The sequence below is a fragment of the Campylobacter parajejuni genome (assembly GCF_046764905.1).
Lineage (GTDB): Bacteria > Campylobacterota > Campylobacteria > Campylobacterales > Campylobacteraceae > Campylobacter_D.
Window position 1 is genome coordinate 113,275 of the sequence record NZ_JBKORB010000004.1, and the last position, 100,512, is coordinate 213,786.

A 100,512-nucleotide genomic window follows, 5' to 3' on the forward strand; every position below is an offset into this window, starting at 1 on the left:
GATTAACAAAGCATTTAAAGAAGTAAAATATAAGTGCAAAAGACCCCCTAAGCCCGTAGCCACAAGAGAAAAGATAAGAAGCTTTTTAGGGGCAAATTTATCCGCTAAAAGTCCGCCCAAAGCATAAGAAAAAAGCCCTAAAAGCCCATAGGCAGAACCCAAAAGTCCCATTTGAAAATTATCCAAATGATACAAAGCCATATAATCATCATAATAATACTTTCTAAAATAAGGCAGACCATAAATAATAGAACCGCAAAAAGAAAGTAGGATTAGGGTGAAGAAATTTTTTCTTAAAGCATTCGTTTTGGCTTTTTGCATAAGCTCTCCTTAGAAGTTTGAGCTTAGTATGGCATATTTTTGACACTTTTGTAAATTTTTTGGAAATATTTTGAAAACTAATTTAAATTTTGTAGCTTATTTACACACTCTAGCAAGAAAGCTCTTGCTAGAAAATTTTAGCTTTTTTGAGTTTATGAAATTTTTTGCAAAGCTTTGCAAGACTTTTTTATAAGCCCTTGTTTTTTTAAATTTTTACAAAGGCTTTTACAGACCCACTGCACTTAGGGTTTGGTATTTGCTCATATAAATTTGAGCTTCAATTTTTCTCATAGTATCAAGAGCAACTTGAACTACAATAAGCACAGAAGTGCCACCAAAATGAAAAGGCACACCCATAAATTTCACTAAAACCCAAGGTAAGGTCGCAACAAGTCCTAAATAAATAGAACCTGATAAAGTTAAACGAGAAGCCACTTCGTTAAGATAATTTGCAGTGCCTTCACCGGGGCGAATTCCGGGTATAAAACCGCCTTGTTTTTTCAAATTTTCTGCTATATCTTTAGCATTAAACACAATAGAAGCATAAAAATAAGCAAAGAAAATGACAAACAAGAAAGTTAAAACATGAAACAAATAACCATTTGGATTTAAAAAGTCATTAATAGCTTGCAAATAAGGGTTTGTGCTTGTTTGCAAAATGGTTGTAGGAAACATCAAAATCGCACTAGCAAAAATAGGAGGAATAACTCCGCTAAGATTTAATTTAATAGGAATATAATTCATAATGCGTTTGTTTTGATTTTGCATGACAACCTTGCGAGAATAAGAAATAGGAATTCTTCTCTCTCCAAGTTCTACATAGATAATCACGCCTATAGTAATTAAAATCAAAGCAAAAATTGCAAAAGCGGTTAAGAAATTCATCTCGCCTGAGTTAATTTGCCCCACAGTTCCTGAAATCGCTCTTGGAATACCTGAAACAATACCCGCAAAAATGATTAAAGATATACCATTTCCAATACCTCTTTGAGTGATTTGCTCCCCAAGCCACATTAAAAGCATAGTTCCTGCAAGCATAGAAATGGCACAAAGTGCGATAAACATATTTAAATCTTCTATCATTATAGCACTTGCTCCACCGCGTCCGTGCAAACTTTGCAAACCTATGGCAACCCCTATGCTTTGCACTAGAGTAATCACTATGGTCGCATAACGGATAATTTGCATATATTTTTGCATACTATCGCGTTCTTTTTTCATCTTGCCTATGTTAGGAAAAGTAGCTGCAAGAAGCTCCATAATAATAGAAGCGGTAATATAAGGCATAATACCCAAAGAAATGATAGAAAAACGCTCAGCTGCTCCACCACTAAAAACATTAAATAAACCCAAAGCATTGTTTTGATTTGTATTAAAAAATTCTGCAATCACATCAGCATTGACGCCGGGAACTGGCACATAGGCTAGAACCCTATAAGCAAACAAGAAGGCTAAGGTGATTAAAATCTTATTCGTCAATGCTCTATTCATTATTTTGTTCCGCTGACGCTGATATTCTCGTCTTTAATTTTTGATGCCAAATCTTTTGCACTCACACCGATTAATTTGATTTTATTCACAGCTTTTGAAATTTTATGGACACTTTTAATGCTTTGAAGTGTAATTTCACCAAGCTCTTTTAGGGCTGTAATTTTTTCAACATTAATCACATAAGGCTTTTGAACCTTAGAGCTAAAGCCAACTTTTGGCAATCTTCTTTGAAGCGGTTGCTGACCCCCTTCAAAACCTCTTTTTTCGTTATAGCCCTTTCTAGCAGTTTGACCCTTGCCACCTTTAGTGGCAGTTTTACCCATACCGCTACCTTGACCACGACCTATTCTTTTGATTTTTCTTGTTGAACCCGCTGCTTTTGTTAAATTCATCTTTTATCCTTTTAGCATTGTTAAAGCTTTGATTGTAGCACGAACCACATTAGCTGAGTTGTTTGAGCCTAAAGACTTGGTTAAAATATCTTTAATACCTGCAAGCTCTACGATAGGACGCGTAGAACCCCCAGCGATAACTCCCGTTCCTTCACTAGCAGGTTTGAGTAAAATTCTACTTGCATTGTATTTCACTTCTACATCGTGAGCGATAGTCGAACCTTTAGTTTTAACTTCAACGATATTTTTAAACGCATCATCAACAGCCTTGCGAATGGCATCTGGAACCTCTTTAGCCTTGCCATAACCCACACCTACTAAACCCTTGCGGTTTCCAACAATAACTAAAGCAGTAAATCTAAATCTTCTACCACCCTTAACAACCTTAGTTACTCTGCCAATATCAACGATTACTTCTTCAAATTCTTCTCTATTGTATTTTTCCATCGATTTACCCCTTATAGCCTAATGCCATTTTCTCTTAAAGATTCAGCTAATGCTGCAATAACGCCGTGATATACATAACCATTTCTATCAAAAACAGCTTGTTCTATCTTTTTGCTTTTTAAAGTCTTAGCAAATTCAGTAGCGATTTTTTTAGCACCTTCTTTATTGGCTTTAACGCCAAGTTTGCGTCCATCAATAGCCGCTAAAGTTGCAGCTTTGACATCATCGATTGCTTGGATATATAGAGTTCTGTTCGATTTAAATACAGAAATTCTTGGAAAATTTTCACAACCTGAAATTTTCGCTCTAATTCTTTTTTTTCTTTTAATTCTTAGACTTAGTTTTCTTTTTAATACATTTGCTCTCATATTCTACCCTTACTTCTTAGATGTCTTACCCGCTTTACGGATAATGCGTTCATCGATATATTTAACGCCTTTTCCTTTATAGGGTTCTGGTGGTCTAAATTCACGAATTTGAGCAGCAACTTGACCTACAACTTGCTTATCGCTTCCTTTAACAGCAATGGTGTTTTTATCTACGACTATTTCAATTCCTTCTGGAATATCATAGTTAATAGGATGTGAAAAACCAAGACTTAATTCTAAAACTTTGCCTTTTAAAGCCGCTTTATAACCCACTCCGTTAATTTCAAGAGTTTTTGAAAAGCCCTGAGTTAAACCCACGACAATATTATAAGCTAAAGCCCTATAAGTTCCCCAATAAGCCCTGCTTTGTCTATCTTCACCCTTTGGAGAAAAAAGAATGTGATTGTCTTTAATCTCAACATTTACATTTGCTTTTGTATCAAGTTTCTTTGCTAAATTTCCTTTTTTAAATTGAAGCAAATTCCCTTCTAATTTTACTTCTACTCCTGATGGAATAGCGATTGGTTGCTTACCTATACGAGACATATTTTTCCTTTTTATTTGTCTAGGATATTTCTACTTTTTTAAAAGAATGGATACCCAATGCCATAAAAAGCAGATTTTTACCAAATGGTGCATAAAATTTCGCCGCCAACACCTGCTTTATAAGCTTCATCATTTGCTAAAACGCCATGACTTGTGCTAACTACGATAGTACCATAACCATTTTTAAAACGCTTGATTTCATCCTTGCCTTTATAAACACGGCGACCCGGCTTAGAAATTCTTTTAAGCTCATTGATAACGCTCTTGCCTTTTTCATCGTATTTTAAAACCACATTGATAAATTTCTTTTTATCTTCTTCGATGACATTAAAGCTTTCGATATAACCCTTAGCTTGAAAAATTCCCACCAAAGCTTCTACAACTTTAGAATGTAAAAGCTTAGTTGTTTCAAGCTTTCTCATTCCTGCATTTCTAATACGAGTGAGCGAATCTGAAATAATATCATTTATCATAATCTATCCTTACCAACTTGCTTTTTTAAGACCCGGAATGAGACCTTCATTGCCCATTTTTCTTAAGCAAACCCTACAAATTCCAAAATCTCTATAAACCGAATGCGGACGCCCGCAAATTTGACATCTTGTATAGCCTCTAACTTTAAATTTAGGCTTGCGTGCCGCTTTTGCAATCATTGATTTTTTAGCCATCTTACTTTCCTTTTGCAAATGGCACACCGATAAGCTCTAAGAGCTTTTGTGCCTCTTTATCATTTTGTGCTGTTGTAACTATGCTAATATTCATCCCGTGAGTTCTTAAAATTTTATCATACTCAACTTCTGGGAACATTAGCTGTTCATCAAGACCGAAATTATAATTTCCGCGTCCATCAAAACCATCTCTATTTAAACCTCTAAAATCTTTTACCCTTGGCAAAGCAATAGAAATTAATTTATCCAAAAAAGCATACATATTGTTTTTTCTTAAAGTTACCATCACACCCACAGGGAAACCTTCACGCACTTTAAATCCTGCAACTGATTTTTTTGCCTTAGTGATAACAGCTTTTTGACCTGCAATCAAAGAAATCGTATCGGCTACATTTTGCAATACTTTTTGGTCTTTTGCTAACTCACCCGCACCCACACTGATAACTACTTTTTCTATCGCAGGAATAAGCATAGGATTTTTAATATCAAATTCTTTAACCAAAGCAGGTTTAATGCTTTGATTATATTTTTCTTTTAATCTCATCATCGCTTACTCCTGAACTTTTGCCACATTGGAAATATCCATTGGCATTTCTTTATTGATGAAACCACCATTTGGGTTTTTCTCGCTAGGCTTAATAGCTTTTTTAGCAAGCTTACATCCTTCAACTACCACTTTAAGAGTCTTTGGATATACAGCTAAAACTTTACCTGTTTTACCCTTATCATCACCTGTGATAACCTTAACGCTATCACCTTTTTTGATTTTTAATTTAACCGCCATTATAATACCTCCGGTGCTAGTGAAACGATTTTCATAAAGCCACCATATCTAACTTCTCTACCTACGGGTCCAAAAATACGCGTTCCAATAGGCTCTCTTTTATTATCAAGTATAACCGCAGCATTTTCATCAAAACGAATCAAAGAACCATTATCTCTATGAATTTCTTTTTTAGTTCTAACGATAACTGCCTTTACCACTTGACCCTTTTTAACTTTTCCATTAGGTAAAGCTTTTTTAACCGATGCAACGATTACATCACCTACGGTGGCATATCTTCTTTTACTACCACCTAAAACTTTAATACACATTAATTCCTTTGCACCGCTATTATCAGCAACTGCAAGTCTAGTAAAACTTTGAATCATTACTCAACTCCTGTGGCTAATACAGATTTTAAGCGAAAGGCTTTTCTTTTTGAAAGCGGTCTGCATTCTATCGCAACGACTACATCACCCACTTTGACTTCATTTCTCTCATCGTGAATCAAATATTTTTTAAAGCGTTTAACAATTTTTCTGTATCTTGGATGAACCACTTTTCTTTCAACCAAAACACTTGCGGTTTTTTCACCAGCGATTTTAACAACAACGCCTTGAATTTCTCTTTTAAATGCCATAATCTATCCTTGTCTTAAAGCGTTAATTGCTGTATTTATTCTAGCAATGTCTTTTTTTACTTGACTAAGCTCTTTAGGATTAGTCAGTTGCATTGTTTTTAGCTTTTGTTTTAAAGTGAATAAAAGCACCTTTTTTTCTTTTAGCATTGTTGCAAGCTCAGCTGCTGTTTTATCTTTAATCTCAGTATATTTCATTTTGGCTCTCTCTTGTAACAAACTTAGTTTTAAATGGCAATTTATGCATAGCTAGAGTTAGAGCTTGTCTTGCCATTTCTTCACTTACTCCTGCCATTTCATAAATAATACGACCCGGCTTTATATTCATTACCCATTCTTCAACGCCACCTTTACCTTTACCCATACGCGTTTCTAAAGGTTTTTTTGTCAAAGGCTTATCTGGGAAAACTCTAATCCAAGTTTTTCCTTGTCTTTTAACAAAACGAGTCAAGGCAATACGCGCTGCTTCAATTTGGCGTGAGTTAATGCGTCCTGCTTCAGTCGCTTTTAGGGCAAATTCACCAAAGGTAAATTCTGTTCCGCGATTGGCATAACCCCTGTTACGCCCTTTCATCATTTTACGATATTTAGTTCTTTTTGGCATTAACATGATTATTTACTCCTTCTTGTGCGTCTTGGTTTTTTAGCTGGAGCATTTTCTTCAGTTTTTTCACTTTGCATACCCTTATGCAATACTTCACCTTTAAAAATCCATACTTTAACCCCTATGTTTCCATAAGTAGTTCTTGCTTCTGCAAAGCCATAATCGATTTTTGCTCTTAGGGTATGAAGTGGAACGCGTCCTTCAAGATACCATTCTGTTCTTGCCATTTCAGCACCACCTAAACGACCAGAAACTGAAACCTTAATCCCCTTAGCTCCTGCCTTTTGTGCGCCTTGAATCACTTTTTTCATGGCTCTTCTAAAAGCAATTCTTTTTTCAAGCTGTGTTGCGACACTTTCAGCAGCAAGTTGGGCTGAAGCTCCTGCCTTTCTTTCTTCTTTGATGTTGATATTAACATCCTTAGCGATTAAATCCTGCAATTCTTTTCTTAAATTATCAACATCGCTTCCCTTTTTACCGATGATAATGCCCGGTCTTGCAGCCACAACAGTAACGCGTAATTTCTTAGCTGTTCTTTCAACTAAAATTTGGCTGATTCCTGCATAATAAAGTTTTCTTTTCAAGAAAGCTCTGATTTTATAATCTTCACCGATATTTTCTACTAAATTCGCTTTAGTTGGAAACCATCTTGATTCCCAGTTTCTATTGATTCCTAGTCTTAGACCAATTGGATTAACTTTTTGTCCCATTAGCTTTCCTTTTTCGCTGTTGCTTTTTTAGTGCTTACTGTTTTTTTAGTTGTGTTTTTAGCCACTGCTTTTTTCTCTTCGGCTTTAACTTCGGCTCTTGCCACTTCTACTAAAATATGCGAAGTGGGTTTTCTAATACGACTTGCACTTCCTCTAGCTCTTGGTCTAAATCTTTTCAATACAGCACCCGCATCAACACGGCAACTTTTTACAATCACTTCATTGGCTTCAAAACCACCATTTGCCACAGCACTTGAAATAGCATTTGCAATGTATTTTGCACCCTTATTTGGCATAAATTTCAAACTCGCCATAGCAAGTTCTGCATTCATGCCTTGAACTTCTCTTGCAATCAACCTTGCCTTAGTTGGAGACAATCTTATGAATTTGATTAATGCTTTACTCATATCTTATCCCTTACTTACCAATTTTCTTTTGCACAGAGCCTTTATGCCCTTTAAATGTGCGTGTTGGAGCAAATTCACCGAGTTTGTAGCCGATGTGGTTTTCAGTTACATAAACTGGAATGAAGCTTTTGCCATTATGGACATTAAATGTAAGTCCTATCATATCAGGAGTAATTGTGCTTCTTCTTGACCAAGTTTTAATAGGTTTATTATCATTAGCCTTTTTAGCAGCGATGACTTTTTTCATTACATGATCATCAACAAAAGGACCTTTCTTTAGTGATCTAGCCATCTTACTTTCCTTTTCTTCTTGAAATTATTAGCTTATCGCTAGCCTTTTTGCGACGCGTTTTCGCACCTTTAGTTGGTTTGCCCCACGGAGTTACAGGATGACGACCTGAATTTTTCTTACCTTCACCCCCACCGTGCGGGTGATCTACTGGGTTCATTGCCGAACCACGAGTTTGTGGGCGGATACCTCTGTGGCGGTTTCTACCTGCTTTACCTATGGTAACATTAGCCCATTCTTCATTACCCACTTCGCCGATACTTGCCATACATTCAGCTAAAACCTGTCTCATTTCACCACTAGCAAGTCTTAAGATAACATATTTTTCTTCTTTACCCATAAGCTGTGCATAAGCTCCTGCGGAACGAATCATTTGACCGCCTTTGCCCGGCTTTAGCTCCACATTATGAACTATGGTTCCTACTGGAATGTTTTTAAGCTTCATAGCATTACCCGGTTTTATATCAAGTCCGCTTTCAGCAGCTGCCACCACATCGCCAACGCTTAATCCGCGTGGTTGAAGAATATATCTTTTTTCCCCATCTTTATAAGCAATCAAAGCAATTCTACAATTTCTATATGGGTCATACTCAATTGCCTCAACCTTGCCTTCTATGCCAAATTTACGGCGTTTAAAATCTATAATTCTATAAAGTTTTTTAGCACCCGCTTCTTTATGACGACTTGTAATTCTTCCATAGCTGTTGCGACCTGCGTGTGCTGGAAGTTTAACAAGCAAGGAACGCACACTAGCTTTAGCTGTAATATCTTCAGAACTTAAACCCGTGATATATCTTCTACTTGGAGTATAGGGTTTGTAAGTTTTAATTGCCATCTTAAGCCTCCGTATTTTCTAAGCTAACACCTTCAGGTAGCTTAACATAGAATTTTTTATAATCGTTTCTTTGACCTAAACGACCTCTAAAACGCTTAATTTTTCCATCCATTCTTAAAGAATTGATGCTTTTTGGAGTTACACCAAAATATTCTTTTAAAACAGCCTTTAAACCTGTTTTAGTCATTTTTGGCGAAGTTTGAATAACTACGACACCCTGCTCTTGCAAATTCAAACTTTTTTCTGTGTAAAGTATAGTCTTTATATCAGTAATATCTGCCATAATTATCCCTCTTTTGTAATAGATTCTAATGCTGATTTTTCCACAATAACAGCATTAAATACAGATACTAAATAAGCATTTACTTCACTTACATCCACTACATAGCAATTTGCCAAATTTCTGTAAGCTAAAAGTGTTTTTTCATCTAGTAAATCTTTAACAATTAAAGCATCTTTAAGCCCAAGCTTTTTAATCACAGCGTTTGCATCTTTAGTTTTTCCGCTCTCAATAGCCAAAGAATCTACACTAAACAATGCACCCTTAGCTGCTTTATCGGCTAAAGCTCTCTCAAGTGCTAATCTTTTTTGCTTTTTATTTACTTTTTGGAAGTAATTTCTTTCATTTTTTGGACCAAAAGCAACCGCGCCGCCTACCCAAACATTCGTTCTGGTTGAACCCGCTCTAGCACCGCCACGACCCTTTTGTCTCCAAGGTTTTTTACCCCCTCCACTTACATCACTTCTGCCTTTAGTATGTGCTGTGTTTGCTCTTAAGCTCGCAAGGTAAGATTTTACATACAAATAAAGATTGTGTGGATTTACTTCTGCATATTTTGAAGGTAGCTCAAGCTCACCTGCTTTTTCTAATTTATCATTTAAAACAACTACTTTACTCATTTTGCAATCCTTATTTTACCCATAGCACCATTATAGCCCGGCACTGCACCCTTAAGAACTAAAATTTTATTTTCAGCATCATAAGATATAACTTCATTTTTAACGCTTACTTTAGTGTTGCCATAATGTCCTGCCATTTTCATACCCGGTTGAACGCGACCCGGCCATTCTCTATTACCAATAGATCCGTGGCGTCTGTGAAATCTTGAACCATGACTTGCCGGACCCCCTGCGAAATTGTGTCTTTTCATAACACCGCTATAACCTCTACCCTTAGTATTAAAGCTCACTTTCAAAATTTTTGCTTCGTTTAATGGAGTTTCATCTAAATCCCCTGCTTCGGTGTTTGCTACTTCTAAAGTCGCAAATCTATTGTATTGTGCAGAAAGATTGTATTTTTTTTGTTGTCCTGCGATACATTTATTGCTTGTTTTGCCTTTTGGATAGGCTACCAAAGCTTTACCGCTTTCAACTTCACATACCTTTGCATTTACAACTCTTAGTAAAGTTACAGCGATACTTGGATTAGTAATTGTTCTACTCATTCCGATTTTTTCTACAATATATTCCATATCTTATCCTTATTACCCGACCGACTTATTTACCCATAGCTCTTACTTCAACGCTTACTTCTGGCGCCAAATCAAGCTTAGTTAAAGAATCAACCGTGTCTGGAGTCGCTGCTACTATATCTAGCATACGCGCGTGAATTCTTATCTCAAACTGCTCACGAGAATCTTTGTTAATGTGTGGAGATTTTAAAACTGTATAGCGTTTGATTTTAGTAGGCATAGGTATGGGACCTCTAATATCCGCACCTGTTCTTTTAACAGCTTCTACAATGGCTGCAACTGTCCTGTCTAGTACTCGATGGTCATAAGCTTTTAGCTTAAGCCTAATTCTTTCCATAATATTTCCTTTAAAAAGAACTCGTTAGTCTTCAAACTAACCCATTTTGTAAAAATTGAAATGAGAGTATATAAAATCTTGTTTCTAAAGTCAAGGAATTTGATGAAATTTTTATATTATTTTCCTTTTAAAAAGGATAAAAGTAGAATTTTTAGAATTTAAAAAATATCATTATTTTTTAAATTTTTACATATAACAATCAATATCTTATTTCATTAAATTTTAAAAAAGCTCTTAATTTTTCATATTCTCCCCTTTCTAAATAGCGATGTTTCCCTGCTTTTAACATACCAAGTTCTAAGACTCCAAAAGCAACACGCTTTAAACCCACGACTTCCAAATCAAAATGCCCAAAAAAGCGTCTGAGTTCTCTATTTTTACCCTCATTTATAAGCACTTTAAGCTTAGTATAACCCCCACTTGCTCCAAAAATTTCAAAGTCTATAAAAGGAGCAAAACTCATAGAAGTGATTTTCGTTTTTGCGTGGGCGCCTTTTTTTTCGTTTTTAATCTCAAGCCCATTTTGCATCGCTTCTATGACTTGTTTGCTTATTGTGCCCTTAATCTTAAGATAATATTCTCTTTCTAAATCGCTATGCATTAAAGCATCGGCAATCACGGGCGAATCTGTAAGCAAAAGCAAGCCCTCGCTTGTATAATCAAGCCTACCCACACTAAGCCAAGTGCTAAATTGTTTTGGCAAGGTATCATATATGGTTTTTCTTCCTCTATCATCCTTTTTGCTGACAATTTCACCCCTTTGTTTATGATAGATAATCACGCTAAATTGCGTTCTTTTTTGTACTCTTTTGCTCTTAAGAAAGACCTTATCATCTAATTTAACTTCATCACTTAAAAGAGCTATTTTGTTATTTATTTTTACCAAGCCTTGTTTGATAAGTTCATCAGCCTCGCGGCGTGAATAAGGTGTATTGTGAGATATAAATTTATTAATTCTCATTTTATTTTCCTTAAAAAGGGCGTTTTTGCCCTTTTTTACATTATAAATATAGTCGGCACTATGGTTGGGTATTTTTTAATCTTTCTAAAGATATGCTTTCTTAAAACTTGACGGATTTGATTTTCTAAAAAGCGTGGGTCATTGAACCATTCATCCTTAGCATTAGTGAAAAATATGCTTAGAACTTCAGCCATATCCTTGCCAAAAGCGTGGTCATGTTTATCGGCTACAAGTCCATAACTAAATACTCTTGGTTTATGAATAAGAGTTTTGCTAAGCTTATCAAGCTGTGCGATAATGACAACTATACCACTATCGGCTAGTTTTTGTCTATCTATAACCACATCATCAGCGATTTGTTTGTTGATTTGATTATCCACAAAAACCTTGCCCGTTTTAACCGTTTTTACTCGCTTGACATATTTTTGACAAAGCTCGACTTGGTCCCCATCACTCATAAGGTAGATATTCCTCTCAGGCACTCCGCATTTCATCGCTGTTTCTTTATGCTTAGTGATGTGATTGTATTCGCCATGAACAGGCAAGAAAAATTTAGGTTTAGTCAGGGTTAGCATAAGCTTTTGCTCTTCTATACTAGCATGACCGCTTACATGAATTTCGCTAAATTCTTGGTAAGCCACTTTAGCTCCTGCTTTTAAAAGATAATCCAGCACCGCAGAAACGCTTGCCTCATTTCCCGGTATGGCTTTAGCTGAAATGATGATTTGGTCTGTTGGTTTTATCTTGATAAATTTATGTTCATCTGTTGCCATTCTGTAAAGCGCACTCATCGTTTCGCCTTGACTTCCAGTGGTTACGATTAAAACTTCATTGTCTTTATATTTACTTACCTCATCGGGGTCTATGAAAATCTTTTTATCCAGCTTAATATAGCCTAATTCCATAGTGGTATAGAGATTTCTTTCCATAGAACGACCGATAACACAAACCTTTCTGCCGTATTTTAAACCATAAGTGATGGCTTGATAAACGCGGTGGATATTAGAACTAAAGGTACTCATTATCACCCTACCCTTAGTTTGGGAAAAAATTTGCTCAAAAGTAGGACCTACCGAGCTTTCACTCTTGGTATAACCTTCTTTATAGGAATTTGTGCTATCGCTTAAAAGACATAGCACTCCTTCTTCGCCGTATTGCGCCAAGCGGTTTAAATCGCTGGGATAGCCATCAATGGGGGTTTGGTCGATTTTAAAATCCCCTGTATGAATGATAGTTCCTGCTTTTGTTTTAATCGCAAGTGCTGAAGCATCGATGATAGAATGCGTGATATGTATCCACTCTATATCAAATTCCCCTATTTCATAAACACGGCGTTTCTCCACAGGGCGAAACCATTTGCGTTCGGCTTTTAAGCCGTGTTCTTCAAATTTGTTTGAAATCATCCCTAAAGCCAAAGGCGTAGCATATATAGGAAATTGAAATTCTTTAAAGAAATAAGGCACGGCACCGATATGGTCTTCATGAGCGTGAGTAATGATAACCCCCCTTATCTTGTCCCTTATCTTTCGAATATAATCAAAATCAGGAATGATAATATCCACCCCGTGCATCGTTCCATCAGGGAAACTCATACCAATGTCAATAATAATTGCGTCTTTATTGGTCTCAAAAACACTCATATTTCCGCCAATTTCCCCTAAGCCTCCTAAAGGAGTGATACGAATTTTATGTTCGCTAGAATTATTGTATTTTAAAGGATAAAGCCTAGTTTCATGTGAAACACGGTTAGCCTCTATGCACTCAGCTAAAGCGATTTGCCAATCTTCAGTGCCTGTGAGTTTAGAAGGAAGATTGCGATTTTTTTTCTTTTTCTTATCGCTTTTATACTCTGTGTTCTCGGTATTTTCTTTGTTTAAATTTACATTAGCTTTTGAAGTATCATTTTCGTTTTGTAAAGAATCGGCTAATTTTTTCCTGCGATTTTTATACTTATAGCGTTTATTATTTTTTGAAGTTGAGTTTGGGTTTTGCTCGTTATTATTAAGCTCTTTGTTTTCGTCCATATTCATCCTTTAATTTGTCATAAATTTTAAGGTATGCATCAACGCAAACTTGATGTGGTCTAATGCTTTCTTCCAAATTAAGAGTGTTTAAAAGTTCTAAAACTTTAGCCTTATGTGTTTTTAAATTTCCTAAGAGTTGCTTCCTAGGAGCTTTAAAACAATCTTTTAGAAAATTTTTGAAATTTTCTAAATCGCAAAGCTCGTCAAATTCCTTGATTTTAATCAAACGCATCACCGCTGACATAACTTTTGGCGGTGGATTAAAGCACTGAGGATGGACATCAAAAAGTAATTTTCTTTCGCAAATCATTGCACTTAAAACACCTAAAGAAGAAAATTGACTAGCTCCTTCTTCAGCACAAAATTTTTCAGCCATTTCTTTTTGCACCATCACAACAAGCCCCAAGCATTTCTTATCTTCTAAGGCTTTGAGTATAATAAAGCTTGCAAGATAATAAGGCAAATTTGCAACCAAAAAATAGGGCTTTTCATCAAGACTAGAGCAAAAAGCCTTGCTTATATCCTGATGGATTAAATTCAAGCTTCCACATTCAAGTTCTTTTTGAAATTTCTTTTTTAAAATAGCTATGAGTTCATTATCGATTTCATAAGCTTTTACTTGAGAAATTTTTAAAAGTTCTTGCGTTAAATCACCTAAGCCAGGCCCAATCTCAATGATATTTTTCGTTTCTTTGGGTATGGCTTGGATGATTTTTGCTAATACGCTTTTATCGATTAAAAAATTTTGTCCGTATTGTTTTTTTGCTTTAACCATAAGGGATAATTTTAACTAAAAATTCTTAATTAAGTCTTTTTAGGTAGAATTATTTTTTATAAAATTTTACCAAGGAATAAAATGATTGTTTGTGCGGGTGGAAATGAAAATTTTTCTTTTGCAAAAGCCATAGGCATAGGCTTAGTGGAATCGGCATTTCATTTAGCAGAACTTTGCTTAAAAGAAAAGCCTTTAAAGCTAGTATTTATAGGGACTTGTGGGCTTTATGACAAAGGAGAAATTTTAGAAATTTACAAAAGCTCTCACGCTTTTAATATAGAATTTTCTAAAATTTCACATACTTTTTATACTCCTGCAAAATATGAAATTTGCCTAGAAAGAGAAAATGTTTCTTGTGAAACAATCAAAATCAATTCTTCTAATTATATTTGTCAAAATTCAAAAGCGGCAAAAGAATTTGCCAATTTAGGCTTTTTTGCAGAAAATATGGAAGCCTTTTCTGTCTTAAGTGTGGCTAAAAATTTAGACATAGAAGCAGAGTGTATTTTGTGTGCGACAAATTTTTGCGATGAAAATGCCCATAAGGATTTTATGAAAAATCACTCAAAAGCAAAAGAAAAATTAGAAGAATATTTAAAAAAACATCATTATATTTAGGAAATAATTTTGAAAGAACTTGTTAATATTTTGGATTTTTTACCCGAAGAATTAGAAGAAAAAATTAAGCCAATGTTTCGTGTGAAACAAATTTATCAATGGATTTATCAAAAATACGCCGATAATTTTTCTGATATGTCAAGTTTGCCAAAAGATTTGCGTTTGGAACTTGCTCAAACTTTTCATTTTTCTCCCATAAAATGTGTTAAAAATGAGCAAAGTAAAGATGGAAGCATAAAATATCTTTTTGAACTCATTGATGGTTTAAGAGTGGAAAGCGTGCTTTTGCCTATGAAAGAAGAAAAACTAGATGAAAAAGGTAAGAGAATTTCTCACGCAAGATATACCATCTGTGTTTCTTCTCAAGTGGGTTGTAAAAGTGGTTGTAGCTTTTGTCTCACGGCTAAGGGAGGTTTGAAACGCAATTTGAGTGCGGGGGAAATAGTGGGACAAATTTTGTGGATAAAAAAGCAAAATCATATCCCCTATGAACGCCGTGTGAATATAGTCTATATGGGTATGGGCGAGCCTTTAGATAATCTTAAAAATGTGGCTAAGGCTGTGAAAATTCTTTCACAAAATGAAGGACTTGCCATAAGTCCCCGCCGTCAAACCATCAGCACCAGCGGTCTAGCCAAACAAATCAAAGAATTAGGACAAATGAATTTGGGCGTTTTACTTGCCATCTCACTACACGCTGTCAATGATGAGCTTCGCACCGAGCTTATGCCTATAAATAAGGCTTATAATATAGCAGCCATTATGGATGCGGTGCGGGATTTTCCCATAAACCAAAGAAAAAGGCTTATGTTTGAATATCTTTTAATCGATGGCATTAATGACAAACTCGAACACGCCAAAGAATTAGTCAAACTCTTAAAGGGTATTAAAGCTAAGGTAAATTTAATACTTTTTAACCCCCATCAAGGCAGCCCATATAAAAGACCTAGCTTAGAAAATGCGATAAAATTCCAAGATTTACTGAGCCACAAAGGCATAACTTGCACTATAAGAGAAAGCAAGGGGCTTGATATTTCAGCGGCTTGCGGACAACTTAAAGAAAGGGCAAAAGAACAATGAACGCACTAGATATTTTTGAGCTTATTTTTATAGCAGTCGTTGTGATTATAGGACTTGGCGGTATCATTTATGTTTTAAAAAATGAGAATAAAAAATGATAGTTATGTGCTTGAAAATAAACCATTTTAACGATATATAAGCTTGATTTTGCCTACTTAATTTACACCATAAAAATTCCCAACAAACCGATAAAATTTCAAAACTCCAAAAACAAAAATATAATTTTTACTTAAGTTTTTAATTGCATCTTCAAATTTTTAAGAAATTTACACCCAATAAAATTTACACCCAATATTGACTTTTTTGCCTTACTTCGCTAATATTCATTTTTAATTACTATAATTTATAGTGAATTTAATTTAAAAGGAAAAATATGTCAAACAATAAACAAGAATGTGATATTTATGCTTGCATAGGCTTTCTTGCTACAACTTTGCGTAATCACATAGCACCCAAATTTGACGCACTGATTGCCCCACTCACGCACAAACACGCGGGAATACTTTGGCGTTGCCTTACTCAAGAATACTCACAAAACGAGCTTTGTGCCTACTCTCAAAGCGATAAAAACTATGTGCGTATGCGGCTAGATGATTTAGAAGCCTTAGGACTTGTAAAGCGTAAGCAAAATCCCAACAATCGCCGCGAAAATCTTATAAGTCTTAGTAAAAAAGGCGAGGAAATAGCACAAAAAAGCTATGAGCTTATGCTTGAAGTGCATAATGAAATTTTATTACAAAGCCTAGGAGCCAAAGGTATGGCACAACTACAAGAGCTACTATTTAAAGCAGTTAAAGCTTGCGAACAAGCAGAGCCCACACAGAATAAAAGCAAGGCTCTCGCACAAGAATTACTACAAAAATTAAAGGAAAAACAATGACAACTTCTCACAAAAAACCATTTCTAAATTTCTTTTTACTTATGCTTATTACACTAAGCTTTGCAAACGCACAAGAGTATCACATAATGCCCCAATCTCATATAGGCTTTAAAGGAAGCAAATTTTTATTCATAGGAGTTGAAGGAACTTTTATACGCTATAAAGGCGAAGTATCCATAACTGATGGTCGTATAGAAAAGCTAAGTGGCGAAATAGAAGTTAATTCCGTAGATAGTGGCAACAAGACGCGTGATGAAAATATACGCGGAGAAAGCCTACTTGAAGGCGATAAATTCCCCATTATAAGCTTTGTGATGAAAAACTATGAAGCATTAGGGCAAAGCACAACAGGCAAGGTGCTAGGCACACTTAACGCACACGGTGTAAGCAAAGATGTAGTCCTTACAAGCACACTAACCCCTACCCAAGAAGGCTACACCTTGCGTTTGCAAGGCAGTGTCGATGTCAAAAAGGATTTTAAAATGGAAAGCTGGAGCGTGATGAGTAACACCATAAATATAAATGTCCTACTCATACTAAAGCCCGCATCATAAAGGAATGGGACAATGAATGAGTTTAACCGTCTAGAACGAAAGCTTATAGCACTTACCGATAGGATAAGCTTTAAAATGGCTCTCTTTAGTGCAACACTCATGACTATGCTAGGACCTATTCTCATAGCTCCTGCCCTGCCTACTATTGCCAAGCACTTTAATTCCACTCCCCATATTGAAGTGCTAACGGGCTTAAGTATGACTATCCCTGCTCTTTTTGTGCTACTACTAGCTCCTATTGCGGGTATGCTTATGGATAGATATGGACGGCTTAAATTTATCTATCCTGCGATGGTGGTATGGATACTTTCCGGACTTGCTGGGGGACTAAGTGAGAGCATTTATGCCTTAATCATTTCGCGTTGTGTTTTGGGTGTAGCCACTGCCTTTATTACCACAGGAGCGAGTGCCTTGCTAGGAGATTATTATATGCTAGGAGCAGGTAGGCGTGAGAAGGCACTAGGAATGCAAGGCTTTGTAATGGCACTAGGTGGGGCAGGTATGACAATGATAGCAGGACTAGTCGTGGGGCTAGGCTGGAGATGGGTATTTGGAATATATGGCGTGGGAATTGTGATTTTTACTCTTTGTGTATGGAAACTCTTTGAGCCACGCACCCATAAATACCTCTCACAGCCCACGCACACAAGCTCTGTAAAGGTCTCGTGGAGAGATTTCCTGCCCTTTGTGCCTTTGTATTTTGTGGGCTTTTTTATGAGTTTTGTATATTATCTCGTGCCTGTGGAATTTCCGCACTATATCGCTGATGTGCTTGGACTATCAAGCAGACTTTCTGGCTTAGCTCTGGCTGTGCCTATTATAAGCTATGGTCTATTTTGCTTCTTGTATAGCAAGGTGGTAGCTAAATTAAATACGCATAAAATTTATATCATAGCATTTGGTATAGAGTTAATAGTTTTTGCTCTGCTTGGAATGTGGCAAAATACCATACTTACTTTTTGCGCTCTTTTTGTTTTTGGTATGGCAGGTGGCCTGATAATGACAAATAACTCCGCCCTACTCTTTGCCAAAGCTCCCGCCTTTATGCGTGCAAGAGCCTATAGTGTGCTAGCTAGTTCTATGTTTATCGGGCAACTCATATCCCCACTCATTACCACACCCATAAGAAAAGCATTGGGCTATGAAGCTTTATTTTTTATACTGATGGCATTAACGATGCTTGTGTGTCTATGGAGTATTAAAAAATTACGCTAAATCCTAGCCCAAAAGCCAAAGGCTTAAAGCCATCACGCCCATTCCTGCTATAAGCCCATAAAGACTATCATGAGCCTTATCATAGGTCTTTGCCGTAGGCAAAAGCTCATCAAGAGAGACAAAAACCATAATCCCCGCCACCACAGCAAAGCTAATCGCTAAAATAAATTCATTCATAAAAGGCAGTAAAATTAAAACCCCTACAATTGCCCCTAAAGGTTCAGCAAAACCCGATAAAGTAGAATAAATAAAAGCCTTTTTCTTATCACCCGTAGCGTGATAAATCGGCAAAGATACAGCCAAACCTTCAGGGATATTGTGAATAGCCACAGCTATGGCTATGGCTACACCCAAGCTTAAATTTTCTATGCTTGAAACAAAGGTAGCAAAGCCCTCAGGAAAATTATGCGTAGCTATGGCTATGGCTGTGAAAATTCCTGTGCGTTTGAGTGCTGTTGTGCTAGGTTTTAAAACTGGTTTTTCTATTTTTTCAAGCAAGGAACAAAATTTAATCTCGGTATAATCTTCTCTTGGTTCGTGAGGATTAACATCTCGTGGTATGAGTTTATCGATAGCCAAAGAAATTCCTATGCCTATAAAAAAACACAAAATAGCAAGTAATTCGCCATTACTGGAGTTATAATAACGCGTAAAATCCTTAAAAGCCAAAGGTAAAAGCTCCATAAAAGAAATATAAAGCATAATGCCTGTTGAAAAACCCAATCCAAAAGAAAGCATACGATAATCATCTTTTCTTGAAAAAAAGGCAATTACCGAACCTATGGTTGTAGAAAAACCCGCAAAAAGTGTCAAAGCCATAGCAATTAAAATTTGATTAAAACTAAATTCCATACTAAATACCTTAAATTTTTACAAAATAATAATATTTTTTGATTATATTTTGCTAAAATCAAGATAAATTCTAATAAGATTTTAAGAAGTTTAACTCTGTTTCCATAAATTGATTAAACCCCCTGTTTTAGCATTAAGTGGGTCGGTATTTGGCATAGCAACTTTAGCGATATTTGCTTGTGCAGTTGCAAGATAGGCAATGTCATCACGACACACATCGGCACGCTGATTGATGGGATATGCACCCACCATACAAAAATCACTACTTGCTTTTACTTGTTTGTGTCCAACTCCAGCAGGTATAATTAAAACATCGCCTATACCTACATCGATGATTTTTCCACCTTCTCCGCCTATTTGTAATTGTGCATTTCCTACAAAACACGCTACACATTCATGTGCTTTAGAGTGAAAATGATGAAAAGAAAAAATTTGATAACGCCAAGCACATTGCCATGAATTTTGCGTAAATAAATTCTCTAAATAATCCGCTCTATCTTTTACATCCTTAGGAATGACTGAGCTATAAAACAACAGGGGAAATTTAGAATTAGGTATGCCTCCATTTACTCCACTTGTAAAAATAACTTGTGGTGTGTAAAGTGCGTGGTTATTCGCCTTTAACTTTTGCTTACCAAAACCCAAGAGCAAAAGCGAACTCATACCCAAAAAAGCTCTTCTATTCATAAAAATCCTTTGTATGGTTTATCAAAACATTATTTTATTAGAACTATAATTTAATAGAATTCCATAAATTAAAGTCTTAAATCACAATTAAAGAAAGTTTAAGTTACAGATGGTGTCAAGGGGGAGACTTGAACTCCCGACCTCCGGCTTATGAGACCAGCGCTCTAACCAGCTGAGCTACCCTGACTAGAAAGAAAAACATAATTATACTACTTTTTACTAAAAATTTTCTTGATTTTTAAAAATTTATCTCATTTTTTAAATTTATTTTTAAAGCTTTTATAGATATAATAAAGCTTTTCATAGACAGGTGTCCGAGCGGTTGAAGGAGCACGCCTGGAACGCGTGTAAAGTGCAAGCTTTCGAGGGTTCAAATCCCTTCCTGTCTGCCATTTAAATATCCAAAACGCTACTATTTTGCCAAAAAATTTTATTTGTAACTCTTTGTTTTTTTTTTGATAAAAAACATTATTAAAATTTTTCACTTAGGAATTTTATAATGTTGCAATCAAGATTATTTATGAATTTAAAAGGAATAGGAATATCTTTCATACCGAGATATTTTTTTCAAATGAATTTACATAAAATTTTTAACGATATTTTAAAATACAATGCCAAAGAACTAGAAGAAATACAAGGTCGAGTTAAGTATTATAATAAAATTAATGAATTTTTTATACCCAAAGAGAAAGAAAAGATAGGAAAATTGCCTTTTAAAGATACTTCTTATGCTTATGATGCTTATGAAATCAGTAAATATTTTAAAGACAAATTTTTATGGAATAAAGTATTTGGCGATGTAAGACACGCTTTTAAAGAAGCGACTATTTGCAAATCAAGACCCCTAGAAAACAATACAAATAATATTTTATTAAAACTTGACAAAAATAGACATTTTCGTTTTATAAAAGACAATACAAGCTATGAAAATAAAAAAGATATAGCGATTTTTAGGGGTGCTGTCTATCAAGAACACAGAAAAGAATTTTTTCATTCATACTTTAACAAAGCATTTTGCGATATAGGAGATACTTCAAAACAAGCTAAGGCGTGGAGAAAAAATTTTTTAAGCAAAAAAGGGCAAATGAAATATAAATTCATCATTTCCTTAGAAGGCAATGATGTGGCGAGTAATTTAAAATGGGCAATGAATTCTAATTCTTTAGTTTTAGCTCCAAAAATGACTTGTGAAACTTGGTTTATGGAAGGGACTTTGAAGCCAAATTATCATTTTGCTTTAATTGACAATGAGAATTTACCCGCACTCCTAGAACATTTTAAAATTATCCAAAAGATGCCCTAGAAATCATCAACAACGCTCATCAATATATCAAGAAATTTTTAGATAAGAAAAAAGAATTTCATATAGGAATTTTGGTTTTAGCTAAATATTTTTATTATTCTAGGCAACTTGAACTCGATAAAGAAAGAGATATTTTAGAATTAATTAAATAATGAATTAGTCAAGTTAATTTTTAGGTGCGTTTGCTATATAAAAAAGTAGAAGCGAATTTGACTTAATCGAATTAGAATTTTCACAAGGAGAAGAAAATGGGCAACAGAACAGAGAATTATCCAAACATAGAGAAATTACAGGTAGCACTGAACGAACTAGCATTTCATCAAATACACAAGCGTGGATAGACAAGAAAATTCCATAATACAGCCTGATAATACTAGAAAGATGGACGGAGTTTTATCCCAACACAATCAAGAGTCTAGGAATGTCGGACTTAATGACACTAGCATTACCACAGACACAAATGGAATTAGCAATCTTGGAGAGCAAAGAAGCAAACAAGAAGAGAGAACAGGGGCTAATAGATATGGAAATACTAGCAGAAAAACAAATCAATCTCAATCAATACATAGCGATAGAGCCCCAAATTTATTCTCCTTTATTTCAAGAAATGATGGATATGAAAGAAGAAGCCTCAAATCTGGATAAAAATTAGATTTTATAAGCGATGATGAAATCTATCTTGGTTCTTTAAAAGATAGATTTCAAAAAAACCTTCAAGCTATTAAGCTTTCAAAACTATTGAACAAGAGAACCCGCTTTGTAAATAACCAAAAAGACTTTATGGAAAAAGAAATAAGAAAACATTTAGACAATCCAAATTTAAGGGGAATGGTAAGCACACAAGAAATGCTTTCTTTTCCTAAAATAGCTAAGAATGTAAAGCCTGATATTGATAAAAGAACTAAAAACTTTACTTGGAAAGTTAAAGCCAATGATGAAAGTGTAATAAGACATGGTAGTAGAGAATTTATAAAAAATAATGAAAATATTAACAGACTTTTGACTATTTATTCTGAAACCGAATATGAAGAAAGACAGGATAGGGGCGAACGGGGTCAGCTTCGCCGAGAGTTTAATGACCGCAATTTTATTCGTCCTATTGATAATGTCATACCGCAATAAAACAAATTTGCAAAGGATTTTAAAGCAAAATTAAAAGAATTTAACACCAAAAACAAGAACTATTTTTCAAACCAAAGAACAGAAGTCGAGAGAGTTTTTATAGTACTAAATGTTCTAGATTATTGAGATAATTTTCATACCATTGTAATAACTCTCGCTTTTATACTATTGTGGCTTTTTCTCTCTCATAAGGAAATTTTATTTGATTAAGTTCTTTGTGTGCTAAAACACTTTTAATAACTTCTTCGTTAATATTTAGTTTTAAAAGCTCTGCTTTGTGTTGAGAACAGATAGTTCTAAAAGTCGCTCTAAATCCGTGAGAACTTGCTTTTTGTGCCATTTATTTTTTGCCCCTAAGTTTTTAATTGCTTTTCCTATGCTATCCCTATTTATATGGGTTATGGCCGGAAAAATAAAAACACTAATTTTTCTACTGAATAAATATTGTTCTTTTAAAATTTCTATCATTAAATTGGTAAACGGAATATTGTGTGCTATTTTTGTTTCGTTTGCTGGTATAGTCCAAATTTGTTTTTCAAAATATATGTGTTCCCATTTTGCACTAGCAGTATTAAAAGCTAAGAATTTGTAAATACAAGGCTCTTTTTAGTTTGTTTTTCCATTTTTTAAATCTTGAATAAAATTTGCTAAATCTTTAGTACAAGTGAGTGCTGAATATCTGGTATCAATGTTATGTCTATTTTGAAATCTCTTTGGAGAAATAAATTCATCTTTTAAATTACTATTTGGGTCAAAGTCTAAATACCTATCTTTTAAAGCAATTTTAAAAACACCTTGCAAATATCGTTTCTAATCGGCTTGTATAGGGATTATTTAGATGGTAGATCATTAAATATACAGCGTATTTTATATTTTTTACATTTAAATCACCTAAACTAGACAAAAGATATTTTTCACTCATTTGAATAATTTTTTTAATATAGTTTTCGCTTAGATATTTTTTGTGTTTTTGCTCCATATAAATAGCAAAAAGATTTTTAAATTTATACTTTTTATCCCCATTTTTTAGCGTTTGTATATCCTTGTTATCCTGCAATGCTTTTAGGAAACTAATAGCTTCTTTCCTTGCTTCTACCACACCATGAATGTTTTCTCTAAATTCTTTTAATTTTATACATCTATCATTAATTTTGATATTAAAAGTTTTTATGCCACTTGGGTATGTTCTTTTGGATTGCCTACGGCTTTTTTGTATCGTTTATTGCTAGGTTTTAAATTTCTAATATCTTTATCTTATAAGCTTTGTTTTGCTATATTTGCTATCATTTTACTTTAAAAAACCCTATTGGACTTTGAGAACCTTAATTAACCAGAAATAATTATAACATAGAAGAAATTAATTGAAATCAAAAAGCATTGGAATGACTTATTTATGGTAATTAAAGAGATATTTTTAAAAACAAGAGAAAATCAATGGAATATAATATGGTGGCTCCGATTGGACTTGAACCAACGACCACTACCATGTCAAGGTAGTGCTCTACCAACTGAGCTACGGAACCTATGGTGGAGCATAGCGGGTTCGAACCGCTGACCCCAACGCTGCCAGCGTTGTGCTCTCCCAGCTGAGCTAATGCCCCTTTAAAAGTTGAGATTTTAGCCTAATATTACTTTTTTTTGGCTGAAAACCAAAATCAAATTTGTAATTTATAATGCAAATAGCTAAAATTGACACAGATGAATACATAAAAGATTTATTTTTATGAAAATTTTAGAATTAATTTAATCCATAATATGTACGCAAATGAAAAATCGCTTCTCCAAAAATTTTTGGAGAGTGTATTTGTAAAATTGTCTTACCATTTTTTGTTAGAACAAAACCTATTTTTGGTATGTCATTAAAATTTATCTTAGGAAAACTCAAATTTGATATTTCATCAATTTCTCCACCAAACAATACAACTGTTCTTATAATTTCATAATCTTCATAATGCTTTTTGATGTATAAATTTTCAAAAGCATCATAGTTTTCTAGCTCGTCTATACCGCATTGAACCTTTATGAATTTTTTGCCTTCAATATTTATTATCTGTTCCCTATCAAAGTCTGCCAATACCAAATCGGGTATAAAAATTCTTGCATTTTCGTTACCATTTTTGTATTCATCTCTATTTTCATATTTTTCAACAGTCAAATTTTCATTATTTTGAGTTATAAAATAACCCCTTTCGCAACCTGCGTGATTTTCATATATAGCTCTTGCTCTTGTAAATTCCTCTACAACTAAATGCAAAAATATTGTAGCTATTTTTTCGCCTTGCATTTCATAGTTCCAATAACTATCATTGTTTTGTATTGTTGGCAAATTAATGTTCTCTAACGAAATATCAAGCAAATTTGCTATTGAAACAAACTTGTTACCTCTGCCAACTTGATTTTGTGAAAGATTGTGCGAAGTTATTTCTATTTTGCCCACATAGCCCAAAGCTCTAAGTGTAGCCGATATTAAACTTAAAGCACCTATATTAGGGTCATGAGACAATGAGCCACCTTTTTCCAACCTACCTGAAATTGTGATTTTATTTTCTGATTTGCTAATTAGAATAGGTATATTACCTCTTGGCGGCAGTCTCATAGAATTTTTAAAATTTATGAGTTCATCAATACTAACAAATGGCGATATTGCACAATCATCTAATGATTTTCCTAAAATTTGAACACCAAGTGTTGCTAAGCATTTTGAGCCAAATATGTTTGTAAGCGTTGGATTTTTATCTTGCCCTATCCTTATAGAATAGAGCATTATTTTTTTAATATCTTTATAATACAAATCAATAAACACAAACTTAGAAGCTCTTTGAAAAACACCTGTATTTCTACTCTCGTAATCGCTCGTTTTTGTTTCCTCAATAGCGTAAAGCGGTATATCTTGTAAGGGATTAGGTATATTATCTTGGTAAAAAATTAAAAAATCCGTAAAGCTAGAATTTCCAGATACTACAAATAAAAATACATTTTTTATAACAGCAGAATGAACTCCTAATATTTTATATTCAAAGCTGAAATCTCCATTTATATTTAAAATAGGCACAATAAATAGATTTTGTTCTACAAAAAAAGAAATTCCATTATCATCAGCAAATTTCTTAATTATGTTAAATAACACATCTCGTTTTGGTCTTTCCTCTGTTAATATCCATAAATTACTACTTTTCACGCTTTTTCCTTTCTGAAAACCATAATATATTGATGAATTTGATTTGCAACGAATGCAAATGGATAGCCATAAGGATATAGATTTACATTTAAATCTGCCCAAATTTTAGTTCCTAAATATTTAAGGTTTTTTAGAGAATTTAATTCATTTATCACATCTGCGTGAAGTAAATTTGCGTTTTCTTTGTTTGGTTGCATATCTTTTATAAAAACAACAATATGTCCTTTTTCTTTCAAAAATTTTAAACTATCTTTTACACTTTCCTTAAAATTCAATATAAATTTACCCCAATCCATATTTCCTAAATCCACTTCCATATTAGTAAAGGGTGTTGGGGAAGTATCCTTGCCTTTTTTCATAGCTTCGCCAGTTTTATTTTTAGCCATCATATCGCCATAAGGCGGGTCAATCAATATTAACGAAGCTTTATTGTTATTAAAAATTTTATTTATCTGTTTTTCATCTTTTAAAATTTTTAAACTATCTCCACAAATAAATATTTGCTCTTCTAAATTAAGATATTTATTTGCTTCTTGATATGCGTTGATATATTTTTGGTTCAAATCAATTCCAACAGCTTTTCTATTGCATAGACTAGCTCCAAGCAATGTTCCGCCAACACCTGCAAAAAAATCAAAAACAAGTTCATTCTCTTTTGTAAAAAACTTAATTATATCTCTCATTAACTGTGGTGGTTTTGGCGATGGGTGTATTTTTCTTATGTGATGGGCATAACTATCATCGCCATTTGTTAAATATTTTGTTGAGATTACTGAATTTAAAAAATAAGTCCATTCGCCGCCGCTAAGGTCGTTTAATTTATTTTGTAAGCTATATTTTTTACCATCGCTTGTTATAACTACATTTTTACTTTCGCCTAGAACATAAGCTTTTTCTATATCATCTTTTACCCAACTTGGGAGTGTCTTGATTTGTTCTTTGCTTAGTGCTTCTATTGCTCTATATTTTATTTTTGTTTCATCGTTTTTTTTAATTCTATTTTTATTTTGATATTCTTTTATTTTTGTCGTAACAACATCTTTTACCGATTTCTCAATTTCACTTAGAATTTCATTGCAATTTTCAATCTTTTTCTTTTTTAAAAGATTTGTAATAAATTTTTCATCTATGTAGTTGTAAAACATCTTATACCTTCATGTCTATTTCTCGATGTAAAAAAGCAATTCATTGACATCATTTTTTGCTTCTTTATTGCTTTTATATCGTCTATATGGTATTTTTTCGCACTTATAAGTTGTCTCTTTGCCATATTTTTTTAATGTATTCTCTATATCCATCTCACTTATAATACCCTCACTGTTATAGCTTAATATTATGTGTTTAAAGTCGGCTCTATTGACTAAATTATCCAACTCCAATCTAGCTTTTGCTTTTATACAAAAATTGGATTTTAAACTCGTATAATCTCGCACACCCGTAACACCACTTATTTTAGGATAATCATATCTAGCAATAGTTTCCAAAATGTGATAATTCGGTGCGTATTGTCTTGAATTGTAGGGTGGATCTATGTATAGGACATCGCCACTTATTTTATCTATTAAGGAATTACTATTTTCGTTAAAACATAAATTGTTTGTTTTTTTGTAAAAATCTATATCTAATAAAGACAGCGTTAATGGCTTTAGACTGCGCTTATCCCAAATTTTAAGATATGCACCATAAGTTCCTGTTGTGTTTGAAACCAATGAAACAGCTTCAATAAGTGAAGCAAGTAAATAATAATATTCGCCTTGATTTATTATTTCATCTTTTAAAAATTGCTCTATTGATTGTCTAATATAATCAATTTTTAAAGCATTTTCAACGCTAAAATATAACCTTTGACAATTTTCATTTGGCGAATAATTTTCATATATAAACGGCTTATCCAAAAAATTGTAAGAGCTAATTTTCTCATTAAAGTAGTCAATGGGGTGGTCATTAAAATAAGCTATAAATTTTGAAAATTTTGGCTCTTCATATAATTGCAAGTAAGCCTTTTGCAATATGAAAGAAAAATATAATATATCGTTTGATATTAAATTGTAGCTTTTTTTAAAATATTTACCAACACTAGCAGTTCCTGCAAAAATATCACATAAGGTCTGTGTGTTTTTTGGAATAAAATTAGATATTTTGTCTAACAAAAGTATTTTTGAACCTATATATCTCATTAAATACCACTCTTACTTTTTATTCCTTATTTCCACTCTCTAACAACCTGAATTATATCATCATCTTTTAGTTGCGATAACATATCAAGCACTGCTTTCATAGCGATAGGCTCATTTGTTTCTCTAAGCCACTCTATATAAGTTCGCTCTGATATGCCTAGCCTATTTGCCATCTCTCTTTTGGTAATATTTTTTAACTCTTTTGCTTCAATTAGTTTATGAATTTTATGAATTATTTGTGATAGTTTCATATTTTTCCTTTTCTAGTATGAGATTATACATTATAAATCATAAAAAATATATAAATTTTTAAATTTATTACATTTATATGTAAATATTTTAGCTTTATTTAATATATGTATAATACTAACATTATAAAATAAATAATATACACCAAAAGGACATAAAACGGCACATCATTTCTTACTATCATCAAGTGCTAGAAAGTTATCGCTTCTAAAAATAGCTAAAACGAGTGATGATAAAGCGTTAAAGATGTTTGTAAATATTAGGTGGCATAACGGCAATCCTATATGTCCGTATTGTGGTAATGTGGATAAAAATTTATCTTATCATTACAAAAATAAGCATAATGAGTGTCAAAAGAGATTTAGCGTAACAAGTAGCACTTTATTTCACGCTCATAAACTACCACTTCAAACGCTATTATCAGCTATCGTGCTATTTGTAAATGCTATTAAGGACATCCCAGCACTTTCAACAAGCCGTGATTTAGATGTGCAGTATAAAACGGCGTTTGTATTACTTCATAAACTTCGTGAAAGTCTTATTGATTATCAAAGCGATGAGTCATTTAGTGGTGTTTGTGAGATAGACGGAGTATATGTGGGCAACTACATAAGACCAAAGAATAACATATATGATAGAATAGATAGGCGAAAGGCTTTTAAGCCAAATAAGCGAGTGGTCATCTCACTTCACCAAAGAGATGAACTAGGCAGTGGGGCTAGTAAGAGTAGAGTATATGGGAAGTAGTGGCGAAAATAATAATCAAGTAAAGAGCTATAATACTAGATTTAGAAGGCTACAATACGGACAATGGCATAGATTAAGCATTTTATATCTTTCAAACTACGCAAATGAGATAACTTATAGAGAGAATACTAGACAGCTTAATAACGGCACTATCTTTAAGCAAATGCCTTGTTAAACCTATCTCAAATGAGTTTTGCGGATACTGGCAAGGCAATCACAGAGTAAGCGAAAAGTTGGGTGTTAAGATAATCTCATAGGTGTGAAATCTTGTTTTATTATGTTTCTTTGTTTTGGTTTGTTTAGTGTGTAGTGGATATTTTGTCTAAATTTAGCAACAAAATAACAATCGGTAGTAGAATTTACAAATAAATAGTCACTTATTTCATCTGCTGTGCTAGGCTTGTTTTTAAGACATTCTAAGATTTTATTAGTTAGTTCGCCACACTTAAAATATGAAATAGCCTTAACGCTTTTGATTTTGATTTCATTTAGTTTAAAATTTGTCAAATATTAGTATGGTCTTGCTTGTAGTTTCAAGCTCATTTGTGAGCGTTCTTATTGACTCTTTTTGATGAGTGATTTGCCCTTGAAACTCTGAATGTTTGGCTGTGAGAGCTGAAATGATATGGGATTGTGGCATTTATATTCCTTTTAGTTTTTTTAAATTTAAAAGGAATTTTAGAATGTTTATAAATATTAGTTAAAACACAAATTACGGATTTATAGCATAAAAAAGATTAAATTAATTAAGACTATCGAAATAAACCATAAAATATATAGTTTAAAAATATATATTTATAATATAACTATAAAATGTAGTTTTATTCTTTTTATAAAAATTCCTTTTCTCATTAAATTATTAGAATAAAAAGTTATAATAATCTCGCTAAAAAAAGAAGAAAGGATAAAGATATATTCGAGTGATCCTTCCTTCTTTATATTTTAATAAGGTTATTTTTGGGGTTCTTTGAAAAATATAAAAAGCTATAAATACCTAAAAATAAGTATTTATAGATATTGGTTAAAACTCAATCGGAGCCACCATCCTTGTGAAAGGACTACTATGCAAAACATAGAAAAAGCCCAAATCAAAGACCTAAATTCCATACTCGCAATCACAAAAGATGCCTTAAATGCTATGAAGGCTATGAATTTTCATCAATGGGACGAAAACTATCCAAACAAAATCATTTTCCAAAAAGATATAGAAGCAAAAGAGCTTTATGTGTATAAAGAATATGATGAAATTTTAGGCTTTATTTGTATCAATGAAAGTTTTGAACCTGAGCTTTACAGACAAATTAGCTTTAATCAAAACTATGACAAAAAGGCTTTTTATCTGCACCGCCTAGCAGTGAAACAAAGTGCAAAGGGTAAAGGCATAGCAAGAAAGCTTTTGAATTTTTGTGAAGATTTTGCTATTAAACACCACAAAACAAGCCTAAGAGCCGATACCCATAGTAAAAATTTACCTATGAATTCGCTCTTTAAAAAGCTAAATTTTAACTTTTGTGGGAATTTCAACATAGACTCTCACCCAGAACCTTTTTTTGCTTATGAAAAACTCCTAAACTAAAAAGCTTTTGGATTGTTTCTCATAAGCTTTGATTTGTTCATCATATTGCAAGGTCAAGGCTATATTATCAAGTCCTTCTAAAAGGCAAGTTCTGTGAAATTCATCTAAATCAAAAGAAAAATTTTTATCCTTAAAAAACACTTTTTTTTCTATCAAAGAAAGTTCTATATTTTTATCCTTAGCCTTTTTTAGCCCCTCAACTATTTCCAAAACCTCATCTTTAACAAGCTCTATGGTAAGCAAACCATTGCCTAGTGCATTATTTTTAAAAATATCCGCAAAAGAAGGTGCGATAATAGCCCTAATACCATAATCAACCAAAGCCCAAGGTGCGTGTTCCCTTGAAGAACCACTACCAAAATTTTCAAAACTCACCAAAATAGTAGCGTTTTCATACTCCTTTTTATTGAGATTAAAATCAGGATTTAAAACACTTTCCTTATCATCTAAATAACGCAAATCGTGAAACAAATGCTTTCCAAAGCCCTGTTTTGAAACTGCAAGCAAAAACTGCTTAGGGATAATTTGGTCTGTGTCGATATTAGCATATTCTAAAGGACAAGCTACGCCCTTATGTGTGGTAAATTTTTGCATATTAAGCTCCTAAATATTTTCTATTATCACAAAGAACACCTTCTATGGCACAAGCAGCCGCACTGGCTGGACTCATTAAATGCGTGATTGAGCCTTTGCCCTGTCTGCCTACGAAATTACGATTCGAAGTCGATGCCACTCTTTGTCCTGCCTTTGCCTTGTCATCATTCATACCCAAGCACATAGAACATCCCGCATATCTCCACTCACATCCTGCTTCGATGAAAATTTTATCCAGTCCCAAATTTTCAGCTTCCTTTCTTACCTGCATAGAACCGGGCACGATTAAAACCTTGACATTTTTGTGAATTTTACGCCCTTTTAAAATATCAGCAGCGATTTTTATATCTTCTAAACGCCCATTCGTGCAAGAACCTATGAAAACAATATCCACCTTCACTCCTTCTAAGCTTTGATTTTGCTCCAAATTCACATAAGCAAGTGCGTCAAGCAAAGATTTTTGCTCACTTTGATTTTTAAAATCACTTGTTTTTGGAATTTTCTCATCTATACCAATGACTTGAGAAGGATTTGTTCCATAGCTAATTTGAGGGCTAATCTTACTCGCATCAAGCACGATTACTTCATCATATATTGCTTCTTCATCGCTTTTTAAGCTTCTCCAATACTCGCAGTATTTATCAAATTCTTCCCCCTTAGGTGCAAATTCCTTGCCTTTAATATATTCAAAAGTAAGCTCATCGGGTGCTACCATACCCACTTTTGCTCCAAATTCTATTGCCATATTACAAAGAGTCATTCTAGCTTCCATACTCAAAGTGCTTATAAGCTCTCCACAAAATTCTATAGCATAGCCTGTGCCTTTTGCTGTGCCGTATTTTGCGATTAAATACAAAATCAAATCCTTAGCATAAACCCCCCTTTGAAACTGCCCCTTGCATTCTATTTTCATAGTTTTAAGTCTAGCTTGTTTTAAAGTTTGCGTTGCCATAACATGCTCAACTTCACTCGTGCCTATACCAAAGGCTAAGGCTCCAAAGGCTCCGTGTGTTGCCGTATGAGAATCCCCACAAACTAAAGTAAGCCCGGGCAAGGTAAAACCAAGCTCAGGGCTTACTATATGAACTATGCCTTGATTTTTATCGCCCAAGCCTAAAAGCCTTACTCCAAATTCCTTAGTATTTTGCATTAGGGTAGTGATTTGCTCCTTTGCCATAGCAGAACAAGCCTCTAAATCCGTGCTTTTAGTCGATACATCGTGGTCTATGGTTGCCAAAGTCAAATCCGCTCTTGCCATCTTTCGTTTTGCCATTTTAAGCCCTGAAAAGGCTTGTGGGCTTGTTACTTCGTGGATTAAATGCCTGTCTATGTAAAGTATAGGAAGTTCATTTTCTTTCTCATAAACCACATGAGAGTCAAATACCTTTTCATATAGGGTCTTAGCCATTGTTTTTCTCCTTTAAAATTTCTAAAATACAAGTTCCCATTTCATCGGTGCTTAAGTAAGATTTAGGATTTAAATCCTTAGTCATTTTTCCACGCTCTAAGGCTAAAGATACTGCATTTTCAATATCCTTTGCAGCATTTTCTTCTTTTAAGCTATATTTTAACATCAAAGCCGCACTTAAAATTTGGGCTATGGGATTGGCTATATTTAAATGTGCTATATCAGGCGCACTTCCCCCTGCTGGCTCATAAAGTCCAAAGCCCTTCTCATTTAAACTTGCCGAACTTAGCAAACCCAAAGACCCGCTAATAGCAGCTAATTCATCGCTTAAAATATCGCCAAAAAGATTAGAGCAAAGCATTACATCAAAATGACTAGGATTTTTGATAATTTGCATAGCCGCATTATCCACATACATATATTCTAAGCTTACATCATCATAAGCTTTTGCGATTTTTGCCACCACTTCACGCCATAAAATAGAACTAGCCAAAACATTTGCCTTGTCGATTAAATGCACTTTTTTCCTTCTTATCCTAGCACTTTCAAAAGCAAGGCGTGCTATCCTTTCTATCTCAGCTTGGGTGTAAATTTCAGTATCATACGCCCTTTCTTTGCCTAATTCTTGCTTGCCAAAATAAATCCCGCCCGTAAGCTCTCTAAGACATAAAATATCCACGCCTTTTTGAAGGATTTCATCCTTTAAGGGCGAAATGTGCTTTAAGCCTTCATAAATTTTACAAGGACGCAAATTAGCAAATAAATTAAAATGCTTTCTTAAAGGCAAAAGCGAAGCCCTTTCAGGTCTTTGCTCTACGGGCAAATTATCCCATTTAGGTCCGCCCACAGAACCAAACAAAATCGCATCGCTTTGCTCACAAAGCCTTAAGGTTTCATCACTTAAAGCCACTCCATAAGCATCTATACTAGCTCCTCCTATTTTAGCTTCGTTAAATTCAAATTTAAAGCCGTATTTTTGGGCGATAAAGCTTAAAATTTTTAAAGCTTCTTTCATTACCGAAGGTCCTATGCCATCACCTGCTAAAACCGCTATTTTATAAGTTCTCACGCTAATTTCCTTTCTTCTACTTTTAAAGAGCGAAAAATCGCATTATAAGCACTCACAAAAGCCTGTGCTGAAGCTTCTATAACATCGGTTGATAGTCCTTTGCCGTGAAATTTTCTGCCCTTAAATTCCAAATCCACATCCACCTGCCCCTGGGCATCCACACCTGAGCTTTTTGCATTGATACTATAAGCTTTTAAAACAGGTTCAAGCTGAGTAATCCTAGCTATGCAGTTAAACACCGCTTCAATGGGACCATTGCCCGTGCAAGCTTCGGTTTTTAGCTCTTCTTTGATACGCATACAGATGCTAGCTGTGGGGATATTGCCACTTATTACGCTTAATTTTTCAAGCACAAATTCATTCTCTTGCTCACTCTCACAGCTTAAAAACATCAAGGCTTCTAAATCATAATCATACACTTGACCCTTCTTATCCGCAAGGCGTAAAAAACTCTCATAAACAGCGTCTAAATCATAAGTGTTCTCATCATAACCTAAATTCTCAAGGCAAGTTTTTATCATAGCCCTACCGCTTCTTGCTGTCATTAGCATACGATTTTCATTAAGTCCTATGGAGCTAGGACTGATGATTTCATAAGTTTCTCTATTTTTAAGCACACCATCTTGATGTATGCCTGAGCTGTGTGAAAAGGCGTTAGAACCTATGATAGCCTTGTGTGAAGGGATGGTTTCGTTTGTGATGGCTGAGACTAATTTAGCAGTTTTAAAGATATTTTCACATTTAATATCCGTATAAAAGCCCTTTAAATAATCCTTTCTCGTTTTTATAGCCATCACAACCTCTTCTAAAGCACAATTACCCGCTCTCTCGCCTAGTCCGTTCATAGTGCATTCTATTTGCCTAGCCCCTTGCAAAATAGCACTTAAGCTATTGCCCGTTGCCATACCTAAGTCATTATGACAATGCACGGAAATGACAGCCTTGTCTATATTTGGCACCTTATTAAATAAAATTTTGATGATATTAGCAAATTCACTTGGTAAAGTATAGCCCACGGTATCGGGGATATTTATGGTCGTAGCCCCTGCTTTTATAGCCGTTTCTACCATAAAACAAAGATTATCTATGGGGGTTCTTCCTGCATCTTCGCAAGAAAATTCCACATCATCGGTGTAGGATTTTGCTCTCGTTACAGCCCTTTTTGCCATCTCTAAAATGGTGTCAAAGTCCTTTTTAAGCTTATCTTGTATGTGTAAATTTGAAGTGGCTATGAAGGTGTGAATTCTAAAATGCTTTGCTATTTTTAAGGCTTCATAGGCTGTGTCTATGTCCTTATCCAAAGCCCTAGAAAGCGCACAGATGGTTGAGTTTTTAACCTTTGAAGCGATATTTTGCACGGCTTTAAAATCGCCTTGCGAAGACACAGGAAAGCCTGCTTCTATCACATCTACGCCTAAATTCTCAAGTGCCAAAGCGATTTGTAATTTTTGATTGATACTCAAAGAGCTAGCTAAGGCTTGTTCGCCATCACGCAAGGTGGTATCAAAAATGATGATTTTATTGTCTTTCATAATAATCCTTTTTAAAATAAAACTTAAAAATGAATTGAAAAATTCAAAAACTTAGAAACAATGATAAAAATTAAAAATGCAAAAAAATGATTAAAAATAAAATTTGAGTTTTAGAGTGAGAGTTGCAGCAACAGGTTAAAAGCATTGTCTTTACTTTTTTGTTGAACTGAATTTGAAATTTTAAAAATTTGCTTCATCTTTTTCTCCTTTGTTTAAAATTAATCCTTAAATATATCATATTTTCAGTAAATGTGTTTGTAAAATTCTTAAATTAAGAAAATTATTGATATAATTGTGATTTTAAGTAACGAAAGGGAAGTTGATGTTAAAAGAACTTTTAGAGATTAAAAAAGAAATGGAACCTGTTATCCACGAAGCCAATGTGAAATTAAATGTCCTAGCTCGTGAGGTTATAGTCCGTAAAAAAGAATACGAAATTTATGGCCCTATGATAGACAGAGTTTATTTAGATAATGCTGTTTATGTTAAGGTTATGTCAAGCGGAAGGGACGCAAAAAGCGATAATGTAACTATAAAAAACGGCTTTTATATGGTTTTTGTCGCCCCTGAAAAGGAAAGCACAAAGGATATTAAAAACAAGCTCAAAGTCGCTTATGAAGGGCTTGATAATAAATTCATCGCCACACTCATACGCTCTTGCCAACGCTTTAAAGAAATCATCAACAAAACCCAGGCTACTCTAACTAAAGCTTCTAAAATGAATGTGTTAGTCAAAACAAATTTGGGCGAAGCCAGTGCGGCGATAAAATTTAATATCACCATAGAATACACTAAGGACAATCAAAAACTCACCCGCGAAAATTCCAAATCCGCAGGAAGCTTTAGAGATACCAAAACTTATATCAATCTAGTCGTGGAAAAAAACACGGATTCAAGCATTTGCGAAAAATTGCTTGATGATGTGGAAAGATACTTCATCGGCGGGGGATGATTTCTAATGCAAGCTGTGAAAAACCTACATTAGATTAAAATTTATAATTATATCCTAAATACACACCATAATTTATCTGTCTAGGATTATAGAAATTTGAACCTATGGTGCTTTGATAAAAATTTCTGGAATTATAATGTATTTGCTCTGCTTTAAAACCTAGTTCTATTTCATTGTGTGAATTGAAATCATACAAGGCTCCGATTTTAGCACCATACACAAAACCATCAAAATCTTGAGATAAGGATAAACGCGAAGTTTTTAACTCTATATTTGTCTTCGCATAGCCTGAATACACACCCAAGACCGCTCTTGTTTTTTCAAAAAGTTTAGGAGTAAAATCATAGCCTGTTAAAAATTTATGCGTAGTAAAATCCCCTTCTATTTGAAAACTAGGCATTCTAATAAAATCACTAAATTCATCTGAATAATTATAAGCTGCATAAATTCTATGAGTTTGGTTAAAATGATACCCTGCTTTCAAGCCAAATGAAGGCATATTGCCCGAAACATCGCCATTGAAAGTTTTATTTGTCTTGTTATGTTTTAAATCCCCTTTTACCTGAGCATGCATCCAAGTCGCATCAGTCCCTATAAAAAAGCCAGAATTTTCATCTGCTAAAGCCAAATTTGAAAATAAAACAACGCCTACAACAATGCTTGATATTTTTTTCATACTTCCACTCCTTATCAATCACTTAGGCACTACCATATCGCTACGGCATTCTATGCTGGTATGGACATTTCCACGCGGGTTAAACTCGCCTACAACTTTAATCCATTTTGGTTTTAATTTATCTTTTAGTGTGCTGTAAATTTCATTGATACTGGCTTCATGTGAAACATTTCTATACATAAAAGTGTTGATATAAAGCTTAATCGCCTTAAGCTCAACCACAAATTTATCGGGCATATACTCCAAATAAATAGTCGCAAAGTCAGGATAACCCGAACGCGGACAACAACACATAAATTCAGGCAAAGTGATTTTTATGATATAATCATTTTTGGCTGTATTTTCCCAAATTTCCATATTTTCTACATCAAATTCTTTGATTTCTTTTTCGCCATAACGCATATTTTTCCTTAAATTTAAAATAAGGTCAAAATTATAGCAAATTTTAAAACGATTATTGTAACTCACCCTTACAAAAGAGCGAGTTAGCAATAAAATGAAGGCATTCAAGCCTAGTATTACAAGACTAGTAAAAACTAGGCTTGTAAAGCTGGGCTTTGGGTTTGATGGATTGCTTCAATTTGACTACGCCAAATTTCGCAATGACATTTTAAACTAAATTCCGTCATTACAAGCCAACCTACCCGTCATTGCGAGTGAAACGAAGCAATCTGTTTGTTTTAAGTTTCTAGTATATAGATTGCTTCGGCGACAAGTCGCCTCGCAATGACACTAACCCCACAGCAATGACGATTTTAGTGCAATGACGACTTTACCACCTTATAAAAAATCTTCACTCAAATCACGCCAAGTTTCATTCATACTTAAAATCAAGGCGATTTTTTTAGCACGATTTCCACCTTTGAGTTGTTTCTCTCTTAAGATGGCTTCTTCCATATTCTCGTGTAATTCAAAATAAGCTAAATTATCTACATTGTATTTAGCCGTAAAACCACCAAAAGATTTATTTTTATGCTGAAAAATTCTTTGTTTTAAATCACTCGTTACGCCCACATATAAAGTGCCATTGGGTTTATTAAACAATATATAAACGCAAGGGCTTTTAAGTGGTCTCATTTCCTTCCTTTCTTGTCTTTTCCTGTTGGGATTGCTTCGGCGACAAGTCGCCTCGCAATGACACAAACCCCAAGCTTAAACCCTACTGCTTAAGCTGAATAAGAGTTTGAAGCATTTGATCACTTGTGGATATGGTTTTAGAGTTGGCTTGATAGCCCCTTTGTATGATGATAAGCTCTGTTAAACTTCGGCTTAAATCCACATTTGACATTTCAAGAGCTGAGGTTTTCATTTCGCCTCTTCCGCCTGTTCCTGCTTCGCCTACGACTATATTTCCACTATTTGCGGTTACTTTATAAAGATTACTTCCTATTTCTTCAAGCCCTGAGTTATTTGCCACTGAAGCCATTGCGATTTTAGCCACTGCAAAGGTCTTGCCGTTGGTAAATTCGCCCAGTAAATTCCCTTTCTCATCTACCCTGATAGCTTCAGGCTTAAGATTACCCGAAGTATAGCCATCTGTTGCTTGTCCTGTAAGAGTAGAAGCCGAGCTTGAGCTTACAAGTCCATCATTGCTTCCACTCGTTCCAAAGGAAAGTTTGATTTGTTGGTTGGGTGCTGCTCCGTTATTTGGACTGAAATTTAAGGTCTTAGGATTATAACTTGCCAAACTTCCATCATTATTAAATCTCGCTGTGCCTACGACTATATTATTAGGTCCTTCGCCTGTGGTGTTAATCTCAGCAGGTTCAGGCACACGGATTATCATTTGCCATTCATTACCCCCATCTTGAGTGGTAGTTTGCTTGACAAACTGCACTTCAAGGGTGTGTTTATTGCCTAAACTATCAAAGATTTCAAGCCCTGCTGAAAAAGATGAAAGTCTTAATTGCTCACTTTCCTTAGCCGCTGTTCCCACGGTCAAGGCTCCATCAAAGGCCTTGAAAATTTTAGTGAAAGCGTCGTTTGTGCTTATTTTACCTTGAGTATCCGTGTAGGCAGTTATATTGAAATTCATATTATGCGTTGTTCTGTTGTTTTGATTGATACCCGCTGGTGGATTGCTGGTTACATTAGGATTCGTGATGGAAAAATTCCCATTTTCAGTGATGACGACTTTCACACCTTCATTCACATCACTACCATCAGCTTCAAAGCCACCGCTACCATCATAATCCACCCCATATCTAGCGTCTCTTTGTAAAAGCTCTCTTAAATCCTCAGTGGTTCTAAAGGTTCTTGGAGTAGTGGTTAAAAGAGCCTCATTCATAGCAAGTTGGTAGTTGTTTTCTGGAGTTCCCGCTGTATTTAAATTCGCTTGGTTCCAAGTATGACCCCCATCAGGATTATACATATCAGTTAGAGTTTGTGGAGTAGAACTATAAACATATTTATGAGCGGTTACGATTTGAACTCTATTTTGATTAGCGTTAAAGTTACCATCTATCCAGTTTGAACCCGCACCTGCTTGAGCAGCACCTGCATTAGTCAAATTCCAGTTTTGCCATCCAGCAAAGTTATTACCTTGAGCTGGAACGTTTTGAAGCTCACCCGCTGAGTTGTTTGCATTTACGGTTAAATCAATATTTTTCATATTATCCGTAGTGCCATCGGCGTTTTTATTGGTAAAAACTATACCCGAACCATCGGTTTTTTTAGAAGCAACTACTCCTGTTCCTTCTCTACCATCTGTAGCATTGGTATAGGTATTGATATAGGCTATGGCTTCGTCTAGGGATTTGATATTGGTATTTGTGATTTGAATTCCGTTTAAAGTGATATCCAAAGTAGCTGGCTTTTGCTCGTGTCCCCAGAAAATAACACCATTTTGAGCCCCAGTATTGCCAGAATCATAGACATTTTGATTTGCACCCTTGTAAGTTGAGAAAGTAGAGTCCGCATAAGAAACCCAAATACCTTGACCTTCTCTTAAATTCAGTCCCGTTCCATTTGCGTTAAAAAGTGCGCCCGCATCCACACCCTTTTCCGTAACTTCTATAGCATTTTTCGAAGTGGTGTAAAATTGAGTAGTGCCTGTATCGTTCTCGTCCTTTGTTTCGCCTGTTTTTTTGTTGTAGCCGTGAATGGAATCAAGCCCGTAAATAGGACGACTTGCTGTTCCGACATTTAAACCGCTATTTAAATTTGCCTTGATAGCTACTTCTGTGGATTTTGCTGCGGGAATGTGCATACCCGGATCGACAAAGATATTGGTAGGACTTCTTGAACTATCGATAGTTTGATCATCCCAATTGATATTCCATCCTTGCACGATGAAGCCTGAGTTATTGACAAAATTCCCATAAGCATCAAGCTTGAAATCCCCTGAACGAGTAAGATAGTTCGTAAGTCCGCTATCATCGCTTACCATAAAAAAACCATCGCCGTTTATAGCGACATCGGTATTTTTATCTGTGGTTTGCACTGAACCTTGAGAATGGATTCTAGTCGTAGAAGATACAGAGACACCTAGACCGATTTGAAGGGGGTTTTGACCGCCTCTGCCATCTGTGGGGGTGGTGGCGATTTTCACCGTTTGGGAAAACATAGTCCCAAAGTCAGCACGGGAGTATTTAAAACCTGTGGTATTGACATTTGAAATATTGTTACCTTCAACATCCATTGCAACTTGGTGTGCTTGAAGTCCGCTTACGCCAGACCAAAGAGAACGCATCATAGTAAATCCTTTATGAAATATTGCTTTAAAAATTTAACGCTTTGGCTTTAAAAAAGCTTTTGCGTTTATGTGAGATTTATAAGCAAGTTCTGTTCCAACTTTTGAAAATTTTAAATTCCGTCATTGCGAGAAGTCTTAGACTTCGTGGCAATCTAATTTTCGTCATTTAATCCGTCATTACGAGCTTTTGTTTTACAAAAGCGTGGTAATCTACTTTTGAATTTAAAGGGATTGCTTCACTGCGTTCGCAATGACGATTTAAATTGCAAAGCCACCCTACTAGATTGCTTCAGTCGCTTTGCTTCCTTCGCAATGACGGGGCGGGGTGTAGCAAACCACTTGCTTTAAATTTAAGTAAAATCGGGTAAGTTTTCTTTATAAATAGCTAAAATAACGATGAAATCTTTTTCTATTTTATAGGGTATAACATAGCCTTTAAAGATAAAATCTCTTATATTTTCATCATCAAAAGCTAGGGATTTTCTGTATTTGTAGGGCATAAAATGAAGCCCTTGTAGTTGTTTTAAAAGCTCATTTTTAAAATTCAATGCCCTTTTTTTGCTATCCTTTGCGATAAATTTTAATATATCAGTTAAACGGCTTAAAAAATTATCACTAAAAATAAGCTCCATAATCAAGCCTTAGCTATGAAATCGTTTGTTATGTTTTCAACTTCTTTAAGAGTGTATAACCTAGCCTTGCCGCTTTCATAATCGTTTAAGGCTTTGTGAAGTTCTTGTTTTGTTTCTTCCCAAGTTTTGCCACTTTCATATTCACTTAGGGCTTTTTCATAGTCCGCACTTTCTATTTCATAGCTGATATTTAGCTCTTTAAAGACTTCTATGAGTTTGCTTAATTGCTTTTCATTGGCTTGTAGGGTTATGGTTTGCATAATTTTTCCTTGCTTGATTTAGATGATTATAGTTTATTTTGTTTTAATAAGATTTGAATTTTAAGTAAAATCATAGGGATTTTAATCTGTTATTAAAAGCTATCTTACTTGTCATTGCGAGACAGCGGTGTCGGCGAAGTAAGCTAAGCTTAAATTTAAGGGGATTGCTTCGTTTCACTCGCAATGACGCATAAGGCGTAATGATACCATCATAGGTTGCTTCACTGCGTTCGCAATGACGATTTATCACAATGATGGGACAGGTTACACTCTAAGTCTTAAATTCGCTGCGTGGGTAAGGGCAATGGCAATGGCATCTGTGATGTCTAAAGGCTTGATGTCCTTTGTTAGATTTAGCAGTCTTTTTACCATAAAAGCCACTTGCTCTTTAGTTGCCTTTGCCTTGCCTGTAACGGCTTTTTTCACTTGAAGTGGGGTGTATTCGGCAAAGTCTCCGTGAATTTGTAGAATTTTCAGGCTCAAAGCACCGCGAAATTGGGCTAATTTTAAAACACTTTTGGGATTGTGTGCGAAAAATATGTCTTCTATGGCTATCTCATCGAAGTGATAGTTTTTAAAAATCAAGTCCAAACCTTCGCAAAGCTCGGTGATTTGGTATTGTAAAGTGCTAGGCTTTATTTTTATAAGTCCTGCTTCTATGAGTGTGTTTTTGCCCTTGTTGGCTTCTATGATGGCATAACCGCAATTTCTTGAGCCGGGGTCTATTCCTAGAATTTTCAAAGTTGTCCTTAATGAATGAAAGAAATTTTAACCTTTTTTTATAAAATTTAAGATAAAATTTAGACCCTTATGTAAAATTTAAAGAGAGATGATGAATCCAAGCGAAATACTTGAAAATTTTAAAAAAGAATTAAGCGAAAACGAATACGAAAACTACATATCTAGCTTAAAATTTAATGAAAAGCAAAGCAAGGCGGATTTTTTGGTTTTTAACGCACCTAATGAACTCATAGCTAAATTCATACAGACCAAATACGGCAAGAAAATCGCCCATTATTATGAAGTTCAAAGCGGAAATAAGGCTCTTATTAACATACAAGCCCAACAACAAAAACAAAGCCATAAAAGCACGAAAATCGACATCGCTCACATCAAAGCACAAAGCACGATTTTAAACCCTTCTTTTACTTTTGAAAGTTTTGTCGTGGGGGATTCTAACAAATACGCTTATGGAGCTTGCAAGGCGATAACGCATAAGGATAAATTAGGCAAACTTTATAATCCTATTTTCATCTATGGTCCTACTGGACTTGGGAAGACACATTTGCTTCAAGCTGTGGGAAATGCGTCCTTAGAAATGGGAAAAAAGGTCATTTACGCTACGAGTGAAAATTTTATCAATGATTTTACTTCAAATTTAAAAAACGGCTCTTTGGATAAATTCCACGAAAAATATAGAAATTGTGATGTTTTGCTTATAGATGATGTGCAGTTTCTAGGCAAAACGGATAAAATTCAAGAAGAATTTTTCTTTATATTTAATGAAATCAAAAACAATGACGGGCAAATCATTATGACTTCGGATAATCCGCCTAATATGTTAAAAGGCATAACCGAACGCTTAAAAAGCCGTTTTGCTCACGGCATTATAGCTGATATTACCCCACCTCAACTGGATACTAAAATCGCCATCATAAGAAAAAAATGTGAATTTAACGACATTAATCTTTCTAATGACATCATAAACTATATCGCCACTTCCTTAGGCGATAATATAAGAGAAATAGAAGGTATCATCATCAGTCTTAATGCTTATGCTACCATACTAGGACAAGAAATCACCCTAGAACTTGCTAAAAGCGTGATGAAAGACCATATCAAAGAAAAAAAAGAAAATATCACCATAGATGATATTTTAACTTTGGTATGTAAAGAATTTAACATCAAGCCTAGCGATGTGAAATCCAATAAAAAAACCCAAAATATAGTCCTAGCAAGACGCATTATAATTTACCTAGCTAGGACACTTACGGCTTTAACTATGCCACAACTTGCGAATTATTTTGAAATGAAAGACCACACGGCTATTTCACATAATGTCAAAAAAATCACAGAAATGATAGAAAATGATTTGTCTTTAAAAACAAAAATCGAAGAATTAAAAAACAAAATTTTAGTCAAAAGTCAAAGTTAGTGAAATAATGTGAATAAAAAGAAAATCTTATGTGAAAAAAAGAAATTAAGCAAAGTATGATAAAATACAAATTTGATTATTTTGCTTTGAAGAATTTCACAATTTCAACAAGCTTATTATTATTATGAATTTAAAATTAAATAAAGGGGAAAGAAAAATGAAGCTAAGTATCAACAAAAATACTTTAGAATCTGCGGTCATCCTATGCAATGCTTATGTAGAAAAAAAAGATTCAAGCACCATCACTTCTCATCTTTTTTTTCACGCTGATGGAGATAAATTAGTCATTAGAGCCAGTGATTATGAGATAGGGATTAACTACAAAATCAAAAAAATCCGCGTAGAAAATTCAGGCTTTGCAACTGCAAATGCTAAGAGTATAGCCGATGTGATTAAGAGTTTAAACAATGAAGAAGTTGTTTTAGAGACTATTGATAATTTCTTATTTATAAGACAAAAAAGCACTAAATATAAACTTCCTATGTTTAATCACGAAGATTTTCCAAATTTCCCAAATACAGAAGGAAAAGATAGATTTGACATTGATTCTAGTGATTTAAGTCGCTCACTTAAAAAAATACTACCAAGCATTGATACAAACAATCCAAAATACTCCTTAAATGGAGCGTTTTTAGATATAAAAGCAGATAGGATTAATTTCGTAGGAACAGATACCAAACGCCTTGCAATTTATACTTTAGAAAAGGCAAATGAACAAGAATTTAGCTTCAGTATCCCTAAAAAAGCTATTATGGAAATGCAAAAACTCTTTTATGAGAAAATAGAAATTTTTTATGATAAAAATATGCTTATCGCTAAAAATGAAAATTTTGAATTTTTTACAAAGCTTATTAATGATAAATTCCCTGATTATGAAAAAGTCATACCAAGAACCTTTAGCCAAGAACTTAGCTTTTCAACAGAAGATTTTATAGATAGTCTTAAAAAAATCAGCGTAGTAACTGAAAAAATGAAACTTCATTTTAACAAAGATAAACTCATCTTTGAAGGCATAAGCTTAGATAATATGGAAGCAAAAACAGAACTTGAAATTCAAACGGGAGTAAGTGAAGAGTTTAATCTTACTATAAAAATTAAGCATTTGATTGATTTCTTAACTTCTATAGAAGAAGAAAAATTTAGTCTAAGTGTGAATGAACCTAACTCAGCATTTATAGTCAAATCTCAAGGACTATCGATGATTATTATGCCTATGATTTTGTAAGAAAAAACGAGTAAAAGGAAAAATATGCAAGAAAATTACGGCGGAAGTAATATTAAGGTTTTAAAAGGCTTAGAAGCTGTTAGAAAACGCCCGGGTATGTATATAGGAGATACCAATATAGGCGGACTTCATCATATGATTTATGAAGTGGTGGATAATTCTATTGATGAAGCTATGGCAGGGTATTGTGATACCATAGATGTAGAAATCACTACTGAAGGAAGCTGTATAGTCAGGGATAATGGTCGTGGAATTCCTGTTGATATGCATCCAAGTGAAAATATGCCAACTCTAACCGTTGTTTTAACCGTTCTTCACGCTGGGGGGAAATTTGATAAAGACACTTACAAGGTCTCAGGGGGACTTCACGGAGTAGGTGTTTCAGTTGTTAATGCTCTTTCTAAAAAACTCATCGCCACAGTGGAAAGAAAGGGTGAAATTTACCGCCAAGAATTTGCAGAAGGTAAGGTTGCTAGTGAATTTGGAGTGATAGGAAAAAGCAAAAAAACAGGAACAACCATAGAATTTTGGCCTGATGATAAAATTTTTGAATTGACTGAGTTTGATTATGAAATACTGGCAAAACGCTTTAGAGAACTTGCTTATTTAAATCCTAAAATCACTATAAATTTCAAAGACAATCGCATAGACAAGATGGAGAGTTTTCATTTTGAAGGGGGAATTTCTCAGTTTGTTACAGATTTAAACAAAAAAGAAGCCTTAACCAAAGCGATTTTTTTCAGTGTAGATGAAGAAGATGTCAATGTCGAAGTGGCTTTACTCTACAATGATACTTATAGTGAAAATTTACTTTCTTTTGTAAATAATATCAAGACCCCAGACGGCGGAACGCACGAAGCTGGTTTTAGAATGGGTTTAACGCGTGTGATAAGTAATTATATCGAAGCTAATGCAAGTGCTAGGGAAAAGGACAATAAAATCACGGGCGAAGATGTGCGTGAAGGCTTAATCGCTGTGGTGAGTGTAAAGGTGCCTGAGCCACAATTTGAAGGGCAAACTAAGGGAAAATTAGGCTCATCTTATGTGCGTCCCATAGTTTCAAAGGCTTCTTTTGAGTATTTAAGCAAATATTTTGAAGAAAATCCTATCGAAGCTAAAGCCATTATGAATAAAGCCTTAATGGCAGCTAGGGGCAGAGAAGCGGCTAAAAAAGCAAGAGAACTAACGCGTAAAAAAGAAAGCTTAAGTGTAGGGACCTTACCGGGTAAATTAGCTGATTGTCAGAGCAAAGACCCAAGCGAAAGTGAAATTTATCTTGTGGAAGGCGATAGTGCAGGGGGTTCTGCAAAACAAGGTCGCGAAAGAGCTTTTCAAGCTATATTGCCTTTGCGGGGTAAAATTTTAAATGTTGAAAAAGCAAGGCTGGATAAAATTTTAAAATCCGAGCAAATTCAAAATATGATTACTGCTTTTGGTTGTGGCATAGGCGATGATTTTGATGTTAATAAACTAAGATACCATAAAATCATCATAATGACCGATGCGGATGTAGATGGTTCGCATATACAAACCCTACTTTTGACCTTTTTCTTCCGTTTTATGAATGAACTTGTGGCAAATGGGCATATTTATTTAGCTCAACCTCCGCTTTATCTTTATAAAAAAGCTAAAAAGCAAATTTATCTAAAGGATGAAAAAGCCTTGAGTGAATACCTGATAGAAACGGGAATAGAAGGTTTAAATTATGAAGGTATAGGAATGAATGATTTAAAAGATTATTTGAAAATCGTTGCGGCTTACCGTGCGATTTTAAAAGACATTGAAAAGCGTTTTAATGTGCTTTGCGTAATACGCTATATGATAGAAAATCCAAAGTTAGTTAAAGCAAATAATGAAGAATTATTCAGTGTAATCAAGCAATTCTTAGAGACACAAGGACATAATATCTTAAATCATTCTATCAATGAAAACGAAATTCGAGCTTTCGTTCAAACTCAAAATGGCTTGGAAGAACTTGTAATCAATGAAGAACTTTTTACTCATCCACTCTATGAAGAAGCCAGTTATATTTTTGATAGGATTAAAGATAGAGGCTTAGAATTTGATAAAGATATTTTAGAAGTTCTTGAAGATGTTGAAAGCAATGCTAAAAAAGGTGCCACTATACAACGCTATAAGGGTCTAGGTGAAATGAACCCTGAGCAACTTTGGGAAACGACTATGGATCCGAGTGTAAGAAGACTTTTAAAAATCACCATAGAAGACGCACAAAGAGCCAATGATACCTTTAATCTTTTTATGGGTGATGAGGTTGAACCTAGACGCGATTATATCCAAGCTCACGCTAAAGATGTGAAGCATTTGGATGTGTGATGAATGGGGTTTTATAAATTTTTAAATTATGTATAAATTAATTTTATACAGTCTTAATTATTGTAAGAGACAAAATGTTAAATAAGCTTGAAACAAAAACCTTGCAAGAAATAGAAAGTAAATATTATATGCGACCTATGCTTAAGCTTATAACTCAAGATTTAAAAGATAAAAAGTTTTCTTTGAAAGAAATTTTTAACAATCTTTATGGATATTTATTAGACTCTAAAGAAGCGGTTGAAAAGCTGTTGCAAGAGCGTTTGGACAGAGGCGAAATTAAAGATATAAATCAAACAAGGAAAAGTATAGCAGGAAGTGCCTTTTCAAACCTTATCATTTGGGTGTTTTTAAAAAATAAAGAAAATAAGAATATTGATGAAAATATTTTTATTACCAATAAAATATCACAAATCCCAAATTTTAAAGAGTTATTTTATATTAAAGTGGGAGAAGAAACACAAAAACCAGATGTTGATTTGGTAATTTATAGACTAGATTCTAAACAAAATTTAGCAAGCTGTCTTATTTTATCGCTTAAAACTTCTTTAAGGGAAAGGGCAGGTCAAACATATAAATGGAAGCTTTTAATGGAAATTGCCAATACAGAATCTAGTATTAAGGATAAATATAGCATTAGCTATAATCCACCCATTCAGCCTTTGGTTTGTTTTGCCACTGTTAATTTTTATAATGAAATCAACAATCCACAACATAGGGGTATGTTTAAATTTTTTGATTGTGCCTTTATAGGCAAGGATATAAAAACAGGTGATTTTATCAAGCCTTTGAGTTATTTGCTTAACTTTATAAAAGAGCGATTATGACTTTAGCCGCACAATCACAAGAGAAAGTTATCCATAATTGCAAATATGATTTTTTGGGACAAAATTATGCTTCAATGTATCCTAATTTGCATAAATATCCAGCGACTATGTTGCCTCAAATTGGCTATGAACTATTAAAAGAATTTAAAGCAAAGAAAACAAATCTTTTAGACCCATATTGTGGGAGCGGTAGTAGCTTTATGAGTGGCTTAGAGTATGGTATAAGGCAATTTGTGGGCTTTGATTTAAATCCTTTAGCAATTCTTATATCAAAAGCTAGACTTAGCTATATAGAAAAAGAAATTCTTGTAAAAGAAAAGTTTAATTTACTTAAGAATATGACAAAAACAGCAGAAATTAAAAGGGCTAATATTACAAATATTGATTTTTGGATAGAAAAACAAGCTCAAAATGATTTGGCTCTTATTTTCCATCATTTAAATAGCATCAAACATCAAAACACAAAGAACTTATTTTTACTCGCATTTAGTGAGACCTTAAGAGAGGTGAGTTATACAAGAAATAATGAATTTAAACTTTTTAGAATGAAAAATTATGAAAATTACAAGCCAAATACTTATCGTATTTTCAATGAAAAATTAGATATTCTTATTGATGATTATTTGTGTTTTTATCAAGCTAAGATAAAAAATATTACACATAATATCATCAACTCAAGTTTTATGAATACTACTAAAAAATTTGATACCATTCTTACTAGCCCTCCTTATGGAGATTCTAAAACAACGGTGGCTTATGGACAATTTAGCACTTTCATTAATGAGTATTTGGGGGTTAAAAACGCAAGAAAGCTTGATTCTGAGCTTCTTGGTGGTAAAAAATCAAAAGAGCTTTACAGCAAAGGTATAATGCGAGAATATATACAAGAAATTTCTAAACTTGATGAAAAAAGGGCTTTAGAAGTTTCAAGTTTTTATGTAGATTTAGAAATGAGTATTAAAAAATTAGTCAATGCTCTAAATTTTGGTGCTAAAGTCTTTTTTGTGGTGGGAAACCGTCAAGTTAAAAACATACAACTTCCTACTGATAAATTTATTGCCGAAGTTTTTTGTAGTAGTGGCTTGAAACATTTAACAACATTAAAACGCAAAATTTCTAATAAAGCCATGCCACTTAAAAATTCCCCCACAAATCAAGCTGGAATCTTATCTAATACGATGAACGAAGAATGGATAGTGGTGTGTGAAAACAGCTAAAATTATGATAGACGAAAATAAACACCAAATTCCCTTTTTTCAATGAATTTTTTTATGAAAATTTATAGCAACTAAAATTTCAATTCTTATTTTTTCTTTATTTAAATCCCTAAAATTAGGCAATTTATTTAAAAATTTTTAGCCCTTTTTAAGATAAATCAAAAAAATTTCAAATTTTTCCTTACAGCCCTTGACAGACACTAGGTGTCAGCTTTTATAATTTTACTTATTTTAATTTTTTCAAGGATTAAGAATGAAAATTTTAAATTTGATTTTAATTTTAGGAGTGTGCGTTATGGCAAAAGCAGAACTTAGCAAATCAGGAACCCTAGGTTCTTTTGTGGGAGCTAAAGAAAATTTTAGCGGAAAAGTAAAGGTAGATATGCTTTTTAAAGAAAATGAATGGCGTAATTTCAGCGGGGCTTTGGTGGAATTTGCGCCAAAAGCTAGGAGTGCTTGGCACACCCATCCTGCAGGGCAGAGTCTTATAGTAACGCAAGGAGAAATCATCAGTGGCAGCGAAGATGGGCAAGTTTGGCTAGCCAAAAAAGGCGATGTGCTTTCTTGTCCTCCAAATATCAAGCACTGGCACGGGGGTTCTGATTTAGGTGGTGCTCATTTGGCATTGACAGGCTCAAAAGAAGGCGAAGCGGTTAAATGGCTTGAGCTTGTCAGCGATGAAGAATATGAAGCAGCCCTTAAAAAGCTAAAGCCTTAAAAGATTAAGATTTTGTTTAATGAAGGCTTGATAGGGAGTGTGGGTCTTGTCCTTGATTAAAATTTCATACAAAAATGGAAGCAAGAGTAAGGATTAAAAAGTCTTCACAGGTTTAAAAGAAAATTTTAGCTTTAAAAAGGATAAATTCAAAGGATAAACTATGCAAGATATTTTTCAAAGGGATTTAAGTGGCGAGCCTATCAGTCCTGATGAGCCTGAATTTCATAAAATTTTAGCTGTGATTAAAAACACACAAAAACTTCTTCACAAGCTTAATACCAAAGAGCTTAACGAAAATGAAACAAGAGAGCTTTTTAGCCAAATCACAGGGCAAAAGCTTGATAAAAGTGTGTGGATTTTGCCCCCTTTTTATACGGACTTTGGACGCAATATCCGTGTGGGGAAGAATTTTTTTCTTAATCAAAACTGCACTTTTATGGATAGGGGTGGGATTGAAATCGGTAATGATGTTTTTATTGCTCCTAGGGTTTGTCTTGCTACTATCAATCACGAGCTTCATCCTTACAAAAGAAAAATTACCACTTGCAAGGGTATAGTGATAAAAGATAGGGTGTGGGTAGGCATTAATGCTACTATTTGTCCGGGTGTATGTGTGGGTGAAAATTCCATCATAGCAGCGGGGGCTGTGGTAATAAAAGATGTGCCAAGCAATGTCATAGTAGGAGGCAATCCTGCAAGAGTGATTAAAGAGCTTAAATTTTTAAAGGAGGATTATGGCTTATAGCATCATAGAAGTAGAGAGAAAAACAGGAGTGCCATCAAGAAAGCTTCGTTTTTGGATAGCTAAGGGGCTTTTTCCCTTTATCCAAAGAGATGATAATGGGGTGCGGTATTTTAGTGAGAATGATTTAGAATGGGTGGCGTGGATAGAGTGTTACCGTAGTATTGGTATGAGTATAGAGAGTTTAAAGCACTATATTAGCCTTTGTGCGAAGGGGAATGCAAGTGCTAAAGAACGCCTTGAGATAATTAAAAATGAAAGGAAGAAGGCTAAAGATGAGATGAAAAGGTTAAAAGCCGTGCTTGAAAAGCTTGATTTTAAGGTGAAATATTATGAAAAAATGGTGCAAGAGAGCAAAGATGAACTAAATCCTCTTAGTAAGGATTATAAAAAAATAAGGAAGTAAAAATGAAAAAAGTAAAATTAAGAAAATTAGAAGTAAGTGCCTTAGGGCTTGGATGTATGGGTATGAGCTTTGGTTATGGTAAGGGTGGCGAAGAAAAAGAAATGATAAGCTTAATCCATCAAGCTTATGAGCTTGGCATTAGCTTTTTTGACACGGCTGAGGTGTATTTAGGCAATGAAGAGCTGGTGGGAAAGGCTATAAAGCCCTTTAGGGATAAAATCATTCTTGCTTCTAAATTTGGCATTCAAATACAAGGCGAAAAGCAAATCGTAAGCAGTGATTTAAAACTCATAAGACAAAGCATAGAAGGCTCTTTAAAACGCTTGCAAACGGATTATTTGGACCTTTATTATCAGCATAGGGTCGATACTAAAGTGAGCGTTGAAGAGGTGGCATATTTGATGAGTGAGCTTTGCAAGGAAGGCAAAATCAGGGCTTGGGGTATGAGCGAAGCAGGGGTGCAAAGCATAAAAAAAGCCAATGCTGTTTTTGAGCTAAGTGCTGTGCAAAGTGAGTATTCGCTATGGTGGAGAGAGGTCGAAAACGAACTTTTAGGGGTTTTAGAAGAGCTAGGCATAGGTTTTGTGCCTTTTTCGCCACTTGGCAAGGGCTTTTTAGCGGGTAAATTTGATGAAAATACTCATTTTGAAAAAGATGATTTTAGAAGCACGGTGCCTAGACTTCAAAATGAAAATTTAAAGCAAAATTTAAATCTTTTAGAAAGTTTAAAAGAACTAGCCGCTAAGAAAAAGGCGAGTTTAGCACAAATTGCTCTGGCTTGGCTTTTAGCACAAAAAACTTTCATCGCACCGATTTTTGGAACGACTAGCAAGCAAAGATTAAAAGAAAATTTGGACGCTTTAAAGCTTGATTTGAGTAAAGATGAAGTGCAAAGCATCACAAATGCCTTTGACGCTAATGCCGTCATAGGACATCGTTACAGCGGCGAAGCAGCTAAAAGAGTAGGCAAATGAAAACAAGACGCAAATTTTTTAAAAATTCAGCCTTAGTGGGTGGAGCTTTGGCTTTAGGTGCTTTAAGTTTAAAAGCGAAACAAGAAAGGCAGGATAAAAATTTGGACTCTGAATTTTGGGAATTTTTTAAGGGCTTTGAGAGCGATATTTCAAAGCTAAATACTCTTAATACACATTATACTTATGCTATTAAACTAAGTGCGTTAATAGCTTGTGGGGGTAAAGAGAGCTTTAAAGAGCTTTTTAGCGAAGCTTTAGAAAGGGGTGTAAAAGCAGAAGCCTTGAAAGAAGTTTTATATCAAAGCGTAGCCTATGTGGGTTTTGCTAAGGCTTATGAATTTTTTAATCTTAGTAATGAAATTTTAAGGGCTAAAAATGTGCCTTTGCCGCTAAAAAAACAAAGCAAAACCACAAGAGCTAATCGCTATGATGAAGGCTTGAAGTTGCAAATTGCTATTTTTGGCGATGTGATTATACAAGGCAATGAAAATACTCCTGCGGATATGAAACATTTTAGGCGGTTTTTGAGTGAAAATTGCTTTGGGGATTACTACACTAGAGCGGGGCTTGATTTGAAATTAAGAGAGCTAATTACCTTTGTATTTTTGGCTGCACTTGGGGGTTGTGAAGCCCAGCTTGAAGCCCATACTAGTGGGAATTTAAAGGTGGGAAATGATAGAAGTGTTTTAATCGCTACTCTAACTCAGCTTTGCCCCCTTCTTGGTTATCCACGCACCCTAAATGCTTTAAATATAGTGGGTAAGCTTAGTAAATGAAAAGGCGGGAGTTTTTAAAGCTTTTAATTTCGAGTGCTATTTTGCCAACTTTGCTTTATGCTAGAGAGAAAAAGAATGCGGTAGTGTATTATTCACGCACCTTAAATACGCATATTTTAGCTCTTTATCTTAGCGAACTTTTTAAAGCAGAGCTTTTTTGTCTTGAATGTGTGCAAAGCTATCCTAAGGATTATGAAGAAATGGTAGCTCTAGCAAGATGGCAAAAGGAGCAAAATATAATGCCCCAGCTTAGAGCTTTGCCTAGTTTAGAAGGGTATGAAAATATTTTTTTAGGCACTCCGCTTTGGGGGCTTAGTCTTAGTGCGCCGATGAAAAGTTTTTTAAGCAAGTGCGATTTAAGGGGCAAAAATCTTATCCCATTCGTGGCTAATGCAGGTTGGGGACTGGGTAATGCTGTGAATGAAATCAGCACCCTGCAAAAAGGCGCTAGAATTTATCCTGCTTTTGCTTGTGAGTTTAAACTTAAGGAAAAAGATGAGCCGAATTTAAGAGCATTAAACACAGAATTAATCGCTTCAAATCAGGCTTTTAATGCCCTAGAAAAAGATAAAATCAAACTCTGGCTTAAGAGTATGAAAATTTAAAGAAATGAGTAAAAGTATTTTTATAAGGAGTTTTACTCGTCATTGCGAACGCAGTGAAGCAATCTTATCCTAAGACATAGTAGGTATTCTTAAGATAAAGGGTCGGTAGCAAGAGTTTTTAAAGCTTATAAATTTAAAAAAATTTATAAATGTTTTATGGACTAAGGATTAAAATTATTTTAAAAAAGGAGAAAAAAATGAGAATTTTAGAAAATGGTAGGGTTGCAAGCAAGGGCTATGCTATGTTGGATAAGAACGCTAAATTCACTCCCTTTGAGTTTAGCAGACACAGCGTAGGCGAAAGGGATATTTTGATTAAAATCCACTTTGCTGGAATTTGTCATAGCGATATTCACACAGCAAGAAGTGAGTGGGGCGAAACAACTTATCCTTGCGTTCCCGGACACGAAATTGCTGGTGAGGTTATCGCTGTGGGAGCGGGTGTGAGTAAATTTAAAGTGGGCGATTATGCTGGGGTAGGTTGTATGGTAAATTCCTGCGGGGAATGTGAGGCGTGCAAACTTTCACAAGAGCAATTTTGTCAAAAAGGCAAAACCATCTTTACTTACAATAGCAAGGATATTTTTCACGGGGGCGAAAACACTTATGGTGGGTATTCTAATAATATAGTCGTGAGTGAGAAATTTGCCATTTGTGTGCCAAAAAATGCCCCACTTGAGAAGGTTGCTCCTTTGCTTTGTGCGGGGATTACGACTTATAGTCCTTTGAAATTTAGCGGGGTTAAAGAAGGCTTTAAAGTAGGTATAGCTGGCTTTGGTGGGCTGGGTGTGATGGGGGTAAAATACGCTCTTAAACTGGGTGCTAAGGTAAGTGTTTTTGCTAGGAATGAAAACAAAAAGCAAGAAGCCCTAGAACTTGGCGTGAGTAATTTTTACACGCATACGGATGCTAATATTATCAAAGAACGCTTTGATTTGATAATCTCTACCATACCGACCTTTTATGAGCCTAGTGCCTATTTAGACTTGCTGAAATTTGGGGGAGAATTTGGCATAGTGGGACTGCCTCCACACGAGAATATGCCAAGCATTAGTGTGAAGGATTTTGTGTATAAGGCGGGCAAAAGGGTCTATGGCTCTTTGATAGGCGGTATAAAAGAAACTCAAGAAATGATGGACTTTTCGCTAAAACACGCAATCTACCCTGAGACTGAACTTATCAAGCCTAGCCAGATTGATGAAGCTTATGAGAAGCTTACAAGTGGCAAGGCAAAATTCCGCTATGTGATTGATATGAGAGGGGAGTGATTTAAGGGCATTGACACGATAGTCTTTGGAGTTTGGGAAGTTTGCATTCGAGCTTACTTATGTGGTCTAAGGCACTTTGGCAAAAGCTACATAGGTCATTTTTGATTCCATAATACGCCCAAACGTCCTTTCTATTCACTTCTAAAAATCCTGCTTCTTTGAGTATTTTTAGATGTCTTGAAAGCCTTGATTGGTTCATTTTTAAAGAAAGTTGCAAATCGCAAACACAGAGTTTGCCCTGAATTTGTAGGAAAGCTAGGATTAAAATCCTGCTTTCATCATTGAGTGCGGCGGTGATTTTTAAAAATTCATTCATAATAATTCCTTTATAAGCAAAATTATAAGTAAAATACTAAGCTTCCAAAACCAATAGCTATACAAACGATAAGCAAAGCAAAATAAAACAAAAAAGAAAATTTAAATATGCTTTTTAACATTATGAGTTCAGGCAAAGAACACCCCGCACCCGCGATTAAAAAGCTCATTACTATACCTAGTGGCACACCTGATTGGACTAAGGCAAGTGTTATGGGTATCATAGCAGAACAGCTTGTATAAAGCAAAACCCCTATAAGAGCCGCTAAAACAACTCCTAAAAATTCATAATCTTTTAAAAAATCAAAAAAATCTTTTGGCACGAAGCCGTGCATTAAAGCCCCAAGAGCTACTGCTAGGAGTATGTAAAAAAATATTTTTTTATACTCGTTAAAACTTTGATAAAAAAGTTTTTTAAGGGGATTTTTTCTAGGGTTAATATAGGATTTATTTTGAGTGAAAACTTTATTTTCGCAAGAATTAGCCTGACAACAGCTCTTTTGCTGGTCTTGGCTTAGATATTCTTTTTTAAAAAACAAAGCTTTATTCATCTTTGACACACAAAAAGCGATAAAAAGTATGCTAAAAAATAAAAAACTAAAATAAGCAAAAGAAATTTTTAGTCCAAAGCTTACTATGAAAGCAACTATAAGTATGGGGTTTATAAGAGGTGAAGTGATGAGATAAGAAAGGCAGACGCTAAGAGGCACTTTTGCTTTTAAAAAAGCATTTAAAAGGGGCAAGGAAGAACAGGAGCAAAATGGCGTCAAAGCACCTAAAAATATAGCTTTTATACAGCTTGAAAATGAGGCTTTTTTGAGATGTTTTTCAAAAAAAGCGGAGTATTTTTCATTAAGATAGGCTACTAGCATATTAACCAATATAAAAAGCACAGAAAGTTCGGTAAAAAGAAAGGCAAAATCCTTGAGTATGAGTAAAATTTTTTCATGCATTATTAATCCTTTTTTGAAATTTTCGAAATTATAGTTTGTATAAGTTAGTATATCAATATATATTGATATATAGATTTATCTAGTGGTGAGTTCTTTGATAATTTATGTAAAAAATATGTGATTAAATTTATTTTAAAAGCTTTTTATATAGGCTTTAACTAGTAAATTTAACTTTACTTTTCATAGAAAATATGGGTGTTGTTTATAAATATTTTTTAATATTTCCCCTTTATCATTGTAAGACTTTGAAAAAACTCAAATAAACTACAAATTCTAAGCGTTGCCCTGAAATTTGACTTGTCAAATTAAAATAATCTTAGTAATTTTCTAGCTTACCACGCTGATAAGTTGGCTTGTGATTATGAGATTGGTATTATTGAGAGTGAAACGACTAATTTTTTGCGTTATTGTGAGAGAATTTAAATCTTGCGATGACAACAGATTTTTTAGCTTGTTTCACTTTTGGAGTAAAAGTTTGCAATGGTGCTTATAAGTATTCTTGCGATAAAGAAGTGCTAAAAATATGAAATTTCAAAGAAAGTCAAAAAATAAAAAAGAAATTTTAAATAAAACAAAAGTTGAAAAAATAGAATTTTAGAAAAGACGAAAGCTAAAAAGCAAAATTAAAAAATCATATGTAATTTTCACTAGTTCAATAAAAGTTATTTTTTAATAAGTAAGTCGATGTTACTTTTTGAAATAAAACTAAATTTAAAATCAAACTCTTTTTTGTAATTCTAGCTTAAAAAAGGTTGTTTCGTTTTTACACTTTTGATTTTTAAGAGATTGAATTTTAAGTAAAATTTAAATATTAGTAAGGCACAATTAATTTTATTTTAATAATTTCAAGGAGAAATAAAGATGAAAAAGGTCTTCTCTTGTTTTTTATTAGCTTGTGTTACGCTTTTTGCTGCTTCGCCTCAGCCGGGTGAAAAATTAGCCAAAGAGCAAAAGCTTATTTTCAACGCCGGAGCAGCCCCAGCTTCCCTAGACCCTGCTAAAATAGAAGGCACACCTGAGGGTTATTTTGCAAGGAATTTGTTTGAAACTTTAATTTCTTCTAATGCAGACGATGAGATTATACCGGGCGTAGCGACTAGCTGGACTCATAGTGATGATTATAAAACTTGGACTTTTAATCTTAGAAAAGATGCCAAATGGTCTAATGGCGAGAGTGTTAAGGCTAGTGATTTTGTCTTTGCTTGGCAAAGATTAGTCGACCCTAAGACCGCTTCTCCTTATGGTTCTTATCTTACTTATATGAAATTGCTTAATGCTTCTGATATTTTAGCGGGTAAAAAAAGCCCAAAAGAGTTAGGTGTAGTGGCTAAAGATGATTATACTTTGGTTTTAACTTTGGAAGAATCCGTGCCTTTTGCGGATATTTTAACCGAATTTTATGTTCTAGCTCCTGTGCCACAAAAGCTTGTTGAAAAGCTGGGGGATTCTTGGAGTGAGCCTAAAAATTTAGTCGGCAATGGTCCTTTTAAAATAGATTCTTTGGTAGTCAATGAAGAAGCTATACTCAGCAAAAATCCTTATTATTGGGACTCTAAAAATGTTTTACTAGAAAATATCACGCTTTTACAGATTCAAAACTCTTCTGTCGCATATACGCGTTATCGCTCTTCAAGCCTTGATATTGCAGAATTTCCTTTGGAGCTTGTCGATTCAGTGAAAAAAGAACATCCTAAAGAGCTTATTACAGGTCCTGTTTTATGCACCTATTATTATGAATTTAACACCCAAAAAGCCCCTTTTAATGATGTTAAAACCAGACAAGCTTTGGCTATGGCTTTGGATAGAAGCATTATCACAGAAAAAATCACCCGTCTAGGACAAACCCCAGCTTACACTTTCTCACCTCCAGCCATAGGAGCAGCTGAGCTTATTACCCCACCTGAGTGGTCTAAATGGGATATGAAAAAAAGAAATGAAGAAGCCATTAAGCTTTTAAAAGAAGCCGGTTACAGCAAGGAAAAGCCTTTAACTTTCACGCTTTTATACAATACCAATGAAGACCATAAAAAAATCGCCATCGCCGCTTCGTCCATTTGGAAACAAAATTTAGCCGGTATGGTTAATGTGAAATTACAAAATCAGGAGTGGAAGACCTTTTTATCCACACGCCGCTTAGGACAGCACGAAATGGCAAGAGCGGGATGGTGTTCGGATTATAATGAGGCAAGTAGCTTTTTAAATACCTTTTTAACAGGCTCTTCTAACAATCAAGCCGGTTTTAAAAATGCCGAATTTGATGAGGCTATCAAAGCCGCTTATAAGGCTCCAAGCGAAGAAGAAAGGGCAAAACTCTATGCTAAGGCTGAGGAAATTCTTTATACTAATGCGCCTTTAGTGCCGGTGTATTTTTACAGCACGAGTCAGCTTGTTAAGCCTTATGTCAAAGGCTATAAAATCAAGCCTTCGTCTAATTATTATTTCAAAGATTTATATATAGTAGAGCAATGATAAAGTTTATTTGTTATAGAATTTTACAGGCTATCCCTACGCTTTTCATACTCATTACTATTTCGTTTTTCTTAATGAGACTAGCACCGGGTAGTCCTTTTATGGGTGAAAGAGCCTATCCGCCTGAAGTTATGGCAAATATCAATGCAAAATACGGACTGGACAAGCCTTTAATCGTGCAGTATGGAGTTTATCTTAAGGATTTAGCCCACGGCGATTTTGGACCGAGCTTTGTTTATAAGGATTTAAGCGTCAATGACCTTTTAGCTCAGTCCTTTCCTGTATCCATCATACTAGGCTGTATAGCCTTTGTAATAGCTGTGCTAGTGGGCGTTAGCGTAGGTATTATAGCGGCTTTAAATCAAAATAAAATCATAGATTATTGCGTTATGGCCTTTGCGATGATAGGTGTGGTTTTACCTAGTTTTATTTTAGCACCTTTACTTGTGATTATTTTTGCTATCAAGCTAGAGCTTTTGCCCGCTGGGGGCTGGGGCAATGGGGAGTTTAAATTTTTAATCCTACCTGTGATGGCACTTTGCGTAGCTTATATAGCTAGAATTTCAAGGATTACTAGGGGTTCTATGATAGAAATTTTACATTCTGATTTTATTAGAACGGCTAAGGCTAAGGGGCTTGGGGTGTTTAGAATTTTGTTTAAACACGCTTTAAAACCGGCTCTTATCCCTGTGATTTCTTATTTATCGCCTGCCTTTGTGGGTATTATCACAGGCTCAGTTGTCATAGAGACCTTTTTTACCATACCCGGAGTGGGACAGCTTTTTGTTAATGGGGCTTTAAATAGAGATTATTCTTTAGTTTTATCCCTTACCATTATAGTGGGAGCATTGACTATATTTTTCAATGCCTTAGTGGATATTGCTTACGCTTTTCTTGACCCTAAAATCACAAATTGAGGTGTATGATGCAGTTAAATGAACTTTATGATTCTAAAAAAGTGGGCAAAACTTTAGAAAAATCTTTAAATTTAGACTTAGAAGAGCTTAGAAAGACTTGGCAAAATCAAGCCGCTTACGCTTTAGACACCCAAAATCAAAGTCTTAAGGGAAGAAGCCTTTGGCAAGATACCTTTAGACGCTTTTTTCGCAATAAGGCTGCTGTGGCGAGTTTGATTTTAATCATTTTGGTATTTTTATTTTCTTTTTTTGGTTCTTTTTTGTCTTCTTATAATTACGAGGATACAGACTTTGGCTTGATAGCCAGTGCGCCAAGTTTTGAAAATGGACATTATTTTGGGACGGATAATTCAGGCAGAGACCTTTTCGTGCGTGTGGCTATCGGGGGTAAAATTTCCTTGCTTGTAGGAATTTTAGGTGCTTTGATGGCTGTGGTTATTGGTGTGATTTATGGGGCTACTTCAGCTTATATCGGGGGTAAAACCGATATAGTGATGATGAGAATTTTAGAGATTTTTTCTGCTTTGCCCTTTATGTTTTTAGTGATACTTTTAGTAACCTTTTTTGGTCAAAGTTTGCTTTTAATTTTTGTTGCCATAGGAGCGGTGAGTTGGCTTGATATGGCACGGATAGTTAGGGGGCAAACTCTAAGCCTTAAAAATAAAGAATTCGTTCAGGCTGCTTTAGTATGCGGTGTTAGCACGAGAAAGATTATCTTGCGTCATATAGTGCCTAATTTACTGGGTGTTGTTGTGGTGTATGCTTCTTTGCTTGTGCCAGCGATGATTTTATTTGAGTCCTTTTTGAGCTTTTTAGGGCTTGGGGTGCAAGAGCCTTTGAGTTCTTGGGGGTCTTTGATGAATGATGGGGTAAGTTCTATGGAGCAAACGCCTTGGTTGGTGGGCTTTCCTTCTACTTTTTTAGTCATTACTCTTTTTTGTTTTAATTTCATAGGCGATGGTTTAAGAGATGCGCTTGACCCTAAAGACAGATAGGATTAGAATAGGTAGGCTTGTATGTTACTAGAAGTAAAAAATTTAGAAGTGAGTTTTAAAACCCCTGATGGCATAGTGAAGGCGGTTAATAATTTAAGTTTTAATTTAGAAGAAGGCAAAACCCTAGGCATAGTGGGCGAATCAGGCTCAGGCAAGAGTCAAACCATCTTTGCTCTAATGGGTTTGCTTGCTAAAAATAGCAAAACTAAGGGCAGTGTGCTTTTAGAAGGTAAGGAAATTTTGCACTTAAATACTAAGGATTTAAACCATTTGCGTTCTGAAAAAATGTCTATCATTTTTCAGGATTCAATGACGGCTTTAAACCCCTATATGAAGGTATCTTCCCAACTTATAGAAGTTTTGAGTGTGCATAAGGGTATGAGCTATAAACAAGCCTTTGATGAGTGCGTGCGTATGCTTGATGCAGTAAAAATTCCTGAGGCAAAAAAGCGTATGAATGCCTATCCACACGAACTTTCAGGCGGTATGCGTCAAAGGGTAATGATAGCTATGGCTTTGCTTTGTAAGCCTAAGCTTTTAATCGCCGATGAGCCTACTACGGCTTTGGATGTAACCGTGCAAGCTCAAATTATGACCCTGCTTAGAGATTTGCAAAAAGAGCTAGGAATGGCAATCATACTTATCACTCACGATTTGGGCGTAGTGGCTAGTTCTTGTGATGAAGTTTTGGTGATGTATGCGGGTAAGATGATGGAGTATGCGAGTGTGGATGAGATTTTTTACCGCCCAACCCATCCTTATACCTTAGGGCTTATTAAGACCATACCTAGACTGGATTTAGAAGAAAATGAACTCAATCTCATTCCGGGAAATCCCCCTGATTTGCTAAATTTACCGCAAGGCTGTCCTTTTGCACCCCGCTGTGCTTTAGCTAAACAAGTATGCTTTAAAGAGCCTATTTTAGAAGAGCTTGCCAATCATCACAAAAGAGCCTGTTTTGCTCCCATTGAAGCTGTTTTGGAGGGATTAAGATGAAAGAAGTGCTTTTAGAACTTAAAAATTTGAGTGTTTTTTATGACATCAAGGGCGAAAGAAGGCTTTTTGGGCATAAAAAGCTCAAAATGAGAGCCGTGAATAAAATCAATTTCAAGCTTTATCAGGGCGAGACCTTAGGCGTAGTTGGCGAATCAGGCTGTGGTAAATCCACTCTAGCTAAGGCTCTTTTGGGGCTTAATCGTAATCTTAGTGGCGAAATTGTATGGCTGGGTAAAAATATAGCTACGCAGACTAAGGCAGAATGGAAAGATACGCGAAAAGATATACAAATGATTTTTCAAGACCCCCTTGCTTCGCTTAATCCTAGAATGAGTATAGGGCAAATCATAGCCGAGCCTTTGAAAATTCACTTCCCTGCTATGCAAAAAAATGAGCTTAAGCAAAGGGTGGAGCAAATGATGCAAAAGGTGGGCTTATTGCCTAATCTTATCAATCGCTATCCCCACGAATTCTCAGGGGGGCAGTGTCAAAGGATAGGCATAGCTAGGGCTTTGATTTTAGAACCTAAGCTTGTGGTGTGCGATGAACCTGTGTCGGCTTTAGATGTTTCTATACAAGCTCAGGTTGTGAATTTGCTAAAAAATCTTCAAAAACAAACCAAGCTTTCTTTGATTTTCATCGCTCACGATTTATCCATAGTCAAGCATATTTCAGATAGAGTTTTGGTGATGTATTTAGGAAATTTGGTCGAACTTGCTAGTTATGAGCAAATTTATAATGAAGCCAAGCACCCCTACACTAAGGCTTTGATGTCGGCTGTGCCTATACCTGACCCTAAGATAGAAAGGCAGAAAAAAATAGAGCTTTTAGAAGGGGATTTACCTTCGCCTATAAATCCCCCAAGTGGCTGTGTTTTTCGCACCCGCTGTCCCCTAGCGAGTGAAGAATGTGCTAGACTAGAACCAAGTCTTAGTGGAGAAAATGGGCATTATTATTCTTGTTTTAAGATAAATGCTTAGATGACAGCACTTGTCTTTTTTAAGGGCTTTTTCCTAGCCCTTTCTTTGATAATGGCAATAGGCGCTCAAAATGCCTTTGTCATCAAACAAGCCTTTTTAAAACGCTATGTTTTTATCATCTGCACCCTTTGCTTTGTTTCAGATGTGTTTTTGATGAGCTTAGGCATTTTTGGCGTAGGTGAATTTTTAGGTAAAAACCGCCTTTTTAGCTTTATTTTAGCATTAGGGGGCATAGCTTTTTGCCTTTTTTATGCCCTTTTGTCTTTTCGTGCGGCTTTTAGCAAGGAAGTAAAAAGCCTTGATGAAGGCATTCATAGCAATTCTTTGAAAAAAACCCTGCTTTTAACTTTGGCTTTTACTTATCTTAATCCCCACGCTTATTTAGATACTATATTTTTAATCGGTGCAGCCGCTCTTAATTTTAGCTTTGATGAGAAAATTTCTTTTGCTTTGGGGTCTTATTGTGCTTCTTTGGTGTGGTTTTTCTCCTTAGGCTATGGGGTAAAAATTCTAAGCTCAACTATGAAAAATCCTAACTTCTTAAGATTGATTGACTTTTTTACAGCTTGTGTAATGTGCGTAGTGGCGTATTCTTTGATAGCTTATGTTAAAAATATTTAGAATTTATTTTTTACATAACTTTGTTAATAAATTGACATTTTGTTTTAATTCTTGTAGAAAATATTAATATTATTTATAATAAATTTATAAACATATTGTTATAATCGCACTTTTTATTTTAAAATAAGGAGTAAAAATGGATCTTATCGCAGCGATTATATTAGGCGGGTTAGCAGGACTTGCTTTTTATTTTATGAGAAAGAAAAAAAGTAAAGAGTAGATTGAATTTCTACGATTTCTCGCAATGACGAATGCAATTTTGTCATTTTAGCTGACTTATCCGTCATTACAAAAAAGCACAGCGACCGAAGCAATCCATAATCTAGCCTTGCATCATTGTGAGTGAGCGTGGCAATCTACACAAAACAACAAGCAAACAGATTGCTTCAAGGCTAAAGCCCTTCGCAATGACGAAAAACAAATAGCTTACCACAAAAAATCTAGCGATTTTTCTCGCAATGACAGAAAAAAGGTAGAGAGAGGGAGAAGAAGGGAGAATTTAAGCCTTAACCCCCTTAAAATTCCCATCTAAATACCACATTTCCTCCAAAATACCCTAATTCATCTTTATTAAAGCTATTTTTATAAAAGCCTTCAAGTCCTAAGACTATATTGGTTCTTAGATAATAATAAAGCCCAGAATTAACAAAGAATTTATACTTATAAGGAGCCTTATAACTTAAGCTTTCGCTTGTAGAACCTGCTTTAAAATATTGTCTATCTTCAGTGTTGATTAAAGTCGCACTAAAGCCAGAGTTTAAATTCACATAGCCTTTTTCAAAAAAACCCTTATAGCCAAGACCTAAAATTCCATCAAGATTATAAGCATTTAAAGCCCCCATTCTTAAAGGCACGGCATTGCCCTTTTCACTAATGTTTGAGCGATGATGATAAAACTGCTCTATACCCACAAAAGGCTTAAAACCATTCTCAAGTTCATAGCTAAGTAAATTTGAAAGGCTAACTTGCATAAAATCATAATCGCCTGTTGAGTTAAGATTAAAGGCTGGAAAGATTATAGTCCTTGAAGTATCAAAAGAAGAATAGCCTAGATAAATTCTATTATTAGTTTCAAGCCCACCAAAGTCATAAAAATGGGATAAACCTAGACCAAAAAGCTGTCCCTTAGAACTTGCCTTATGATATTCATCGTGTCTTAGCAAGGAACTATATCCTAAATCCGCTTCTAAACGCAATAAATTATCTTCTAATTCCCCATAAGCATTAAGCCTAAGTCCAAAAGTATAGCCCCTACCTTCTCCTAAAAAGCCCGAACCAAAGCTAGATACATCATAACTTGGATAAATTCTATCCGCATTTAAAACTTCTCTATCTCTCATCGCATCCATACTGGCATTAGGCAAGGATAAATAACTCATTCTTATACCCTTATCGGTATCGTTTAGTATATCGGCTAAGACATTAGAATTATAGGAGCTGACTACGAAGAAATTGTTGATTTTGCCTTGATTGGAACTTGGGGTGGTGCTTTTTGGCATAGCAAAAAACGCTGTGCCTGAATCGGCTTGACGCGTGGTAGTTGTGGTTGTAGTGATGATATCATCCATAGCCAAGCTTCTAAGCAAGGCTCTACCATTATGATTAGCACTATTGCCAAAAACTAGGCTTTCGATTTTTTGGATTTGGGAATTTGAGTCAGAGTCTCCCCCTGAGCCACCTCCAGAACCTCCACCACCGGTTCCGCCCCCGCCAGTTCCACCTCCACCCCCTGAGCCACCGCCCCCGCCGGTGCTAGGACAGACTAAGGTCTCCCCTTGAAGACCTACAAGCACAGAGCCATCAGGACAGGCTTTTGTTACCATCATATTTGAAGCTCCACTTATGGTTATATCGGTGTTGCCGCTGATATTTCCTTGTATAAGCTGAAGGGTGCCTTGCTGGTTAATTCCATTTAAATTTGCATTAATGGTTCCTTGATTGCTAAGTCCGCTTCCACCTACAACAAGTTGCCCCATTTGACCATTGCTTTGAGAAAAATCTATGGTGGAATCTTTTCTATTTTCCATACCGCCTTTTACTTCTACTTTTCCGCCTTGAATTTCCAAGCCCGAGTGGGTATTTTGTCCTGTCGTTGTATCTTCAAAGCTTTCATTGATAAGCTTACCCGTGATAGTGATAGTTCCACCATCTTCATTGATAATTTTACCATTTCCACAGGTGCCTAGCATAGCACAAAGTTCAAGTTTATTATTCCCGCCTTCAAAATTTCCGTTTTTTACATCCCCATTGACGGTAATGCTCCCGCCTTTATTCGTCAAAGTAGCAAGCTTGAGTTCATTCCCTAGGATATCTTTTTTTACTCCTTGTATGGTTAAAGAATTGGTAGTAAAACTACTATTTTCTATCGTAGCATCTTGGGTGAAGATAGTATGGCCTTTAATATCAACCTTAGAGCTATTAGTCGCCTTAAATTCTTCTGAAGTGCTAAAGCTTCCGCCGTTGATACCGCTTACTTCTAGAGTAGAATTATCAAGTGTTATAGCCTTATGCGATGAAAAGCCTTTTCCTGCTTTATTATTTCCTGTGAAAATAAGCTTAGCTTGATTGGTTAAAGTCATTCCATCAGCGATAAAATAGTCAAAATTTTTAATATCAAAAGTCCCGCCATTTTGTGAAAAAGCACCAAAATATATAGGCACATCTTTATCGGGTTTATCGGCCGGTTGTGTGCCTGTGGCAGGGTCTTGTCTCGTGATGGTAAGGGTATTTGAGCCACCATTTAGAGTAAAATCATAACCACCATTACTACCATTATAGTTAAAGGCACAAGTTTGTGGATAGGTGCAACTAATAATAGCGTTATGGGTCTCATCTCGTGTTAGGGTCAAGCTAGTGGGAAGTTGAGTTGTATAGTCAGCACTAGCCACGCTAAAGAGTGTGGAAGTTAAGATTAGGGACTTTTTCACAAGAATTTCCTAGAAAGTTTTTTGAGCGTAATTTTACAAAAAAAAAAAAAATAAAAACTTAAAAAATGTTCGAAAAGGGTTTAAGAATTTAAATTTTTTGTGTTTTAAGTGGAATTTTATGTATTTTCGCTTTTGTTTTTCCTGTCATTGCAAACCGACTTACCCATCATTGCGAGTGAAACGAAGTAAGCTACTTTAGATACGGATTTAATTTAAGTTAAATTATAGTAAGATTCTAAGGTTTAAGTATCGATACTCTTTTGGCTTAGGTTGGAAGGGGGTTTTGATGACAGAATTAATAATTCTTTTGACTTTATTAATTTTGTTAATTAAAAGTTTAAAAAACTTTTAATTAACGCCAAAATAATCTTCACGACTTGATTATATAGTCTCGCTACTAAAAGAGAGCTTAAACAATCCATTTTAACCTAGCCACTGGTAGCGGGGCTAGGGTTTCAAAGCTTTTACAGGACAAAAACTCACAATGACAAATTTACCGCAATGACGGGGCAGGGTGCAAGACAAAATTATAATTAAAAGCAAAAAAGCCCTTGACAGAGACTAAGTATCTGCTGTTATAATTTCAAAAATTTTATTAGCAAAACGCTATAAATTATGAATTTTAAGGAGTTTTATGATGGCTTATACGCTTATAGAAGTATCAAGAAAAACGCAAATTCCCCATACTAAGCTTAAATTTTGGATTAAAAAAGGCTTGTTTTCTTATGTGGAGCGTGGGGATAATGGTGTGCATTATTTTAGCGAACAAGATATACACTGGGCTAGGTGGGTAGGGTATTTTCGCCTGTCAAAAATGAGTATTAAAGAGCTTAAAATTTATGAAAAGCTTTTATACGAAGGGGCGCAAAAATACCGACAAAAAAGGCTTGAAATGCTAAAAATTCAAAAGAAAAAGCTTGATGTTGAGCTAGAAAAACTTAGCCAAATCGCCAAACTTTTCACGCAAAGCATAGAAGAATGCGAACAAAGAATCAAAAACAAAGAAAGCCATAAGGGCATTTTGCCACCTCAAATTTAAATAAAAAGGAAAACTATGCAAAATAAAATGCAAAAGAAAATTGCTCAACTCACAGAAAAGTTGGGCTTTAAACTCGCTCTTTTTTCGGCGGCTATGATGACCTTTTTAGGTCCTACTCTCATCACTCCTGCTTTGCCGCAAATTTCTAAAAATTTTGCTTCTACGCCGCATATAGAGCTTTTGACAGGACTTAGCCTTACTATACCTGCTTTAGCGATGATATTTTTCACTCCTTTAGCGGGGATTATAATGGATAAATACAAAAAGCTTTCTATCCTTTATCCTATGATGATTTTATGGAGTGTAGCAGGGGTGAGCGGGGCTTTTTGTGAGAGTATTTATACCTTACTTCTAAGTCGCTTTGTGCTAGGTTTTGCAGGGGCTTTTATCACTACGGGAGCGAATGCTTTGGTGGGGGATTATTTTGATACGCAAAGAAGGCAAAAAGCCTTGAGTTTGCAAGGTTTTGTAATGGCTTTTGGCTCTTGTTTGCTAACGATGTTGGCAGGGTATTTGACGAGTTTTTCTTGGCATTATGCTTTTTATGTTTATGGGGCTGGAATTTTTATCATCATTTTTTGTCTTTTTTATCTTTTTGAGCCACGCAAGAAAAAAGCAATTCAAACTTCAAACGATAAATTGGAGTATAAAAACTATGCGAATATTTATTTTATAGGCTTTTTTATTGTTTTTATTTATTATTTGGTAGGGGCACACTTTCCGCATTATATGGAAGATATTTTAGGACTTAAGCCTGAATTTATGGGTTTTGCTATGGCTTTGGTAACCCTAGCTTATGCTCTTTCTTCTTATTTTTATAAGAATTTAAGAGCCTTTTTAAGTGTGGGTCAAATTTATGTTTTAGGTTTTGTTTTAGAAGCTTTGGGCTTTTTGCTAGTGGCTTTGGTGCAAGATTACAAAATAGCTTGTTTGAGCCTTTTTATCTTTGGTTGGGCTGGGGGTTTGATTATCACAAATAATTCGGCTTATTTGTTTGAAAAAACGCCACCAAATCTTAGAGCTAGAGCCTATGGCACACTTGCTAGTGTGATGTATATAGGGCAGTTTTTAAGCCCTATCATCACGACACCTTTGCTTTTAATGCTAGGCTTTGTTAAGCAGTTTTTTCTATGGGTGGCTATATTGCTTATGGTGGCGTTTTATTATCATAGAAAAAAATTATTTTAAAACACTAGCCTTGATAAGAGCGGGGGTAATAATCATTAATTCATTAGGCAAAGCCACAGAAAAAGGGTCAAATATGCAACGCTTCAGTCCAAATCTTTTTTCTATCGGCACATTAGGATTTTCAAAAGTGCCTATACATTCGTTAGAATTTAGAACCAAAGAGCGTATTTGCACGGCTGAAGTCGTTGTAGGCATTATGGAAAATACAGTTTCTAATTCGCCTTTTTCCAAATCTAGCGAACAAGATTTCGCACCAAAAAATCCACTAGGCAAGATAGCCATACAAGTATCATCTTGAGTAGGCGTTACAAACTGGACATAGCCAAAGGGGAGATGTGCCATTTTATCCTTAGCCTTTAATGCGGGGCTTAAAACGATTTCTCTAAGCCTCCAGTTTTGATGTAATAATTCTGTGCTATCCCTAAAGACGCTTAAAACTACGCCATTATCTAAACTTCTTAGGGAAAAAATTTGCGTTACATCTTCAAATTCTTGCGGGTCGGGTGCGTTTAAATCCACAGCAAAAGAACAAGTGATAAACAATAAAAAAGAGCTTAAAATTTTTTTCATTTTTCTCTCCTAAAATTTTCTAAAATTCACAGGGAAGTGGTCTGAAACCAAATGCGTCCTAAGACTAGCAAGCATTAAAATGGCACTTAGAGCCGGAGCTACATAAGCCCTGCGTCTATCTGAATTTCCCGTAACGGCGTAATCAAGCGTTCCTCCGCTTCTTTGTGTAAAACTAGGTGGAAAGACTATATTTACACGATTTGCCACTTCAAAATCAACCAATCTTAAAAGCATACTCGGCTCTCTGTTGAAATCTCCTGCTATCATCCAATTAATCTCAGGGCGGTTTCTAAAAAATTCATCAACTGCAGTGATAATCGCTCCTGCGTCATTACCACCCCTTGAAAGAGCGTGTATAGAGAAAAAGGCGTCATTGCCTATGCGTATGCCAATTATCGGGCGTGAAGCTGTGGTAGGTGGGGGCAAAACAAAGACTTCATCAGCCCGAACGCGGCTTACTATGGCAAGATTGACCCTATTTGCTCCCACATCTACGCGAGAATAATAAATAAAAACAGAATTAGGACGCGAACTTGAGCCTAAATTCCATACATATTCGTGAATGGGAATGCCACCGGGTTGCACCATTCTTTCAGTTTGCATAGCCGTGCTAGGTAAAACCCCCGCTTCTTGCACCATCAAAACATCAAGCGGATTTGCCCCTGTGATGAGCTGACGGATGCTAATGCTCCATTTGCTTTCACTTGAAGCGGATGAGCCTTGTAAATTCCAAGTGCCGACACTGAATTTTTCTAAATCAGCTTGTGCCAAACTAAGGCTTAAAATCACACATAAAAATATTTTTTTCATTTTAAAACTCCTTATAAAGTGGCTGGGCGTTAAAAGGCGGAGTGGTAAGATACCATTGCTGGTCTAAATTGTCCTTTTCTTCGCAAGGGCTTAGAAAAATACTAAAAACCTTAAAATCGCCCAAAGGATTGGTAATAGGTGCTTGGATACATTTTTTTGTTGCCATATTTTCAAGCTGGACGGCTCCATTATCCATAGGCTTTAGCTTCCATTGCTGAAAGGCGTTGGTATTATCACAAGCAAAATGCACTATGCCGTTTTTGTAAGCGTTTAGGCAGGTAAGAGTCTTTGCGTTTTTAATCAAAACCACGCCATTAGGATAGCTAAGCAGTTGCCAAACTCTAGCATCGCCAAAGCTTTTGCTATCTAGTAAGGTATAGCCCCAAATCCAATTACCCTGAGCCAAAGCCCACACCGTAAGGGCTGCACCGCTAGGTCCCAAAAGGGTCATAAAATCACTGGTTATAGGCGTGTTTGCACTACCTACAATAGGACGCAATAGGGGAACTAGGGCACTTTTTGGGACAAGATTAGAGCCATCTACAAGCTCAGGGCTTTTTTGCTTTGCAGGTGGGGTGGGATTTGCTCCAAGCTTTAAAGGGTCGCCATCATCTTTTTTGCCAAAGGCTGTGCCAAGTGGATTTATTTCTTTTGTTCCACAAGCACTAAGGGCAAGTAAAGTTAAAAACAAAAGTCCAAATTTGAGAAGTTTAAATTTTTGCATAAAAAACCTTTTTTAATGTTGATTAAAAATTGTAGCATAATTTGCAAGTTGTTATCAAATAAATTCATTAAAAATTTTTATGACTTTTTAACGATTTTTTTTCTAAAATTAGCCTTTAATTTGTTTTAAGGATTTTATTTGACTCTGCTTGCAAACCCTATTATCGTAAGCGTTGTTTTGATGACTTTGCTTTGTTTGTTTCGTTTTAATGTGCTTTTAAGCCTTTTAGTTTCAGCTCTTGTCGCAGGTGTGTTATCCCATCTTAATCTTATAGATACAATGAATATACTCATAAGCGGAATGAAAGAAAATTTAAAAACAGCTTTAAGTTACATACTTTTAGGAGCGATTGCGGCGGCGATTTCAAGGACAAATTTAACGGCGTATTTGATTAAGATGGTAAGTCGTTTTATTTCGCATAAAAAATATTTGTTGCTTTTATCTATCGCTTTGATTTCTTGCTTTTCTCAAAATTTAATTCCCATTCACGTGGCCTTTATACCTTTATTAATCCCGCCACTTTTAAGCCTTTTTAATAAACTTAAAATCAATCGTAGAGCCGTAGCTTGTGCTTTGACTTTTGGACTGACTACGCCTTATATGGTTTTGCCAGTAGGTTTTGGACTCACTTTTCAAGACCTTTTAAAAGATAATTTAAATGCAAATGGTGTAGTTGTGTCTTTAAATGATGTTACAAATACTATGTATTTAGCAGCTATTTGTATGATAACAGGGCTTTTTTTGGCACTTTTTGTCTTTTATCGTAAGCCAAGAGAATACCAAGAAATCGAACTTGCTAAAATGAATTTAGATGATATTAAAATGACACGTAAAGAATGGGGTGTTTTAGCGGGGCTTATTTTGACTTTAATTTTGCAAATTCTAACTATGAATTTGCCTTTATCTGGGCTTTTGGGTTTTATTTTGATGGTGATTTTAGGTGGGGTTGAATTTTCTAAGGTTAATGTAGTTTTTGATGATGGATTAAAAATGATGGGCTTTATAGCCTTTGTTATATTGGTTGCTGCGGGATATGGAGAGGTTTTGAAAGAAAGTGGTTCTGTGAGTGAGCTTGTCAATTCCGTCGTACCTTGGATGGAACAAAGCAAGTTTTTAGCTGTGTTTTTAATGCTTTTTATCGGACTTATCATTACTATGGGTATAGGCACTTCTTTTGGAACCATTCCTATCATAGCTACGCTTTTTTGTCCTATTTGTTTAGAACTCGGTTTTAGTGCGGCTTTGATTATATTTATCTTGGGTGTGGCTGGAGCTTTAGGAGATGCGGGAAGTCCTGCGAGTGAAACGACAATGGGAACAAGTGTGGGATTAAATGCTGATAACCAGCACGACCACATTAGAGATACTTGCATACCGACTTTTATTTTTTATAATGGCCCTTTGCTTATTTTAGGTAGTATCATCGCAATGTTTTTGTAATTTATGTAAATCTATTAAAATATTTTTGATTTATTTATTTTTAAGATAAAAATTATATCGATTTTAAAAATATATGTTATAATCCTTATAAAGTCAAATCTTATAAGGAGAGCAAAATGGATTTAGAAAATATTTTAGAAAACAATCAAAGCTTGGGTCTTTATCATCCGCAAAACGAACACGATGCCTGTGGTATCGCTGCTGTTGCGAATATACGCGGTATTGCTTCTTATAAGGTGATTTGTGATGCTTTAGAAATTTTGATGAATTTAGAGCATAGAGGGGGTGCGGGTGCTGAAGAAAATTCAGGCGATGGAGCAGGGATTTTAATCCAAATTCCGCATGAATTTTTTCTCACTCAAGAACTGGGCTTTAAATTGCCTTCAAAGGGCGATTATGCCGTAGCTCAAATGTTTTTATCACCGAATTTTGATGCCAAAGAAGAGGCTAAGAGTATATTTTTGCAGGGCTTAAAAGACAAAAAGCTTGAATTTTTAGGCTTTAGGGAAGTGCCTTTTAATCCTAGCGATATAGGCAAGAGTGCCTTAAAGGCTATGCCTTATTTCTTACAAGCCTTTGTGAAAAAGCCTAGTAAAGTCGCTGCGGGGCTTGAATTTGAAAGACTGCTCTATGCTTGCAGACGCCACATAGAAAAAAGGGCTTTGAAAGTGCCAAAGTTTTATTTTTCTAGCTTTTCTTCTCGCACCATAGTTTATAAGGGTATGTTGCTTTCTACTCAGCTGAGTGATTTTTATCTTGATTTTAAAGATGTGAATATGAAATCTGCCATAGCCTTAGTTCATTCTCGCTTTTCGACAAATACCTTTCCAAGCTGGGAAAGAGCACATCCAAACCGCTATATGGTGCATAATGGAGAGATAAATACCATACGCGGAAATGTCGATAGTATAAGGGCTAGACAGGGACTTATGCAAAGTGAATATTTTGAGAATTTAGAGGAGCTTTTTCCCATCATTGCAAAGCCAAGCAGCGATTCTGCTATGTTTGATAATACTTTGGAATTTCTAGCCTTAAATGGCAGAACCTTAGAAGAAGCCTTTATGATGATGGTGCCTGAGCCTTGGCATAAAAATGAAAATATGGAGAGCAAAAAGCGGGCTTTTTATGAGTATCATTCTTTGCTGATGGAGCCTTGGGATGGACCTGCGGCTATCATTTTCACTGATGGGGTGGTTATGGGGGCGAGTTTGGATAGAAATGGCTTTCGTCCTTCAAGGTATTATTTGACTAAGGATGATTTTTTGATACTCTCAAGCGAAACGGGGGCTTTAAAACTAGATGAAAAAAATATCAAAGCAAAAAAGCGTTTAGAGCCGGGTAAGCTTTTGCTCATAGATACGGCAAGGGGAAGGCTTATCGATGATAGCGAAATTAAAGCCCATTATGCCAATGCCAAGCCCTATAAAAAATGGCTTAAAAATTTAGTAGAGCTTGAAAAGCAAAAAAGCGGGGTGTATAAGCACCATTTTTTAAAAGAAGATGAGGTTTTAAGACTGCAAAAAGCCTTTGGCTGGAGCTATGATGAGCTTAAAATGAGTGTGATGGCTATGGCAAACACGGGCAAAGAAGCCCTAGCGGCTATGGGTGTGGATACGCCTTTAGCCATACTTTCTAAGACTTATCAGCCTTTGTATAATTATTTTAAGCAGCTTTTTGCTCAAGTAACCAATCCACCCCTTGATGCTATAAGAGAAGAGATTGTTACTTCAACACGAATTTACCTAGGACGCGAGGGGAATTTATTAAATCCTGATGAGAATAACGCTAAAAGAATAAAAGTATCCCTGCCTATAATCAGCAATGAAGAGCTTTTTGAGATAAAGTCTTTAAACTCTTTTAAAGTGAAGGAATTTTCCCTACTTTATGATTACACTAAAAGCACTTTAGAACAGGCTTTAGATGAGCTTTGTGAGCGTATAGAAAAGGAGATTAAAAAAGGCACTTGTATTACCCTTTTAAGCGATAGGGGTGTGGATGAGAAAAATGCTTATATACCGGCTTTGCTTGCGGTTTCTGGGGTGCATCATTATTTGGTAAGAAAGAATTTAAGAACCCACACTAGCATTATCATAGAAAGTGCTGAGCCTAGAGAAATCCATCATTTTGCTTGTCTTTTAGGTTATGGAGCCACAGCTATCAATCCTTATTTGGTTTATGAGAGCTTACACAAACTCATAGAAAATAAAAATTTAAAGCTTAGCTATGAAAAGGCGGTGCAAAATTTCATCAAGGCAAGTTCCAATGGCATAGTCAAAATCGCTTCAAAAATGGGCGTTTCTACCCTACAAAGCTACAATGGCTCGGCACTTTTTGAAGCCTTAGGTTTAAACTCAAGCGTGATAGAAAAATACTTCACTTCCACCATCTCACGCATTGAAGGTATGGAGCTTGAAGACTTTGAAAAAGAGCTTATCGCCCTTCACAAACAAGCCTTTAATGACACCCATAAGGCTTTAGATTCTAAGGGAATTCACAGCTTTAGAAGTGCTAAAGAAGAGCATTTAATCGACCCGCTTGTGATTTTTAAGCTTCAAGAATCTTGCCGCAATAAAGATTATAAAAGTTTTAAAGAATACTCAGCCTTAGTGGATGAAAAGCAAGTGAGTTTGCGTTCTTTAATGGAAATGGATTTTAGCGAAGCTATTAGCATAGACAAGGTTGAAAGTGTTGAAAGCATAGTAAGACGCTTTAAAACAGGGGCTATGAGTTATGGTTCTATCTCTAAAGAAGCTCACGAATGCCTAGCACAAGCTATGAATGAAATAGGCGCTAAATCCAATTCAGGAGAAGGCGGAGAAGATGAAGAACGCTACGAAATCAAAGATGGCATAAATAAAAATTCAGCCATCAAACAAGTTGCAAGTGGGCGTTTTGGCGTGGATTTAAATTATCTTAATCACGCTAAGGAAATTCAAATCAAGGTTGCTCAAGGTGCAAAGCCGGGCGAGGGCGGGCAATTAATGGGCTTTAAAGTCTATCCGTGGATAGCTAAAGCTAGGCATTCAACTCCGGGCGTTACGCTCATATCCCCGCCGCCTCATCACGATATTTATTCTATCGAGGATTTAGCTCAGCTTATTTATGACTTAAAAAATGCCAACAAAGACGCTAAAATTTCAGTCAAACTTGTAAGCGAAAACGGCATAGGAACGGTGGCTGCTGGCGTGGCTAAGGCGGGTGCGAATTTAATCCTTGTTTCAGGCTATGATGGAGGCACGGGTGCAAGTCCTAGAACTTCCATACCCCATGCAGGAATTCCTTGGGAGTTGGGTTTGGCTGAGACACATCAAACTTTGATTTTAAATGGTTTAAGGGATAGGGTAAGATTAGAAAGCGATGGAAAGCTTATGAATGGGCGTGATTTAGCCATAGCAGCACTTTTGGGGGCTGAAGAATTTGGCTTTGCTACGGCACCTTTGATTGTGATGGGATGCACGATGATGCGGGTGTGTCATTTAAATACCTGTCCTTTTGGTATAGCCACTCAGGATATGGAGCTTAGAAAACGCTTTAAGGGTAAGGTAGCTGAGGTGGTGAATTTTATGTATTTTATCGCTGCTGAGCTTCGTGAGTATATGGCTAGGCTTGGTTTTGAACGCCTTGATGATATGATAGGGCGTGTGGATAAACTGCGTCAAAAAAGCCTTCAAGGCAAGGCAGGAAAGCTGAATTTAGACAAAATCTTAAAAGCTTTGCCTACTTACAATAAAACCGCCGTGCATTTTAAAGAGCATAAGGAAAATAAGCTTGAAAAGACTATTGATTACAGAATTTTACTCCCGCTTTGTAAAAATGCTGTGGAGAAAAAAGAGCCTATTAAGCTTTGCTTGGAAGTTGGAAATCAAAGCAGAACCTTTGCAACTATGCTTTCAAGTGAAATTTTAAAAAATTATGGCAAGGACGCTTTAAAAGAAGATAGCATTCGTATCAAAGCCATAGGCAATGCAGGCAATAGCTTCGGGGCTTTCTTGCTTAAGGGTATTTGTCTTGAGATAAATGGCGATAGCAATGATTATTTAGGTAAGGGCTTGAGTGGGGGCAAGATTATCGCTAGGATTAGCGATGAGGCGACCTTTTCGCCTGAAGAAAATATCATAGCGGGTAATGCTTGTTTGTATGGGGCTACTGAAGGCGAGGTGTATTTAGATGGCATAGCAGGGGAAAGATTTTGTGTGAGAAATTCAGGAGCTTGTGCTGTGGTTTTAGGCACAGGCGTGCATGGGTGTGAATATATGACAGGGGGGCTTGTAGTCGTGCTTGGAGATGTGGGAGCGAATTTTGGTGCGGGTATGAGCGGGGGTGTTGTTTATATCTTTGGAAGGCATAATGAGGCTAATGTCAATACCGAGCTTGTGGATATTAAAAATTTGGATTTTAATGATGAAAAAGAGCTAAAGACTATGATAGAAAGGCACATACACTACACAAATTCGGCTAAGGCAAGGGATATTTTGGCTAAATTTGATAAAAAAGACTTTTTTAAGATTATGCCTCGTGATTATGAAAAAATGCTTAAAATGCTTGAGCTTTGTAAGGATGAAGAAGAGCCAAATTTAGCAGCATTTTTGAAAATCACACAAAAATAAGGAGTGAAAAATGGGAAATGTAAGAGGTTTTTTGGACTTTAAAAGAATGGATTGTAAAAAAATTGCTCCTAAGGAAAGGGTTTTAAATTTCAAGGAATTTACAAGAGCTTTGGATAAAAAAGAGCAAGAAATTCAAGGGGGGCGGTGTATGGATTGTGGGGTGGCTTTTTGTCATACGGGTGTGATGAGTGAAGGTAAGGATGTGGGCTGTCCTTTGAATAATCTCATTCCTGAGTGGAATGATTTAATATACCGTTCTTTGTGGAGCGAGGCTTATGAGAGACTTAGGCTTACTAATCCTTTCCCTGAATTTACGGGTCGTGTTTGCCCTGCTCCTTGTGAAGATTCTTGCGTGTGTGCGATTAATGGGGCTAGCGTGAGTATTAAAAATAACGAACTTGCCATCATAGAAAATGCTTTTAAAGAAGGCTTGGTAAGCGTGCAAAAGCCTAAAAAATACAATGGCAAGAAAATTGCTATCATAGGAAGCGGACCGGCTGGACTTGCTTGTGCTGATACCTTAAATTCTTTGGGCTATAAGGTAAGTGTCTTTGAAAGAAGCGATAAAATAGGCGGACTTTTGATGTATGGTATCCCTGATATGAAGCTTGAAAAAAGCGTGGTGGATAGACGGGTGGATTTGCTTGAAAAAAGCGGGATTGAATTTAAGGTAAATGAAAATATCAATAGCAAAGATAAGGTTTTAAAACTTCTTAAAGAATTTGATGCTTTAGTGCTTTGCACGGGTGCGAGTAGGGCTATTGATTTGGATATAGAAGGTAGGAAGCTAAAAGGCGTGGAATTTGCCCTTGATTTTTTAACGCAAAATACTAAAACCTTGCTAAAAACAGGCAAGGGTGCAGATACAGCTAAAGGCAAAAATGTCTTAGTTATAGGAAGTGGGGATACGAGTGTTGATTGTATCGCTGTGGCAACAAGACAAGGAGCTAAATCCATAGTGCGTTTTGAAAGAAGCCCTAAAAGAGCTTTACAAAGAAGTCAAAACAATCCTTGGCCTTTAAAAGCTGATATTTTTACGACAGATTATGGTTTAGAAGAAGCCATTGCCGTGTATGGAAAAGACCCTAGAGAATATCAAAAAATGACTCAAAAATTCTTAGGCAAGGATAGGGTAGAAGGGGTTGTGGCAAGTGATTTAAAACGCGAAATTCAAAAGGGCAAGGCTGTGAATATAGAGCTTGAAAATTCCAGCAAAACTTACAAAGCTGATTTGGTGCTTTTGGCTATGGGTTTTAGCGGGAGTGAAGAAGCTATCGCTAAAAATTTTGGAGTGAAATTAGATGAGAAAAACAACATAAGCACAGAAAATTTCCAAACCACTCATAAAAAAATCTTTGCTTGCGGGGACGCTAGAAGGGGTCAATCTCTAGTCGTTTGGGCTATAAAAGATGGTATAGAATGTGCTTTGAGTTTGCATAAGAGTTTTATGAAAGCTTAAAGCTTTTGCGGTGGAGTTTGCAAATTCCAAATTTAGCTATAAGTTCTTTATGAGCTTTTGTGCCATAGGCTTTGTTTTTTTCAAATTCATAGCAGGGAAAGTTTTGGGCTAAGAAATTCATCGCTCTATCTTTGCTGACCTTTGCTAATATGCTAGCGGCACTTACTTGCTGTATGGTGGCATCGGCTTTGATTTGTGTTTTAATTCCACTTACACCAAAATCACTATTGCCATCGTATAAAAAATTTTGCGTTCTAAAATGCTTTTTTATAAGCTTTAAGCCTGTTTTTAAACAAGTGCTTAAGCCCAGTGTGTCGATTTGTTCATTGGAAAAGGCAAGGATAAGATAGCTTGAATTTTTGATGATGATTTCATAAAGTTCTTCGCGTCTTTTTTCGCTGAGTTTTTTAGAATCACACAGCCCTTTAAGTTCTTTATGCAATTTACAAGCTGCCATCATCATAGGACCTGCTAAAGCACCCCGACCTGCCTCGTCAATACCGATTAAATTTATATCAAATTCGTTTGAAAGTTCTTTTGCGTCAAATAAGCTTTTCAAATTTTTCTAAAAAGAAGGGCAAAAAATGCCCTTTTATTCTACAACAATATCATTTTTGATTTTTTCAAAAAGCTTTTGCCCTATGCCCTTAACCTTTTTTAAATCATCAATGCTTGTGAAATTCGCTTCCCCTCGGTATTCTAAAATGGCTTTAGCCTTAGCTTCTCCTATGCCATTTAGTGTTTTTAGCTCTTCTAGTGTGGCTGTATTGATATTAACAGCACCAAAAAGAAAAGCCGTTAAAGCAAAAAATAAAAATAGTAATTTTTTCATTTTCTTATCCTTTTTATTAAAAAATAATTATAATACTATCTTAAAAAAGGATAAGAATTTCTTAACTTAACCTAAAAATTCACGTTTAAAATACTCTTTTGGTGCTTTACATAAAGGACAGGCTGCTGGAGCTTTTTTGCCACGATGTATATGCCCACACACTTCACAAACCCATAGTTCTTCTACTTCGCTATTGAAAAATTCTTCTTCTTCAAGCATTTTTTTGAGTGCTAGATACTCTCTTTCGTGTTCGATTTCCACTTTACCAATAGCTGTAAATAATCTTGCTATGGTTTTTTTACCTTCATCTTCAGCGATTTTTGCAAAATTTGGATACATAGTTGTATGCTCATAGTTTTCACCTTCTGCGGCACTTACTAAATTTTTGGTTGTAATTTCTAAAGCTTTACCATCAACGATTTCATGATAAGCTTTAAATTCTGCTCTTGCGTGCCATTTCTCATTTTCAGCTGCTTCTCTAAAATGTCTTGCAACCGCATGCCAACCTTCTTCTTCGGCAACATCAGCAAATAAATCATATTTATTTCTTGCCATAGATTCGCCTGCAAAAGCTTTCATTAAATTTACTGCAGTTAAATCTGTAGTGATACATTGCATTTCTTCGCCACAACAACTAAGTTTGCCTCCACCCACATTTTGAACTTCTACTTCATTGCCACATTTTTGACATTTATAGGTTTCGTATTGTCTCATTTTGACTCCTTTTTTGATTATCAAAAAGCATTGTATTATAAAAAAATATCTTTGTCAATTGATAATTTTTATCATTTATGAAAATGTATATCAAAATTACTTCACTAAAATATAAGCTTAATTTCCTATAATATTAAAAATTTTTTAAGGAGTTTTTATGCGTAGTGATGCGATTAAAAAAGGAGCTTTAAAAGCACCTAACCGCTCTTTGCTTAGGGCTTGTGGTTTAAAGGATGAGGATTTTGATAAACCCTTCATAGGCGTAGCCAATTCCTACATAGACATCATTCCCGGACATTTTTTCTTAAATGAATACGCTAAGATTATCAAGGATGAAATTCGCAAAAATGGCTGTGTGCCTTTTGAGTTTAATACCATAGGCGTAGATGATGGCATAGCGATGGGGCATGGGGGTATGCTTTATTCTCTGCCAAGTCGTGAAATTATTGCAAATTCCATTGAAAGCGTGATGAATGCCCATCAGCTTGATGCACTTATTTGTCTGCCAAATTGCGATAAAATCACGCCGGGTATGCTTATGGGGGCTTTAAGGGTGAATGTCCCAACCATCTTTGTAAGCGGGGGTCCTATGAAAGCAGGAATGACCAAAAAGGGCGATAAAATCAGTCTTAGCTCGGTCTTTGAAGCGGTGGGAGCTTATGAAGCTAAAAAAATCACTGAGGAAGAATTTAAAGAAATAGAGTGCAAGGCTTGTCCGGGTGGGGGCTCTTGTTCTGGAATGTTTACAGCCAATTCTATGAATACCCTGTGTGAAGCTATGGGTATAGCCTTAGAAGGCAATGGCACCTTACTGGCACTCACACCGCAAAGAGAAGAGCTTTTAAGAAAGGCGGCTAAGAGAATTTGTGAAATAGCCCTTGATGAAAAATTTAAAATCAAAAACATCATCACCAAAAAAGCCATTCAAAACGCTTTGGTAGTTGATATGGCTATGGGGGGAAGTTCTAATACCATCTTGCATATGTTAGCTATTGCTAGGGAAGCGGGCGTGAAGCTGGATATTAAAGAATTAAATTCCATCTCGCAAAACACCGCTCACATTGCTAAAATCGCCCCTTCTTTAAATAGCGTTTATATGGAAGATATTCATAACGCTGGCGGAGTGCGTGCGGTAATGGCTGAAATTTCAAGCAGACAAGAGCATTTACTAGAGCTTGATGCTTTGATGATAAATGGCAAAAGCCTTAAAGAGCATTTAAAGGGTGCGAAAATTGAAGATGAAAATATCATTCGTAAAATAACTAATGCTTATTCTAGCGTGGGTGGCTTGGCTGTTTTGTTTGGGAATTTAGCTACGCAAGGTTGTGTGATAAAAACAGCGGGTATCACGGGGGAGCGGAAATTTAAAGGCAAAGCGGTTTGTTTTAATTCTCAAGATGAAGCCATTAAAGGCATAATGAAAGGCAAGGTGCAAAAGGGCTGTGTTTGTGTGATTCGCTATGAAGGTCCTAAGGGGGGTCCGGGTATGCAAGAAATGTTGAGTCCTACTTCGCTTTTGATGGGAATGGGACTGGGTGCTGATGTGGCTTTAATCACAGATGGGCGTTTTAGTGGTGCCACTAGGGGCTTAAGTGTGGGACATATTAGCCCAGAAGCTGCTGAAGGTGGGCTTATAGCTCTTTTAGAAGATGGAGATGAAATAGAAATTGATGTAGATGCTTATACTATCTATGCTAATTTAAGTGAAGAAGAAATAGCTAAACGCAAAAAAGAATTTGTATGGGTTCAAAAAGAAGTGCCTTCAAGATGGCTTAGAATGTATCAAAAACTTGTTAGTAATGCCAGTAAAGGTGCAGTTTTGGATATGGAATGAAAGGAAAACCTTTCATTCTTCTATTTCTTTAGTGAAGCGATTTCTTAAATCCCTACGCACGATTTCCATACCCCAAAGCCAAACAATGTGTCCAAAAAGTTCAGATAAATGTTCATCAAGTGGAATTTGTGGTAAAGGCGGCACTTCTGCTATCAAAGGCATAACGATAACATGGGCAAAAAGATAAACAAAAAAACCAAAAACAGCTCCTTGCCACATCTTAATGCGAGGCCAATTTTCCGCTATCATACAATAAGCCACGCCAAAAACTACGGAAAACCCTACATGCACGATGAAAATAGATAGGGGTTGGGATATGCCTGAGAATAAATAAGTCCAGTCCGTAGGAAGTCCTAATTGCTCAAGAAAAATTTTAGGTGGTGTTACACGCTCCATGGCATCAACAGGCCAAGGTATGCTAGGATTTCTTGGTGGAAAAGGCACTTCCCAGCCCCATTTTACAATAGCTCCAAATACCCCTGCTATAATACCGATGAAAAAGGCTAGGGTGTATCTTTTTTGCGGTAGATTAGAGTAATTCATTTTCTCTCCTTGGGTTTAAAATTAAGGGTATAAATTTATGAAATTTTTCTTTAAAATTTTATTAAAATCAAATTTTTATGTCAAAATAGCACAAAAAATCTTCACAAATTTTTAAAAAGCTCACTCCGTCTATGGTTGGATTTTCTTTAAAGCTTTCATACATTCCCAAAAAGCCAGTTTCAAGCTCTTTAGATTTTACTCCGTAGCTTATGCTAAGTCCTGCTTCTATGAAGGCAGCGATTTTATCGCAATATTTTAAGGCTTTACCATCGATAGCTCCCATTTCATTTTCATTACAAGCATTTAAACTCCCACTACAAAGCTCCACTACCCCATTTTTAAAAGTGCGATTTTCAAACTCATTCTTTATCCAGATTGGCTCTTCATCTCTACCCGCTCTAATGCCTAGTATATAGGCAAATTCAGCTCTTAAATTTTCAGGCACAAAGGGCAGGATTCTTTCATTGATAAGTTTCATTTCATAATCATTAATGATTAAGTGAAGTCCTTCTATGCCGTATTTTACGGGGCTTATGATGTCTCTTGTAAGACTTTCAGGAAGGTCGTGAAAAAGCGCACAATAAAAATTATTCTCAAGCCTTTTATCACAAGCTTTTATTTTAAGCGAATAAAAATAGCTTAAAATCGCCACCACAAGCATATGTCCTAAAACCGCCGTTTCAGGTATGCGTGGAGTTTGCGCCCATCTTTTTTGAAAACGCAAGCGACCGCTTAAATCGATGATTTTAGCGATTTTTTGATTTAAAGCTATTTTTCTGGCTCCTATAAGTTCGTAATAATCTTCTAATTCTTCTTCTACCTTGTTTTTAATCTCTTCTATGTCGCTTAAAAAAGATGAGGTTTGATAAATGATTTTAAATTCCCATCTTGTAGCAAAATACGAAGCCGCTTTTAAGATAAGCCTTTCTTTAGCGTAAGTATTGCTGTTTAAATACGCTTCAAAACGCTTTAAAAATTCCCCCTCTTCTATATCTTCTATCATAGGCTCGATTTTGCTTAAAACCCAAGCATTCACTTCGCCCTTTTTTTGTCTTACGATTTCGTGATACACATCAGGGCGTATATCCGTAACCACAACGCGACTTAAAAATTCAAAAATCCCCCCTTCTATAAGGGCTTTCATATCGATATTCTCTTCCATTTTAGCGATAAAATAGGCGATGATGAATTTGTGAGCTTGTTTGTCAAGTTCGACTAAATTTGCCATTCTTGGATAATCGTTCCAGCGGCTAATCGAAGCGGCTTTAAAGATATGTTCTATGAGTTTTATGTTTATCATTTAATTTACCCTTTGAAAAATTTGTTAAAATTAGTGATTATATCAAATTTAAGGATAAAAATGAGTAAAAAAGCCCTTTGTATTATAAGTGGGGGTATGGATAGCACGCTGTGTGCTTATTTGGCTAAAAAAGAAGGCTATGAAATCATTGCTTTGCATTTTGACTATGAGCAACGCACTCAAGTTAAAGAAAGGGAGTGTTTTAAGCAAATTTGTAAGGCTTTGAATGTGAAAAAATCTTATATTTTAAATGTGAGTTTTATCAAAGATATAGGGGGCAATGCTTTGACAGATGAAAATTTAGCCATACCTAAAAATGAGCTTGAAAATGAGCCTAGCGATACTTTGCCTATTACCTATGTGCCTTTTCGCAATGGAATTTTCTTAAGTATAGCAGGTGCTTTAGCCGAAAAGGAAAATTGTGAGAGTATTTTTATAGGAGTGGTAGGAGAAGATGGTAGCGGTTATCCTGATTGTGGCTATGAGTTTATACAAAAGGCACAAGAATTTATCAATGAAGGCACAAATAAGCAATTTAAAGTGTGTTTAAAAACCCCATTAATCCACTTAAACAAAGCTCAAATTGTAGAACTAGCTTTAAAAGAAAATGTGCCTTTAGAACTTACTTGGTCTTGCTATGAGAGTGAAGATGAGGCGTGTGGGGAGTGTGATAGCTGTTTGCTAAGGCTAAGGGGCTTTAAACAAGTAGGTTTTAAAGATAAGATTAAATATAAGTCCTAGCTACACTAGGACTTAAAGCTTAATTTAAAGTATAAAGCTTGTTTGCTCCATCTTGATAAGAAAGAATGTTGATTTTTCCATCTTTAAAGAATATACTTCTAGCATTTGTGATAGAGCTTGGGAAAGCGATAGTTTTTACAACTTCTTCTTTGATAGGGTCAATTAACGCAATCACATTGTGATTTTTGCTAAGTGCATAAATTTTTCCATCTTTAAAAGTCATAGAAGTAACATACAAGTCTCCTAAGCTTTTGCCTTCTTTAAGTTCTGCTTTTGGAGTGAATTCGCCTGAAAGCACTCTGTCTTTAAGAGAAAATTTAGAGATGACAAAGCTTTTTGCGTCTTTATTGTTTGGTGTAGTGGCTAGATAAAAATACTTCTCGTCATTTGTCATACTTGCTACATGGTTAAATTTAGCTCTTACCGTGTCAAGTCTTCCGCGACCCAAACCTTCGCCTTGTCCTTTGAATTTGTCATTGCCTTTTACAAAATCAGCGTATTGCTTGGCGATGTCTTCTTCACTTGCATTAGGATTTTTTGCAAATCTTAAGAAAGATTTGTTTGAACCCATAAGTATAAATTTGTCATTCATATAAGGGATAATGCCTATGATAGGGTCGATAGTAGCTGAAAAATAAGGGTCAAGCTCAAAACCTTCCTTAACGCTAAAATCATTATCCAAGAAAGCCACATCCCATTTAGAACTCGCCACAAACTCACCATTGATATAATCAAGAGTGTTGATAGGTTTATCAAAGGCTATGGTTTTTTCATCTGTTATTTTAAGCTCATCGTCAATTTTTGCAAATGGAGCATTATTTGTGTCATTATCAAATTTCACATTGAGCTTATCGCTTGCAGGTGCAAAAGCATAATCAGGAGCTTTAACATCGCGTTTGCCTAGGAAGGAGATATTTTGCCATAAACCCTTCCAGCCATCTGTACTCCAAATGATATATTTTGGATTTAGGCTAAATCTTACAGGGTCGCCTTGTCCAACATAAGGAGGAACGCCTGTGCTAACAAAAGCTTGGAAAACATTTGACGCTACGATAATGGTGCTGATTGCAACTGCTGCGAAACTAAATTTGGTAAATTTTCTAAATTTTTCTCCATTAAGTTCGCTTTCAAAAGCATTAAATTTAGGAGCAAAAGCAAAAATCACGCCCAAAAGCAATACAACAGCCCAAAATACTACTTCAGCCCAAAAATAAGTATGGATACCAAAAACCGCTAAGCCAAAGCCTTGGTCTAAATCTCTATGAGCGTGGTTGCCATAGTGGGCAAAAGACTGATAAAGACCTACTGCAGTCATAATTAAAAGAGCGGCAAGGTATTTTCCTTTCATACCATATCTAACAATAAAAAGTGCCATCACACCTATGAAAATCATCGCTTCTCTTTGACCCCAGCAAAGCGTGCAAGGACTATCGCCCAACATATAACCAAATACAAAATTTGCAATACCCACAGGCAAAAGTATGATTAAAAAACCCGCCCAGCACATAAGTGCGTAAAAATTTCTTGTTTTATTGATTTCGTTCATTTAGCCCATCCTTACAGATTCATTATCGTTAAAAGTGCGCCTGTTTTGTGGCCAACGTAGAAAAAAACCATTAAAAGCCAAGCTATCATTACCAAACCAAAAGCTAAATTTTCTTTTTCTGGTTTTTTGATAATTAATATCAAGGCGATTAAAACTAATAAAAGTTCAAGAAACTCCATAGTATCTCCTTTGAAATAAAAACCGCTAATTTTACTCTAAAAATATAAAACAAAAATAAATTTTTAACAAAAACCGCATTAATTTTTAATGCGGAGATTATTGAAAGCTACTGAGTTTTTTGGAGAGTTTTGAAGCCCCATTAAGGACATTTTCAGAGATATTGTTAATTTCACAAGAAAGAATTTTAACAGAATTTGCAAGTTCATTTACTTTATCGATATTGCTTCCTAAAATGACCATTTTGTCTTTCACATCCATACTTTTATCTCTCATAGTTTGTGTTGATTTTATGGAGCTTTCAAGCTTATGTATAGAATTGACAAGTTCTTGTTGCAAGTCATTGGTTTTAAGTGATGTTTCTTTCATAGATTCTTGGATAATATCCATTAGGGACTTATTATCATTGATTTGTTGGACTATGGTATTTACGGTTGCGTTGATATTAAGAAGAGATTTACTTGTTTTATCGGCAAGCTGTCTAACTTCATCTGCCACAACAGCAAAGCCTCTTCCGTGTTCGCCTGCACGTGCAGCTTCAATGGCGGCATTTAAAGCAAGAAGATTGGTTTGGTCAGCTATATCTTTGATGGAATTTGTAATCTCTGTGATATTATCAGCACTTTGAGTGAGATTATCCATATTTGAAACAATGTTTTGTTCTTTTTCATTGTTTTCGTTGATGAGTTCTACAAGTTGCGTTAAAGTAAGCTCTACCTTATCCATTAGGATATGCATATCTTGCATATTGACTATACTTTCTTGGGCTAAATTTCCTGCAAGATTGATATGGTCATCTAAAACTTGAGTGATTTCTCTTACTTCTTGAATTTGTTCGTGCTGTGAGTTGGAGCTATTTTCAAGCAGGGTGGAATTATTTTTAAGCTGTTGAGAATTTTCGTGGCTTGATTGAGCATTTTCCACAGCTTCTATGATGGAATTTTGAACGGTTGCGATAAAAGCATTGATGTATTTAGCACTTTGCCCTAGCTCGGTTTTTGGGTCAATGTTTAAACGAGAATGAAGATTGGCTTCTTCTCCGGCTAAATTAGCACTCAGTCTTTCTAGGGTGTGGATAGGTATAATGACTTTTTTGAGAGTTAGATAAATGAAAAAGATAAAAAGCAAAAAAGTAAAACTAAAAACACACAAGGCGACGTAGAATTTAAACAAATTGGTTTTTTCTATGACTTCTTGGGTTGAGATATTAAGTTTTTCAAATTCTTTCATTAAGGTGTTATTTTCATATAAAATAGAATTATCCTGCATAATGCTAATTTGCTTTACTATCATCTTATAGTGTTTTAAAAAGAGTTGTAAGTCTTCACTTTTTGTATCATTTTTAATCTCTCTTATAAGAGCGTTAAGTTGGTTTAGTGTTGTTTTTTGCAAGATGTTTTCATTGGAAAGAACGCCTAGCATAGTGCTGATTGTTCTATAATTGTTTTTGTCTAAATTTTGATTTTGTTCCAATTCTTCAAAATAATTTTTTGCAAGTTCAAACAAGTAAAGCTTAGAATTAACGGCAATGGAGTTAGCGGATTTAAAGAATTCAAGCTGGGTGAGCTTTTCGTTAAAAATTCTTTCAACTTCATTTGTATCGATTCCAAATGATTTAAGCTTTTCTAAATCTTCTCGCATTTTTATCACAGCTTGATTGCTTTGGTCGTAGTTAGTAAAGCTAAAGCTATTTTGAAATACATTGTTAATTTTTTCATCTTGTTTTTCAAGCTCTTGAACGATATTTAAAAGCTCTTTATTGTTTTTGTAAGAAGAATAATTGTTAAAAATAATGCCTAGCAAGACAAGGATAAAAATCAAAACCAAAATAGATAAAACAATGAATTTGATTAAAAATGGACTTTTCTTATTTGCCATAATACTCTCCCGTTAAGCTTTCTAAAAAGGCTACGATATTATCAACGGTTTCTTGGTTTAAGAATTTACCCAATTGATAATAAGCCATAAACTGAACGCAAGCGTCTAAAGTTGGAATAGAACCATCGTGAAAATAAGGAGCTGTTTTGGCTACATTTCTTAGACTAGGGACTTTAAAGACCATCTTATCTGCTTCTTTTTTTGTGATTTCATATCTTCCAAGATTTTCTTGATTAGGGTATGTTTCAAAAATACCGATTTTTTGAAACATATTTCCGCCAATATTTTGCCCTTGATGGCAAGAGATGCAACCATTAGATTTAAAGGCTTCATAGCCCTTTTTAGCTTGTTGTGAAATAGCATTTTCATCTCCTAAAAGATAGCGGTCAAAAGGTGAATTTGGAGTGATGAGGGTTTTTTCAAATTCCGCCACAGCATCAGCTATGCTGTCTAGGTCAATTTTTCCATAGATTTTTTTAAATTGCTCGACATAGCTTTTATTAGCGTTGATTTTTTGTAAAAGAAGTTCAGGGGTTAAGCCCATTTCTTTCGGGTTAAAAAATGGGAAATTTGCTTGTTCTTTAAGGTCTTTGGCTCTACCATTCCAAAACTGGACAAAATTAAAAACAGAATTAAAACTTGTAGGGGTGTTGAAGGGTTTGTCAAGTTGATTATCGACCCCTATGGAAAACTCAAGTCCATCGACACCATATTTATCAATTCTATGGCAAGAATTACAAGACACCTTTCCATCTTTAGAAAGGCTTGTATCCATATAAATACTTTTCCCTAAATTCATTTTTGCTTTATCGTATTCGATATGATTTGGGATAGGGGTTATCATATCAATTGCAAAAATGATATTGACACAACATAAAATAGCTATTATTATTCTCACGACGAATTCCTAAAATTAATTTTTAAAAAAATATTATAATATAATTTTTATTTAATTATTCTTTGCTTATTTAATATTTTTGCTTTTATTTTATTGTATTGCAAAGCTCTCCTAAATTTTCTATGACACAACGAACCTTATCTCCTGACTTAAGAAAAGTGGGTGGATTTAGCCCCATACCCACCCCGCTAGGAGTTCCCATAGATATAATACTTCCCGCTTTTAAAAGCATACCTGCACTCAACTCTTCTAGAACATAAGCAATATCAAAAATAAATAATTCGGTATTAGAGTTTTGGCGTAGTTCATCATTGACATAGCTTTGAAGCTTTAGTTTGGGTGGATAAGAAATTTCATCTACGCTTGTAATATAAGGTCCCATAATGGTGCTACCTTCTAGGCTTTTTGCTCGATAAAATTGTTTGTGCCGTTTTTGAAGTTCGCGGGCTGAAATTTCGTTGATAATGGTATAGCCAAAAATATAATCCTTGGCGTCTTCAGCTTTAATTTTATAAGCGTCTTTGCTTAAAACAAATGCAAGCTCACATTCATAATCAAGCTGGGAGGTTACATCTGCGTGCAAAGGCACATCGCCGAAGGGAGATGTAGCTTGGTTGCAGCGTTTTCCAAAATATACAGGATAAGCCCTTTCTTCAAATTTTTCGCCTTTAAATTGGGCGGATTCTTTAGCGTGGTCTAAAAAATTTATCCCAAGACATATGATATCTTGTCGCGGTTCGATAATGGGAGCTAGATAGTTTTCTTTTGGAAGTTCATAAGCTGTTTTAGAGTCTAAATCAACAAGCTTGTGTTTGAATTGATTAAAATAGATGATAAATTCATTCATATCATTAGTTTCAATACCAAGTTCGGCAAAACTTACAACTTTTTGACTAGAATTTAGCACTCCTAAACTAGGCTTTTGGCCCAGTAAAAAATTAACAAATTTCATTGATAAACCTCGTTTTTTGTTTAATTATACTAAAATTTTAATCAAAAATTTATTTTATTTTAAAATTTTGATAAAGATATAAATTTTTTAAGCTATCAATTTTATCTCATAAAATAGTTAAAAATTTCTTTTACATTGATTTTTGATTTCAGGTCAAAATTTTGTTCTTTATATTTAAATTTTAAGCGATAAGAATGCAAGCACAAACGCTTCGCACCCGTGAGTCTAAGCCGCTTTTTTGTGCTTAATTTTCCATCTAAAATATCTTCGACTTGTTCTTTATTAAGCCCGTAAAGGGGTTCGCCTAAAAGGGTGTGATTTTTATGATATAAATGCACTCTTATTTGATGTTGCCTACCTGTTAAGGGTTTGCAAAGCAAAAGCGTAGCATTAAACTCAGGAAAATAGCTTAAAACTTCAAATTCACTCAAGGCTTTTTTGCCCTGCTTGTGAATTTGCATTCTCGTTTTTATATTATCATAATTTTTGGCTAAAGCTAGGGCTTTATCCACTATGAAATTTTCTTTGATTTGTCCCCTTGCAAGGGCTAGGTATTCTTTTTGTATTTCTTTTTTTTCAAACATTGTCTTAAGACTAATTTGTGATATTTTATTCTTAGCGACCAATATAAGACCGCTCGTTTCTTTATCCAGTCTATGAGCAACGCAAGCTTCTTTTCCCCACAAAGACCAAATTTCATCACACAGGCTATACTCACAATGCCTACCATTAGGATGACTTAGCACCCCACTTGGCTTTTCAAGCACGGCAAAATCTTCGTTTTCAAAGACAATTTCCACTCCTTTAGGATGGTTTTCATAAACGACAAGCTCAACCACTCCTTTTAAAAGCTCATTCTTTTTTTCTACCAAAATTCCATCGCAAAAAAGTCTTTTTTTATCAATGAGCTTTTGGGCTTCATTCATAGTGATTTTTAAATTTTCCATAAGGATTTGAAAAGCCTTTTTTCCATTGTTTGCTAGTTTTATTTTCGTATAAGCCACTTTAACCTTTCTCTTAACCTTTCTCTAAATTTTTTTTAGCTAAAATCGCATTTCTTTTTTAAAAATTATAACCAAAAAAGGTTTGGGAAATGGTTCAAAGATATAGCCGTGAAATTATGGCTAAAAAATGGGATTTAAAGGCAAAATACGATGCGTGGTTAAAAGTAGAATTAGCCGCCATAAAAGCTTGGAATAAACTAGGTCTTATCAATGACACAGACTGCGAAAAAATTCTTAAAAACGCAAAATTTGATATAGCCAGAATAGACGCCATAGAAAAAACTACAAAACACGATGTCATAGCCTTTCTTACTAGCGTGAGTGAGAGCTTAGGAGAAGAAAGTCGCTTTGTGCATTATGCAATGACAAGTTCAGATTGTATCGATACGGCTGTGGCTTTGCAGATGAAAGAGAGTTTAGAGCTTATTTTAGAAGATGTGTCTTTGCTTTTAGAAGCGATTAAAAGGCGTGCTTTGGAGCATAAAAATACCCTGATGGTAGGCAGAAGCCACGGCATTCACGGCGAACCTATCACTTTTGGTTTAGTGATGGCTATTTGGTATGATGCCATTTTAAACGCTAAAGAGCTTTTAATCCACGCAAAAGAAGTGATAAGTTATGGAAAAATAAGCGGTGCTATGGGGAATTTCGCCCACGCTCCTTTGGAATTTGAAGAAGAAATTTGTAAGGATTTGGGTCTAAAACCCGCTAGGGTTTCTAATCAAGTCATTCAAAGAGACCGCTACGCTCAGGTGATTTCTGCTATTGCGATTTTAGCTTCAAGTTGTGAGCAAATAGCTGTGGCTATAAGGCATTTTCAAAGAACAGAAGTTTATGAAGCTGAGGAGTATTTTAGCGTTGGGCAAAAGGGAAGTTCAGCTATGCCTCACAAAAGAAATCCAGTGCTAAGCGAAAATATCACAGGGCTTTGCAGGGTGCTACGCTCCTTTGTAACTCCAGCCCTTGAAAATGTCGCTCTTTGGCACGAAAGAGATATTAGCCATTCAAGCGTTGAAAGATTTATATTGCCTGATGCTTTTATCACGGCTGATTTTATGCTAGTAAGGCTTACAAATTTAGTGGATAAGCTTTTGGTTTATCCACAAAATATGATGAAAAATCTCAATCTCACAGGCGGTTTAGTCTTTTCAGGGAGAGTGCTTTTAGAGCTTCCTTTTAAGGGTCTTAGCCGCGAAGAAGCTTATAAAATAGTCCAAAGAAATGCGATGAAAGTTTGGGCGGATTTACAAGAAGGTAAAGCGGCTATCAATGAAAAAAATGAGAGTTTATTTTTGCTTGCACTCTTAGAAGATGAGGACTTAAGGAAAAAATTAAGCGAAGAAGACATACGCAAATGCTTCGACTATGCTTACTACACGAAAAATGTAGATGCGATTTTTGCAAGAGTATTTAAATAAAAGGCAGGGCAATGAAAGTTATTAAAAGAAATGGTCGCACAGAAGAATTAGATGTTTCTAAAATCAAAAAATGCACTTCTGATGCGGTTAAGGATTTAGAGGGCGTGAATTTAAGCGAACTAGAACTTGATGCGAAAATTCAGTTTCGTGATGGAATTTCAACAGAAGAAATTCAAAAGACTTTAATCAAAACCGCAGTGGATAAGATAGATATTGATTGTCCTAACTGGACCTTTGTTGCGGCTAGGCTTTTTTTGTTTGATTTGTATAAAAAAGTCAATGGTATGAATCGTTACAATCATTTGCGTGAATATTTTGAGAAGGGCGAAAAAGAAGGAAGAATTTTACTTGGGCTTAAAGAAAAATATGATTTAGATGATTTAAATGCTTATATCAAGCCTGAACGGGATATGCAATTTACTTATTTGGGGATTAAAACCCTTTATGATAGATATTTGATTAAGGATAGCAAGGGTATGCCTATGGAGCTTCCTCAGCAGATGTTTATGGCTATTGCGATGTTTTTAGCACAAAATGAATTTAACCCTCAAGAATGGGCGAAGAAATTTTATGATTTGATTTCTAAATTTGAGCTTATGCTTGCTACTCCTACACTCTCAAACGCAAGAACAACCCGTCATCAACTTAGCTCTTGTTATATAGGTTCAACCCCTGATAATATCGAGGGTATTTTTGATAGCTATAAAGAAATGGCTTTACTTTCTAAATTTGGTGGAGGTATAGGCTGGGACTGGTCTAAGGTGCGTGCTATGGGTGGAAGCATAGATGGACATAAAAATGCTGCTGGAGGGATTATTCCCTTTCTTAAAATCACTAATGATATAGCCGTAGCTGTTGATCAACTAGGCACAAGAAAGGGAGCCATTGCTGTTTATATTGAGACTTGGCATATGGACATCAATGATTTTATAGATTTGCGTAAAAATTCAGGCGAAGAAAGGCGTAGGGCTCACGAGCTTTTTCCAGCCTTATGGGTGAATGACCTTTTTATGAAAAGAGTTAGGGCTAATGATAAATGGACTCTTTTTGACCCTGCCGATACGCCTCTTTTATGCGATTTATACGGCGAAGCTTTTGAGAAGCGTTATGAAGAATATGAAAAAGATGAGAGTATAGTCAAAGAAATTGTCGAAGCTAAGGAGCTTTGGAAGAAAATTTTGCTTAATTATTTTGAAACAGGACTGCCTTTTTTATGCTTTAAAGATAGTGCCAATAAAGCTAATCCAAACGCCCACACAGGCATTATTAGAAGCTCAAATTTATGCACGGAAATTTTTCAAAATACTGAGCCAAATTATTATCAAATCAAAGTGGTTTTTGAAAATGGCGAAGAGCTTCATTTTGATGAAGAACAAAAGGTTGTGGTGGATGGAGGCTATGAAAAATTAGCTAAGAAAATTTCAACCCTAGATAGCATTAATGGCAACAAGGTTTATATAGTAGAAAAATATAAAAATGATGGAAAAACTGCCGTTTGTAATCTAGCTAGTATTAATCTTAGCAAGGTGCATAGCAAAGAAGATATTGCTAGGGTGGTGCCAACGGCTATCCGTATGCTTGATAATGTGATTGATTTGAATTTTTATCCGCATAGAAAAGTAAAGGATACAAATTTAAAATCCCGTTCCATAGGACTTGGCGTGATGGGTGAGGCACAAATGCTTGCTGAAGCTAGAATTCACTGGGGAAGTGATGAGCATTTGAGTAAAATCGATGAGCTTATGGAGCAAATTAGCTATGAAGCTATTAGTGCAAGTTCGAATTTGGCTCTTGAAAAAGGAGCTTATGAAGATTTTGAAGGTTCAAATTGGAGTAAGGGGATTTTTCCTATTGATGTGGCTAGTGCTAAGGCTAAGGCTTTAACTTTAAGAGATGGGCTTTTTGACCAAAGTGAATGTGATTGGGCTAAACTGAGAGAAAAGGTTAAAAAAGATGGTATGAGAAATGGTTATTTAATGGCTATTGCACCCACTTCAAGCATATCCATACTTGTAGGCACGACTCAAACCATAGAGCCTGTGTATAAGAGAAAATGGTTTGAACAGAATTTAAGCGGTATGATACCTGTGGTAGTTCCCAATTTAAGCCTTGAAACTTGGCAATACTATACCCCAGCCTATGAGCTTGACCAAAAAATTCTTGTAAAAGCTGCAGCTGTGCGTGGCAAGTGGATAGACCAAGGGCAAAGTTTAAATATCTTTTTATCGCTGGATAAGGCAAGTGGGGGATATTTAAATGAAATTTATCAACTCGCTTGGGAGTTAGGTGTAAAATCGACTTATTATTTAAGAAGCGAAAGTCCTGATAGCGAAAAGGTCAATGTGGCTGATAGAAGTGTAGAATGTGAAGGGTGTCAGTAAAAAAAGAAGCTGCCCTTTGGCAACTTCTTTTAAGAATTATAAACTTCCTTATCTAAGGCTTTTAAATTTTTTGCCGTGCAAAGAGCTGAGGTCATAGCACCTGAGACATTGCTGGCTGTTCTTGCCATATCGATTATGGGGTCTATGGCTAAAATAAGACTTAGCATTACAAAATTATTACCAAATCCAATTCCAGCTAACATTATAGAAGCCGCCATAGTCGCACTGCCCGGCACTCCAGCTATACCCAAAGAACCGATTATGGCTACTAAAACTATCATTAAAGCAAAAGTAAAATCAATAGGCGTATGCGTAGCAAAGGCTACAAAAACCGCAGCCAAAGCAGGAAAATAACCCGCACAACCATTAAGTCCAGTAGTGGTGCCTATACTAGCGACAAAATTTGCCACAGCTGAATTGACTCCAAATTTATTTTCTAAAGTGGAAGTTGTCATAGGTAAAGTGCCTAAAGAAGATCTTGAGCTAAATGCAAATAACCACACGGGAAAAGCTTTTTTTGCGTATTTTATAGGGTTTAATCCTTGTGAAGCAAGAAGTAAAAAATGCACTCCAAACATTATAAACATAGCCACATAAATGAGCATGATGAAAAGTCCCGCTGTCTTAATCGCCTCAAAACCATTGCTAAGAAGCACATTTGCCATCATACAAACCACAGCATAAGGCATAAATCTAATAACTATGGCAGTCATATTCATCATAATATTATAAAAGGTTAAAATAAAATTTTGAAAGCTTTTAAAAGCTTGTTCGTATTCTTCTTTTTTAGAAATTTTCTTTGCACTAATGCCTATAAAAAAAGAAAAAATGACAATAGCTATAATATTTTCTTTATTAATAGCTGCGATAATATTGCTAGGAATTAGTCCTAGTATGATGCCTGAGAAAGTTTGAATTTCTCTTATTTGTTTGCCACTCTCACCCACTGCGAAATTTGCTCCCAAATCAAAGCTCACACCCAAAATAACACCTATAATAGCCGCAATGGCTGTGCTAAGGAGTATCCAAAAAAGACTTACCCCAAGCAAAGAAGAAATTTTGATGTTTTTATCAATTTCTATAATAACTTTTACAATACAAATACTTACAAGGGGGACAACTAGCATTTTTATAAAAGCTACAAAAACGGAGCTTATAAAAGCAAACCAATGTTTGGTTTCGCTATACCAAAGTATATTGCTTGCTTCTTTGCTATCTGGAAAATCAGCTAAATATTGCAAAGCAAAACCCAAACTTAAACCTATCGCAAGTGCAAATAACATACGAAGAGAAAAGTTGATTTTAACATCACGCATCTTTTTTAATGCGTAAAAAACAACACAAAGTATAGCAAGAATAACTATGGTATGAACTTGCGAAAGCATTAAAAAATCTTGAAAAAATTGTTTATCCATAAAAAGTCCTTTTTAAGAAACTATAATCAAATGTGAAATATATGAAAATATACCCACATAAAAGCTTGATTTGATAAATACTAACACAAAAATATTTTAAATAAGATAAAATTAGTATGATTTATTCTATATCTTTGTGTAGGCAGTGTTCAAAGACAAATTGATGTTCTTGGGGTAGGGCTTTAAATAAAGCATTAGCTAAAGCTCTAATCTCCCAAAGGGCTGATTTGGAGCTACGAAGTGAGACAAAATTTTGCAAACTCCTTGCATTAATTGTTAGAGTAAGCTCGGTTTTATAACTCTCAGGTAAGCAGTATTTAGCTAAGTCTAAACTAATGCTTTTTTGCAAGATAAGACGCAAATTTTCTAGGGCTTTGATACTGGCATTATCAATCTCTTCGTTTCCACAAAGCACCAAATAACGCCCCGCATTTTCAAAATCTCCTATTTTAAATTCGCTCTCATTACGCAATTCTTTTAAAGTATAACGCGTGCTTTTGACACTAGGACTTGTATGACGGTGCCTTGCCACTTCTTGCAAGCAAGCTCTTGAAATTCCTTGTATATAAAAAGTGTAATTTAAGTGTTCTAAAGTGGATGCGTGTTTGAATTTATTTCCCACTCTATCGATAAGTTCTTTATCTTTTTCACCACCACAATCGCCTTTATCAAAGCTTTGCCAACAAGTGCGAATAGCGTGAGAACAAACAGAAAGCGGGGTATGAAAAAGTAAAGTGATTTGCATAGTTATTCCTTTATATATCAAAAAATATTTTCGTAATTCTTGCATTTTTTACTTAAAATTCTAATGAAATAAAAAGTTTTATCAAGTTATAATTAGACAAAAAAATAAGGCTTATTATCAATGAAACAAACAAAATATATTTTTGTAACAGGCGGGGTTTTAAGTTCTTTAGGTAAGGGAATAGCCGCTGCTTCTATCGCAACACTTTTGAAAAATTCAAGGCTTAAAGTGAGTATTTTAAAAGCTGACCCTTATATCAATGTAGATCCGGGCACTATGAGTCCTTTTGAACATGGAGAAGTTTTTGTAACCGATGATGGGGCGGAGACGGATTTGGATTTAGGGCATTATGAGCGTTTTTTAGATGAGAGTTTAACTCAAGATAATAATTTCACCACAGGACGCGTTTATCAAAGTGTGATTGAAAAAGAAAGGCGTGGGGAATATCTTGGTAAAACCATTCAGGTTATCCCCCATATAGTAGGAGAAATTAAAGAACGCATTAAAAAAGCAGGAGAAGGCAAAGATATACTTATTGTTGAAATAGGTGGCACCGTTGGGGATATAGAGGGTTTGCCTTTTTTAGAAGCCATTCGTGCTTTGCGTTTAGAAGTGGGTAAAAATAATGCTATGAATATCCATCTTACTCTAGTGCCTTTTATCAAGGCTGCAGGGGAGTTAAAAACCAAGCCAACCCAACACAGCGTAGGCGAGTTAAGACGCATAGGCATTAGTCCTGATATGATTATTTGTCGTAGTGAAAAGGCTTTGGATAGGGATTTAAAGGATAAAATCGCTATTTCTTGCGGAGTGGAGAAAAGTTGCGTGATAGAAAGTGTTGATGCGGCAAGTATTTATCAAATTCCACTTAATTTTTTAAAGCAAGATATTTTAAGTCCTATTGCTGAAATTTTGGATTTAAAAAATTTAAAACCTAATATGGAAAATTGGGATTCTTTAGTAAAAAGGGTTATAGCACCAAGCAATGAAGTTAAAATCGCTTTTGTGGGCAAGTATGTGGATTTAAAAGAAAGTTATAAAAGCCTTACTGAAGCCCTTATACACGCAGGAGCAGCTCTAGATACTAGAGTTGAGCTTAAATGGGTAGATAGTGAAAAACTTGAAAATATGCAAAGTTCTGAAGTATTTAAAGATGTGAGTGGAATTTTAGTCGCGGGGGGATTTGGATATCGTGGCGTTGAGGGTAAAATAAAAGCTATTCAATACGCTAGAGAAAATAAAATTCCTTTTTTAGGAATTTGTTTGGGTATGCAACTGGCTTTAATAGAATTTGCTAGAAATGTTTTAAAGCTTAAAGATGCCAATTCAAGCGAATTTAATGAGAAATGTCAAAATCCTGTGGTTTATTTGATTGATGAATTTATGGATGGTAATGGCAAAAAACAAATTCGCACCGCAAAAACCCCTTTAGGCGGCACTATGCGTTTGGGAGCTTATAAATGCGATATTAAAGAAAAATCCCTTTTAGCTAAGGTCTATAATGAAGCAAAAAATGTCAAAGAACGCCATCGCCACCGCTATGAAGCCAATCCAAAATATAGAAAAGCATTAGAAGAAAAAGGCTTGATAGTAAGTGGAGAAAGTGAAGGCTTGATTGAGGCGATTGAGCTTGATTTACACCCTTTCTTTTTAGCCGTGCAGTTTCATCCTGAATTCACTTCAAGACTTGAGCGTGTTAATCCCGTAATTTGTGCTTTTATCAAGGCAGCTTTAAGCTATGAAAATCATTGATAAAAATGAAATCAAAAAAATTCTAGCCTCCCGTTTTGAAAAGGATTTACACACCAAGCTTTGTGATTTGCCTTTGCCTTGCTGTTTAAAGGATGCTTATAAGGCGGCACATCGCATCAAGCAAGCCATAGAAAAAGATGAGAAGATAGCCATAGTGGGTGATTATGATGTGGATGGGATAATTTCTTGTGTGATAATGGCGGAATTTTTCGATGATATAGGTTTTGATTATATAGTAAGAATTCCAAATCGTTTTAAAGATGGATATGGATTAAATGCTGAGCTTATTAATGAGCTTGATGTGAAATTAATCATCACTGTGGATAATGGTATAGCTGCTTTTGAGGCGGCGAAGCTTTGTAAGCAAAGGGGAATTGATTTAATCATTACAGACCACCATTCGCCTCAAGAGCTTTTGCCTGAAGCTTTTGCTATTATCAATCCTAAGCAAAAAGATTGTGATTTTCCAGAAATTGAAATTTGTGGAGCACAGGTGGCTTGGTATTTGATAGCGGCTTTAAAAGAGGTGTGTAAGCTTAAATACGATATGAGTAAATTCTTAGAGCTTTTAGCCATAGCCATTATAGCCGATATGATGGAGCTTAGGGATTTAAACAGAGCCTTAGTTAGAAGGGGTATAGAGCATATTAACAAATCCAAAAGAGCTGCTTTTAAGGCTATTAAGCATTATTATCAAAAAGATAAATTTGCTATTGATAATATAGGATTTTTAATTGCTCCGCTCATCAATAGTGCTGGAAGAATGGATGATGCAAGTATTTCTTATGAATTTTTACACACTAAAGATTTCAACAAAGCTTTAGAATATTTAGAGCAAATTGTTAGTTTTAATGAAAGTCGTAAAGATGAAGAAAAACAGCTTTTTGAAGATAGTTTAAATCAAATCGATGAAAAGGATGCCTGTATAGTGGTGTCGGGTTTAAATTGGCATGAAGGGGTTTTGGGCATAGTGGCAAGTCGTTTAGCTAAACATTTTAACAAACCTGCCTTTGTATTTTCTCAAAATAAGCAGCGTTTAAAGGGCAGTGCAAGGAGTGTGGGTAAGATTGATATTTTAGCTTTGATTTCTAAGGCAAATTCTATACTGAGTAATTACGGCGGTCATAAAGGTGCTGCTGGAATTAGCTTAAAATTGGAAAATTTTGAACAATTTAGAAGTAAAATTAAAGAAGAATGTTCGCAAATTTCTGAAAGTGAATTTTTGGATACAGATGAAATTTTAGGAATTTTAGAACCTAGTGAAATTGATTTTGAAATGCTTGAAATTTTAGAATCTTTTGAACCTTTTGGGCATAAAAATCCAAGACCTTTTTTTGTTTTAGAAAGTCTTTGTGTGAAAAATAAAAAGCTTTTAGGCAAGGATGAAAAACACTTAAAGCTTATTTTAACTAAGGAAAATAAAACCATAGAGGCTTTGTTTTTTAATTTTGATAAAGAGCCTGAGTTAAATCAAAATATTTCTTTGCTTGGAAGTATTTCTAGGAATGAATTTAGAGGATTGGTAACTCCACAATTTGTTATTAAAGAAATTTTATAAAATTTTCATAAATTTATAAAAATTTTATTTATTATTTATTAATATAATATATAAGTTTCGTTATGAAACTAAATTTCAACAAATAAGGGGAGAGTCGTGAAAAAGTTATTATTGTGTATATTAGCATTTTTAACCATAGGAGCAGGTATGGCAGAAGCTAAGCCTAAAATTGCTATTTTAGCAACAGGTGGAACGATAGCAGGTTCCATTGATAGTGCTGTTGCTACAACAGGTTATACAGCGGGGGTTGTTGGCGTAGATGTTTTAATCAAAGCGGTTCCGGAAATTAAGGATTTGGCCAATATCAGTGGAGAGCAAATAGCAAATATTGATAGTTCAAATATGCGTGATGAAATTTGGCTAAAGCTTGCTAAAGAAATCAATAAGCTTTTTGCTGAAGGGGTAGATGGAGTGGTTATTACCCATGGGACTGATACTATGGAAGAGAGTGCTTATTTTTTAAATTTAACCCTTAAAAGCGATAAGCCTGTGGTTTTAGTTGGTGCTATGCGTCCATCAACTGCCATAAGTGCCGATGGTCCAAAGAATCTTTATAATGCTGTGGCATTAGCTGCTAGCAAAGAAGCTAGGGGTAAAGGTGTTATGGTAGCTATGAATGATAAAATTTTAAGTGCTAGGGGTGTGGTAAAAACCCATAGTTTAAATGTAGATGCTTTTTCTTCTGTCGATTTTGGGGATTTGGGTTATATAGTAGATGGAAAAGTCTTTTTCTACAATAATGTAGCTAAGGCACACACAAAAAACGCCCCATTTGATGTAAGCAAACTCACAAGCTTACCAAAAGTAGATATACTCTATACCTATTCAAACGATGGTAGCGGCGTTGCGGCAAAAGCTTTGTTTGAAAATGGCACTAAGGGTCTAGTTATAGCTGGAAGTGGTGCAGGAAGCATACATGAGGACCAAAAAAATGTTTTAAAAGAGCTTATGAAGCAAGGACTTGATGTTGTTGTAAGCTCAAGAGTTGTAGCAGGGCGTGTTGCTGTGAGTGATTCGGATAAGAAACTAGGTTTTATCAGTGCTGAAGATTTAAATCCGCAAAAAGCAAGAGTTTTGCTTATGTTAGCACTTACAAAAACAAGTGATCCTAAAAAAATTCAAGAGTATTTTTTGAAGTATTGAAATTTTAAATATTTCTAAACTTAGGGAATTCATCTTCCCTAAGTCATATATTTCTGTATATTGCTTAATCTTATAATTTTTTATTATCATTAAACTTCCAAGTATGTTTTACCTCCCCCCACCTTTCTTTCTTTATCCAAACCTTAATTTCTTTTACTTTACCTTCCCATCTTTACTTATCCCCAAAACCCAACAAATATTTATATTATTTATTTTATTTATTTAATTCCCCTTTAAGCTTAAATAGTTATAATTTCATTTCCTTTTTTTGAAAAAGGACTTAAAATCTTTTAAATTATAAAGTTTCACTAGCTTAGTAGATTTT

The 100,512-nt window shown here is 35.2% G+C and carries 104 protein-coding genes, 4 tRNA genes and 3 pseudogenes (1 of these 111 only partly in view); 44 read left to right on the forward strand and 67 right to left on the reverse strand.

Features of this window, described 5'->3' with window-relative positions; genetic code table 11:
• From ACLL8X_RS05105 to rsmA, 25 genes are all read right to left on the reverse strand, one after another.
• Positions 1-321, reverse strand: the 5' portion of a protein-coding gene (locus ACLL8X_RS05105; protein ID WP_411989853.1) for an MFS transporter. 927 nt of this gene lie to the left of the window's left edge; the window shows 321 of its 1,248 coding nt (coding positions 1-321); it begins with the start codon at positions 319-321; its stop codon lies off the left edge, out of view.
• 225 nt (positions 322-546) lie between these two features.
• Positions 547-1,812, reverse strand: a complete 1,266-nt coding sequence (gene secY / locus ACLL8X_RS05110; protein WP_411989854.1) for a preprotein translocase subunit SecY — start codon at positions 1,810-1,812, stop codon at positions 547-549.
• The gene (gene rplO, locus ACLL8X_RS05115) at positions 1,812-2,204 is read right to left on the reverse strand and encodes a 50S ribosomal protein L15 (RefSeq protein ID WP_411989855.1); all 393 of its coding nucleotides are present in this window, start codon (positions 2,202-2,204) and stop codon (positions 1,812-1,814) included. The genes secY and rplO overlap by 1 nt, the downstream gene beginning before the upstream one ends.
• Positions 2,205-2,207: 3 nt before the next feature.
• Positions 2,208-2,651, reverse strand: coding sequence for a 30S ribosomal protein S5 (rpsE, locus tag ACLL8X_RS05120; RefSeq protein WP_002779428.1), 444 nt, complete (start codon positions 2,649-2,651; stop codon positions 2,208-2,210).
• A gap of 11 nt (positions 2,652-2,662) precedes the next feature.
• Positions 2,663-3,019, reverse strand: a complete 357-nt coding sequence (gene rplR, locus ACLL8X_RS05125) for a 50S ribosomal protein L18 (protein WP_411989856.1) — start codon at positions 3,017-3,019, stop codon at positions 2,663-2,665.
• A 9-nt stretch (positions 3,020-3,028) separates the two neighbouring features.
• Positions 3,029-3,565, reverse strand: a complete 537-nt coding sequence (gene rplF, locus ACLL8X_RS05130; RefSeq protein ID WP_411989857.1) for a 50S ribosomal protein L6 — start codon at positions 3,563-3,565, stop codon at positions 3,029-3,031.
• Positions 3,566-3,642: 77 nt separating this feature from the next.
• Positions 3,643-4,038 (reverse strand): 30S ribosomal protein S8, encoded by a 396-nt coding sequence (rpsH, locus tag ACLL8X_RS05135; RefSeq protein WP_002851353.1) that lies wholly within the window; start codon positions 4,036-4,038, stop codon positions 3,643-3,645.
• Positions 4,039-4,047: 9 nt separating this feature from the next.
• Entirely contained in the window at positions 4,048-4,233 is a 186-nt protein-coding gene (locus tag ACLL8X_RS05140) for a type Z 30S ribosomal protein S14 (protein ID WP_002779433.1), read from the reverse strand.
• A gap of 1 nt (position 4,234) precedes the next feature.
• Positions 4,235-4,780, reverse strand: a complete 546-nt coding sequence (gene rplE / locus ACLL8X_RS05145; protein ID WP_411989858.1) for a 50S ribosomal protein L5 — start codon at positions 4,778-4,780, stop codon at positions 4,235-4,237.
• A 3-nt stretch (positions 4,781-4,783) separates the two neighbouring features.
• A complete protein-coding gene (gene rplX, locus ACLL8X_RS05150) occupies positions 4,784-5,017 on the reverse strand; it encodes a 50S ribosomal protein L24 (RefSeq protein WP_411989859.1) in 234 nt (77 codons plus the stop codon).
• Positions 5,017-5,385 carry a 50S ribosomal protein L14 gene (gene rplN, locus ACLL8X_RS05155; RefSeq protein WP_002779438.1) on the reverse strand — a complete coding sequence of 123 codons (369 nt, stop codon included), beginning with the start codon at positions 5,383-5,385 and terminating at the stop codon, positions 5,017-5,019. Before rplN ends, rplX begins: the two co-directional genes overlap by 1 nt.
• Positions 5,385-5,636 (reverse strand): 30S ribosomal protein S17, encoded by a 252-nt coding sequence (gene rpsQ, locus ACLL8X_RS05160; RefSeq protein WP_411989860.1) that lies wholly within the window; start codon positions 5,634-5,636, stop codon positions 5,385-5,387. The genes rplN and rpsQ overlap by 1 nt, the downstream gene beginning before the upstream one ends.
• Before the next feature lie 3 nt (positions 5,637-5,639).
• A complete protein-coding gene (gene rpmC / locus ACLL8X_RS05165; RefSeq protein ID WP_411989861.1) occupies positions 5,640-5,831 on the reverse strand; it encodes a 50S ribosomal protein L29 in 192 nt (63 codons plus the stop codon).
• A complete protein-coding gene (rplP, locus tag ACLL8X_RS05170; protein WP_411989862.1) occupies positions 5,818-6,243 on the reverse strand; it encodes a 50S ribosomal protein L16 in 426 nt (141 codons plus the stop codon). The genes rpmC and rplP overlap by 14 nt, the downstream gene beginning before the upstream one ends.
• A 2-nt stretch (positions 6,244-6,245) precedes the next feature.
• Complete coding sequence (gene rpsC / locus ACLL8X_RS05175) at positions 6,246-6,947, reverse strand: 30S ribosomal protein S3 (protein ID WP_411989863.1); 702 nt, start codon at positions 6,945-6,947, stop codon at positions 6,246-6,248.
• Positions 6,947-7,354 (reverse strand): 50S ribosomal protein L22, encoded by a 408-nt coding sequence (gene rplV / locus ACLL8X_RS05180; protein WP_411989864.1) that lies wholly within the window; start codon positions 7,352-7,354, stop codon positions 6,947-6,949. The genes rpsC and rplV overlap by 1 nt, the downstream gene beginning before the upstream one ends.
• A gap of 10 nt (positions 7,355-7,364) precedes the next feature.
• Positions 7,365-7,646, reverse strand: a complete 282-nt coding sequence (gene rpsS / locus ACLL8X_RS05185) for a 30S ribosomal protein S19 (protein WP_070285769.1) — start codon at positions 7,644-7,646, stop codon at positions 7,365-7,367.
• A 1-nt stretch (position 7,647) separates the two neighbouring features.
• The gene (rplB, locus tag ACLL8X_RS05190; RefSeq protein WP_411989865.1) at positions 7,648-8,478 is read right to left on the reverse strand and encodes a 50S ribosomal protein L2; all 831 of its coding nucleotides are present in this window, start codon (positions 8,476-8,478) and stop codon (positions 7,648-7,650) included.
• 1 nt (position 8,479) lies between these two features.
• Entirely contained in the window at positions 8,480-8,761 is a 282-nt protein-coding gene (locus ACLL8X_RS05195; protein WP_052802682.1) for a 50S ribosomal protein L23, read from the reverse strand.
• Positions 8,762-8,763: 2 nt separating this feature from the next.
• The gene (gene rplD / locus ACLL8X_RS05200; protein ID WP_411989866.1) at positions 8,764-9,378 is read right to left on the reverse strand and encodes a 50S ribosomal protein L4; all 615 of its coding nucleotides are present in this window, start codon (positions 9,376-9,378) and stop codon (positions 8,764-8,766) included.
• Positions 9,375-9,950, reverse strand: coding sequence for a 50S ribosomal protein L3 (gene rplC / locus ACLL8X_RS05205; RefSeq protein ID WP_411989867.1), 576 nt, complete (start codon positions 9,948-9,950; stop codon positions 9,375-9,377). Before rplC ends, rplD begins: the two co-directional genes overlap by 4 nt.
• Before the next feature lie 25 nt (positions 9,951-9,975).
• A complete protein-coding gene (rpsJ, locus tag ACLL8X_RS05210; RefSeq protein WP_002779353.1) occupies positions 9,976-10,287 on the reverse strand; it encodes a 30S ribosomal protein S10 in 312 nt (103 codons plus the stop codon).
• Between the two features lie 199 nt (positions 10,288-10,486).
• Positions 10,487-11,248, reverse strand: a complete 762-nt coding sequence (locus ACLL8X_RS05215; protein ID WP_411989868.1) for a pseudouridine synthase — start codon at positions 11,246-11,248, stop codon at positions 10,487-10,489.
• 35 nt (positions 11,249-11,283) lie between these two features.
• The gene (locus ACLL8X_RS05220) at positions 11,284-13,278 is read right to left on the reverse strand and encodes a ribonuclease J (RefSeq protein ID WP_411989869.1); all 1,995 of its coding nucleotides are present in this window, start codon (positions 13,276-13,278) and stop codon (positions 11,284-11,286) included.
• Positions 13,250-14,047, reverse strand: a complete 798-nt coding sequence (rsmA, locus tag ACLL8X_RS05225; protein ID WP_411989870.1) for a 16S rRNA (adenine(1518)-N(6)/adenine(1519)-N(6))-dimethyltransferase RsmA — start codon at positions 14,045-14,047, stop codon at positions 13,250-13,252. The genes ACLL8X_RS05220 and rsmA overlap by 29 nt, the downstream gene beginning before the upstream one ends.
• Before the next feature lie 81 nt (positions 14,048-14,128).
• Here rsmA and ACLL8X_RS05230 point away from each other — a divergent pair, with 81 nt between their 5' ends.
• From ACLL8X_RS05230 to ACLL8X_RS05255, 6 genes are all read left to right on the forward strand, one after another.
• Positions 14,129-14,665 (forward strand): purine-nucleoside phosphorylase, encoded by a 537-nt coding sequence (locus tag ACLL8X_RS05230; protein WP_411989871.1) that lies wholly within the window; start codon positions 14,129-14,131, stop codon positions 14,663-14,665.
• 9 nt (positions 14,666-14,674) lie between these two features.
• Positions 14,675-15,745, forward strand: a complete 1,071-nt coding sequence (gene rlmN / locus ACLL8X_RS05235; RefSeq protein ID WP_411989872.1) for a dual-specificity RNA methyltransferase RlmN — start codon at positions 14,675-14,677, stop codon at positions 15,743-15,745.
• Positions 15,742-15,843, forward strand: a complete 102-nt coding sequence (locus tag ACLL8X_RS05240) for a hypothetical protein (RefSeq protein ID WP_411989873.1) — start codon at positions 15,742-15,744, stop codon at positions 15,841-15,843. Before rlmN ends, ACLL8X_RS05240 begins: the two co-directional genes overlap by 4 nt.
• Before the next feature lie 275 nt (positions 15,844-16,118).
• Complete coding sequence (locus tag ACLL8X_RS05245; protein ID WP_411989874.1) at positions 16,119-16,625, forward strand: MarR family winged helix-turn-helix transcriptional regulator; 507 nt, start codon at positions 16,119-16,121, stop codon at positions 16,623-16,625.
• Positions 16,622-17,179 (forward strand): YceI family protein, encoded by a 558-nt coding sequence (locus ACLL8X_RS05250; RefSeq protein WP_411989875.1) that lies wholly within the window; start codon positions 16,622-16,624, stop codon positions 17,177-17,179. The genes ACLL8X_RS05245 and ACLL8X_RS05250 overlap by 4 nt, the downstream gene beginning before the upstream one ends.
• 12 nt (positions 17,180-17,191) lie before the next feature.
• Complete coding sequence (locus tag ACLL8X_RS05255; RefSeq protein WP_411989876.1) at positions 17,192-18,394, forward strand: MFS transporter; 1,203 nt, start codon at positions 17,192-17,194, stop codon at positions 18,392-18,394.
• 3 nt (positions 18,395-18,397) lie between these two features.
• Here the strand turns inward: ACLL8X_RS05255 and zupT are convergent, their stop codons facing one another.
• The 3 genes from zupT to ACLL8X_RS05270 form a co-directional block, all read right to left on the reverse strand.
• Complete coding sequence (gene zupT, locus ACLL8X_RS05260) at positions 18,398-19,246, reverse strand: zinc transporter ZupT (RefSeq protein WP_411989877.1); 849 nt, start codon at positions 19,244-19,246, stop codon at positions 18,398-18,400.
• Positions 19,247-19,336: 90 nt separating this feature from the next.
• A complete protein-coding gene (locus ACLL8X_RS05265) occupies positions 19,337-19,933 on the reverse strand; it encodes a hypothetical protein (RefSeq protein WP_411989878.1) in 597 nt (198 codons plus the stop codon).
• 110 nt (positions 19,934-20,043) lie between these two features.
• A tRNA-Met gene (locus ACLL8X_RS05270) sits at positions 20,044-20,120 on the reverse strand.
• Positions 20,121-20,237: 117 nt separating this feature from the next.
• Here ACLL8X_RS05270 and ACLL8X_RS05275 point away from each other — a divergent pair.
• From ACLL8X_RS05275 to ACLL8X_RS05290, 4 genes and pseudogenes are all read left to right on the forward strand, one after another.
• Positions 20,238-20,325: transfer RNA gene (locus ACLL8X_RS05275), tRNA-Ser, on the forward strand.
• 128 nt (positions 20,326-20,453) lie between these two features.
• Positions 20,454-21,236: a lipopolysaccharide biosynthesis protein gene (locus ACLL8X_RS05280; protein ID WP_411989879.1), complete on the forward strand. Its 783-nt coding sequence runs from the start codon at positions 20,454-20,456 to the stop codon at positions 21,234-21,236.
• Positions 21,237-21,453: 217 nt separating this feature from the next.
• Positions 21,454-22,010 (forward strand): annotated as a pseudogene (locus ACLL8X_RS05285) (hypothetical protein); the annotation flags it as partial.
• A gap of 6 nt (positions 22,011-22,016) precedes the next feature.
• Entirely contained in the window at positions 22,017-22,358 is a 342-nt protein-coding gene (locus ACLL8X_RS05290; RefSeq protein WP_411989953.1) for a hypothetical protein, read from the forward strand.
• A gap of 160 nt (positions 22,359-22,518) precedes the next feature.
• Here ACLL8X_RS05290 and ACLL8X_RS05295 read toward each other — a convergent pair whose 3' ends face one another.
• From ACLL8X_RS05295 to ACLL8X_RS05325, 7 genes are all read right to left on the reverse strand, one after another.
• Positions 22,519-22,698: a hypothetical protein gene (locus tag ACLL8X_RS05295; protein WP_411989880.1), complete on the reverse strand. Its 180-nt coding sequence runs from the start codon at positions 22,696-22,698 to the stop codon at positions 22,519-22,521.
• 1,107 nt (positions 22,699-23,805) lie between these two features.
• Positions 23,806-23,881: transfer RNA gene (locus tag ACLL8X_RS05300), tRNA-Val, on the reverse strand.
• 2 nt (positions 23,882-23,883) lie between these two features.
• Positions 23,884-23,959 (reverse strand) — tRNA-Ala (locus ACLL8X_RS05305).
• 137 nt (positions 23,960-24,096) lie between these two features.
• The gene (locus ACLL8X_RS05310) at positions 24,097-25,536 is read right to left on the reverse strand and encodes a hypothetical protein (RefSeq protein WP_411989881.1); all 1,440 of its coding nucleotides are present in this window, start codon (positions 25,534-25,536) and stop codon (positions 24,097-24,099) included.
• A complete protein-coding gene (locus ACLL8X_RS05315) occupies positions 25,533-26,681 on the reverse strand; it encodes a DNA methyltransferase (protein WP_411989882.1) in 1,149 nt (382 codons plus the stop codon). The genes ACLL8X_RS05310 and ACLL8X_RS05315 overlap by 4 nt, the downstream gene beginning before the upstream one ends.
• A gap of 15 nt (positions 26,682-26,696) precedes the next feature.
• On the reverse strand, positions 26,697-27,713 hold the full coding sequence (locus ACLL8X_RS05320; RefSeq protein ID WP_411989883.1) for a DNA adenine methylase: 1,017 nt from the start codon (positions 27,711-27,713) through the stop codon (positions 26,697-26,699).
• A gap of 26 nt (positions 27,714-27,739) precedes the next feature.
• Positions 27,740-27,964 (reverse strand): helix-turn-helix domain-containing protein, encoded by a 225-nt coding sequence (locus ACLL8X_RS05325; protein WP_411989884.1) that lies wholly within the window; start codon positions 27,962-27,964, stop codon positions 27,740-27,742.
• Positions 27,965-28,175: 211 nt separating this feature from the next.
• On the opposite strand from ACLL8X_RS05325, the gene ACLL8X_RS05330 reads away from it, so the two are divergent.
• Both ACLL8X_RS05330 and ACLL8X_RS05335 read left to right on the forward strand, forming a co-directional pair.
• Entirely contained in the window at positions 28,176-28,709 is a 534-nt protein-coding gene (locus ACLL8X_RS05330) for a transposase (RefSeq protein ID WP_411989951.1), read from the forward strand.
• On the forward strand, positions 28,675-28,884 hold the full coding sequence (locus ACLL8X_RS05335; RefSeq protein ID WP_411989885.1) for a transposase: 210 nt from the start codon (positions 28,675-28,677) through the stop codon (positions 28,882-28,884). The genes ACLL8X_RS05330 and ACLL8X_RS05335 overlap by 35 nt, the downstream gene beginning before the upstream one ends.
• A gap of 318 nt (positions 28,885-29,202) precedes the next feature.
• Here the strand turns inward: ACLL8X_RS05335 and ACLL8X_RS05340 are convergent, their stop codons facing one another.
• The gene (locus tag ACLL8X_RS05340; RefSeq protein WP_411989886.1) at positions 29,203-29,349 is read right to left on the reverse strand and encodes a hypothetical protein; all 147 of its coding nucleotides are present in this window, start codon (positions 29,347-29,349) and stop codon (positions 29,203-29,205) included.
• Between the two features lie 423 nt (positions 29,350-29,772).
• On the opposite strand from ACLL8X_RS05340, the gene ACLL8X_RS05345 reads away from it, so the two are divergent.
• The gene (locus tag ACLL8X_RS05345; RefSeq protein ID WP_411989887.1) at positions 29,773-30,285 is read left to right on the forward strand and encodes a GNAT family N-acetyltransferase; all 513 of its coding nucleotides are present in this window, start codon (positions 29,773-29,775) and stop codon (positions 30,283-30,285) included.
• On the opposite strand, the gene leuD is transcribed toward ACLL8X_RS05345, so the two are convergent.
• Genes leuD through leuA form a run of 4 tightly spaced genes read right to left on the reverse strand, consistent with a single transcriptional unit; the run spans position 30,277 to position 34,888 of the window.
• Positions 30,277-30,879: a 3-isopropylmalate dehydratase small subunit gene (leuD, locus tag ACLL8X_RS05350; protein WP_411989888.1), complete on the reverse strand. Its 603-nt coding sequence runs from the start codon at positions 30,877-30,879 to the stop codon at positions 30,277-30,279. The two genes, ACLL8X_RS05345 and leuD, sit on opposite strands and share 9 nt — an antisense overlap.
• Before the next feature lies 1 nt (position 30,880).
• Entirely contained in the window at positions 30,881-32,287 is a 1,407-nt protein-coding gene (gene leuC, locus ACLL8X_RS05355; protein ID WP_411989889.1) for a 3-isopropylmalate dehydratase large subunit, read from the reverse strand.
• A complete protein-coding gene (gene leuB, locus ACLL8X_RS05360; RefSeq protein WP_411989890.1) occupies positions 32,280-33,356 on the reverse strand; it encodes a 3-isopropylmalate dehydrogenase in 1,077 nt (358 codons plus the stop codon). The genes leuC and leuB overlap by 8 nt, the downstream gene beginning before the upstream one ends.
• Positions 33,353-34,888, reverse strand: a complete 1,536-nt coding sequence (gene leuA, locus ACLL8X_RS05365) for a 2-isopropylmalate synthase (RefSeq protein ID WP_411989891.1) — start codon at positions 34,886-34,888, stop codon at positions 33,353-33,355. Before leuA ends, leuB begins: the two co-directional genes overlap by 4 nt.
• A gap of 322 nt (positions 34,889-35,210) precedes the next feature.
• On the opposite strand from leuA, the gene ACLL8X_RS05370 reads away from it, so the two are divergent.
• Positions 35,211-35,840 (forward strand): hypothetical protein, encoded by a 630-nt coding sequence (locus tag ACLL8X_RS05370; RefSeq protein WP_411989892.1) that lies wholly within the window; start codon positions 35,211-35,213, stop codon positions 35,838-35,840.
• A gap of 34 nt (positions 35,841-35,874) precedes the next feature.
• On the opposite strand, the gene ACLL8X_RS05375 is transcribed toward ACLL8X_RS05370, so the two are convergent.
• The 7 genes from ACLL8X_RS05375 to ruvC all read right to left on the reverse strand — a co-directional run bounded on the left by ACLL8X_RS05375 (position 35,875) and on the right by ruvC (position 41,843).
• A complete protein-coding gene (locus ACLL8X_RS05375) occupies positions 35,875-36,516 on the reverse strand; it encodes an outer membrane beta-barrel protein (protein WP_411989893.1) in 642 nt (213 codons plus the stop codon).
• A gap of 18 nt (positions 36,517-36,534) precedes the next feature.
• Complete coding sequence (gene queF / locus ACLL8X_RS05380; protein ID WP_411989894.1) at positions 36,535-36,918, reverse strand: preQ(1) synthase; 384 nt, start codon at positions 36,916-36,918, stop codon at positions 36,535-36,537.
• Between the two features lie 378 nt (positions 36,919-37,296).
• Positions 37,297-37,593: a GIY-YIG nuclease family protein gene (locus ACLL8X_RS05385; RefSeq protein ID WP_411989895.1), complete on the reverse strand. Its 297-nt coding sequence runs from the start codon at positions 37,591-37,593 to the stop codon at positions 37,297-37,299.
• A gap of 82 nt (positions 37,594-37,675) precedes the next feature.
• Positions 37,676-40,210, reverse strand: coding sequence for a flagellar hook protein FlgE (gene flgE, locus ACLL8X_RS05390; RefSeq protein WP_411989896.1), 2,535 nt, complete (start codon positions 40,208-40,210; stop codon positions 37,676-37,678).
• A gap of 350 nt (positions 40,211-40,560) precedes the next feature.
• Positions 40,561-40,842: a type II toxin-antitoxin system RelE/ParE family toxin gene (locus ACLL8X_RS05395; RefSeq protein WP_411989897.1), complete on the reverse strand. Its 282-nt coding sequence runs from the start codon at positions 40,840-40,842 to the stop codon at positions 40,561-40,563.
• Between the two features lie 2 nt (positions 40,843-40,844).
• The gene (locus ACLL8X_RS05400; protein ID WP_411989898.1) at positions 40,845-41,102 is read right to left on the reverse strand and encodes a hypothetical protein; all 258 of its coding nucleotides are present in this window, start codon (positions 41,100-41,102) and stop codon (positions 40,845-40,847) included.
• 264 nt (positions 41,103-41,366) lie between these two features.
• Positions 41,367-41,843, reverse strand: a complete 477-nt coding sequence (gene ruvC / locus ACLL8X_RS05405) for a crossover junction endodeoxyribonuclease RuvC (RefSeq protein ID WP_411989899.1) — start codon at positions 41,841-41,843, stop codon at positions 41,367-41,369.
• A gap of 91 nt (positions 41,844-41,934) precedes the next feature.
• Between ruvC and dnaA the strand changes: the two genes are divergently transcribed.
• The 12 genes from dnaA (at position 41,935) to ACLL8X_RS05465 (ending at position 54,346) form a co-directional block, all read left to right on the forward strand.
• Entirely contained in the window at positions 41,935-43,257 is a 1,323-nt protein-coding gene (dnaA, locus tag ACLL8X_RS05410; RefSeq protein ID WP_411989900.1) for a chromosomal replication initiator protein DnaA, read from the forward strand.
• Between the two features lie 157 nt (positions 43,258-43,414).
• The gene (gene dnaN, locus ACLL8X_RS05415; protein WP_411989901.1) at positions 43,415-44,482 is read left to right on the forward strand and encodes a DNA polymerase III subunit beta; all 1,068 of its coding nucleotides are present in this window, start codon (positions 43,415-43,417) and stop codon (positions 44,480-44,482) included.
• Between the two features lie 24 nt (positions 44,483-44,506).
• Positions 44,507-46,816 (forward strand): DNA topoisomerase (ATP-hydrolyzing) subunit B, encoded by a 2,310-nt coding sequence (gene gyrB / locus ACLL8X_RS05420; protein WP_411989902.1) that lies wholly within the window; start codon positions 44,507-44,509, stop codon positions 46,814-46,816.
• Between the two features lie 74 nt (positions 46,817-46,890).
• Complete coding sequence (locus tag ACLL8X_RS05425) at positions 46,891-47,640, forward strand: BsaWI family type II restriction enzyme (protein ID WP_411989903.1); 750 nt, start codon at positions 46,891-46,893, stop codon at positions 47,638-47,640.
• A complete protein-coding gene (locus ACLL8X_RS05430; protein WP_411989904.1) occupies positions 47,637-48,857 on the forward strand; it encodes a TRM11 family methyltransferase in 1,221 nt (406 codons plus the stop codon). Before ACLL8X_RS05425 ends, ACLL8X_RS05430 begins: the two co-directional genes overlap by 4 nt.
• Positions 48,858-49,110: 253 nt before the next feature.
• Positions 49,111-49,575, forward strand: coding sequence for a cupin domain-containing protein (locus ACLL8X_RS05435; protein WP_411989905.1), 465 nt, complete (start codon positions 49,111-49,113; stop codon positions 49,573-49,575).
• A 160-nt stretch (positions 49,576-49,735) separates the two neighbouring features.
• Positions 49,736-50,320 (forward strand): sugar O-acetyltransferase, encoded by a 585-nt coding sequence (locus ACLL8X_RS05440; protein WP_411989906.1) that lies wholly within the window; start codon positions 49,736-49,738, stop codon positions 50,318-50,320.
• Positions 50,310-50,723 carry a MerR family transcriptional regulator gene (locus ACLL8X_RS05445; RefSeq protein WP_411989907.1) on the forward strand — a complete coding sequence of 138 codons (414 nt, stop codon included), beginning with the start codon at positions 50,310-50,312 and terminating at the stop codon, positions 50,721-50,723. Before ACLL8X_RS05440 ends, ACLL8X_RS05445 begins: the two co-directional genes overlap by 11 nt.
• 2 nt (positions 50,724-50,725) lie before the next feature.
• Positions 50,726-51,697: an aldo/keto reductase gene (locus ACLL8X_RS05450; protein WP_411989908.1), complete on the forward strand. Its 972-nt coding sequence runs from the start codon at positions 50,726-50,728 to the stop codon at positions 51,695-51,697.
• Positions 51,694-52,473, forward strand: a complete 780-nt coding sequence (locus tag ACLL8X_RS05455; RefSeq protein WP_411989909.1) for a carboxymuconolactone decarboxylase family protein — start codon at positions 51,694-51,696, stop codon at positions 52,471-52,473. The genes ACLL8X_RS05450 and ACLL8X_RS05455 overlap by 4 nt, the downstream gene beginning before the upstream one ends.
• Positions 52,470-53,078 carry a flavodoxin gene (locus ACLL8X_RS05460; RefSeq protein WP_411989910.1) on the forward strand — a complete coding sequence of 203 codons (609 nt, stop codon included), beginning with the start codon at positions 52,470-52,472 and terminating at the stop codon, positions 53,076-53,078. The genes ACLL8X_RS05455 and ACLL8X_RS05460 overlap by 4 nt, the downstream gene beginning before the upstream one ends.
• Positions 53,079-53,275: 197 nt before the next feature.
• Positions 53,276-54,346 (forward strand): NAD(P)-dependent alcohol dehydrogenase, encoded by a 1,071-nt coding sequence (locus tag ACLL8X_RS05465; RefSeq protein ID WP_411989911.1) that lies wholly within the window; start codon positions 53,276-53,278, stop codon positions 54,344-54,346.
• A 1-nt stretch (position 54,347) separates the two neighbouring features.
• Here ACLL8X_RS05465 and ACLL8X_RS05470 read toward each other — a convergent pair whose 3' ends face one another.
• A complete protein-coding gene (locus tag ACLL8X_RS05470; protein ID WP_411989912.1) occupies positions 54,348-54,662 on the reverse strand; it encodes an ArsR/SmtB family transcription factor in 315 nt (104 codons plus the stop codon).
• 22 nt (positions 54,663-54,684) lie between these two features.
• Entirely contained in the window at positions 54,685-55,614 is a 930-nt protein-coding gene (locus tag ACLL8X_RS05475) for a permease (RefSeq protein ID WP_411989913.1), read from the reverse strand.
• An 861-nt stretch (positions 55,615-56,475) separates the two neighbouring features.
• Between ACLL8X_RS05475 and ACLL8X_RS05480 the strand changes: the two genes are divergently transcribed.
• Genes ACLL8X_RS05480 through ACLL8X_RS05505 form a run of 6 tightly spaced genes read left to right on the forward strand, consistent with a single transcriptional unit; the run spans position 56,476 to position 62,592 of the window.
• On the forward strand, positions 56,476-58,083 hold the full coding sequence (locus tag ACLL8X_RS05480) for an ABC transporter substrate-binding protein (RefSeq protein ID WP_411989914.1): 1,608 nt from the start codon (positions 56,476-56,478) through the stop codon (positions 58,081-58,083).
• Positions 58,080-59,000 carry an oligopeptide ABC transporter permease OppB gene (oppB, locus tag ACLL8X_RS05485; protein WP_411989915.1) on the forward strand — a complete coding sequence of 307 codons (921 nt, stop codon included), beginning with the start codon at positions 58,080-58,082 and terminating at the stop codon, positions 58,998-59,000. The genes ACLL8X_RS05480 and oppB overlap by 4 nt, the downstream gene beginning before the upstream one ends.
• Positions 59,001-59,008: 8 nt before the next feature.
• Positions 59,009-59,995 carry an oligopeptide ABC transporter permease OppC gene (oppC, locus tag ACLL8X_RS05490; RefSeq protein ID WP_411989916.1) on the forward strand — a complete coding sequence of 329 codons (987 nt, stop codon included), beginning with the start codon at positions 59,009-59,011 and terminating at the stop codon, positions 59,993-59,995.
• 21 nt (positions 59,996-60,016) lie between these two features.
• Entirely contained in the window at positions 60,017-60,991 is a 975-nt protein-coding gene (locus ACLL8X_RS05495; RefSeq protein WP_411989917.1) for an oligopeptide/dipeptide ABC transporter ATP-binding protein, read from the forward strand.
• Positions 60,988-61,971 (forward strand): murein tripeptide/oligopeptide ABC transporter ATP binding protein OppF, encoded by a 984-nt coding sequence (oppF, locus tag ACLL8X_RS05500; RefSeq protein ID WP_411989918.1) that lies wholly within the window; start codon positions 60,988-60,990, stop codon positions 61,969-61,971. Before ACLL8X_RS05495 ends, oppF begins: the two co-directional genes overlap by 4 nt.
• Positions 61,972-62,592, forward strand: a complete 621-nt coding sequence (locus tag ACLL8X_RS05505; protein ID WP_411989919.1) for a LysE/ArgO family amino acid transporter — start codon at positions 61,972-61,974, stop codon at positions 62,590-62,592. It abuts the gene before it with no gap.
• A gap of 515 nt (positions 62,593-63,107) precedes the next feature.
• Here the strand turns inward: ACLL8X_RS05505 and ACLL8X_RS05510 are convergent.
• Positions 63,108-65,519: an autotransporter outer membrane beta-barrel domain-containing protein gene (locus tag ACLL8X_RS05510; protein ID WP_411989920.1), complete on the reverse strand. Its 2,412-nt coding sequence runs from the start codon at positions 65,517-65,519 to the stop codon at positions 63,108-63,110.
• Positions 65,520-66,153: 634 nt separating this feature from the next.
• On the opposite strand from ACLL8X_RS05510, the gene ACLL8X_RS05515 reads away from it, so the two are divergent.
• Together ACLL8X_RS05515 and ACLL8X_RS05520 are read left to right on the forward strand one after the other, a co-directional pair.
• Positions 66,154-66,558, forward strand: a complete 405-nt coding sequence (locus tag ACLL8X_RS05515; RefSeq protein ID WP_411989921.1) for a MerR family transcriptional regulator — start codon at positions 66,154-66,156, stop codon at positions 66,556-66,558.
• A gap of 15 nt (positions 66,559-66,573) precedes the next feature.
• Entirely contained in the window at positions 66,574-67,746 is a 1,173-nt protein-coding gene (locus ACLL8X_RS05520; protein ID WP_411989922.1) for an MFS transporter, read from the forward strand.
• Here the strand turns inward: ACLL8X_RS05520 and ACLL8X_RS05525 are convergent.
• The 3 genes from ACLL8X_RS05525 to ACLL8X_RS05535 are packed head-to-tail and all read right to left on the reverse strand — an operon-like array spanning position 67,738 to position 69,850.
• Positions 67,738-68,316 carry a cytolethal distending toxin subunit A gene (locus tag ACLL8X_RS05525; protein WP_411989923.1) on the reverse strand — a complete coding sequence of 193 codons (579 nt, stop codon included), beginning with the start codon at positions 68,314-68,316 and terminating at the stop codon, positions 67,738-67,740. The two genes, ACLL8X_RS05520 and ACLL8X_RS05525, sit on opposite strands and share 9 nt — an antisense overlap.
• Before the next feature lie 9 nt (positions 68,317-68,325).
• Positions 68,326-69,126: a cytolethal distending toxin subunit B family protein gene (locus tag ACLL8X_RS05530; protein ID WP_411989924.1), complete on the reverse strand. Its 801-nt coding sequence runs from the start codon at positions 69,124-69,126 to the stop codon at positions 68,326-68,328.
• 1 nt (position 69,127) lies between these two features.
• Positions 69,128-69,850 (reverse strand): RICIN domain-containing protein, encoded by a 723-nt coding sequence (locus ACLL8X_RS05535; protein WP_411989925.1) that lies wholly within the window; start codon positions 69,848-69,850, stop codon positions 69,128-69,130.
• A gap of 138 nt (positions 69,851-69,988) precedes the next feature.
• Here ACLL8X_RS05535 and ACLL8X_RS05540 point away from each other — a divergent pair, with 138 nt between their 5' ends.
• The 3 genes from ACLL8X_RS05540 (at position 69,989) to ACLL8X_RS05550 (ending at position 77,356) form a co-directional block, all read left to right on the forward strand.
• Complete coding sequence (locus tag ACLL8X_RS05540; protein ID WP_411989926.1) at positions 69,989-71,290, forward strand: SLC13 family permease; 1,302 nt, start codon at positions 69,989-69,991, stop codon at positions 71,288-71,290.
• A gap of 116 nt (positions 71,291-71,406) precedes the next feature.
• Positions 71,407-75,897, forward strand: coding sequence for a glutamate synthase large subunit (gene gltB, locus ACLL8X_RS05545; RefSeq protein ID WP_411989927.1), 4,491 nt, complete (start codon positions 71,407-71,409; stop codon positions 75,895-75,897).
• A 10-nt stretch (positions 75,898-75,907) separates the two neighbouring features.
• Positions 75,908-77,356, forward strand: a complete 1,449-nt coding sequence (locus ACLL8X_RS05550; protein WP_411989928.1) for a glutamate synthase subunit beta — start codon at positions 75,908-75,910, stop codon at positions 77,354-77,356.
• Here ACLL8X_RS05550 and rnhB read toward each other — a convergent pair.
• From rnhB to ACLL8X_RS05565, 3 genes are all read right to left on the reverse strand, one after another.
• Entirely contained in the window at positions 77,343-77,915 is a 573-nt protein-coding gene (gene rnhB / locus ACLL8X_RS05555; protein WP_411989929.1) for a ribonuclease HII, read from the reverse strand. The two genes, ACLL8X_RS05550 and rnhB, sit on opposite strands and share 14 nt — an antisense overlap.
• A gap of 33 nt (positions 77,916-77,948) precedes the next feature.
• Positions 77,949-78,188, reverse strand: coding sequence for a ComEA family DNA-binding protein (locus ACLL8X_RS05560; RefSeq protein ID WP_411989930.1), 240 nt, complete (start codon positions 78,186-78,188; stop codon positions 77,949-77,951).
• 66 nt (positions 78,189-78,254) lie between these two features.
• Positions 78,255-78,902 carry a ferritin family protein gene (locus ACLL8X_RS05565; protein ID WP_411989931.1) on the reverse strand — a complete coding sequence of 216 codons (648 nt, stop codon included), beginning with the start codon at positions 78,900-78,902 and terminating at the stop codon, positions 78,255-78,257.
• A gap of 157 nt (positions 78,903-79,059) precedes the next feature.
• Between ACLL8X_RS05565 and ilvD the strand changes: the two genes are divergently transcribed.
• Positions 79,060-80,736, forward strand: a complete 1,677-nt coding sequence (gene ilvD / locus ACLL8X_RS05570) for a dihydroxy-acid dehydratase (protein WP_411989932.1) — start codon at positions 79,060-79,062, stop codon at positions 80,734-80,736.
• A 12-nt stretch (positions 80,737-80,748) separates the two neighbouring features.
• Here the strand turns inward: ilvD and ACLL8X_RS05575 are convergent, their stop codons facing one another.
• Positions 80,749-81,279 (reverse strand): YagU family protein, encoded by a 531-nt coding sequence (locus ACLL8X_RS05575; RefSeq protein ID WP_411989933.1) that lies wholly within the window; start codon positions 81,277-81,279, stop codon positions 80,749-80,751.
• A 67-nt stretch (positions 81,280-81,346) separates the two neighbouring features.
• Positions 81,347-82,579 carry an HD domain-containing protein gene (locus ACLL8X_RS05580; protein WP_411989934.1) on the reverse strand — a complete coding sequence of 411 codons (1,233 nt, stop codon included), beginning with the start codon at positions 82,577-82,579 and terminating at the stop codon, positions 81,347-81,349.
• Between the two features lie 60 nt (positions 82,580-82,639).
• Here ACLL8X_RS05580 and queC point away from each other — a divergent pair, with 60 nt between their 5' ends.
• Positions 82,640-83,320, forward strand: a complete 681-nt coding sequence (queC, locus tag ACLL8X_RS05585) for a 7-cyano-7-deazaguanine synthase QueC (protein ID WP_411989935.1) — start codon at positions 82,640-82,642, stop codon at positions 83,318-83,320.
• 19 nt (positions 83,321-83,339) lie between these two features.
• Here the strand turns inward: queC and dsbI are convergent, their stop codons facing one another.
• From dsbI to ACLL8X_RS05620, 7 genes and pseudogenes are all read right to left on the reverse strand, one after another.
• Positions 83,340-84,866 carry a disulfide bond formation protein DsbI gene (gene dsbI / locus ACLL8X_RS05590; RefSeq protein WP_411989936.1) on the reverse strand — a complete coding sequence of 509 codons (1,527 nt, stop codon included), beginning with the start codon at positions 84,864-84,866 and terminating at the stop codon, positions 83,340-83,342.
• Positions 84,867-84,877: 11 nt separating this feature from the next.
• A complete protein-coding gene (dba, locus tag ACLL8X_RS05595; protein WP_126229066.1) occupies positions 84,878-85,045 on the reverse strand; it encodes a disulfide bond formation protein Dba in 168 nt (55 codons plus the stop codon).
• A gap of 97 nt (positions 85,046-85,142) precedes the next feature.
• A pseudogene (locus ACLL8X_RS05600) lies at positions 85,143-85,670 on the reverse strand (methyl-accepting chemotaxis protein); the annotation flags it as partial.
• A 582-nt stretch (positions 85,671-86,252) separates the two neighbouring features.
• Positions 86,253-86,921, reverse strand: a pseudogene (locus ACLL8X_RS05605) (DAHL domain-containing protein); the annotation flags it as partial.
• Positions 86,911-87,819, reverse strand: a complete 909-nt coding sequence (locus ACLL8X_RS05610) for a cytochrome-c peroxidase (RefSeq protein WP_411989937.1) — start codon at positions 87,817-87,819, stop codon at positions 86,911-86,913. The gene ACLL8X_RS05610 and the pseudogene ACLL8X_RS05605, both read right to left, overlap by 11 nt.
• Before the next feature lie 85 nt (positions 87,820-87,904).
• Entirely contained in the window at positions 87,905-88,771 is an 867-nt protein-coding gene (locus tag ACLL8X_RS05615; protein ID WP_411989938.1) for a fumarylacetoacetate hydrolase family protein, read from the reverse strand.
• Between the two features lie 101 nt (positions 88,772-88,872).
• Entirely contained in the window at positions 88,873-89,775 is a 903-nt protein-coding gene (locus ACLL8X_RS05620) for an RluA family pseudouridine synthase (RefSeq protein ID WP_411989939.1), read from the reverse strand.
• A gap of 89 nt (positions 89,776-89,864) precedes the next feature.
• On the opposite strand from ACLL8X_RS05620, the gene purB reads away from it, so the two are divergent.
• Positions 89,865-91,193: an adenylosuccinate lyase gene (purB, locus tag ACLL8X_RS05625; protein ID WP_411989940.1), complete on the forward strand. Its 1,329-nt coding sequence runs from the start codon at positions 89,865-89,867 to the stop codon at positions 91,191-91,193.
• An 11-nt stretch (positions 91,194-91,204) separates the two neighbouring features.
• Positions 91,205-93,574 carry a ribonucleoside-diphosphate reductase subunit alpha gene (locus ACLL8X_RS05630; protein ID WP_411989941.1) on the forward strand — a complete coding sequence of 790 codons (2,370 nt, stop codon included), beginning with the start codon at positions 91,205-91,207 and terminating at the stop codon, positions 93,572-93,574.
• Between the two features lie 29 nt (positions 93,575-93,603).
• On the opposite strand, the gene ACLL8X_RS05635 is transcribed toward ACLL8X_RS05630, so the two are convergent.
• The gene (locus ACLL8X_RS05635) at positions 93,604-94,989 is read right to left on the reverse strand and encodes a cation:dicarboxylate symporter family transporter (RefSeq protein WP_411989942.1); all 1,386 of its coding nucleotides are present in this window, start codon (positions 94,987-94,989) and stop codon (positions 93,604-93,606) included.
• A gap of 121 nt (positions 94,990-95,110) precedes the next feature.
• Entirely contained in the window at positions 95,111-95,734 is a 624-nt protein-coding gene (thyX, locus tag ACLL8X_RS05640) for an FAD-dependent thymidylate synthase (protein WP_411989943.1), read from the reverse strand.
• Between the two features lie 120 nt (positions 95,735-95,854).
• Between thyX and pyrG the strand changes: the two genes are divergently transcribed.
• The 3 genes from pyrG (at position 95,855) to ACLL8X_RS05655 (ending at position 100,187) form a co-directional block, all read left to right on the forward strand.
• Complete coding sequence (pyrG, locus tag ACLL8X_RS05645) at positions 95,855-97,486, forward strand: CTP synthase (RefSeq protein WP_411989944.1); 1,632 nt, start codon at positions 95,855-95,857, stop codon at positions 97,484-97,486.
• A complete protein-coding gene (gene recJ / locus ACLL8X_RS05650) occupies positions 97,473-99,044 on the forward strand; it encodes a single-stranded-DNA-specific exonuclease RecJ (RefSeq protein ID WP_411989945.1) in 1,572 nt (523 codons plus the stop codon). The genes pyrG and recJ overlap by 14 nt, the downstream gene beginning before the upstream one ends.
• A 135-nt stretch (positions 99,045-99,179) precedes the next feature.
• Positions 99,180-100,187, forward strand: coding sequence for a type II asparaginase (locus ACLL8X_RS05655; RefSeq protein WP_411989952.1), 1,008 nt, complete (start codon positions 99,180-99,182; stop codon positions 100,185-100,187).
• Positions 100,188-100,512 lie beyond the last annotated feature (325 nt).

Excerpts from the sequence above, each read along its gene's own strand:
- secY (WP_411989854.1), bottom strand. The coding sequence starts at position 1,812 with ATGAATAGAGCATTGACGAATAAGATTTTAATCACCTTAGCCTTCTTG.
- rplO (WP_411989855.1), bottom strand. The coding sequence starts at position 2,204 with ATGAATTTAACAAAAGCAGCGGGTTCAACAAGAAAAATCAAAAGAATA.
- rpsE (WP_002779428.1), bottom strand. The coding sequence starts at position 2,651 with ATGGAAAAATACAATAGAGAAGAATTTGAAGAAGTAATCGTTGATATT.
- rplR (WP_411989856.1), bottom strand. The coding sequence starts at position 3,019 with ATGAGAGCAAATGTATTAAAAAGAAAACTAAGTCTAAGAATTAAAAGA.
- rplF (WP_411989857.1), bottom strand. The coding sequence starts at position 3,565 with ATGTCTCGTATAGGTAAGCAACCAATCGCTATTCCATCAGGAGTAGAA.
- rpsH (WP_002851353.1), bottom strand. The coding sequence starts at position 4,038 with ATGATAAATGATATTATTTCAGATTCGCTCACTCGTATTAGAAATGCA.
- ACLL8X_RS05140 (WP_002779433.1), bottom strand. The coding sequence starts at position 4,233 with ATGGCTAAAAAATCAATGATTGCAAAAGCGGCACGCAAGCCTAAATTT.
- rplE (WP_411989858.1), bottom strand. The coding sequence starts at position 4,780 with ATGATGAGATTAAAAGAAAAATATAATCAAAGCATTAAACCTGCTTTG.
- rplX (WP_411989859.1), bottom strand. The coding sequence starts at position 5,017 with ATGGCGGTTAAATTAAAAATCAAAAAAGGTGATAGCGTTAAGGTTATC.
- rplN (WP_002779438.1), bottom strand. The coding sequence starts at position 5,385 with ATGATTCAAAGTTTTACTAGACTTGCAGTTGCTGATAATAGCGGTGCA.
- rpsQ (WP_411989860.1), bottom strand. The coding sequence starts at position 5,636 with ATGGCATTTAAAAGAGAAATTCAAGGCGTTGTTGTTAAAATCGCTGGT.
- rpmC (WP_411989861.1), bottom strand. The coding sequence starts at position 5,831 with ATGAAATATACTGAGATTAAAGATAAAACAGCAGCTGAGCTTGCAACA.
- rplP (WP_411989862.1), bottom strand. The coding sequence starts at position 6,243 with ATGTTAATGCCAAAAAGAACTAAATATCGTAAAATGATGAAAGGGCGT.
- rpsC (WP_411989863.1), bottom strand. The coding sequence starts at position 6,947 with ATGGGACAAAAAGTTAATCCAATTGGTCTAAGACTAGGAATCAATAGA.
- rplV (WP_411989864.1), bottom strand. The coding sequence starts at position 7,354 with ATGAGTAAAGCATTAATCAAATTCATAAGATTGTCTCCAACTAAGGCA.
- rpsS (WP_070285769.1), bottom strand. The coding sequence starts at position 7,646 with ATGGCTAGATCACTAAAGAAAGGTCCTTTTGTTGATGATCATGTAATG.
- rplB (WP_411989865.1), bottom strand. The coding sequence starts at position 8,478 with ATGGCAATTAAAACTTACAAACCCTATACTCCAAGTAGAAGATATATC.
- ACLL8X_RS05195 (WP_052802682.1), bottom strand. The coding sequence starts at position 8,761 with ATGGCAGATATTACTGATATAAAGACTATACTTTACACAGAAAAAAGT.
- rplD (WP_411989866.1), bottom strand. The coding sequence starts at position 9,378 with ATGAGTAAAGTAGTTGTTTTAAATGATAAATTAGAAAAAGCAGGTGAG.
- rplC (WP_411989867.1), bottom strand. The coding sequence starts at position 9,950 with ATGGAATATATTGTAGAAAAAATCGGAATGAGTAGAACAATTACTAAT.
- rpsJ (WP_002779353.1), bottom strand. The coding sequence starts at position 10,287 with ATGGAAAGAATTAGGCTTAAGCTAAAAGCTTATGACCATCGAGTACTA.
- ACLL8X_RS05215 (WP_411989868.1), bottom strand. The coding sequence starts at position 11,248 with ATGAGAATTAATAAATTTATATCTCACAATACACCTTATTCACGCCGC.
- ACLL8X_RS05220 (WP_411989869.1), bottom strand. The coding sequence starts at position 13,278 with ATGAATATGGACGAAAACAAAGAGCTTAATAATAACGAGCAAAACCCA.
- rsmA (WP_411989870.1), bottom strand. The coding sequence starts at position 14,047 with ATGGTTAAAGCAAAAAAACAATACGGACAAAATTTTTTAATCGATAAA.
- ACLL8X_RS05230 (WP_411989871.1), top strand. The coding sequence starts at position 14,129 with ATGATTGTTTGTGCGGGTGGAAATGAAAATTTTTCTTTTGCAAAAGCC.
- ACLL8X_RS05240 (WP_411989873.1), top strand. The coding sequence starts at position 15,742 with ATGAACGCACTAGATATTTTTGAGCTTATTTTTATAGCAGTCGTTGTG.
- ACLL8X_RS05245 (WP_411989874.1), top strand. The coding sequence starts at position 16,119 with ATGTCAAACAATAAACAAGAATGTGATATTTATGCTTGCATAGGCTTT.
- ACLL8X_RS05250 (WP_411989875.1), top strand. The coding sequence starts at position 16,622 with ATGACAACTTCTCACAAAAAACCATTTCTAAATTTCTTTTTACTTATG.
- ACLL8X_RS05255 (WP_411989876.1), top strand. The coding sequence starts at position 17,192 with ATGAATGAGTTTAACCGTCTAGAACGAAAGCTTATAGCACTTACCGAT.
- zupT (WP_411989877.1), bottom strand. The coding sequence starts at position 19,246 with ATGGAATTTAGTTTTAATCAAATTTTAATTGCTATGGCTTTGACACTT.
- ACLL8X_RS05265 (WP_411989878.1), bottom strand. The coding sequence starts at position 19,933 with ATGAATAGAAGAGCTTTTTTGGGTATGAGTTCGCTTTTGCTCTTGGGT.
- ACLL8X_RS05280 (WP_411989879.1), top strand. The coding sequence starts at position 20,454 with ATGAATTTAAAAGGAATAGGAATATCTTTCATACCGAGATATTTTTTT.
- ACLL8X_RS05290 (WP_411989953.1), top strand. The coding sequence starts at position 22,017 with ATGGAAAAAGAAATAAGAAAACATTTAGACAATCCAAATTTAAGGGGA.
- ACLL8X_RS05295 (WP_411989880.1), bottom strand. The coding sequence starts at position 22,698 with ATGGCACAAAAAGCAAGTTCTCACGGATTTAGAGCGACTTTTAGAACT.
- ACLL8X_RS05315 (WP_411989882.1), bottom strand. The coding sequence starts at position 26,681 with ATGTTTTACAACTACATAGATGAAAAATTTATTACAAATCTTTTAAAA.
- ACLL8X_RS05320 (WP_411989883.1), bottom strand. The coding sequence starts at position 27,713 with ATGAGATATATAGGTTCAAAAATACTTTTGTTAGACAAAATATCTAAT.
- ACLL8X_RS05325 (WP_411989884.1), bottom strand. The coding sequence starts at position 27,964 with ATGAAACTATCACAAATAATTCATAAAATTCATAAACTAATTGAAGCA.
- ACLL8X_RS05340 (WP_411989886.1), bottom strand. The coding sequence starts at position 29,349 with ATGCCACAATCCCATATCATTTCAGCTCTCACAGCCAAACATTCAGAG.
- ACLL8X_RS05345 (WP_411989887.1), top strand. The coding sequence starts at position 29,773 with ATGCAAAACATAGAAAAAGCCCAAATCAAAGACCTAAATTCCATACTC.
- leuD (WP_411989888.1), bottom strand. The coding sequence starts at position 30,879 with ATGCAAAAATTTACCACACATAAGGGCGTAGCTTGTCCTTTAGAATAT.
- leuC (WP_411989889.1), bottom strand. The coding sequence starts at position 32,287 with ATGGCTAAGACCCTATATGAAAAGGTATTTGACTCTCATGTGGTTTAT.
- leuA (WP_411989891.1), bottom strand. The coding sequence starts at position 34,888 with ATGAAAGACAATAAAATCATCATTTTTGATACCACCTTGCGTGATGGC.
- ACLL8X_RS05370 (WP_411989892.1), top strand. The coding sequence starts at position 35,211 with ATGTTAAAAGAACTTTTAGAGATTAAAAAAGAAATGGAACCTGTTATC.
- ACLL8X_RS05375 (WP_411989893.1), bottom strand. The coding sequence starts at position 36,516 with ATGAAAAAAATATCAAGCATTGTTGTAGGCGTTGTTTTATTTTCAAAT.
- queF (WP_411989894.1), bottom strand. The coding sequence starts at position 36,918 with ATGCGTTATGGCGAAAAAGAAATCAAAGAATTTGATGTAGAAAATATG.
- ACLL8X_RS05385 (WP_411989895.1), bottom strand. The coding sequence starts at position 37,593 with ATGAGACCACTTAAAAGCCCTTGCGTTTATATATTGTTTAATAAACCC.
- flgE (WP_411989896.1), bottom strand. The coding sequence starts at position 40,210 with ATGATGCGTTCTCTTTGGTCTGGCGTAAGCGGACTTCAAGCACACCAA.
- ACLL8X_RS05395 (WP_411989897.1), bottom strand. The coding sequence starts at position 40,842 with ATGGAGCTTATTTTTAGTGATAATTTTTTAAGCCGTTTAACTGATATA.
- ACLL8X_RS05400 (WP_411989898.1), bottom strand. The coding sequence starts at position 41,102 with ATGCAAACCATAACCCTACAAGCCAATGAAAAGCAATTAAGCAAACTC.
- dnaA (WP_411989900.1), top strand. The coding sequence starts at position 41,935 with ATGAATCCAAGCGAAATACTTGAAAATTTTAAAAAAGAATTAAGCGAA.
- dnaN (WP_411989901.1), top strand. The coding sequence starts at position 43,415 with ATGAAGCTAAGTATCAACAAAAATACTTTAGAATCTGCGGTCATCCTA.
- gyrB (WP_411989902.1), top strand. The coding sequence starts at position 44,507 with ATGCAAGAAAATTACGGCGGAAGTAATATTAAGGTTTTAAAAGGCTTA.
- ACLL8X_RS05425 (WP_411989903.1), top strand. The coding sequence starts at position 46,891 with ATGTTAAATAAGCTTGAAACAAAAACCTTGCAAGAAATAGAAAGTAAA.
- ACLL8X_RS05430 (WP_411989904.1), top strand. The coding sequence starts at position 47,637 with ATGACTTTAGCCGCACAATCACAAGAGAAAGTTATCCATAATTGCAAA.
- ACLL8X_RS05435 (WP_411989905.1), top strand. The coding sequence starts at position 49,111 with ATGAAAATTTTAAATTTGATTTTAATTTTAGGAGTGTGCGTTATGGCA.
- ACLL8X_RS05440 (WP_411989906.1), top strand. The coding sequence starts at position 49,736 with ATGCAAGATATTTTTCAAAGGGATTTAAGTGGCGAGCCTATCAGTCCT.
- ACLL8X_RS05445 (WP_411989907.1), top strand. The coding sequence starts at position 50,310 with ATGGCTTATAGCATCATAGAAGTAGAGAGAAAAACAGGAGTGCCATCA.
- ACLL8X_RS05450 (WP_411989908.1), top strand. The coding sequence starts at position 50,726 with ATGAAAAAAGTAAAATTAAGAAAATTAGAAGTAAGTGCCTTAGGGCTT.
- ACLL8X_RS05455 (WP_411989909.1), top strand. The coding sequence starts at position 51,694 with ATGAAAACAAGACGCAAATTTTTTAAAAATTCAGCCTTAGTGGGTGGA.
- ACLL8X_RS05460 (WP_411989910.1), top strand. The coding sequence starts at position 52,470 with ATGAAAAGGCGGGAGTTTTTAAAGCTTTTAATTTCGAGTGCTATTTTG.
- ACLL8X_RS05465 (WP_411989911.1), top strand. The coding sequence starts at position 53,276 with ATGAGAATTTTAGAAAATGGTAGGGTTGCAAGCAAGGGCTATGCTATG.
- ACLL8X_RS05470 (WP_411989912.1), bottom strand. The coding sequence starts at position 54,662 with ATGAATGAATTTTTAAAAATCACCGCCGCACTCAATGATGAAAGCAGG.
- ACLL8X_RS05475 (WP_411989913.1), bottom strand. The coding sequence starts at position 55,614 with ATGCATGAAAAAATTTTACTCATACTCAAGGATTTTGCCTTTCTTTTT.
- ACLL8X_RS05480 (WP_411989914.1), top strand. The coding sequence starts at position 56,476 with ATGAAAAAGGTCTTCTCTTGTTTTTTATTAGCTTGTGTTACGCTTTTT.
- oppB (WP_411989915.1), top strand. The coding sequence starts at position 58,080 with ATGATAAAGTTTATTTGTTATAGAATTTTACAGGCTATCCCTACGCTT.
- oppC (WP_411989916.1), top strand. The coding sequence starts at position 59,009 with ATGCAGTTAAATGAACTTTATGATTCTAAAAAAGTGGGCAAAACTTTA.
- ACLL8X_RS05495 (WP_411989917.1), top strand. The coding sequence starts at position 60,017 with ATGTTACTAGAAGTAAAAAATTTAGAAGTGAGTTTTAAAACCCCTGAT.
- oppF (WP_411989918.1), top strand. The coding sequence starts at position 60,988 with ATGAAAGAAGTGCTTTTAGAACTTAAAAATTTGAGTGTTTTTTATGAC.
- ACLL8X_RS05505 (WP_411989919.1), top strand. The coding sequence starts at position 61,972 with ATGACAGCACTTGTCTTTTTTAAGGGCTTTTTCCTAGCCCTTTCTTTG.
- ACLL8X_RS05515 (WP_411989921.1), top strand. The coding sequence starts at position 66,154 with ATGATGGCTTATACGCTTATAGAAGTATCAAGAAAAACGCAAATTCCC.
- ACLL8X_RS05520 (WP_411989922.1), top strand. The coding sequence starts at position 66,574 with ATGCAAAATAAAATGCAAAAGAAAATTGCTCAACTCACAGAAAAGTTG.
- ACLL8X_RS05525 (WP_411989923.1), bottom strand. The coding sequence starts at position 68,316 with ATGAAAAAAATTTTAAGCTCTTTTTTATTGTTTATCACTTGTTCTTTT.
- ACLL8X_RS05530 (WP_411989924.1), bottom strand. The coding sequence starts at position 69,126 with ATGAAAAAAATATTTTTATGTGTGATTTTAAGCCTTAGTTTGGCACAA.
- ACLL8X_RS05535 (WP_411989925.1), bottom strand. The coding sequence starts at position 69,850 with ATGCAAAAATTTAAACTTCTCAAATTTGGACTTTTGTTTTTAACTTTA.
- gltB (WP_411989927.1), top strand. The coding sequence starts at position 71,407 with ATGGATTTAGAAAATATTTTAGAAAACAATCAAAGCTTGGGTCTTTAT.
- ACLL8X_RS05550 (WP_411989928.1), top strand. The coding sequence starts at position 75,908 with ATGGGAAATGTAAGAGGTTTTTTGGACTTTAAAAGAATGGATTGTAAA.
- ACLL8X_RS05560 (WP_411989930.1), bottom strand. The coding sequence starts at position 78,188 with ATGAAAAAATTACTATTTTTATTTTTTGCTTTAACGGCTTTTCTTTTT.
- ACLL8X_RS05565 (WP_411989931.1), bottom strand. The coding sequence starts at position 78,902 with ATGAGACAATACGAAACCTATAAATGTCAAAAATGTGGCAATGAAGTA.
- ilvD (WP_411989932.1), top strand. The coding sequence starts at position 79,060 with ATGCGTAGTGATGCGATTAAAAAAGGAGCTTTAAAAGCACCTAACCGC.
- ACLL8X_RS05575 (WP_411989933.1), bottom strand. The coding sequence starts at position 81,279 with ATGAATTACTCTAATCTACCGCAAAAAAGATACACCCTAGCCTTTTTC.
- ACLL8X_RS05580 (WP_411989934.1), bottom strand. The coding sequence starts at position 82,579 with ATGATAAACATAAAACTCATAGAACATATCTTTAAAGCCGCTTCGATT.
- queC (WP_411989935.1), top strand. The coding sequence starts at position 82,640 with ATGAGTAAAAAAGCCCTTTGTATTATAAGTGGGGGTATGGATAGCACG.
- dsbI (WP_411989936.1), bottom strand. The coding sequence starts at position 84,866 with ATGAACGAAATCAATAAAACAAGAAATTTTTACGCACTTATGTGCTGG.
- dba (WP_126229066.1), bottom strand. The coding sequence starts at position 85,045 with ATGGAGTTTCTTGAACTTTTATTAGTTTTAATCGCCTTGATATTAATT.
- ACLL8X_RS05615 (WP_411989938.1), bottom strand. The coding sequence starts at position 88,771 with ATGAAATTTGTTAATTTTTTACTGGGCCAAAAGCCTAGTTTAGGAGTG.
- purB (WP_411989940.1), top strand. The coding sequence starts at position 89,865 with ATGGTTCAAAGATATAGCCGTGAAATTATGGCTAAAAAATGGGATTTA.
- ACLL8X_RS05630 (WP_411989941.1), top strand. The coding sequence starts at position 91,205 with ATGAAAGTTATTAAAAGAAATGGTCGCACAGAAGAATTAGATGTTTCT.
- ACLL8X_RS05635 (WP_411989942.1), bottom strand. The coding sequence starts at position 94,989 with ATGGATAAACAATTTTTTCAAGATTTTTTAATGCTTTCGCAAGTTCAT.
- thyX (WP_411989943.1), bottom strand. The coding sequence starts at position 95,734 with ATGCAAATCACTTTACTTTTTCATACCCCGCTTTCTGTTTGTTCTCAC.
- pyrG (WP_411989944.1), top strand. The coding sequence starts at position 95,855 with ATGAAACAAACAAAATATATTTTTGTAACAGGCGGGGTTTTAAGTTCT.
- recJ (WP_411989945.1), top strand. The coding sequence starts at position 97,473 with ATGAAAATCATTGATAAAAATGAAATCAAAAAAATTCTAGCCTCCCGT.